General features: G+C 63.1%; 101 protein-coding genes and 1 tRNA gene (1 of these 102 cut by a window edge). 58 read left to right on the forward strand and 44 right to left on the reverse strand.

Going from position 1 to position 113,611, the window contains the following annotated elements; translation table 11 throughout:
- The 6 genes from HU750_RS19030 to HU750_RS19055 all read left to right on the forward strand — a co-directional run.
- Nucleotides 1-5,250, forward strand: a 5,250-nt coding sequence (locus HU750_RS19030; RefSeq protein ID WP_186681796.1) for an immunoglobulin-like domain-containing protein, incomplete at its 5' end; no start/stop codon positions are given.
- Between the two features lie 163 nt (nt 5,251-5,413).
- Nucleotides 5,414-5,755, forward strand: coding sequence for a hypothetical protein (locus tag HU750_RS19035; protein WP_027595105.1), 342 nt, complete (start codon nt 5,414-5,416; stop codon nt 5,753-5,755).
- A gap of 200 nt (nt 5,756-5,955) precedes the next feature.
- Nucleotides 5,956-6,855, forward strand: coding sequence for a TauD/TfdA dioxygenase family protein (locus HU750_RS19040; RefSeq protein WP_085273907.1), 900 nt, complete (start codon nt 5,956-5,958; stop codon nt 6,853-6,855).
- A gap of 18 nt (nt 6,856-6,873) precedes the next feature.
- Nucleotides 6,874-7,893, forward strand: coding sequence for an ABC transporter substrate-binding protein (locus HU750_RS19045; RefSeq protein WP_099452582.1), 1,020 nt, complete (start codon nt 6,874-6,876; stop codon nt 7,891-7,893).
- A 6-nt stretch (nt 7,894-7,899) separates the two neighbouring features.
- Complete coding sequence (locus tag HU750_RS19050; RefSeq protein WP_027595108.1) at nt 7,900-8,763, forward strand: ABC transporter ATP-binding protein; 864 nt, start codon at nt 7,900-7,902, stop codon at nt 8,761-8,763.
- A gap of 14 nt (nt 8,764-8,777) precedes the next feature.
- Nucleotides 8,778-9,641 (forward strand): ABC transporter permease, encoded by an 864-nt coding sequence (locus tag HU750_RS19055; RefSeq protein ID WP_027595109.1) that lies wholly within the window; start codon nt 8,778-8,780, stop codon nt 9,639-9,641.
- Between the two features lie 56 nt (nt 9,642-9,697).
- Here HU750_RS19055 and HU750_RS19060 read toward each other — a convergent pair whose 3' ends face one another.
- The gene (locus tag HU750_RS19060; protein WP_027595110.1) at nt 9,698-10,258 is read right to left on the reverse strand and encodes a WYL domain-containing protein; all 561 of its coding nucleotides are present in this window, start codon (nt 10,256-10,258) and stop codon (nt 9,698-9,700) included.
- 206 nt (nt 10,259-10,464) lie between these two features.
- On the opposite strand from HU750_RS19060, the gene HU750_RS19065 reads away from it, so the two are divergent.
- From HU750_RS19065 to HU750_RS19100, 8 genes are all read left to right on the forward strand, one after another.
- Nucleotides 10,465-11,259 carry a tetratricopeptide repeat protein gene (locus HU750_RS19065; RefSeq protein WP_099452585.1) on the forward strand — a complete coding sequence of 265 codons (795 nt, stop codon included), beginning with the start codon at nt 10,465-10,467 and terminating at the stop codon, nt 11,257-11,259.
- Nucleotides 11,260-11,546: 287 nt separating this feature from the next.
- Nucleotides 11,547-11,999 (forward strand): MarR family winged helix-turn-helix transcriptional regulator, encoded by a 453-nt coding sequence (locus HU750_RS19070; RefSeq protein ID WP_186681798.1) that lies wholly within the window; start codon nt 11,547-11,549, stop codon nt 11,997-11,999.
- A complete protein-coding gene (locus tag HU750_RS19075; protein WP_027595113.1) occupies nt 11,996-14,083 on the forward strand; it encodes an FUSC family protein in 2,088 nt (695 codons plus the stop codon). The genes HU750_RS19070 and HU750_RS19075 overlap by 4 nt, the downstream gene beginning before the upstream one ends.
- A complete protein-coding gene (locus HU750_RS19080; RefSeq protein WP_027595114.1) occupies nt 14,080-14,292 on the forward strand; it encodes a DUF1656 domain-containing protein in 213 nt (70 codons plus the stop codon). Before HU750_RS19075 ends, HU750_RS19080 begins: the two co-directional genes overlap by 4 nt.
- Nucleotides 14,289-15,164 (forward strand): efflux RND transporter periplasmic adaptor subunit, encoded by an 876-nt coding sequence (locus HU750_RS19085; protein WP_099428035.1) that lies wholly within the window; start codon nt 14,289-14,291, stop codon nt 15,162-15,164. The genes HU750_RS19080 and HU750_RS19085 overlap by 4 nt, the downstream gene beginning before the upstream one ends.
- A complete protein-coding gene (locus HU750_RS19090) occupies nt 15,161-16,582 on the forward strand; it encodes an efflux transporter outer membrane subunit (protein ID WP_186681800.1) in 1,422 nt (473 codons plus the stop codon). The genes HU750_RS19085 and HU750_RS19090 overlap by 4 nt, the downstream gene beginning before the upstream one ends.
- Before the next feature lie 481 nt (nt 16,583-17,063).
- On the forward strand, nt 17,064-17,318 hold the full coding sequence (locus HU750_RS19095; RefSeq protein WP_027595117.1) for a hypothetical protein: 255 nt from the start codon (nt 17,064-17,066) through the stop codon (nt 17,316-17,318).
- 115 nt (nt 17,319-17,433) lie between these two features.
- Nucleotides 17,434-19,377 carry a cytochrome c/FTR1 family iron permease gene (locus HU750_RS19100; protein ID WP_186681802.1) on the forward strand — a complete coding sequence of 648 codons (1,944 nt, stop codon included), beginning with the start codon at nt 17,434-17,436 and terminating at the stop codon, nt 19,375-19,377.
- Between the two features lie 27 nt (nt 19,378-19,404).
- On the opposite strand, the gene HU750_RS19105 is transcribed toward HU750_RS19100, so the two are convergent.
- Both HU750_RS19105 and HU750_RS19110 read right to left on the reverse strand, forming a co-directional pair.
- A complete protein-coding gene (locus HU750_RS19105) occupies nt 19,405-19,650 on the reverse strand; it encodes a TIGR02647 family protein (RefSeq protein WP_186681804.1) in 246 nt (81 codons plus the stop codon).
- Nucleotides 19,651-19,719: 69 nt separating this feature from the next.
- On the reverse strand, nt 19,720-20,019 hold the full coding sequence (locus HU750_RS19110; protein ID WP_027595122.1) for a hypothetical protein: 300 nt from the start codon (nt 20,017-20,019) through the stop codon (nt 19,720-19,722).
- Between the two features lie 147 nt (nt 20,020-20,166).
- Here HU750_RS19110 and HU750_RS19115 point away from each other — a divergent pair, with 147 nt between their 5' ends.
- The gene (locus tag HU750_RS19115) at nt 20,167-20,829 is read left to right on the forward strand and encodes a glutathione S-transferase (protein ID WP_186681806.1); all 663 of its coding nucleotides are present in this window, start codon (nt 20,167-20,169) and stop codon (nt 20,827-20,829) included.
- Nucleotides 20,830-20,952: 123 nt separating this feature from the next.
- On the opposite strand, the gene argH is transcribed toward HU750_RS19115, so the two are convergent.
- Complete coding sequence (gene argH / locus HU750_RS19120) at nt 20,953-22,347, reverse strand: argininosuccinate lyase (protein WP_027595124.1); 1,395 nt, start codon at nt 22,345-22,347, stop codon at nt 20,953-20,955.
- 309 nt (nt 22,348-22,656) lie between these two features.
- Between argH and HU750_RS19125 the strand changes: the two genes are divergently transcribed.
- The 7 genes from HU750_RS19125 (at nt 22,657) to HU750_RS19155 (ending at nt 29,065) form a co-directional block, all read left to right on the forward strand.
- Nucleotides 22,657-23,400 carry a LytR/AlgR family response regulator transcription factor gene (locus HU750_RS19125; protein WP_027595125.1) on the forward strand — a complete coding sequence of 248 codons (744 nt, stop codon included), beginning with the start codon at nt 22,657-22,659 and terminating at the stop codon, nt 23,398-23,400.
- Nucleotides 23,401-23,525: 125 nt separating this feature from the next.
- Entirely contained in the window at nt 23,526-24,467 is a 942-nt protein-coding gene (gene hemC / locus HU750_RS19130) for a hydroxymethylbilane synthase (RefSeq protein ID WP_027595126.1), read from the forward strand.
- Nucleotides 24,464-25,231 carry a uroporphyrinogen-III synthase gene (locus HU750_RS19135; RefSeq protein WP_099428041.1) on the forward strand — a complete coding sequence of 256 codons (768 nt, stop codon included), beginning with the start codon at nt 24,464-24,466 and terminating at the stop codon, nt 25,229-25,231. The genes hemC and HU750_RS19135 overlap by 4 nt, the downstream gene beginning before the upstream one ends.
- 45 nt (nt 25,232-25,276) lie before the next feature.
- A complete protein-coding gene (locus HU750_RS19140; protein WP_186681808.1) occupies nt 25,277-26,377 on the forward strand; it encodes a uroporphyrinogen-III C-methyltransferase in 1,101 nt (366 codons plus the stop codon).
- Nucleotides 26,374-27,612 carry a heme biosynthesis protein HemY gene (locus HU750_RS19145; RefSeq protein WP_186681810.1) on the forward strand — a complete coding sequence of 413 codons (1,239 nt, stop codon included), beginning with the start codon at nt 26,374-26,376 and terminating at the stop codon, nt 27,610-27,612. The genes HU750_RS19140 and HU750_RS19145 overlap by 4 nt, the downstream gene beginning before the upstream one ends.
- 244 nt (nt 27,613-27,856) lie before the next feature.
- On the forward strand, nt 27,857-28,363 hold the full coding sequence (locus tag HU750_RS19150) for a disulfide bond formation protein B (protein ID WP_027595130.1): 507 nt from the start codon (nt 27,857-27,859) through the stop codon (nt 28,361-28,363).
- Nucleotides 28,364-28,594: 231 nt separating this feature from the next.
- The gene (locus HU750_RS19155) at nt 28,595-29,065 is read left to right on the forward strand and encodes an Rsd/AlgQ family anti-sigma factor (RefSeq protein WP_027595131.1); all 471 of its coding nucleotides are present in this window, start codon (nt 28,595-28,597) and stop codon (nt 29,063-29,065) included.
- Between the two features lie 9 nt (nt 29,066-29,074).
- Here the strand turns inward: HU750_RS19155 and HU750_RS19160 are convergent, their stop codons facing one another.
- Nucleotides 29,075-29,725: an FKBP-type peptidyl-prolyl cis-trans isomerase gene (locus tag HU750_RS19160; RefSeq protein WP_186681812.1), complete on the reverse strand. Its 651-nt coding sequence runs from the start codon at nt 29,723-29,725 to the stop codon at nt 29,075-29,077.
- Between the two features lie 228 nt (nt 29,726-29,953).
- Between HU750_RS19160 and HU750_RS19165 the strand changes: the two genes are divergently transcribed.
- Complete coding sequence (locus HU750_RS19165) at nt 29,954-30,988, forward strand: AlgP family protein (protein ID WP_186681814.1); 1,035 nt, start codon at nt 29,954-29,956, stop codon at nt 30,986-30,988.
- Here HU750_RS19165 and HU750_RS19170 read toward each other — a convergent pair.
- The gene (locus HU750_RS19170) at nt 30,964-31,446 is read right to left on the reverse strand and encodes a TIGR02444 family protein (RefSeq protein WP_085273893.1); all 483 of its coding nucleotides are present in this window, start codon (nt 31,444-31,446) and stop codon (nt 30,964-30,966) included. The genes HU750_RS19165 and HU750_RS19170 overlap by 25 nt on opposite strands.
- A 50-nt stretch (nt 31,447-31,496) precedes the next feature.
- Between HU750_RS19170 and HU750_RS19175 the strand changes: the two genes are divergently transcribed.
- Both HU750_RS19175 and HU750_RS19180 read left to right on the forward strand, forming a co-directional pair.
- Nucleotides 31,497-33,407, forward strand: a complete 1,911-nt coding sequence (locus tag HU750_RS19175) for an ATP-binding cassette domain-containing protein (RefSeq protein WP_099452601.1) — start codon at nt 31,497-31,499, stop codon at nt 33,405-33,407.
- Between the two features lie 315 nt (nt 33,408-33,722).
- Nucleotides 33,723-34,355: a LysE family transporter gene (locus HU750_RS19180; protein WP_186681816.1), complete on the forward strand. Its 633-nt coding sequence runs from the start codon at nt 33,723-33,725 to the stop codon at nt 34,353-34,355.
- A 31-nt stretch (nt 34,356-34,386) separates the two neighbouring features.
- Here the strand turns inward: HU750_RS19180 and HU750_RS19185 are convergent, their stop codons facing one another.
- Nucleotides 34,387-35,139 carry a slipin family protein gene (locus HU750_RS19185; RefSeq protein WP_027595137.1) on the reverse strand — a complete coding sequence of 251 codons (753 nt, stop codon included), beginning with the start codon at nt 35,137-35,139 and terminating at the stop codon, nt 34,387-34,389.
- Between the two features lie 2 nt (nt 35,140-35,141).
- On the reverse strand, nt 35,142-36,491 hold the full coding sequence (locus tag HU750_RS19190) for an NfeD family protein (protein WP_186681818.1): 1,350 nt from the start codon (nt 36,489-36,491) through the stop codon (nt 35,142-35,144).
- A gap of 99 nt (nt 36,492-36,590) precedes the next feature.
- Here HU750_RS19190 and HU750_RS19195 point away from each other — a divergent pair, with 99 nt between their 5' ends.
- From HU750_RS19195 to HU750_RS19205, 3 genes are all read left to right on the forward strand, one after another.
- Complete coding sequence (locus tag HU750_RS19195; protein WP_027595139.1) at nt 36,591-37,049, forward strand: aminoacyl-tRNA deacylase; 459 nt, start codon at nt 36,591-36,593, stop codon at nt 37,047-37,049.
- Between the two features lie 61 nt (nt 37,050-37,110).
- Entirely contained in the window at nt 37,111-37,353 is a 243-nt protein-coding gene (locus HU750_RS19200; protein ID WP_085273890.1) for a DUF2789 domain-containing protein, read from the forward strand.
- Nucleotides 37,354-37,422: 69 nt separating this feature from the next.
- Nucleotides 37,423-38,061: a hypothetical protein gene (locus tag HU750_RS19205; protein WP_027595141.1), complete on the forward strand. Its 639-nt coding sequence runs from the start codon at nt 37,423-37,425 to the stop codon at nt 38,059-38,061.
- 6 nt (nt 38,062-38,067) lie between these two features.
- Here HU750_RS19205 and HU750_RS19210 read toward each other — a convergent pair whose 3' ends face one another.
- The gene (locus tag HU750_RS19210) at nt 38,068-38,505 is read right to left on the reverse strand and encodes a CBS domain-containing protein (RefSeq protein WP_085273889.1); all 438 of its coding nucleotides are present in this window, start codon (nt 38,503-38,505) and stop codon (nt 38,068-38,070) included.
- Between the two features lie 256 nt (nt 38,506-38,761).
- Here HU750_RS19210 and HU750_RS19215 point away from each other — a divergent pair, with 256 nt between their 5' ends.
- From HU750_RS19215 to HU750_RS19225, 3 genes are read left to right on the forward strand one after another with little or no spacing between them, the layout of a single operon-like run.
- The gene (locus HU750_RS19215; protein WP_186681820.1) at nt 38,762-40,327 is read left to right on the forward strand and encodes an OmpA family protein; all 1,566 of its coding nucleotides are present in this window, start codon (nt 38,762-38,764) and stop codon (nt 40,325-40,327) included.
- A gap of 21 nt (nt 40,328-40,348) precedes the next feature.
- Nucleotides 40,349-41,956: a hypothetical protein gene (locus tag HU750_RS19220; protein WP_186681822.1), complete on the forward strand. Its 1,608-nt coding sequence runs from the start codon at nt 40,349-40,351 to the stop codon at nt 41,954-41,956.
- Nucleotides 41,953-42,786: a hypothetical protein gene (locus HU750_RS19225; RefSeq protein ID WP_027595145.1), complete on the forward strand. Its 834-nt coding sequence runs from the start codon at nt 41,953-41,955 to the stop codon at nt 42,784-42,786. Before HU750_RS19220 ends, HU750_RS19225 begins: the two co-directional genes overlap by 4 nt.
- A gap of 133 nt (nt 42,787-42,919) precedes the next feature.
- Here the strand turns inward: HU750_RS19225 and HU750_RS19230 are convergent, their stop codons facing one another.
- The 4 genes from HU750_RS19230 to HU750_RS19245 all read right to left on the reverse strand — a co-directional run bounded on the left by HU750_RS19230 (nt 42,920) and on the right by HU750_RS19245 (nt 47,534).
- Nucleotides 42,920-44,650, reverse strand: coding sequence for a dipeptidase (locus tag HU750_RS19230; RefSeq protein WP_186681824.1), 1,731 nt, complete (start codon nt 44,648-44,650; stop codon nt 42,920-42,922).
- Between the two features lie 160 nt (nt 44,651-44,810).
- A tRNA-Arg gene (locus HU750_RS19235) sits at nt 44,811-44,887 on the reverse strand.
- Between the two features lie 188 nt (nt 44,888-45,075).
- Entirely contained in the window at nt 45,076-45,939 is an 864-nt protein-coding gene (locus tag HU750_RS19240) for an ABC transporter ATP-binding protein (protein ID WP_186681826.1), read from the reverse strand.
- Nucleotides 45,936-47,534, reverse strand: coding sequence for an ABC transporter permease (locus HU750_RS19245; protein WP_273029417.1), 1,599 nt, complete (start codon nt 47,532-47,534; stop codon nt 45,936-45,938). The genes HU750_RS19240 and HU750_RS19245 overlap by 4 nt, the downstream gene beginning before the upstream one ends.
- A gap of 300 nt (nt 47,535-47,834) precedes the next feature.
- On the opposite strand from HU750_RS19245, the gene HU750_RS19250 reads away from it, so the two are divergent.
- Both HU750_RS19250 and HU750_RS19255 read left to right on the forward strand, forming a co-directional pair.
- Entirely contained in the window at nt 47,835-48,872 is a 1,038-nt protein-coding gene (locus tag HU750_RS19250) for an ABC transporter substrate-binding protein (protein WP_186681830.1), read from the forward strand.
- A 36-nt stretch (nt 48,873-48,908) separates the two neighbouring features.
- On the forward strand, nt 48,909-49,814 hold the full coding sequence (locus HU750_RS19255; RefSeq protein WP_186681832.1) for a TauD/TfdA dioxygenase family protein: 906 nt from the start codon (nt 48,909-48,911) through the stop codon (nt 49,812-49,814).
- 130 nt (nt 49,815-49,944) lie between these two features.
- On the opposite strand, the gene HU750_RS19260 is transcribed toward HU750_RS19255, so the two are convergent.
- Nucleotides 49,945-50,859: a LysR family transcriptional regulator gene (locus tag HU750_RS19260; RefSeq protein ID WP_027595151.1), complete on the reverse strand. Its 915-nt coding sequence runs from the start codon at nt 50,857-50,859 to the stop codon at nt 49,945-49,947.
- A 193-nt stretch (nt 50,860-51,052) separates the two neighbouring features.
- On the opposite strand from HU750_RS19260, the gene HU750_RS19265 reads away from it, so the two are divergent.
- The 5 genes from HU750_RS19265 (at nt 51,053) to HU750_RS19285 (ending at nt 59,895) form a co-directional block, all read left to right on the forward strand.
- Nucleotides 51,053-53,389 (forward strand): TonB-dependent receptor, encoded by a 2,337-nt coding sequence (locus tag HU750_RS19265; protein ID WP_099428053.1) that lies wholly within the window; start codon nt 51,053-51,055, stop codon nt 53,387-53,389.
- A gap of 17 nt (nt 53,390-53,406) precedes the next feature.
- Complete coding sequence (locus HU750_RS19270; RefSeq protein ID WP_186681834.1) at nt 53,407-55,083, forward strand: aryl-sulfate sulfotransferase; 1,677 nt, start codon at nt 53,407-53,409, stop codon at nt 55,081-55,083.
- A 546-nt stretch (nt 55,084-55,629) separates the two neighbouring features.
- A complete protein-coding gene (gene gabD / locus HU750_RS19275) occupies nt 55,630-57,072 on the forward strand; it encodes an NADP-dependent succinate-semialdehyde dehydrogenase (RefSeq protein ID WP_027595154.1) in 1,443 nt (480 codons plus the stop codon).
- A gap of 182 nt (nt 57,073-57,254) precedes the next feature.
- Nucleotides 57,255-58,532 (forward strand): 4-aminobutyrate--2-oxoglutarate transaminase, encoded by a 1,278-nt coding sequence (gene gabT / locus HU750_RS19280; RefSeq protein ID WP_027595155.1) that lies wholly within the window; start codon nt 57,255-57,257, stop codon nt 58,530-58,532.
- A gap of 136 nt (nt 58,533-58,668) precedes the next feature.
- A complete protein-coding gene (locus HU750_RS19285; RefSeq protein ID WP_186681837.1) occupies nt 58,669-59,895 on the forward strand; it encodes a response regulator in 1,227 nt (408 codons plus the stop codon).
- A 157-nt stretch (nt 59,896-60,052) separates the two neighbouring features.
- Here the strand turns inward: HU750_RS19285 and HU750_RS19290 are convergent, their stop codons facing one another.
- Together HU750_RS19290 and desA are read right to left on the reverse strand one after the other, a co-directional pair.
- Nucleotides 60,053-61,042, reverse strand: a complete 990-nt coding sequence (locus HU750_RS19290; RefSeq protein WP_186681839.1) for a GGDEF domain-containing protein — start codon at nt 61,040-61,042, stop codon at nt 60,053-60,055.
- 141 nt (nt 61,043-61,183) lie between these two features.
- Entirely contained in the window at nt 61,184-62,368 is a 1,185-nt protein-coding gene (desA, locus tag HU750_RS19295) for a delta-9 fatty acid desaturase DesA (RefSeq protein ID WP_085273883.1), read from the reverse strand.
- A gap of 147 nt (nt 62,369-62,515) precedes the next feature.
- On the opposite strand from desA, the gene dibA reads away from it, so the two are divergent.
- Nucleotides 62,516-64,411, forward strand: a complete 1,896-nt coding sequence (dibA, locus tag HU750_RS19300) for a phosphodiesterase DibA (protein WP_186681841.1) — start codon at nt 62,516-62,518, stop codon at nt 64,409-64,411.
- 134 nt (nt 64,412-64,545) lie between these two features.
- Here the strand turns inward: dibA and HU750_RS19305 are convergent, their stop codons facing one another.
- From HU750_RS19305 to tcyJ, 9 genes are all read right to left on the reverse strand, one after another.
- Nucleotides 64,546-65,190 carry a methionine ABC transporter permease gene (locus HU750_RS19305; RefSeq protein WP_008096606.1) on the reverse strand — a complete coding sequence of 215 codons (645 nt, stop codon included), beginning with the start codon at nt 65,188-65,190 and terminating at the stop codon, nt 64,546-64,548.
- Nucleotides 65,180-66,289, reverse strand: coding sequence for a methionine ABC transporter ATP-binding protein (locus tag HU750_RS19310; RefSeq protein WP_085273880.1), 1,110 nt, complete (start codon nt 66,287-66,289; stop codon nt 65,180-65,182). The genes HU750_RS19305 and HU750_RS19310 overlap by 11 nt, the downstream gene beginning before the upstream one ends.
- Nucleotide 66,290: 1 nt before the next feature.
- Entirely contained in the window at nt 66,291-67,091 is an 801-nt protein-coding gene (locus HU750_RS19315) for a MetQ/NlpA family ABC transporter substrate-binding protein (RefSeq protein ID WP_085273879.1), read from the reverse strand.
- Nucleotides 67,084-68,475, reverse strand: a complete 1,392-nt coding sequence (locus tag HU750_RS19320) for an LLM class flavin-dependent oxidoreductase (protein WP_186681842.1) — start codon at nt 68,473-68,475, stop codon at nt 67,084-67,086. Before HU750_RS19320 ends, HU750_RS19315 begins: the two co-directional genes overlap by 8 nt.
- The gene (locus HU750_RS19325) at nt 68,475-69,656 is read right to left on the reverse strand and encodes an SfnB family sulfur acquisition oxidoreductase (RefSeq protein WP_186681845.1); all 1,182 of its coding nucleotides are present in this window, start codon (nt 69,654-69,656) and stop codon (nt 68,475-68,477) included. The genes HU750_RS19320 and HU750_RS19325 overlap by 1 nt, the downstream gene beginning before the upstream one ends.
- 134 nt (nt 69,657-69,790) lie before the next feature.
- Nucleotides 69,791-71,032: an SfnB family sulfur acquisition oxidoreductase gene (locus HU750_RS19330; RefSeq protein WP_186681847.1), complete on the reverse strand. Its 1,242-nt coding sequence runs from the start codon at nt 71,030-71,032 to the stop codon at nt 69,791-69,793.
- 265 nt (nt 71,033-71,297) lie between these two features.
- Nucleotides 71,298-72,056 (reverse strand): L-cystine ABC transporter ATP-binding protein TcyN, encoded by a 759-nt coding sequence (tcyN, locus tag HU750_RS19335; protein ID WP_085273875.1) that lies wholly within the window; start codon nt 72,054-72,056, stop codon nt 71,298-71,300.
- 2 nt (nt 72,057-72,058) lie between these two features.
- Nucleotides 72,059-72,727: a cystine ABC transporter permease gene (tcyL, locus tag HU750_RS19340; RefSeq protein ID WP_085273874.1), complete on the reverse strand. Its 669-nt coding sequence runs from the start codon at nt 72,725-72,727 to the stop codon at nt 72,059-72,061.
- Nucleotides 72,724-73,518, reverse strand: coding sequence for a cystine ABC transporter substrate-binding protein (tcyJ, locus tag HU750_RS19345; RefSeq protein ID WP_027595169.1), 795 nt, complete (start codon nt 73,516-73,518; stop codon nt 72,724-72,726). Before tcyJ ends, tcyL begins: the two co-directional genes overlap by 4 nt.
- Nucleotides 73,519-73,788: 270 nt before the next feature.
- Here tcyJ and epsC point away from each other — a divergent pair, with 270 nt between their 5' ends.
- On the forward strand, nt 73,789-74,721 hold the full coding sequence (epsC, locus tag HU750_RS19350; RefSeq protein WP_186681849.1) for a serine O-acetyltransferase EpsC: 933 nt from the start codon (nt 73,789-73,791) through the stop codon (nt 74,719-74,721).
- 255 nt (nt 74,722-74,976) lie between these two features.
- Nucleotides 74,977-76,938, forward strand: a complete 1,962-nt coding sequence (gene betT, locus HU750_RS19355; RefSeq protein WP_172960398.1) for a choline transporter BetT — start codon at nt 74,977-74,979, stop codon at nt 76,936-76,938.
- A gap of 114 nt (nt 76,939-77,052) precedes the next feature.
- Here the strand turns inward: betT and tauD are convergent, their stop codons facing one another.
- The 4 genes from tauD to tauA are packed head-to-tail and all read right to left on the reverse strand — an operon-like array spanning nt 77,053 to nt 80,541.
- The gene (tauD, locus tag HU750_RS19360; RefSeq protein WP_186681851.1) at nt 77,053-77,886 is read right to left on the reverse strand and encodes a taurine dioxygenase; all 834 of its coding nucleotides are present in this window, start codon (nt 77,884-77,886) and stop codon (nt 77,053-77,055) included.
- Nucleotides 77,887-77,931: 45 nt separating this feature from the next.
- Nucleotides 77,932-78,771, reverse strand: a complete 840-nt coding sequence (tauC, locus tag HU750_RS19365) for a taurine ABC transporter permease TauC (RefSeq protein WP_099428066.1) — start codon at nt 78,769-78,771, stop codon at nt 77,932-77,934.
- On the reverse strand, nt 78,768-79,556 hold the full coding sequence (tauB, locus tag HU750_RS19370) for a taurine ABC transporter ATP-binding subunit (protein ID WP_027595174.1): 789 nt from the start codon (nt 79,554-79,556) through the stop codon (nt 78,768-78,770). Before tauB ends, tauC begins: the two co-directional genes overlap by 4 nt.
- 13 nt (nt 79,557-79,569) lie before the next feature.
- Nucleotides 79,570-80,541, reverse strand: a complete 972-nt coding sequence (gene tauA / locus HU750_RS19375; protein WP_085273871.1) for a taurine ABC transporter substrate-binding protein — start codon at nt 80,539-80,541, stop codon at nt 79,570-79,572.
- 499 nt (nt 80,542-81,040) lie between these two features.
- Between tauA and HU750_RS19380 the strand changes: the two genes are divergently transcribed.
- From HU750_RS19380 to HU750_RS19415, 8 genes are all read left to right on the forward strand, one after another.
- The gene (locus HU750_RS19380; RefSeq protein WP_186681853.1) at nt 81,041-82,369 is read left to right on the forward strand and encodes an OprD family porin; all 1,329 of its coding nucleotides are present in this window, start codon (nt 81,041-81,043) and stop codon (nt 82,367-82,369) included.
- Nucleotides 82,370-82,533: 164 nt separating this feature from the next.
- A complete protein-coding gene (locus HU750_RS19385; RefSeq protein WP_027595177.1) occupies nt 82,534-83,172 on the forward strand; it encodes a peroxiredoxin in 639 nt (212 codons plus the stop codon).
- A 302-nt stretch (nt 83,173-83,474) separates the two neighbouring features.
- Nucleotides 83,475-84,068, forward strand: a complete 594-nt coding sequence (ssuE, locus tag HU750_RS19390) for an NADPH-dependent FMN reductase (RefSeq protein ID WP_027595178.1) — start codon at nt 83,475-83,477, stop codon at nt 84,066-84,068.
- A 94-nt stretch (nt 84,069-84,162) separates the two neighbouring features.
- Nucleotides 84,163-85,128, forward strand: a complete 966-nt coding sequence (locus HU750_RS19395; protein WP_027595179.1) for a sulfonate ABC transporter substrate-binding protein — start codon at nt 84,163-84,165, stop codon at nt 85,126-85,128.
- Between the two features lie 60 nt (nt 85,129-85,188).
- Nucleotides 85,189-86,337 (forward strand): FMNH2-dependent alkanesulfonate monooxygenase, encoded by a 1,149-nt coding sequence (ssuD, locus tag HU750_RS19400; RefSeq protein ID WP_186681855.1) that lies wholly within the window; start codon nt 85,189-85,191, stop codon nt 86,335-86,337.
- 10 nt (nt 86,338-86,347) lie between these two features.
- Nucleotides 86,348-87,145 carry an aliphatic sulfonate ABC transporter permease SsuC gene (gene ssuC / locus HU750_RS19405; protein ID WP_027595181.1) on the forward strand — a complete coding sequence of 266 codons (798 nt, stop codon included), beginning with the start codon at nt 86,348-86,350 and terminating at the stop codon, nt 87,143-87,145.
- Nucleotides 87,142-87,954, forward strand: coding sequence for an aliphatic sulfonates ABC transporter ATP-binding protein (gene ssuB / locus HU750_RS19410; RefSeq protein ID WP_027595182.1), 813 nt, complete (start codon nt 87,142-87,144; stop codon nt 87,952-87,954). The genes ssuC and ssuB overlap by 4 nt, the downstream gene beginning before the upstream one ends.
- A gap of 44 nt (nt 87,955-87,998) precedes the next feature.
- Nucleotides 87,999-88,214 (forward strand): TOBE domain-containing protein, encoded by a 216-nt coding sequence (locus HU750_RS19415; RefSeq protein ID WP_027595183.1) that lies wholly within the window; start codon nt 87,999-88,001, stop codon nt 88,212-88,214.
- Nucleotides 88,215-88,354: 140 nt separating this feature from the next.
- Here HU750_RS19415 and HU750_RS19420 read toward each other — a convergent pair whose 3' ends face one another.
- From HU750_RS19420 to HU750_RS19435, 4 genes are all read right to left on the reverse strand, one after another.
- Complete coding sequence (locus HU750_RS19420; RefSeq protein WP_186681857.1) at nt 88,355-88,987, reverse strand: TetR/AcrR family transcriptional regulator; 633 nt, start codon at nt 88,985-88,987, stop codon at nt 88,355-88,357.
- Nucleotides 88,987-90,564, reverse strand: coding sequence for a glutamate--cysteine ligase (gshA, locus tag HU750_RS19425; RefSeq protein ID WP_189662628.1), 1,578 nt, complete (start codon nt 90,562-90,564; stop codon nt 88,987-88,989). Before gshA ends, HU750_RS19420 begins: the two co-directional genes overlap by 1 nt.
- Nucleotides 90,565-90,823: 259 nt before the next feature.
- The gene (locus tag HU750_RS19430) at nt 90,824-91,207 is read right to left on the reverse strand and encodes a PaaI family thioesterase (protein WP_050580765.1); all 384 of its coding nucleotides are present in this window, start codon (nt 91,205-91,207) and stop codon (nt 90,824-90,826) included.
- A complete protein-coding gene (locus tag HU750_RS19435) occupies nt 91,207-93,531 on the reverse strand; it encodes a Tex family protein (protein WP_186681861.1) in 2,325 nt (774 codons plus the stop codon). Before HU750_RS19435 ends, HU750_RS19430 begins: the two co-directional genes overlap by 1 nt.
- A 227-nt stretch (nt 93,532-93,758) precedes the next feature.
- Here HU750_RS19435 and ompR point away from each other — a divergent pair, with 227 nt between their 5' ends.
- A complete protein-coding gene (gene ompR, locus HU750_RS19440; protein WP_027595187.1) occupies nt 93,759-94,499 on the forward strand; it encodes an osmolarity response regulator transcription factor OmpR in 741 nt (246 codons plus the stop codon).
- A 13-nt stretch (nt 94,500-94,512) separates the two neighbouring features.
- On the forward strand, nt 94,513-95,826 hold the full coding sequence (locus HU750_RS19445; protein ID WP_027595188.1) for an ATP-binding protein: 1,314 nt from the start codon (nt 94,513-94,515) through the stop codon (nt 95,824-95,826).
- 116 nt (nt 95,827-95,942) lie between these two features.
- On the opposite strand, the gene rimK is transcribed toward HU750_RS19445, so the two are convergent.
- Together rimK and rimB are read right to left on the reverse strand one after the other, a co-directional pair.
- Entirely contained in the window at nt 95,943-96,848 is a 906-nt protein-coding gene (gene rimK, locus HU750_RS19450) for a 30S ribosomal protein S6--L-glutamate ligase (protein WP_012316721.1), read from the reverse strand.
- Nucleotides 96,845-97,327, reverse strand: coding sequence for a retropepsin-like aspartic endopeptidase RimB (gene rimB, locus HU750_RS19455; RefSeq protein ID WP_027595189.1), 483 nt, complete (start codon nt 97,325-97,327; stop codon nt 96,845-96,847). The genes rimK and rimB overlap by 4 nt, the downstream gene beginning before the upstream one ends.
- Before the next feature lie 109 nt (nt 97,328-97,436).
- Here rimB and hslR point away from each other — a divergent pair, with 109 nt between their 5' ends.
- Nucleotides 97,437-97,838, forward strand: coding sequence for an Hsp15 family ribosome-associated heat shock protein (hslR, locus tag HU750_RS19460; RefSeq protein ID WP_099428071.1), 402 nt, complete (start codon nt 97,437-97,439; stop codon nt 97,836-97,838).
- A 75-nt stretch (nt 97,839-97,913) separates the two neighbouring features.
- On the opposite strand, the gene HU750_RS19465 is transcribed toward hslR, so the two are convergent.
- Nucleotides 97,914-98,708, reverse strand: a complete 795-nt coding sequence (locus tag HU750_RS19465) for a phosphatase PAP2 family protein (RefSeq protein WP_186681863.1) — start codon at nt 98,706-98,708, stop codon at nt 97,914-97,916.
- 118 nt (nt 98,709-98,826) lie between these two features.
- Between HU750_RS19465 and hslO the strand changes: the two genes are divergently transcribed.
- The 3 genes from hslO (at nt 98,827) to HU750_RS19480 (ending at nt 102,354) form a co-directional block, all read left to right on the forward strand.
- Nucleotides 98,827-99,726, forward strand: coding sequence for an Hsp33 family molecular chaperone HslO (hslO, locus tag HU750_RS19470; protein WP_027595192.1), 900 nt, complete (start codon nt 98,827-98,829; stop codon nt 99,724-99,726).
- A 179-nt stretch (nt 99,727-99,905) separates the two neighbouring features.
- Nucleotides 99,906-101,447, forward strand: a complete 1,542-nt coding sequence (locus HU750_RS19475) for a phosphoenolpyruvate carboxykinase (RefSeq protein ID WP_085273865.1) — start codon at nt 99,906-99,908, stop codon at nt 101,445-101,447.
- Nucleotides 101,448-101,913: 466 nt separating this feature from the next.
- Nucleotides 101,914-102,354: an acyl-CoA thioesterase gene (locus HU750_RS19480; RefSeq protein WP_186681865.1), complete on the forward strand. Its 441-nt coding sequence runs from the start codon at nt 101,914-101,916 to the stop codon at nt 102,352-102,354.
- Between the two features lie 55 nt (nt 102,355-102,409).
- Here HU750_RS19480 and HU750_RS19485 read toward each other — a convergent pair whose 3' ends face one another.
- From HU750_RS19485 to fdhD, 3 genes are all read right to left on the reverse strand, one after another.
- Entirely contained in the window at nt 102,410-102,889 is a 480-nt protein-coding gene (locus HU750_RS19485) for a glycine zipper domain-containing protein (protein ID WP_099428074.1), read from the reverse strand.
- Between the two features lie 366 nt (nt 102,890-103,255).
- The gene (locus HU750_RS19490; protein WP_186681868.1) at nt 103,256-105,601 is read right to left on the reverse strand and encodes an FdhF/YdeP family oxidoreductase; all 2,346 of its coding nucleotides are present in this window, start codon (nt 105,599-105,601) and stop codon (nt 103,256-103,258) included.
- Between the two features lie 5 nt (nt 105,602-105,606).
- The gene (gene fdhD / locus HU750_RS19495) at nt 105,607-106,437 is read right to left on the reverse strand and encodes a formate dehydrogenase accessory sulfurtransferase FdhD (RefSeq protein WP_099452628.1); all 831 of its coding nucleotides are present in this window, start codon (nt 106,435-106,437) and stop codon (nt 105,607-105,609) included.
- A gap of 174 nt (nt 106,438-106,611) precedes the next feature.
- Between fdhD and lysM the strand changes: the two genes are divergently transcribed.
- Entirely contained in the window at nt 106,612-107,052 is a 441-nt protein-coding gene (gene lysM, locus HU750_RS19500; RefSeq protein ID WP_186681870.1) for a peptidoglycan-binding protein LysM, read from the forward strand.
- 106 nt (nt 107,053-107,158) lie between these two features.
- Here the strand turns inward: lysM and yrfG are convergent, their stop codons facing one another.
- Entirely contained in the window at nt 107,159-107,821 is a 663-nt protein-coding gene (gene yrfG, locus HU750_RS19505) for a GMP/IMP nucleotidase (protein ID WP_027595199.1), read from the reverse strand.
- Between the two features lie 64 nt (nt 107,822-107,885).
- On the opposite strand from yrfG, the gene nudE reads away from it, so the two are divergent.
- Both nudE and cysQ read left to right on the forward strand, forming a co-directional pair.
- Nucleotides 107,886-108,452: an ADP compounds hydrolase NudE gene (nudE, locus tag HU750_RS19510; protein ID WP_186681872.1), complete on the forward strand. Its 567-nt coding sequence runs from the start codon at nt 107,886-107,888 to the stop codon at nt 108,450-108,452.
- Entirely contained in the window at nt 108,449-109,285 is an 837-nt protein-coding gene (gene cysQ, locus HU750_RS19515; RefSeq protein WP_186681874.1) for a 3'(2'),5'-bisphosphate nucleotidase CysQ, read from the forward strand. The genes nudE and cysQ overlap by 4 nt, the downstream gene beginning before the upstream one ends.
- A 60-nt stretch (nt 109,286-109,345) precedes the next feature.
- Here the strand turns inward: cysQ and HU750_RS19520 are convergent, their stop codons facing one another.
- The 4 genes in view from HU750_RS19520 to rfbD are tightly spaced (at most 38 nt apart) and all read right to left on the reverse strand, a layout consistent with a single transcriptional unit that may run on beyond the window.
- Nucleotides 109,346-109,801, reverse strand: coding sequence for a thioesterase domain-containing protein (locus HU750_RS19520; RefSeq protein ID WP_027595202.1), 456 nt, complete (start codon nt 109,799-109,801; stop codon nt 109,346-109,348).
- On the reverse strand, nt 109,798-111,207 hold the full coding sequence (locus HU750_RS19525; RefSeq protein WP_186681876.1) for a sigma-54-dependent transcriptional regulator: 1,410 nt from the start codon (nt 111,205-111,207) through the stop codon (nt 109,798-109,800). The genes HU750_RS19520 and HU750_RS19525 overlap by 4 nt, the downstream gene beginning before the upstream one ends.
- On the reverse strand, nt 111,204-113,018 hold the full coding sequence (locus tag HU750_RS19530; RefSeq protein WP_027595204.1) for a sensor histidine kinase: 1,815 nt from the start codon (nt 113,016-113,018) through the stop codon (nt 111,204-111,206). The genes HU750_RS19525 and HU750_RS19530 overlap by 4 nt, the downstream gene beginning before the upstream one ends.
- A 38-nt stretch (nt 113,019-113,056) precedes the next feature.
- Nucleotides 113,057-113,611, reverse strand: the 3' portion of a protein-coding gene (rfbD, locus tag HU750_RS19535) for a dTDP-4-dehydrorhamnose reductase (protein WP_186681892.1). Its footprint extends 384 nt past the window's final position; the window shows 555 of its 939 coding nt (coding positions 385-939); the start codon falls outside the window, past its right edge; the stop codon is at nt 113,057-113,059.

A 113,611-nucleotide genomic window follows, 5' to 3' on the forward strand; every position in this document is an offset into this window, starting at 1 on the left:
GCCCTGGCTCACGACCTGGTCGTGACCTTGAGCAACAACGCCACCGTCACCATCAAAGCCGGTGAAACCAGCGCGCCGTACACCCACGAAGCGCAAGGCGACGACGTCTACAAAGACGCCGGTGAAATCGAGTTGGGCGTGAAGTCGGCAGCAGACATCGATGGCCGTGCCTTCGAGAACCTGCAGCTGGGCGACGCGGCGTCGGTCAAAGTCACCGACACCACCGACGATGTCGTGGCTAAGCTGACTGCCACCCCTTCGGTTACCGAAGGTGGTGCGATCACCTACACCATCACCCTGACCAACAAAGACGGTCTGCCGATCGACAAGCATTCGGCGCTGACCTTCACCCTGAGCGATGGCACCACCGTCATTACCGTGCCGGCCAATAGCACCACCGGTTTCACCACCGTGACTGCCCCGGACAACGTCTACACCGGTATCAACGATCCAGTGACCAAGTCGATCGCTTCGGTCGATGGCGCTGATGTCGGCAAGTTCGAGAACCTGGTTCTGGACAAGACCCCGGTCAGCACCGCTGTGACCGACGAACCAGGCGTAGGCACTCCAGGCAGCAACAACCAGGGCGACAAAGTCGAACTGAGCATCGTTGCCAACCAGACTTCGGTCTTCGAGAACGAGAAACCGACCTTCACCATCAGCATCAAAGAGGCCCTGGACCAGGACCTCACCGTGCAGCTGACCGAAGGCAAGTCGGTGGTGATCAAGAAGGGCGAAACCTCGGCCATCTTCACCCACGATGCTCAAGGCGAAGACGTGTACGTCGATGCCGGCTCACTGACCGTCAGCATCACCGGCACCAGCGTGCCGGACGGCCGCCAGTTCGAGAACCTGGTGGTCAGCAAGCCTTCGGCCTCGGTGGACATCAAGGACACCTCGAACGAAGTCATCGCCAAGCTGACGGCAACCGAGTCGGTCACCGAAGGCGGTTCGATCGTCTACACCGTGACCCTGACCAGCAAGGATGGCCTGCCAGTCAACAACCACGGCGCCCTGACCTTCACGCTGAGCGACGGCAAAACCGTCATCACCGTGCCGGCCAACGGCACCGTCGGTACGGCCACCGTCGCTGCACCGGATAACGTCTACATCGGCCAGAGCTCGGTCAGCCAGACCCTGCAATCGGTAGGCGGCGCGGGCGCCAGCAAGTTCGAAAATCTGACCCTGGACAAGGCCCCGGCCACCACCACGGTCAACGACGAACCCGGCGTAGGCACTCCAGGCAGCAACAACCAGGGCGACAAAGTCGAACTGAGCATCGTTGCCAATCAGACCTCGGTCTTCGAGAACGAAAAACCGACCTTCACCATCAGTATCAAAGAGGCCCTGGACCAGGACCTCACCGTGCAGTTGACCGAAGGCAAGTCGGTTGTGATCAAGAAGGGCGAAACCTCGGCCATCTTCACTCACGACGCCCAAGGCGAAGACGTGTACGTCGACGCCGGCTCGCTGACCGTCAGCATCACCGGCACCAGCGTGCCGGACGGTCGCCAGTTCGAAAACCTGGTCGTCAGCAAGCCTTCGGCCTCGGTGGACATCAAGGACACCTCGAACGAAGTCATCGCCAAGCTGACCGCCACGCCTTCGGTCACCGAAGGCGGTGTGATCACCTACACCGTTACTCTGACCAGCAAAGATGGCCTGCCGATCAACAACCACGGCGCCCTGACCTTCACCTTGAGCGACGGCAAAACCGTCATCAACGTGCCGGCCAACAGTGCAACAGGCTTCGTCAACGTGGCTGCGCCGGATGATGTGTATATTGGCCAGACCTCTGTCGGCCTGGCGCTGCAGTCGGTAGGCGGCGCGGGTGCCAGCAAGTTCGAGCAGCTGACGCTGGACAAAACCACAGCCACCACCGTGGTCAACGACGAGCCAGGTGTCGGCACCCCAGGCACTGGCAACCAGGGCGATGTGACCACCATCGGTATCACCGGCACCACCTCGTTGACCGAAGGTGAAACCGGCAAATACACCCTGACCCTGAGCAGCCCGGCTAAAACGGAAGTCACCGTTACCCTGACCTACAGCGGCACCGCTAACGGCCAGGACTACACCGCGGTCACCACCGTGAAGATCCCGGCCAACAGCAGCAGCGTCACGTTCGATATCAAGACCATCGACGACAAGCTGGTTGAAGGTACCGAGAACTTCACCGTGACCATCGGCGCTGCCACCGGTGGCAACTTCGAAAACCTGCAGGTCGATAGCACCAAGGCGAGTGTCACCACCAACATCCTCGACAACGACCACCTGCCGGTTTCGACTGGCGGCGCGGTCAATGGCGTGGAAGACACCGACTACCTGTTCACCTGGAACGACTTCAAGGTCACCGATGCCGATGGCAACACCGGCCTGTTCGTGACCATCACCTCGCTGCCGGTCGACGGTAGCCTGAAGTTCTACAACGGCACCGCATGGGTCGATGTGAAAGCGGGCCAGGTCGTCAGCCAGGCCGACATCACCAGCAACTACCTGAAGTTCGTGCCGAAGGCGAACGAGTCGGGCACCGACGGCTATGGCGGCTCGGGCGTCGGCAACAAACAGGCTGACTACGCGCAGTTCAAGTACAAGCCGAACGACGGCACCAACTTGGGCAGCGAAGTGACCATGAAGGTCGACATCAGTCCGGTGGCCGACAAACCGACCCTGACGATTGGCAGTACCGATGTCGTGTCCAAAGGCCTGACCAAGGAAGTCTGGACCACCCTCAAAGGGCTGGGTACCGACGGCAACGGCATCACTGGCGACGCGCTGAAAACGGTCTTCGCCAACTCCGGCAGTGCTACCTCCAGTGCGACCACCACCAACGTGCAGTCCGATGGCAGCGTCACCGCTGGCACCGGTTCGAAAACGTCGGGCCTGCTCTTCCTGGAAGCCGGCAAGACCTACACCTTCAGCGGCATCGCCGATGACAGCCTGGTGGTCACCATTGGTGGCAAGACCGTGGTAACTGCGACCTGGGGCGCGGGTGGCCAGATTTCTGGCACCTTCACCCCAACGTCCAGCGGCTACTACCCGATCGAGGTTTACCACGCCAACCAATCAGGCCCTGGTAGCTATGACCTGAACATTCAGGCGGGCTCCGGTGCCGTCACCGACCTGAGCAGCAGTAACATCCCGATGTACCAGAACGTGACCGAGATGGCCAACGCTGGCCTGGGCGTGTCCGATCTGCACACCGTCAATGGCCAGAGCTACTACGACGGCTACAAGCTCAACGAAGGGCCGGAAGGTGGCTCGGTCAAGCTGGTCAGCATCAGCACCGGCCTGACCGACACCGATGGTTCCGAGACCTTGAGCGTGACCCTCAGCGGCATTCCGAAAGGGACTGTGCTGAGCGATGGCGCGGGCCACACCGTGACTGTCGGCGGTACGCCGGTGGACGTGACAGGCTGGAAACTCAGCGGCCTGACCCTGACCCCGCCGGCGTACTACAAAGGCACGTTCGACATCACAGTCACCTCCACGGCCACCGAAAGCCTCGGCGGTTCAGACAGCATCACCGGCAAGATCCCGGTCACTGTCTACGGCGCCACCTACAAGGCGACGGTGGGTACCTCGGGCGATGACACCATCAATGGCAGCGAAGGCAACGACATCATCGTCGCCGACGTGGCTGGCCTGAACGTGGTGGCGGGCAAGAACTACAACATCGCCTTCATGGTCGACAGCTCGGGCAGTATGAGCAACCAGTCCGTCGCCGCGGCCAAGGCCCAGTTGGCATCGGTGTTCCAGACGCTGAAAGCCAGCCTGGGCGCTGATACCTCGGGGACGGTGAATATCTTCATCGCCGACTTCGATACCCAGGTAAACAAGAACGTGGCGGTCAACCTTGCCGATACCGACGCACTGGCCAAGCTTCAGGCGGTGTTGGACTCGATGGTGGGTGGTTCAAGCTACGGCGGTGGTACCAACTATGAGGATGTGTTCAAAACCACGGCCAACTTCTTCAAGAGCACCATGGCTACCGGTAACAGCGGTGCAGAGAACCTGACCTACTTCATCACCGACGGTAAGCCGACTTATTACCAGACCAATGAAACGACCAACTACCGCCTGTGGAGCGGCGGCAAGTACCTGGATGACGTAGTCAACGTCAACAACTACAAGGTGGGTGAGACCTTCAGTGTCTGGGCCGACGCAACGCACAAAGTTGAAATCAATAGCGAAGGCAGCCTCAAAGTGCTGACCTACACAGAAAACCGTTGGGGCAACCTGGTGCTTGATTCCACCCGCACGATCGGGACGATTCATGCTCAAGGGGATGGCACCTACGAGTTCTCCGGCCTGGGCGGTACCGGTTATGCCGATTCCTATAACTACTGGGATTCGGCGAACAACACGTCTGCCAGCTTCGCCCTCTTGGGTGGGACTAACGGTGTAAGCAAGGTGCAGGCAATTGGTTTGAACAGCGATGTCAGCCTGACTGACCTGAAGCCATACGACAGCGCCGGCAAGCCGCAGGCCAATATCGACCCATCCAACCTGGCCAGCGCGATCCTCGGGCATTCCGAGGCGACCCTGCCAGGCGCCGACAAGGTCGATGGCGGCAACGGCAACGACATCATCTTCGGTGACCTGATCACCCTCAACGGTGTCGTCAGCGAGGGCTACCAAGCCCTGCAGGCGTACGTTGCGCAGAAGAGCGGTGTCGAGGCCAGTGCCATCACCACCAACAATGTCCACCAGTACATCACCGAGCACTACACCGAGTTCGATATCTCCGGTGCCAACGACGGCAAGGATTTCCTGTCGGGCGGCAATGGCAACGACATCCTCTTCGGCCAAGGTGGCGATGACACGCTCGATGGTGGCAAAGGTAACGACATCCTGTTGGGCGGTACCGGCAAGGACATCCTGATCGGTGGCCAAGGCGATGACATCCTGATCGGCGGTAGCGGTGCGGACACCTTCGTGTGGAAGTCGGGCGATGTCGGCAACGACGTGATCAAGGACTTCAAGGTGGCCGAGGGTGACCGTATCGATCTGAAGGATCTGCTTCAGTTCGAGAAGGGCAGCACCATCGACAACTACCTGAAGATCACCACGGTGGACGGCACCTCGACGCTGCAGGTCAGCAGCGAGGGCAAGCTCAACGCCACTGGTGGCCTGGCCAACGCCGATGTGACGATCAAGCTCGAAGGGGTCAACTGGTCCAATACCTCGATCAACTCGTTGATCAGCGGTGGCGACCCGACCATCCGTATCGATAACAAAGACAGCTGATGCCCAGCCTACCCGGGCGGTCGAAACGACCGCCCGGGTAGGTGCCGGCTCTTTCCTGCCTTCCCCTGACAGCGCATACTCGTGCGCCGGGCCTGCGTGCCCGGGAATCTTTGCCTATGCTGCTGTCTACCTACAAGGAACCAACGTGACGAGGGACACCGCCATGTTCTACGTGCAACGCAACGCTAGCGGCCAGTTGCTGCGGGTAGAAGCAGCCTCTTTTGACGAATTCACCGAAATACTCCCTGCTGACCATGCCGACGTTCAGGAATGGTTTGCCGACGACGAAGTGGAAAACAGCCTCAAAGAGCTCAAGCAAAGTGACCTGGACATGATCCGCGTGCTTGAAGACTTGATCGATGTGCTGACCGCCAAGGGTGTGTTCAGCATCACCGACCTGCCGGCTGGGGCGCAGGCCAAGCTGCTTAACCGTTCCAAGGCGCGCAAGGCGCTGGGCAGCCTGAACAACCTGATCGATGAAGAAGAGCAGGGCGGGTTGATCTAACCGCGGATCAGCCCCGATCTACAGTGATATGGTTATTCATTAAAGATATTTAAAATATCTTTCTTATGACTTTATAGTTGCTCCCACTGCGTACCCGTCGACCAATCGATGCGCCGCACGACTTGAACCCACACGGGAAATCCCCGTGCGTTTCTGATCGTTGCGCGCCTTTGACGTCGCGCACTGCGTGGGAGTGAACCATGTCCGCCGCCTCGAACGCCTTGTCGTCCATCGACAGCGCCCAGCCGCAAAGCTTTGAAATCCGCCCGTTCTCCGGTGCCGTCGGTGCCGAGATCATCGGCCTGGACCTGACCCGACCGGTCAACGCCGAGGATTTCACCCAAATTCATCGCGCCCACCTCGATCACCATGTACTGGTGTTCCGCGACCAGCGCATCACCCCAGAGCAACAGATCAGCTTCAGCCGCCGTTTCGGCGAGCTGCAGATTCATGTGCTCAAGCAGTTCCTGCTGACCGGGCACCCCGAAATCCTGATCGTTTCCAACATCGTCGAAGACGGTCGCAACGTCGGCCTGGGCGATGCTGGCAAGTTCTGGCATTCGGACCTGTCGTATAAAGAGCTCCCCAGCCTGGGTTCGATGCTGCATGCCCAGGAGTTGCCCAGCGAGGGCGGCGATACGCTGTTCGCCGATATGCACAAAGCCTGGGACGCCGTGCCCGAAGCCCTGCGCAAGGTAATCGCCGGCCGCGACGCGGCTCATTCCTACACGGCCCGGTATGCCGAGACCAAGTTCGAAGGCAACTGGCGCCCGGCCCTCAGCGCCGAGCAATTGGCCCAAGTACAGGAAGTGATCCACCCGGTGGTACGCACCCACCCGGAAAACGGCCGCAAGGCGCTGTTCGTCAGCGAAGGCTTCACCACCCGCATCGTCGGCCTGCCAGACGACGAAAGCCGCGACGTGCTGCAGCAGCTGTATGCCCTGAGCGTGCTTGAGCAGAACATCTACCGCCATCAGTGGCAGCCCCACGACTTGGTGTTCTGGGACAACCGTTCGCTGATCCACCTCGCCACTGGCTGCCCGGCGCACCTGCGGCGCAAGCTCTATCGCACCACCATCCAGGGCGATGCCCCGTTCTGACGACTGAGGAAACACACCATGCGTAAATCCATCAGCCGCCTGGCGGCAAGCATTGGCCTGGGCGCGAGCCTGGTCGTCGGCAGCCTGGCGGCCCCCGCCGTGGCCCAGGCCGAAGGCAAAATCCGCATCGCGGAACAATTCGGCATCGTCTACTTGTTGTTGAACGTGGTGCGTGACCAGCACCTGATCGAAAAACACGGTAAAGAACAGGGCGTCGACATTGAAGTCGACTGGGCCCAGCTCTCGGGCGGCGCGGCCATCAACGATGCGCTGTTGTCCGGCTCGGTGGATATCGCCGGTGCTGGCGTTGGCCCGCTGCTGACCGTCTGGGACCGCACCAAAGGCCGGCAGAACGTGAAGGCGGTCGCCTCGCTTGGCAACTTCCCGTATTACCTGGTCAGCAGCAACCCGAATGTGAAGACCATCGCTGACATCTCCGAGAAAGACCGCATCGCCGTGCCAGCCGTGGGCGTCTCCGTGCAGTCGCGCTTCCTGCAGTACGCCGCCGCCCAGCAGTGGGGCGACAAGGAATACAACCGCCTCGACAAGTACACCCTGGCCGTACCGCACCCCGATGCCACGGCCGCGCTGATCGCCGGTGGCACCGAACTGAACGGGCACTTCTCCAACCCGCCGTTCCAGGACCAGGCGTTGGCCAACAAGGATGTGCACGTTGTGCTCAACAGCTACGACCTGCTTGGCCCCAACTCGCCGACCCTGTTGTTCGCCACTGAAAAATTCCGTAAGGACAACCCCAAGACCTACAAAGCCTTCGTCGACGCGCTGGCCGAGGCCGCAGACTTTGCCCAGAAGGACAAGGCCGCCGCTGCTGACACGTACATCCGCGTGACCAAGGCCAAGATCGACCGCGATGTGCTGATCAAGCTGATCGACAACCCGCAGTACGAGTTCACGGTAACGCCGAAGAACACCTACAAACTGGCGGATTTCCTGTATCGGGTTGGCGCCATCAAGCACAAGCCGGAGTCGTGGAAGGATTACTTCTTCCAGGATGAACGCCCGCTGCAAGGGAGCTGATCGATCATGACCGCCCCATTGCCAGGCCACGCGGCCAGCAACCTGAGCCGTGTCGCCACGCCACCGCTGCTCTCGGTGGATAACCTCAGCCTCGAATACCGCACCGCGCAACGCGTGGTGCGGGCCACCCACCAGGTCAGCTTCGAAGTCGACCGCGCCGACCGTTTCGTCTTGCTGGGGCCTTCGGGCTGCGGCAAGTCCACCTTGCTCAAGGCCGTGGCCGGGTTCATCGAGCCCCAGGAAGGGCAGATTCTGCTGCAGGGTCAGCCCGTCAAAGGCCCCGGCCCTGACCGCATCGTGGTGTTTCAAGAGTTCGACCAGTTGCCACCCTGGAAGACGGTAAAGCAGAACGTCATGTTCCCTTTGCTGGTATCGGGCCAGCTCAAGCGTGCCGAGGCCGAGGACCGGGCGCTGCACTACCTGGACAAAGTCGGCTTGGCCGCCTTTGCCGATGCCTACCCACACACCCTTTCTGGCGGCATGAAGGCGCGCGTGGCGATTGCCCGGGCCTTGGCCACCCAGCCGAAGATCCTGCTGATGGACGAGCCGTTCGCCGCGCTGGACGCGCTGACCCGGCGCAAGATGCAGGAAGAGCTGCTGCTGCTGTGGGAAGAGGTGCGCTTTACCCTGCTGTTCGTGACCCACTCCATCGAAGAAGCGCTGGTGGTCGGCAACCGCATCTTGCTGCTGTCGCCGCACCCAGGCCGGGTACGGGCCGAGGTACACAGCCATCAATACGACCTTGGCAGCCTGGGCGCCGCCGATTTCCAGGCCAGTGCCCGGCGTATCCATCGCCTGTTGTTCGATGAAGCGGACACGCCCGAGCAGGCCGACGACCTTGGCTTCAACGATATCCGTATCGCCTACTGACAGGAGCTTCAGCCATGACCACTACACCTGTACGTCAGGAATACGAGGTGCAGCTGGAGCCGCTGCTCAGTGTGCCTCTGGAACGCCAACTGCCCTTAGCCCAGCGCTTGTGGCAGCAAGGCTGGCTGCGCAAGGCTGTCATCCTAGTGGTGATCGCCGCGCTGTGGGAGGCCGTGGCCCGCTATCAAGGCAACGACCTGCTGCTGCCAAGCTTTCTGCAAACCTCTGCTGCGCTGTGGGACGGCCTGCTCAGTGGCGAGTTGCCCGCCAAGGTCGGCGTGTCGCTGGTGATCCTGCTCAAGGGCTATGTGCTGGGTATTGTGCTAGCGTTCGGCTTGACCAGCCTGGCGGTGTCGACCCAGCTTGGCCGTGACCTGCTGGGCACCTTGACCTCCATGTTCAACCCCTTGCCGGCAATCGCCTTGCTGCCGCTGGCGCTGTTGTGGTTCGGCCTGGGCGACAACAGCCTGATCTTCGTGCTGGTGCACTCGGTGCTATGGGCGCTGGCGCTGAATACGTATGCGGGCTTTCTCGGGGTGTCCGAGACGTTGCGCATGGCCGGTCGCAACTATGGCCTCAAGGGCCTGCGATTGGTGCTGCACATCCTGGTGCCGGCGGCCTTGCCGTCGATTCTGTCGGGCTTGAAGATCGGCTGGGCGTTTGCCTGGCGCACCTTGATTGCCGCCGAACTGGTGTTTGGCGCCAGCAGCGGCAAGGGCGGGCTGGGTTGGTACATCTTCCAGAACCGCAACGAGCTGTACACCGACAAGGTGTTTGCCGGGTTGGCGGTGGTGATCTTGATTGGTTTGCTGGTCGAGGGGTTGGTGTTCAACACCCTGGAGCGGCTGACCGTGCGGCGGTGGGGGATGCAGCGCTAGCCAGTAAGCCTGTATCGGCCTCTTCGCGGGCTTGCCCGCGAAGAGGCCGATACAGGCTATGGATTCTGGTACTGAGCCGCCGCATTGCTCAGCATCTTGCCAATCTCTTCGCGCAACCCCTCTGGTTGCTCAACCACCACCCCATCCCCCTGGCTCAGCAGCCACCAACGCAGCGGCCAGCCATCGCTTACCGTGGCCCGCAACCGATGCCCATGCTCCAGCGCCGTCAGCTGCATGTCGCTGCTCAACGGCGCCTCGCGCAACTGCCGCGCCAAGGCATCACTGACCCGCGCCACCAGCTCTACCCCCTCGCCTTGGGCCGGCTGCAGCGCATCACCGCGCAAGTACGTCAGCAAGTCGAAATTGCCGCGCAGCTCGCCCACGGCACTCGACGACCAGTGCCAGCCGAACGGTATGCTCTTGTCATTGCGCTCCAGCGGAAAAATCAGCGACAACTCGTTGAGGTCGCGCTCAACCGTGCGTTTGCTGACATTGAACCCCACATCACGCAGGCGCCACACCAGCTCGGCGCTGGTGATGCCTGGGGAGCGGCTGGGCAGTTGGCGCAGCAGCGCCCACTGACGACTGAGGGTGGCGCGAGTGGTGGCGAACGGCAAAAGATAACGTCCTTGTCTAGGCTTGCCGCAATAGGATGGCGGCACGAGCGGGGCATGGCAATTGGCCACAGCCTGCTCAGATCAAGGAAGTCGCATTTGGTTGCCTCGTGCCGAATCGTTCGCGACAGGTTTTGTCGTGACGTCACGCAGAATCACGCCTCATCACAGCCGAGGTCGAGGTTGTGTGTCGTTCAATGAGGATGAACATGTCTGCTGCCAGCAATATCCATTCGCTGCTTGCCCGTCTTCTGCCAGAGCGGGTCATCGCCCCGCCAGCCCCTGCCGGGAGGCGTCATCGGCTGTTTGCCGGGGTCGGGCTGCCCAGCCAGCGGTCGTTGCTGGTCAGCCGCCTGGACGAGGCCAGCGATTTGCAGGGTGTGTACGCCGACCTGCGCCGCCAAGCGCTGCAAGGCAGCGTGGCCGCACTGAATGACCTCGGCTGGATCTGGCTCAATGGCAAGTACTGGCGTGCCGACACCGTGCTGGCCGGCCACCTGTTGCGCATGGCGGCCTTGCAGGGTAACGCCGCGGCCTGGTTCAACCTGGGCCAGCAGCATTACTTCGGCAAAGGCATCGACACGTCTTACGTGCAGGCGGCCGAGTGTTATCGGCAGGCGTTTGACCGCGGCATGTTGCATGCTGCCGCCGCACTCGGTGACTTGTATGAAGAAGAAGTGTGCGATGGCGACCTGGACTGGCAGGTCGATCTGGTGCAGGCCTACCAATGGTTTTTGCGCGGTGCCCAGCGGGGCGAAGCGCGGTGCCGGTTCGAGGTGGGGTACCGGCTGATGCATGGCCTGTATGTGGAGGCTGATATCAAAGGCGCGCTGTATTGGCTTGAGCTGGCGGCTGCGGCCGGGGTGATGCAGGCGGCCGAGGAGCTGGCGGTGCACTTCAGCAGCCGCGACCGCGCGCGGTACCTGGACTGGCGCGACCGGGCCGTGCAGATGGGCAGTACGCTGGCGCTGACGATGAAGCTGGAAGACCAGGTCCAGCCCTGATTGTTAAAGCAAATTCGGCCCGCAACGCACTCCCATGTAGGAGCGGCCTTGCGTCGCGAAAGGGCTGCGAAGCAGCCCCAGATTCTATCGTCTATGCAGATATTGCTGGGGCTGCTTCGCAGCCCTTTCGCGACGCAAGGCCGCTCCTACACACAGAGCGCGCACGGGCTAAAGACCACGCATGAACAGAATTTCACCCACGCTACCCGTCGCCCACTGTTGACGGCAGGGGGAGGGCCAGGCGTATATTGATAGTTAGCAAACTATGAATATCCTTGGTTCCTTTCATGACCCTTGATCTCCTGCGCCTGCAAGTCAGCAGCGGCATGGTGGTTGCCGCTCGCCATTGGCGGCGCATCTGCCACGCGGCTCTGACGGCCTACGGCATTTCTGAAGCCTGCGCCGCGCCGCTGTTGATGATCGTGCGCCTGGGCGACGGCGTGCATCAGGTGGCGGTGGCTCAGGCCGCTGGCCTCGAAAGCCCGTCGCTGGTACGCCTGCTCGACCAGCTGTGCAAAGCCGGGCTGGTGTGCCGCAGCGAGGACCCTCTCGACCGCCGCGCCAAGGCCCTGAGCCTGACCACCGAAGGCCGCGCCTTGGCCGAATCCATCGAAGCCGAGTTGGTGCGCTTGCGCCGTGAGGTGCTGCAGGGCATCGACCAGGCTGACCTCGAGGCCGCCTTGCGCGTGCTGCGCGCGTTCGAAGCCGCTGGCCTCGGCACACCCGGCGGGGCAGCATGAACGGATTCTTCAGCTCAGTACCCCCAGCCCGCGATTGGTTCTACGGCGTGCGCACCTTCGCCGCGTCGATGATCGCCCTGTACATTGCCCTGCTCATGCAGCTGCCGCGCCCGTACTGGGCGATGGCGACCGTCTACATCGTCTCCAGCCCGTTCGTCGGCCCGACCAGTTCCAAGGCCCTGTACCGCGCCCTGGGCACCTTGCTCGGGGCCGGCGGGGCGATATTCCTGGTGCCACCCTTGGTGCAGTCGCCGCTGTTGCTGAGCGTCGCCATCGCCTTGTGGACCGGCACCTTGCTGTTCCTCTCGCTGAACCTGCGCACCGCCAACAACTACGTGCTGATGCTGGCGGGCTACACGCTACCGATGATTGCCCTGGCCGTGGTCGACAACCCCACCGCGGTGTTCGATGTGGCCTCGTCGCGGGCTCAGGAAATCTGCCTGGGCATTGTCTGCGCGGCCGTGGTCGGTGCAATCTTCTGGCCGCGCCGCCTGGCCCCGGTGGTGGTCGGCTCGACCGGCAACTGGTTTGCCGAGGCGATCCGCTACAGTGATACCTACCTGGCCCGTGACGTCGCCGCCGACAAGGTGGGCGGCATGCGTGCCTCGATGGTGGCCACGTTCAACACCCTGGAAATGATGATCGGCCAGCTCGGCCACGAGGGTGCCGGCCCCCACACCCTGAAGAACGCCAGCGAGCTGCGTGGGCGGATGATCCACCTGCTGCCGGTGATCGACGCCCTGGACGACGCCCTGGTCGCCCTCGAAGGCCGTGCGCCTGTGCAGTTCGCCCAGTTGCAACCGTTGCTGGCCGAGGCCCGCGAGTGGCTCAAAGGCACTGCCGACGATGCCTCCCTGGCGCCCTGGGCCGCCTTGCACGAGCAGATCACCCGCCTGCAACCCAGCGCCGCCGCACTGGACCAGCGCGCCGGCCTGCTGCTGTCCAACGCCTTGTATCGCCTGACCGAGTGGGTCGACCTCTGGCAAGACTGCTGCACCCTCCAGCACGCCCTGCGCAAGGACGACGCCACGCCCTGGCGCGCCGCTTACCGCCACTGGCGCTTGAGCCGCCTGACGCCCTTCTTCGACCGGGGCCTGATGCTGTACTCGGTGTTCTCCACTGTCACCGCGATCATCGTCGCCAGCGGCTTGTGGATTCTGCTCGGCTGGAACGACGGCGGCAGTGCGGTCATCCTCGCGGCCGTGGCCTGCAGCTTCTTTGCCGCGATGGACGACCCGGCGCCGCAGATCTACCGGTTCTTCTTCTGGACGCTGATGTCGGTGATCTTCTCCAGCGTCTACCTGTTCCTGGTGCTGCCCAACCTGCACGACTTCCCGATGCTGGTGCTGGCATTCGCCGTGCCGTTCATCTGCGTCGGCACGCTGACCGTGCAGCCGCGCTTCTACCTCGGCACCTTGCTGACCATCGTCAACACCGCCACCTTCATCAGCATCCAGGGCGCGTACGACGCAGACTTCCTGACCTTTATCAACGCCAACCTGGCCGGCCCGGTGGGGCTGCTGTTCGCGTTCATCTGGACCTTGCTGCTGCGCCCGTTCGGCGTCGAGTTGGCAGCCAAGCGCATGACCCGCTTCGCCTGGCGCGACATCGTCGAGATGACCCAGCCCGCCACCCTGGCCGAACACCGCCAGGTCGGGGTACAGATGCTCGACCGCCTGATGCAGCACCTGCCGCGCTTGTCGCAGACCGGCCAGGACAGCGGCGTGGCACTGCGTGACCTGCGCGTGGGCCTGAACCTGCTCGACCTGCTGGCCTACATGCCCCGCGCCAACCCGCAGGCCCGTGAGCGCCTGGCCACGGTCATCGAGGAAGTCGGCGCCCACTACGCCGCCTGCCTGCGCGCCAACCAACGCCTGCACGCCCCGGCCACGTTGCTGCGCAACATGGAGCGCGCGCGGCAAGGGTTGGCGCTGGATGACCACAACGACCGCGGCGATGCCCGCGTGCACCTGCTGCATGCCCTGAGTGGCCTGCGCTTGGCCTTGCTGCCTGGGGTCGAGGTGATGCTCGAGCCGACCGAACAACCGCAACTGCCCCCCGGCATCGATGGAGCCCCACTGTGATCGGTGATCTGGATATCAGCGGGGTGTTTCTGCCCACGCTGCTGGTGATGATGGTGTTCACCTACCTGCTGTTTCTGGGCGTGCACGCTTTGCTTGTGCGCCTGCATTTCTACCGCCTGGTCTGGCACCGGGCTTTGTTCAACGTTGCCCTCTACGCCGTGATGCTGGGCGCGGTCGACCACTTTTGCCGAAACCTGATGCTGCCATGAAAAAACCTTTGCTGACCCTGGGCCGTGTGGTCCTGACCTTGCTGGTCGTGAGTTTCGCCGCCGTGCTCGTGTGGCAGATGGTGGGCTACTACCTGTTCGCCCCCTGGACCCGCGACGGCCACATCCGCGCCGACGTGATCCAGATCGCCCCGGATGTGTCCGGGCTGATCCAGAAGGTCGAGGTGCGTGACAACCAGGTGGTCAAGCGCGGCGACGTGCTGTTCACCATCGACCAGGACCGCTTCAGCCTGGCCCTGCGCCAGGCCAAGGCGACCCTCGCCGAGCGCGAGGAAACCCTGGCCCAGGCTGCCCGCGAGACGCGCCGTAACCGCAAGCTGGGCAACCTGGTCGCGGCCGAGCAACTGGAAGAGAGCCAGTCCCGCGAAGCCCGCGCCCGCTCGGCGGTCAACGAGGCACAGGTGGCTGTCGATACTGCACAGCTCAACCTCGATCGCTCGGTGGTACGCAGCCCGGTGGACGGCTACCTCAACGACCGCGCCCCGCGTAACCACGAATTCGTCACCGCCGGCCGCCCTGTACTGTCGGTGGTCGACAGCGCCTCGTACCACGTCGATGGCTACTTCGAAGAAACCAAGCTCGGTGGCATCCACATCGGCGATGCCGTGGACATCCGCGTGATGGGCGACAACACCCGCCTGCGCGGCCACGTACAAAGCTTTGCCGCTGGCATCGAAGACCGCGACCGCAGCAGCGGCGCCAACCTGCTGCCCAACGTCAACCCGGCGTTCAGCTGGGTGCGCCTGGCCCAGCGGATTCCGGTGCGTATCGCCTTCGACGAAGTGCCGGAAGACTTCCGCATGATCGCCGGGCGCACGGCCACGGTGTCGATCATCGAGGACAAGCGCCCATGAAACGCCTGATGCTGGTGGGCATGGCCCTGTCCCTCGGTGCCTGTGCCCTGGTTGGCCCGGATTACGAAGTGCCGAAAGACGCGGCCGTGCAGCGCAGCGACCTCAACGGGCCGCTGCGCCAGGACGCCGACAGTGTGGTGTCGGCGCCGGTACCCGAAGACTGGTGGCAGCTGTACCAGGATCAGCGCCTCAACCAACTGGTGCGCCAGGCATTGAGCGCCAATACCGAGCTGCGGGTGGCCGCGGCCAACATCGCCAAGGCCCGCGCCCAGGTCGAAGTGGCCGAATCGCAGGGCGGTTTCAGTGGTGGCATCAAGGCTGGCGCTCAGCGCTTGCAGGAGTCTGGCGAGGCCTTTTTGCTGCCCGAGAAGGTACCCGTGGCCAATATCGGTGAAGCCATCATCAGCGCCTCCTACCAGTTCGACCTGTGGGGCACGTTCAAGCGCGGCACCGAGGCGGCCAAGGCCAACGCCGACGCGGTGCAGGCCGCAGCGGACACCGCGCGCATCACCCTGGTGGCGGATGTGGTCAAGGCCTATACCCAGGTGTGCTCGGCCAACGAGGAATACCACATTGCCCGCGAGTCGCTGGACCTGCAGGAGCAAGGCGTAAAGCTGAACCAGCGCCTGCGCGATGCCGGCCGTGGCGACGAAACCCAGGTCACCCGCTCGCAGACCCAATTCAAATCCCTGCGCGCCGAACTGCCACGCTTCAAGGCCGAGCGCGAGACGGGCTTGTATACCCTCGCTGCACTGCTGGCCAAACCGGTCGAGCAGTTGCCCGCCGGCACCGCCGATTGCGCCGAACTGCCGCACCTGGCCCAACTGATCCCGGTAGGCGACGGTGCCGCGCTGCTCAAGCGGCGCCCCGACGTGCGCCAGGCCGAGCGCCAACTGGCGGCCGCCACCGCTTACATCGGCGTGGCCACGGGCGCGCTGTACCCGGATATCAGCATCGGCGCCCAGGTGGGCACCATCGGTATCCTCGAGAACCTTGGCGAGCCCTCCACCAACCGCTGGGGCTTTGGCCCACAGATCAGCTGGACCATCCCCACCAACGGCACCCGTGCCCGCATCCGCATGGCCGAAGCCTCGACCCAAGCGGCGCTGGCGCATTTCGACGGCGTGGTGCTGAACGCCATCCGCGAGACCCAGACCCGGCTGGCGCAGTACAGCGCCTTGCTCGACCGGCGTGATGCATTGGCCGAGGCAGAGAAGTCGGCCAAGGAAGCGGCGGACCAGACGCACCGGTATTACCAGGCTGGCCGTGAGTCGTTCCTGGCGGATTTGCAGGCGACGCGGACGTATACCGATATGCGCGCGCAGTTGGCGGCGGCGAATAGCCAGGTGGCGGTGGGGCAGATTGGGGTGTTTTTGGCGCTGGGTGGGGGATGGAAGGGGGCTGCTGGCAAGCCTTGATCATTGTGTGGTGGCGAGAAGGTGTTTGGCGACAGGATTGCGGCGCCTATGAGATCGAGCGCCGCCCGCGCGGCGCTTCGCGGGGCAAGTCGGACCGCCGCACCGCCGCGCGGGCGGCGCTCGGTCTTGAGGGCGCCGAACCTCTAACGTCGAACACCCCGAATATGTCAGACATTTCCGAATCTGAAACCAAATGCTTCAGCTCTCGCTATCAGGCGAACTATCCTACGCGCCTGTCGGAAGGTGCTGTCTAGGCGGGGAGATGCCCCAGGAATAATGTCCTCGGGTCGCCTCGCAAGGCGATCGGGCGTGAGACACCCGGTTCTATAGCACATCGCTTAATGGCGGTCGTACGCGGGCAGGCTTCGGTCTGGCCGGGTATGCCTATGGACCCGGGTCTCACCCCGCGTATGACTGCCACCCAGCTCCGTGAGACGAAAAGGAAGGCAGTTACCTATCCGCATGCCATAGGTGCCCCACCATGAAAAAAATCGTCCCCGACCCACCGCCCGCAACCCTCCTTCTGCTCGACCCACCCCTCATCACGCTCCAAGACCCTCCCTGCGCCGAAACGTGCGACCTGCTGATCCGCGCCCTGACCCTGACGGTGGAGCAGACCACCTCCGCCCTGCTAGACAGCAGCCCTGGTCTGATGCGTGATGCGATGGGCATGAACATCCGCCTGTTGTGCCGGATGATCAACGCCTTGTGCGACCACACCCGCGCCAGCGCCTGAGCCGAGCACGCCTTCTACAAGAGTCAACACGCCTCCTGGGTTGAAGCTTATTTGTCACAAGATTTTTCATGAAATCCGCCCGCTACCCTTGAGAGAAATAGAGTGGAAGTGAACAATGTTCTCTTTCGCATTCCCTCCGAGACTGGCCATGAAAACCCGTTCCCGTCTGCTTGCCTGGCTGCCTGCTTTCCTGCTTGGCCCAGTGCTGGCGCTGTGCAGCACCGCGGTGCTGGCCGAAGCCCCCGCCGAGGCCGCCAAGGCCTTGCACCTGCTCGACTACATCGGTGCCGACTACCCGCCGACCGTGCGCGACGGCAAGGTGATCGACGAGGGTGAATACCGCGAGCAACAGGAATTCACTGCGTTACTGGCCGAGCTGGTCAAAGGTTTGCCGGCGCATGCTGAGCAAACGGCATTGGAGCAGGGCGTAGAGGGTTTGCGCCAGGCCATTGAGCAGCGTCATGAAGGCGCCGCCGTTGCCCGTCAGGCCCGCCAGTTAGGCGCGCGCCTGGCGGTGGCCTACGAGGTTAGCCAGGCCCCGGTGATTACCCCGGACCCGGCCCGCGGGGCCTCGCTGTATGCGCAGAACTGCTCGATCTGCCATGGCGATACCGGCACCGGCGATGGCCCGGCCGGTGTCGGCCTGGAGCCGCCGCCCGCTAACCTGCGCAGCGTCGAGCGGCTTGACCAGTTGAGCCTGTTCGACCTGTACAACACCCTTGGCCTGGGCATCGAAGGCACCGAGATGCCATCGTTCGCCGATCAGCTCGATGAGCGTCAGCGCTGGGACGTCGCCGCCTATGTGGCAAGCTTCACTGCCCAGCCTGAAGCCGCAAAAGGTGACAAGGTCTGGAACCTGGCCGACCTTGCCCGCCAAACCCCGGCTGAAGTCGCGGCCAACGAAGGCGCCAGTGCGCTGGACGCTTTCCGTGCCCAACGTGCCCAGCCGCCGCAAGTCAAACGCGGCCCGGCGCAGTTGCTCGAGTACACCGCCAGCACCCTGGATAAAAGCCTGGCCGCCTACCGCGAAGGCGATCACGACCAGGCGTATGACTTGTCTGTGGCCGCGTACCTGGAAGGGTTCGAGCTGGTGGAAAGCTCGCTGGACAACATCGATACCCAAGCGCGCAAAGACACTGAAAAATCCCTTATGGCTTACCGCCAGTCACTGCAGGACGGTTTGCCAGTGGCCCAGGCTGAGCAGCGCTTAACTGAAGCCAAGGCCAAGCTCGGCCAGGCCGCCAAGCTGCTGGGCAGCGACGGCCTGAGCTGGTCGCTGAGCTTCATTTCGGGGCTGTTGATTCTGCTGCGCGAAGGCCTTGAAGCGATTCTGGTGCTGGCGGCGATCCTGGCCTTCCTGCGCAACACCGGCCAGCAGTCGGCTGTGCGCAGCGTGAATATCGGCTGGGGGCTGGCGCTGGTTGCCGGCTTTGCCACCTGGGCCCTGGCGGCTTATGTGATCGACGTGGGCGGTGCCCAGCGCGAGCTGCTGGAAGGCTGCACGGCGCTGTTTGCTGCGGTCATGGTGCTGTGGCTGGGGGTATGGATGCACGACCGCCGCCACGCTGCGGCCTGGCAGGACTACATCAAGAGCAGCCTGGTCAGTGGCGGCGGGCGCTTCGGCTTTGCCATGCTGGCGTTCTTCTCGGTGTACCGCGAGCTGTTCGAGGTGATCCTGTTCTACGAAACCCTGTGGCTGCAGGCGGGGCCTGCCGGGCATCAGGCGGTGCTGGCAGGGGGCGCGACGGCGCTGGTGCTGCTGGTGGGGTTGGCGTGGGTGATTTTGCGCGGTTCGGCCAAGCTGCCGCTGTCGCTGTTCTTCAGCATCAACGCGGCGCTGTTGTGCGCGCTGTCGGTGGTGTTCGCCGGGCACGGCGTCAAGGCACTGCAAGAGGCCGGGGTGCTGGGCACGCGGCCGGTGGCGTTCTTCGAGTTCGACTGGCTGGGCATTCATGCCGATGCCTACTCGCTGGCAGCCCAGGCGGTGGCATTGCTGGCCATCGTGTTCCTGTACGGGCGCTCGCGGTTGGCCGAGAAGCACAGGGCGGCGGCCAGCTAAGGCCGCCCTCCTGGTATACCTGTTCGATCAGGCCGGTTGTGGCGCCTTGAGAATGTTCTGCAGCAGTTGAACACTGTCGACGGCGTCATGACCCAGGCTGGTCAGGTAGCCACCATCGGGTTGATCGGTCAGCCCTTTATCGTACAGGCGCTGAGCGGCCGCGATCAGGGCAGGGGAGGCGTGGCTGTTTATCTTGATGCCTTCCTGGCTGCTGTCGTGCTTGAACAGCGCGAGGACTTCCAGTTCGGCGATCAGATCGGGGGTAAAGGACATGGCGACTCCTGACTTCCAGACGAGGATGGCGGCACCGTCATCGGTGCCTGACCTTCGAGTGTAGTCGGGTTATTCGTCGTCGCCTTGATCCATCTCAGGTGGCAGCTCGGGCAGGGCGCGCAGGGCGTTTTCATACCACTCGCTATTGAAGGCGCGGTCTTCCACCAGCATGTTGTCGATCTCGAAGGCCAACACATGGGCCATCAGGTTGAGGATGTCCTCGCGCGCGTAGCCGACCAGGGTGAGCTTGTTGAAGGTGGCTTTGGCGGCCGGCGGCTCGCCGCTTTCGATCTGGTTCTCGATGGCCTGGGTCAGCGTTGCTTCGGCGAAGGCTTCGTCGTCATTGTCGATGTCGGTGGGCTCGCTCATGGCGGTACTCCTGTGATGGGGCATACAGTTTGCCACGCCTGTGCTGGCAATGTCCGGTCATCGACCGGGTGCATGACGCTGGTCAGGCGCTGGCGCAGGGGCTATAAAAGCCGGGCCATCCCCATACGGCCTGGAGGCTGTTACCCCATGCTCAAGCTTCACGGATTCTCGGTCAGCAATTACTACAACATGGTCAAGCTGGCGCTGCTGGAAAAAGGCCTGCCTTTCGAGGAGGTCACCTTCTACGGCGGCCAGGCGCCCAAGGCACTGGAAGTCAGCCCGCGGGGCAAGGTACCGGTATTGGAAACCGAGCACGGCTTTATCAGCGAAACCAGTGTGATCCTCGACTACATCGAGCAGACCCAAGGCGGCAAGGCACTACTGCCAACCGAGCCGTTCGAGCAGGCCAAGGTGCGTGAGCTGCTGAAGGAAATCGAGTTGTACATCGAGCTGCCGGCGCGTACCTGCTATGCCGAGTCCTTCTTTGGCATGGCGGTGGAGCCGTTGATCAAGGAACGCGCCCGTGCCGACCTGCTGGCGGGCTTTGCCACGCTCAAGCGCAATGGGCGCTTCGCACCCTATGTGGCGGGTGAGCAGCTGACCATTGCCGACCTGATGTTCTGCTTCTCGGTCGACTTGGCCTACGCGGTGGGCAAGAAGGTGCTGAACCTCGACTTCCTCGCGGACTTCCCCGAGGCCAAGGCATTGCTGGAGAAAATGCGCGAGCACCCGCACATGGCGCGGATCCTGGCAGACAAGGAGGCGGCGATGCCGGCCTTCATGGAGATGATTCGTAGCGGCAAGCGCTAACTGTAGCTAGCGCTGAACCTGTAGGAGCAGCCTTGTGCTGCGAAGAGGCCGGTGCAAACACCTTAGATCCAGGGTGTTTGCACCGGCCTCTTCGCAGCACAAGGCTGCTCCTACAACAAGCAGTTAGCGCGAAGCCAGCAAGGCTTGGCCACGCACCACGGCCGCACGCACCTGCGCCGGTGCGGTACCACCAATGTGGTCACGGGCATTGACCGACCCTTCCAGGGTCAGCACAGCGAACACATCCTGCTCGATCTGATCGCTGAACTGGCGCAGTTCGTCCAGGCTCATCTCGGCCAGGTCCTTGCCAGTGTCCACGCCATACTTCACCGCGTGGCCGACGATTTCGTGGCAATCACGGAACGGCAGGCCACGGCGTACCAGGTAGTCAGCCAGGTCAGTGGCGGTGGAGAACCCGCGCAGTGCCGCTTCACGCATGATCGCGTGCTTGGGCTTGATGGCCGGGATCATGTCGGCAAAGGCACGCAGCGAGTCGCGCAGAGTATCGGCGGCGTCGAACAGCGGTTCCTTGTCTTCCTGGTTGTCCTTGTTGTAGGCCAGCGGTTGGCCTTTCATCAGGGTCAGCAGGCCCATCAGGGCGCCGAACACGCGGCCGCTCTTGCCACGTACCAGCTCCGGCACGTCTGGGTTCTTTTTCTGCGGCATGATCGAGCTGCCGGTGCAGAAGCGATCAGGCAGGTCGATGAACTGGAACTGGGCGCTGGTCCACAGCACCAGCTCTTCGGAGAAGCGCGACAGGTGCATCATCGCCAGGCTCGCGGCAGCGCAGAATTCGATGGCGAAGTCACGGTCCGAAACGCCGTCCAGCGAGTTGCCCGATACGTCCTCGAAGCCCAGCAGCTTGCAGGTGAGCTCGCGGTCGATCGGGTAGGTGGTGCCGGCCAGCGCGGCGCTGCCCAGGGGCATGCGGTTGGTGCGCTTGCGGCAGTCGACCAGGCGCTCGTAGTCGCGGCTGAGCATTTCGAACCAGGCCAGCAAGTGGTGGCCGAAAGTGACCGGCTGGGCGGTTTGCAGGTGGGTGAAGCCGGGCATGATGGTCTCGGCTTCACGCTCTGCCTGCTCCAGCAGGCCCTGTTGCAGGCGGGTGATTTCGGCCAGGATCAGGTCGATCTCGTCGCGCAGCCACAGGCGGATGTCGGTGGCGACCTGGTCGTTGCGGCTGCGGCCGGTGTGCAGCTTTTTACCGGTGATGCCGATGCGATCGGTCAGGCGTGCCTCGATGTTCATGTGCACGTCTTCAAGGTCGACGCGCCAGTCGAAGTTGCCGGCCTCGATCTCGCCCTGGATGGTCTTCAGGCCATCGATGATGGTGTCGCGCTCGGCATCGCTGAGCACGCCGACCTGCGCCAACATGGTGGCGTGGGCGATCGAACCCATGATGTCGTGGCGGTACAGGCGCTTGTCGAAATCGACCGAAGCGGTGAAACGGGCGACGAAGGCGTCGACGGGCTCACTGAAGCGGCCGCCCCAGGACTGATTGGTCTTGTCGGTGCTCATGGATTCACTCATTGCAGGCGTGAACGAAAAAGTGGCGCCGATAATAGCAGGGTTGGGCTGGCTGCCGCAGGACGCCGGTCGAGAGAAATGACGGCAAATGGGCAGGCAAACGAGCAAGCAAGGATTTGCAGGATTGAACGGCAGTGTTCCACGGACCGTCTACAGTTGGACAGAGGACTGGCAGTGAATCTGCCGGCCGAGTGAATCTTTGGCCATTGCACCGGTCTAGAGCGTGACACGCAGTGTCGCTCGAACCACACTTGTCTACGCTACACCTGTGCGAGACTCATTCAGGAATCCAGCGCAATTATGAATGTCCTGATCGTTGATGACGAACCCCAAGGCCGTGAACGCCTCAGTAGGCTACTCGGCGAACTAGAGGGTTATACCGTGCTGGAGCCAAGCGCCACCAACGGCGAGGAGGCCCTGGCGCTGATCGAAAGCCTAAAGCCCGATGTGGTCTTGCTGGACATCGGCATGCCTGGCCTGGATGGCCTTCAGGTCGCTGCTCGCCTGTGCGAGCGCGAAGCGCCGCCCTCGGTGGTGTTTTGCACCGGCGACGATGAATACGGCACAGAGGCTTTCAAGGACAGCACCCTCAGCCATGTGACCAAACCCTTCCAGCCTCAGGCGTTGCGCGATGCGCTGCGCAAGGCCGAGAAGCCCAACCGCGCCCAGTTGGCGGCGCTCACCCGGCCGGCCAATGAAGGCGGCGGCCCGCGCAGCCATATCAGTGCGCGAACGCGAAAGGGCATCGAGCTGATTCCCTTGCCCCAGGTTATCTATTTCATCGCTGACCACAAATACGTGACCTTGCGCCACGAGGGCGGTGAGGTGTTGCTCGATGAGCCCCTCAAGGCCCTGGAAGACGAATTTGGCGAACGCTTCGTGCGTATCCACCGCAACGCGCTGGTGGCCCGCGAGCGTATCGAACGCCTGCAGCGCACCCCGCTTGGGCATTTTCAGCTGTTTCTCAAAGGCCTGGACGGCGATGCCCTGACCGTCAGCCGGCGCCATGTGGCTGGCGTGCGCAAGATGATGCAGACGCTCTGACCACGTCTTTGCGCGGCCGCTGCCCACGGCCGCGCACGGGACGTACATAGCCATTGACCCGCATCTGCTGGTGATGCCGCCGGAGCTGTTATCATCGGCAGCATTTCTCTGCATCGGGGCGTTCCATGTCCACTCGCGAAATCCGCATTGCCACCCGTAAAAGTGCCTTGGCCCTGTGGCAGGCCGAATACGTCAAAGCCCGCCTCGAGCAGGCGCACCCTGGGCTGATCGTGACCCTGGTGCCCATGGTCAGCCGCGGTGACAAGCTGCTGGATGCGCCGCTGGCGAAAATCGGCGGCAAGGGCCTGTTCGTCAAGGAACTGGAAACCGCCCTGCTGGACAACGAAGCCGACATCGCCGTGCACTCGATGAAAGACGTGCCCATGGACTTCCCTGAAGGCCTGGGCCTGTACTGCATCTGCGAGCGGGAAGACCCGCGCGACGCCTTCGTTTCCAACCGTTTTGCAAGCCTCGAAGCCTTGCCCGCCGGCAGCATCGTCGGCACCTCCAGCCTGCGCCGCCAGGCCCAGTTGCTGGCGCGTCGGCCAGACCTCGAAATCCGCTTCCTCCGTGGCAACGTCAATACCCGCCTGGCCAAGCTCGACGCTGGCGAGTATGACGCGATCATCCTCGCCGCCGCCGGTTTGATCCGCCTCGGTTTCGAAGACCGCATCACCGCCAGCATCAGCGTCGATGACAGCCTGCCGGCGGGCGGCCAAGGTGCGGTGGGTATCGAATGCCGCAGTGCCGACAGCGAAATCCATGCACTGCTGGCCCCGCTGCACCATCTCGACACCGCCGACCGGGTGGTGGCCGAACGGGCCCTGAACAAGCGCCTTAATGGCGGCTGCCAGGTGCCGATTGCCTGCTACGCAGTGCTTGAAGGCGACCAATTGTGGCTGCGCGGCCTGGTTGGCCAGCCGAGCGGTGGCACCTTGCTGGTGGCCGATGCCCGCGCGCCGCGCGCATCGGCTGAAGCCTTGGGCGTGCAGGTTGCCGAAGACCTGCTCAGCCAAGGCGCCGAGGCCATCCTCAAGGAAGTCTATGGCGAGGCCGGGCACCCGTGAGCCCTTGGCGCCTGTTGCTGACCCGGCCTGAAGAGGACTGCGCGGCGCTGGCGCAGAGCCTGGCAGCCGCCGGCGTGGCCAGCAACTGCCTGCCTTTGTTGGCGATCGAGCCTGTGCGATTGGGCGACGTGGCGCGTCAGCGGCTTGCCGGGCTGGGGCACTATCAGGCCATGATCGTGGTCAGCAAACCGGCCGCCAGGTTGCTGCTTGAGCAACTTGCGCACGCCGGCCTGCAGCCTCCGGCAACCGGCTGGTTTACCGTCGGTGAAGCAACGGCTGCAGTGCTGCAATCCGCCGGTCTTCAGGTGACTTTCCCTACGCAAGGTGACGACAGCGAGGCCTTGCTCGCACTGCCGGTCCTGCGCGACGCTATCGCGCTTCCTACACCACGCGTCCTTATCGTCCGTGGCGTGGGAGGTCGCGAACTGCTGGCAGAGCGTCTTGCAGAGCAAGGTGCTAGTGTCGATTATCTGGAACTGTATCGTCGCTGCCTGCCGGAGTACCCGGCGGGCACGCTGATGCGTCGCATCGAAGCGGAACGCCTCAATGGCCTGGTGGTCAGCAGTGGGCAGGGTTTTGAACATTTGCAGCAGATGGCCGGCGCCGATTGGCCGCAGGTGGCGCGTCTGCCGCTGTTCGTGCCGAGCCCGCGGGTTGCCGAGCAGGCCAGGGCCGCCGGGGCCCAACAGGTTGTGGATTGCCGTGGCGCCAGTGCCACGGCCTTGCTGGCAGCTGTGCAGCGCAGCGCTGCACCTGCCTCTTAAGGCGCTAAGCTGAACGCCTAGCGCCCCCATGCAAAGGATGGATACGTGAGCGAAACTGTCTTGTCCAATAACGATCAGCCGTCGGCCCAGACGCCGGCGGATCCCGTCACCGCCACACCCGCCAAGCGCTCCGGCACCGGTCTGGCAGCGCTGGCGCTGCTGCTGGGTGCGGCCGGGGTCGCAATAGGTGGCTGGGGTGTCTGGCAGGTGCGGCAACTGCAAGGCAGCGAATTCAACCAAGGGCAGCACCTTGAAGCCCTGAACCAGCGCGCCGAAGCGCTGCAGCAGCGTGAACAGCAGATCAGCGCGCAGCTGGCCAGCCTGCCGGCTGCCAGCGAGCTGGAAGACCGCCGTCGCCTGGTTTCGCAGCTGCAAGGCGATCAGCAACGCCTCAGCCAGCGTCTGGAAACCGTGCTGGGCGAGAGCCGCAAGGAATGGCGCCTGGCAGAGGCCGAACACTTGCTGCGCCTGGCTACCCTGCGCCTCTCGGCGCTGCAGGACATCACCAGCGCCAAGGCCCTGGTCGAAGGCGCCGACGAAATCCTTCGCGAGCAGAGCGACCCCGGTGCCTTCGCCGCTCGCGAGCAGTTGGCGCGCAGCCTAGCAACCTTCAACAGCACGCAGCAGCCAGACCGCACGGGCCTGTTCCTCAAACTGGCTGCACAGCGCGAACTGGTGCAACAACTCAGCGCCCAGTCGCCTGAGTTCGAGAGCAATGCCGATGCGCTCGGTGCGCTGACATCCGACGGCGATGGCGCCAGTCGCTGGTCGCAGTGGTGGGCGGAAATCTCGAAGTATTTCCAGATCGACTTCAACGCCGATGACAACGTGCGGCCGCTGCTGGCCGGGCAGTCGCTGAACCAGCTGCGCCTGGCCTTGAGCCTGACCATCGAGCAAGCCCAGTGGGCCGCGCTCAATGGCGAGGCCAAGGTCTACACCCAGGCACTGGATGATGCGCGCAGCGTACTGCTGGCCAACTTCAATGCCGACAACCCACAAAGCAAGGCCATGCTCGACAGCCTCAACGCCTTGGCCGAGCAACCGGTGTCTGTGGTCACCCCTGACCTGAGCGAGAGCCTGGCCTCGGTGCAAGCCTACATCCAGCGCCGCCACCTGCCGGCCGAGGGTGAAGGGGGCAAGCCATGAAGCGGGTCTACCTGCTGGCCGTACTGGCGATCGTGATCGCCGCGGCGCTGGGCATTGCGGTGGCCAAGCACAGTGGCTACGTCTTGATCGCCTATGGCAGCTTCCGCTACCAGTCGGGGCTTTGGGCGGCGCTGGCGGGGCTTGTGGCCGTGATCGCCCTGCTTGGGTTGTTGCGCTACCTGGTTGGCCTGGTGCTGACCTCCAGCGGCGTGGTCAACCCGTGGTCGCGTCGTAACCGCAGCCGGCGCATCCGTCTTTCCATCGAGCAAGGCCAGTTGGACCTCGCCGAGGGCCGCTGGGCCAGTGCCCAGCGCCATCTGCACCGCGCCGCCGAAGCTGAGCGCCAGCCCTTGCTGTACTACCTCGGCGCCGCCCGCGCCGCCAACGAGCAAGGCCGCAAGGAAGACAGCGACAACCTGCTGGAGCGCGCCCTGGAGCGTCAGCCGCAGGCGGAACTGGCCATTGCCCTGACCCATGCCCAGTTGCAGATGGACCGTGGCGACACGGATGGTGCGCTGGAAACCCTGTTGGCGATGCAGGCGCGGCACCCGCATAACACCCAGGTGCTGCGCCTGCTGCAGCGCTTGTACCTGGAACGTGGCGATTGGTCGGCGCTGATTCGCCTGCTGCCTGACCTGCGCAAGGGCAAGGTGCTGCCAGCGGCTGAGCTTGCCGAGCTTGAAAAGCGTGCGTGGGGCCAGAACCTGAGCCTGGCGATAACCCGCGGCGAGGATGCGCAAAGTGCGCGTCAGGCCCTGGAACGTGCCTGGCAGCAACTGACTGCCGCCCAGCGTCAGGAGCCGCAGCTGGTGCTGGCCTACGCCGAGCAGCTGCGCCAGGTCGGCGCCCAGGGCGAAGCCGAGCAAGTGCTGCGCACGGCCCTCAAGCGTGAGTACGAAAGCCACCTGGCTCGCTTGTATGGCCTGGTACGCGGTGATGACCCGGCGCGCCAGTTGCAAACAGCCGAAGGCTGGCTGAAGGCGCATCCACAGGACCCAAGCCTGCTGCTGACCCTCGGCCGCCTGAGCTTGCAGAACCGCCTGTGGGGCAAGGCGCGGGACTATCTGGAAAGCAGCTTGCAGATGGAGCGCAACCCGGAAACCTGTGCCGAATTGGCCCGTTTGCTCGCCGGCCTTGGCGAGACCGAGCGCAGCAACCAGCTGTTCCAGGAAGGCCTCGGCTTGCTGGATGAGCGCTTGCTGGCGCTGCCGTTGCCAGAAGCAGTGCGCGCCTGAGTTACGCCTAAGCGTTTTACCTGGGTTACCCCTTAGTTCGCGCCAGCGTGCGGGCTAAGGGAGCGGGTAACTTGTCCGGCGATATAAGTTAGTTCTGCAGTCCATTTCTTAAGACGTTTCCTACTGCTTGGCAGGAAACTTCCTTTGCTATTCAGCGACTTGTCGTCCCTGTAGCGCCTTGAAACACAGCGGTTACTTCCTCTACCGTTTCAAGCCACTTCATTCCCCGGGACCTCCATCGCCCATGCTGCCGGCCCGTTTACGCACTTTTTTCTTTCCTGCCTGCCTTGCCGCGTTGGCTGTGCTGGCCGGGTCATTTCACCTGGAAAGTGCCCTGGGGCTGGTGCCGTGCCCGTTGTGCTTCAGCCAACGTTTGTTACTGGGCCTGTATGGGCTGCTTTGCCTGTGCGCAGTGCTGCAGGCACCGGGCAGGTCGGGTATTCGTCGTTACGCGCAAGCACTGTTGGCCTGCTCGGCGGCGGGGGCGTTGCTGGCGGCACGGCATGTCTGGCTGCAAGGGGCGGGTGGGGCAGTTCACGTGTGCCCGGCTCCGATCTGGGATGTGTTCGAGCAATCCTGGCGTGAAGCCGCGCGGCAATTGCTGCTGGGTGGCCCGGATTGCAACGCGCTGACCTGGAGCTTTGTTGACCTGACACTGCCTGAATGGAGCCTGCTGGCATTCCTGTTGCTGGGCGCGCTGCCCTTGAGCCGCCTGCTGGCGTATCGTTTCCGCACCCTGGCGGGCGATTGACCTGGCGCAAGCCTGGGACGCTATCGCGACCAATGGTGTTGTAACGGGGTATTAAACACTTGTATGAACTTTGTCTGCTGCGTACCTTGATGGTCAGCACGCGCGGGAATAATCTCCCAGCACGCATACCGAAAATACAACTGCTCGATGCCGTCCTGCTGATGTCACCTTTGTGCTGCGCGGTCGTGGTGCGAGGTGCAGCGGCATCTACCCAGAAGGGAAGAGATCGCCATGCTCGATAGTTGTCAGAACGCCCAGGAACGCTGGGGTGGGGTTCACAAGCTGATCGACCGTTGGCTGGAGGAGCGCCATGAACTGGTGCAGGCTTTCCGCGCGTTGCGCGACGCCAAGCCAGCCTTCGCCGACAAGGACAAGAACCGCGATTTTTGCGCGGTGCTGGTCGATTATGTCTCGGCTTGGCATTTCGAAGTCAGCGAACAGCTGGTCAGTGAAGCCAAGGCCTTCGGCGACACTCGCGGCCTTGAACTGGCCACGCAGATCAACCCGCGCATCGATGACAGCACCCAGATCGCGCTGGCATTCAATGACCATTGCGAGAAGGGCGAGTGCACAGACCCCGAGCGCTTCGCCGAAAAACTGGCCAAGCTGGGCGGCCTGCTGCACGAGCGCTTCGAGCTGGAGGATTGCCTGATCGAGGTGCTGCATAACGCGCACAAGGAAGAGGGCACGGTCGAAGCCTGAGGCGTGGCGTCAGTCGCCAACCGCCAGCAGTTCGATCTCGAATACCAAGGGGGTATAGGGCGCGATCAGGTCACCCGCGCCCTCGGCACCGTAGGCTTGCGCCGACGGAATCACCAGGCGCCATTTCGCGCCTGCATGCATCCGAGGCAACGCCACCCGCCACCCTTCGATCACCGAATCCAGGCTGAACCACTGCGGCTGCTGGTTTTGGTCGAACACCGAGCCATCCGGCAACCTACCCACGTAGCGTACCTGTACCTTGCCACCCGCTTTCGGCTGCGCGCCGGCGCCGCTTTGCAGTTCGCTGTAAAGCACGCCTTCGGGCAGTTCATGCACACCGGCACGCGCCCGCTCGTTGGCCATGAAGCGTGTTTCCACTGCTTTGGTTTTTTCTGCCTGAGCCTGCTCGGCGGTGTTGTCGGCCTGCGCTTCATGCTGCTGCAACACAGCCTGCATGCGTGCCTTGTCGAGCTTCAGTGGTTGCCCTTGATAGGACTGGCGCAGGCCTTCGACCAGGGCGTCCAGTTGCAGCCCCGGCATCTCTTCGCGCAGCCGCTCGCCCAGGCTGGCACCCAGGCTGTAGGCCAGGTCGTGGTCGTCTGCATTGGCCAGGGCAAAAGGCGCCACCAGGCACAAACCTAAAACAAGAAAACGCGGCATGGACAGTTCCTGCGCAATGAGCGGGCCGTGGCAGCCAACATCGGGGTTGGCCTGTATCTGCCAAATATGAGCAACGCTTAATTCAGCAACTACACTTTCACGGAGCTGCAAGATAACAACTTTGCCCAGGCATGCAACGCGGCGTAAATATTACTGTCAACATGCCCTAGCGGCGGTAGCAGCAGAAGCATAGTATGAGCCGCAATCTCGTCAGCCAGGAGGTAAACCATGTCGGCCAAAAAGAAGCCAGTAAGTACGCCGTTGCACCTGCTCCAGCAACTTTCGGGCAGCCTGCTCGAACATTTGGAAGATGCCTGCTCGCAAGCGCTGGCTGATGCGGAAAAACTGCTGGCCAAGTTGGAAAAGCAACGTGGCAAGGCACAAGAGAAACTGCACAACGGTCGCCTGAAACTGCAGGATGCGGCCAAGGCAGGTAAAGCCAAGGCGCAGACCAAGGCACAAAAAGCGATCGGTGAACTTGAAGGGTTGCTCGACTCGCTCAAGGACCGCCAGACCCAGACCCGTACCTACATCCAACAGCTCAAGCGTGATGCCCAGGACAGTCTGAAGCTGGCCCAGGGTGTGGGCAAGGTGCGTGAAGCCGCGAGCAAGGCACTGGACCAGCGCGCCGTCGCTGCCAAGGCTGCAAAACCAGCTGCTGCCAAAGCACCGGCCAAGGCTGCCAGCAAGCCGGCAGCACGCGCCACGGCCGCCAAACCTGCCGCCAAAGCACCTGCAGCCAAGGCGCCGGCCAGAGCTGCTGCCGCCAAGCCAGCCGCCAAAGCCGCTGCCACCAAAGCGCCAGCAAAAGCCGCTGCCGCCAAGGCACCCGCCAAAACCGCCGCCGCCAAACCTGCGGCCAAGCCAGCCGCTAAAGCCGTCGCTGCCAAAGCACCGGCCAAGGCTGCAGCTGCAAAACCCGCAGCCAAGCCAGCTGCTGCCAAGGCGCCAGCCAAGGCCGCCGCTGCTAAACCGGCAGCCAAACCTGCAGCGGCCAAAGCCCCGGCCAAACCTGCAGCTGCAAAACCTGCGGCCAAGCCTGCTGCCAAGCCCGCGGCTGCCGCTAAAGCACCCGCGCGTGCTGCCGCCAAACCGGCTGCAAAACCGGCTGCTGCCAAACCAGCCGCGAGCAAGCCAGCCGAAACCAAGCCCGCCACGGCTGCCACCAGCGCGCCTGCCGCCGCGACCAACTCGGCCAGCCCGGCCGCAGCACCGTCGGCACCCGCCAGCACCCCGGCTCAGGCGCCGTCTTCGGCATCCTGAAGCGCTGCCGCCGCGACGCGCAATTGATGCAGCGCGCGGTGATCTTGGGCCTGGTCCGGCGCTAGCCGGGCCAGCCAGTCGTCCGTGGGCTCGTGCGAGTCCGCGGGCCACTGTTGCGAGCACGCCTGCAGGCGTTCCAGCAAGGCCTTCTCGGCCTGCAATTCCAACCCCTTTACTTGCTCACGCAACGCTGCCAACTGCGCATCGTTGTGCGCTGCCGTGCGCCATTGCTGGCGCAGGTTACGCAATGGCGTCACCACCTCACGCTGCCAAGGTTCGGCAATGTCGCGCAGGGCTTGTGCGCGCTCACCTGTCGCGGCCACGCCGCGTGCTTGCAGCCAGGTGCCGCAGAGCAACAGGCAAACGTCACCGCCCAACGCTTGCACGTCAAGGCAGGCCTCTTCCACGCCGGCCCTGGCATACAAGGCCAGGGCGTGATTCCACAGGTCGGTGTACATGATTCCACTCACGCTACGGGCCGAGGAAGCTGGTAGACTCCGCGACCATCATGATCAGACTATCCAACCTCACTTTACAGCGTGGTCCGCAGCGCTTGCTAGAAGGCGCCGAGATGACCTTGCACGCCGGCCACAAGGCCGGTTTGATCGGTGCCAACGGCGCCGGAAAATCCAGCCTGTTCGCCTTGCTGCGCGGTGAGCTTTCGCCCGATTCCGGCGATTGCCAGCTGCCCGGCGACTGGCGCATCGCCCACATGCGCCAGGAGGTCGACACCCTCGATCGCCTCGCGGTGGACTATGTGCTCGATGGCGACGTGCGCCTGCGCAAGGTGCAGGCCGAGCTTGCCATCGCCGAAACGGCGCACGACGGCACGGCCCTGGCGCGCCTGCACAGCGAGCTGGAAAGTGCCGATGGCTATACCGCCGATGCCCGAGCACGCAAATTGCTGGCCGGCCTTGGCTTCACCAACGAACAGATGGACCGCCGCGTCGGTGACTTCTCCGGTGGCTGGCGGATGCGCCTGAACCTGGCACAGGCACTGATGTGCCCGTCCGACCTGCTGCTGCTCGACGAGCCCACCAACCACCTGGACCTGGATGCCATCCTTTGGCTGGAAGACTGGCTCAAGGGCTACCCCGGCACCCTGTTGCTGATTTCCCACGACCGCGATTTCCTCGATGCCGTGGTCGACCACGTGGTGCACGTCGAGCAGCGCAAGCTGAACCTGTACAAGGGCGGCTACACCGCGTTCGAGCGCACCCGTGCCGAGCGCCTGGCGCAACAGCAGCAAGCCTACGAGAAGCAGCAGGCCCAGCGTGCGCACATGGAAAAGTACATCGCCCGCTTCAAGGCACAGGCCACCAAGGCCCGCCAGGCCCAGAGCCGGATCAAGGCCCTGGAGCGCATGGAAGAGTTGTCGGCGGCGCATGTCGATTCGCCGTTCGACTTCGTCTTCCGTGAGTCGCAGAAAATCTCCAGCCCACTGCTGGACATGTCCGAAGGCCGCCTGGGTTATGGCGACAAGGCCATCCTGGAGAAGGTCAAGCTGCAGCTGGTGCCGGGTGCGCGTATCGGCCTGCTCGGCCCCAACGGCGCGGGCAAGTCGACCCTGATCAAGAACCTTGCCGGCGAGCTGGAGCCGCTGTCCGGGCGCCTGGTACGTGGCGAGAACCTGGCGGTGGGCTACTTCGCCCAGCACCAGCTCGACTCCCTCGACGACAAGGCCAGCCCGCTGTTGCACCTGCAGCGGATTGCCCCGACCGAGCGTGAGCAGACGCTGCGCGACTTCCTCGGCGGCTTCGATTTCCACGGTGACCGAGTCGACGAGCCGGTGGTGAATTTCTCCGGTGGTGAAAAGGCCCGCCTTGCCCTGGCGCTGATCGCCTGGGAACGGCCGAACCTGTTGCTGCTCGACGAACCGACCAACCACCTGGACCTGGAAATGCGTCTGGCGCTGACCATGGCCTTGCAGGAGTTCGCCGGTGCCGTGGTGGTGGTTTCCCACGACCGTCACCTGCTCAAAAGCACCACCGACGATTTCCTGCTGGTGGCTGACGGCAAGGTCGATACGTTCGATGGCGACCTGGAAGACTACAGCCGCTGGCTGGTCGAGTACCGTCAGCGCAACGCGCCGGTCAGCAACACCCCGGCCAACCCGGACAAGACCGACAAGAAAGCTCAGCGCCAAGCTGCAGCGGCCTTGCGTCAGCAACTGGCACCGCACAAGAAGGCGGCCGACAAGCTGGAAGCCGAGCTTAACCAGGTGCATGCGCAACTGGCTGAGATCGAAACAGCGTTGGGCGACAGTGGCCTGTACGAGGCCGCGCGCAAGGACGAACTGCGCGATGTACTGGCCCGCCAGAGCAAGTTCAAGCAGCGCGAAGGCGAGCTTGAAGAAGCCTGGATGGAAGCGCTGGAAACGTTGGAAAGCATGCAGGCCGAGCTTGAGGCGCTGTCCTGAGGCTGAGGTCTTTGGGGCGTAGGGCGGGAGCCTTTTAACGCTTGTGAGATCGAGCGCCGCCCATGCGGCGCTTCGCAGCACTAGGCTGCTCCTACATCTGTTCGTGTCAGGCGCAAAGGGGGCTCGCGCCCATGCCATAGGAATAACTGGCCCGTGTAGGAGCAGCCTTGTGCTGCGAAGCGCCGCGCGGGCGGCGCTCAATCGCAACAGCACCCAACAACCCAAACCCTAAACAAATCTGCAAAATTCGCTGGTTATTTTTTCGCCAGCATCTTAGCTTAACGTTTTGCAACATATGTTCGAGCGAGGTGTGTGATGTCGATGGAAGTGTGGTTGGGCTTCTTTGCCGCGTGTTGGGTGATCAGCCTTTCACCGGGGGCCGGGGCGATTGCCTCGATGTCCAGCGGCCTGCAGTACGGTTTCTGGCGCGGTTACTGGAACGCACTAGGCCTGCAGATTGGCCTGATCGTACAGATCGCCATCATCGCCGCCGGCGTCGGCGCCATCCTCGCCGCTTCCGCCACCGCCTTTACGGTGATCAAGTGGTTTGGCGTTGCCTACCTGGTCTACCTGGCCTACAAGCAATGGCGCGCGCTGCCGATGGACATGAGCGAAGAGTCTGCCGTACGCCCGATCGGCAAACCGCTGAGCCTGGTGTTCCGTGGTTTTCTGGTCAACGTCAGCAACCCTAAGGCACTGGTTTTCATGCTGGCGGTGCTGCCGCAGTTCATCAACCCACATGAGGCCCTGCTGCCGCAGTACGTGGCCATTACCGTCACCATGATCACCGTCGACATGCTGGTGATGGCGGGCTACACCGGCCTGGCTTCGCGGGTGCTGCGCCTGCTGCGTACACCCAAACAGCAGAAGCGGCTGAACCGCACCTTTGCCGGGTTGTTCATCGGCGCGGCAACCTTCCTCGCGACCCTGCGTCGCGCGCCTGTCTGATAGGTCATCGGGGGCGCACAAGCGCCCCCGGTTATTTCGGCTTTTCCACAAAGCCCTTGAGCAAATCCAGCGGCAGTGGAAAGACGATGGTCGAGCTCTTGTCCCCGGCAATCGCCCCCAGCGTCTGCATGTAGCGCAACTGCATCGCCCCTGGCTCCTTGCTGAGCATCTGCGCCGCCTGCATCAGTTTTTCGGACGCCTGCAACTCCCCTTCGGCATGGATCACCTTGGCCCGTCGCTCACGTTCGGCCTCGGCCTGGCGCGCGATGGCACGCACCATCGATTCGTTGAGGTCGACGTGCTTGATCTCGACATTGGCCACTTTGATGCCCCAGGCATCGGTTTGCGCGTCCAGCACCTGGCGGATATCGGCATTCAGTTGCTCGCGCTCGGCCAGCAGCTCGTCCAGCTCATGCTTGCCAAGCACGGCGCGTAAGGTGGTCTGGGCCAGCTGGCTGGTAGCGACGAGAAAGTCTTCGACCTGAATGATCGCTTTTTGTGGGTCGAGCACGCGAAAGTACAGCACGGCATTGACCTTGACCGAGACGTTGTCGCGGGTGATCACGTCCTGCGGCGGTACATCCAGCACGACCGTGCGCAGATCGACCCGAACCATCTGCTGGATGACCGGGATCAGCAGGATCAACCCCGGCCCTTTCACCTGCCAGAACCGCCCCAGCTGGAACACCACGCCGCGCTCGTACTCGCGCAAGATCCGGAACGCCGACAGCAACAACACGCCCAGCAGCATCAGCAGGGCGCCGAAACCCAATTGCATGAACATCGTCATTCTCCTTGGGCCGCAGGTGCAGCAGCGCTGACCTCCAGCATCACGCCACGGCGCGCCGTGACTCGCACGTGTTGGCCAGGCTGCAGTGGCGTCGCGCACTGAACCTGCCACTGTTCGCCCTGCGCCTGCACCGAACCGCAGAACGGGTTGTCTGCCAGCACCTGAGTGACCGTGACCAGGCTCCCGACCAAGCCGGCATCGCCGCTCACCAGGGCGCGCTTGCGCGCTTTCAGGGCCATGCCCAGCACGCCACCGATGAGCAGCGCCGACAGCACTGCCAGGCTGGCGATCAAGGGCAAGGGGATGCCGAACCCAGGCACGTCGGTGTCCATCAAAATCACTGCGCCGACCACGAAGGCCACGATGCCGCCAAAGCCGACCACGCCAAAGCTGGGCAAGAACGCCTCGGCAATCATGAACGCCAGCCCGAGCAGGATCAGCGCCACCCCGGCGTAGCTCACCGGCAGCAATTGCAGGGCATACAGCGCCAGTAATAGGCAGATACCGCCGATCACGCCGCCTACGGTGGAGCCGGGGCTCATGAACTCGAACAGCAGGCCGTACACGCCGACCATGATCAGGATCAGCGCCACGCTGGGGTTGGTGATGACCGCCAGCAGGCGTGTGCGCCAGTCCGGCAGATGTTCGACCAGGCTGGCTGCGCGGGTGTGCATCTGCTGCGGCTGGCCGGCAGCGTCCAGTGTTTTGCTGTCGAGTTGGCGCAGCAGGTCGGGCAGGTCAGTCGCCACGAGGTCGACCACCTTCAGCCGCAACGCCTCGCTGGCCGACAAACTGACGGCTTCGCGCACGGCCTGCTCCGCCCAATCGGCATTGCGCCCGCGCAGCTGCGCCAGGCCGCGTATGTAGGCAGCAGCGTCATTGACCTGCTTGCGGGCGAGGGTTTGTTCATCACCACTGGGCTTGGCCTTGTCGTCCTTGGGCATGCCCGGGGGGCCGCCGATCTGCACCGGGGTGGCCGCGCCCAGGTTGGTCCCGGGGGCCATGGCTGCGACATGGCTGGCATAAAGGATGTAAGTGCCAGCGCTAGCGGCCCGTGCACCGCTGGGGGCGACGAAGCTGGCAACCGGCACGGGGCTGGCGAGGATGGCCTTGATCATCTGGCGCATGGCGCTGTCCAGGCCGCCAGGGGTATCCATGCGGATGACCACCAGTTGCGCGCCTTGCGCATGGGCCTGGTCCAGGCTGCGCACCAGGTAGTCGGCACTGGCCGGGCCGATGGCATCGTCGATGCTCAACACCCAGACGGCACCGGGCGCTGCCTGGCTGCCCGGTGCCAGCCCAAGCAGCATCAACAGCAACAGCCAGCGCCACCAGCGAGCGGCCACCTATCGTCACCTCGTTCGTCTCTATTACACAAGTTTAGTCATGCCTGCCGGGCCAAGGCCTAAAATTGAAGATTGGGGGCGCAATACCGGAGGTGCATCATGCGTATGGCAAAGACCCTGCAGGCTCGCCTGGACAAGGCCAACTGCGACTACGACATCATTCCCCATCCACATTCGGCCACCAGCCTGGAGTCGGCACGCACGGCCGGTGTACCCGCCGAGCGGGTCGCCAAGTCGGTGGTGCTCGATGACCGGCATGGCAACTACATCCTGGCCGTGCTACCGGCCAACCGGCATCTGGACATGAGCAAGGTGCGCATGTCGGGCGCCTGGCAACTGACCCGCGAAAGCGGCCTGCCGACGCTGTTCGGCGATTGCGAACGCGGCGCAGTGCCGGCACTTGGCGATGCCTACGATATAAAAATGCTGCTCGACCCGACCCTTACCCGGCAAGGTGATGTCTACCTGGAGGCGGGTGACCACGATCACCTGATCCACATGAGCATGGAGCAGTTCATGAAACTGGTACCGCACGCCGAAGTGCGTGAGCTGTGCTGATGTTCTCAAGCCAACGCCGGGCGGGCGTCGTGGACGGCCTGACCGGCTTTTAGGAGGAATCATGGAAGCACCGATCCATCCATTCGCCGAGCTGTTCAAACAACTGGGCTTGCCTGACGATGCTTTGAGTATCGATCAATTCATCACCAGCCACTCGCCGCTGCAAAACGAGATCAAGCTGGTCGATGCCCCGTTCTGGACCGATGCCCAGCGCAACTTCCTCAAGGACAGCATCAACGAAGATGCTGATTGGGCAGTCCCTTTCGACCAACTCAACGAGGCGTTGCGCCGCCCCCGAAAATAAAGCGCCGAGCGGCACCTGACGAGTGATTGGCCGTTGCTATGCTCAGGAAAACAATAAGGGGATAGCGCGATGAAAGATCCCTACGCACCAGGGTTCTGGTGCTCCGTGACGATCCTGGGCACGCTGACGGCCAGTTACTTCTATGGCATCAGGCAGACGCAACAGATGAACCAGGCGGTGCAGTTTCTCTACGCCGCCGCCGCGGTCACCGTGGCGGTTGCGCTGGTGGCGCTGACCTGGATCGCCTGGCAACAGTTGCGCCTGAACAAGCGTGAGGTGATCCAGGGGCGAACGTTGCTGACCATCTGGAACACCAAGGTTGCCCTGCGCCGGGTCGAAACGGTATTCGACCGCTATTTCTGGGGCAGCTACTGGCACTCAGGGCGCACCTTCGAAGAAGTCATGGGTGAGCTCAAGGGCACCCCGCTGGAGCAAAGCCTGGACGCCTTAAAGCGCCAGTGCCGGGCGCTCGACCGCGAAATCCACGATCACCACCACCACTGGCTGGCCAACGCACGGGACCTCTCCAGTGTGGCGGCGGCCATGGCCCGCGAACGCTACCAGCTCGACCTGGGCGAGCCGACGAGCACGGGCAATGGCACCACCGCCGTGCTCAACCGCGACCTTGAAGTGCTGGTGTACACTTGGTCGGCGCGCCTGCGCAGCTTCGACCACCAACTGGACGAACTGGAGCGCGCCTACCACTGAGGCGGTTTACTCGCCGCGGATGTACTGCTCCAACTGCAGGATCAGGTTGGCCTGTTCGGCGATGGTTTCCTTCACCAGGTCGCCAATCGACAACAGGCCCAGCAGTTCGCCATTACTGACCACCGGCAGGTGACGCAGGTGCAGGTTGGTCATCTGGTTCATGCAATATTCCAGATTGTGCTTGGGTTCCACGGTAATCACCGGGGCGCTCATGATCTCGCGTACCGGCGTTGCCGCTGACGAACGGCCTTTGAGCACCAGCTTGCGGGCATAATCCCGCTCACTGACGATGCCGATCACCTGGTTGTTCTCCACCACGGGCAGCGCACCGATATTTTTCTCCGCCAGCAGTTTAAGGGCGTCCAGTACCGAGTCGTCCGGGCCGATGGTGTAAACGGTCTGGTGCTTCGACTTGGTCTTGAGGATTTGTTCGACGTTTTTCATACGGGCCTCTGCGGGTGGAAAAAGCGCTGTCTCAATGTAAATAAAGCATCCGGCACGGCGCTCTGCACGGCAATGCAGGAAACGGCATGGAGGCGATTGAAAAACGTCATGGTTGAATCGATTGTGTACCAAGCACCCCGGCAAGCCGTGTATCCGGCGCTGGAGATGCTTACCTGGGTGGGGCAAAATCCCCGGTAATCTGTGACAATGCATGTCAAGTTGCCATCATCCAGACCTGTTTCGGCAAGGAGCCGCAATGCAAAGCATGTTTCGCCTCACAGCGCTCAGTTGCGCCTTCATCACCGCTGCCGGTTGCAGCAGCCAACAGATCGACAATATCTCCAAGAGCGTTAAAGACATTGGCAGGGACTACGGCATGCCCGTGCTCTGTGGTGTCGGGGTTGTCGCCGGGGGCGCTGCCGGTTATGCCCTTAAAGGCAAGGACGGCATCTTGCCGGGCGTTGCAGTCGGCGGCACGTTGGGGTGCATCGCCGGTTATGTCTGGCAGTCGCGCTTGCAGGAGCTTGACCGCATCGCCAAGGAAGAGAACCTGAAGATCACCACCGAGAAGTTGACCGTTGCCTCGGCTGCGGTGGTGACCGCCGTCCCTGAACAGGCGGGCCTGGTGACCCAGATCGAAGACACCGGGATGTTCGCCACTGGCTCCGACCAACTGACCCCCAACGGCCAGCGCGCCGTGGCCAAGCTGGCGCAGATGTATGCCAAGCCGGCCGCCACCGACAAGCAGGCCGCCGCCAAGGAGGCGCAGGCACGTCGCTTGTTGATCGTTGGCCACAGCGATGCCGTGGGCAATGCCGATTTCAACCAGAAGCTGTCCGAGCGCCGCGCCAAGACCGTGGGCAAGGTCATGCTGCAGGCCGGCATCCCGGCCAGTGCCATCTATTACCAAGGCGCCGGGGCATCGCGCCCGATTGCCGATAACAGCGACCCGTTGCTGCGTGGCCAGAACCGCCGTGTGGAAATCGTCGAGCTGGCCAACGAACAGGCCCTGGTAATGCGCGCCCAGGCAGAAGCGGGTAACACCCGCTACCTGCACTACGGCACCTCGACCGCTGCCAAACCTCGGCAGGCGACCACTACCGCACACGCGAGCAGCAAGCCTGCCGCGAGCAAGCCGACCACGGCACAGCGCACGCCTGCCACGGCCAGCAGTACCGCCAGCGCAACCACCAGTACCAGCAGCACCAGCACCAGCACCGCGAAGGCTGTTGCAGCTGTGCGTCCGCAGGTCGATTTCGCCGGTACCCCCGTGGCTAACTACAGCTGGACCATGGCGCAGAGCATCAAGCCGAAACAGAGTGGCTTCACGCTGATCAGCAGCGCATACGCCGCGCAGATGCCGATGTCCAGCTGCGAGGCCGACCGCCCACGCAATGCCGGCGAAGTGCTGAGCATGGTCAACGACCAACCTTTGCAGCGCCGCGCCACCAAGGACTACCTGCCGGGTTACAACAACCGGGTCTGGGCCAACCTGGTCAACGGGCACCTGGTGACCGTGTCGCCGGTATCGATCTTGCGTGAGAACGCCATGGTCGACCGCCAGCCGATCCTGCAGTTGGTCGAAGACTACAAACAGCCCACGCAGCACAAACCACGCACCATGAAGGCCGTGGCCAACACCTATGAAGGCGAAAGCGAAGTGCTCTACCGGGTCTTCGCCAGTGATGCCCAGGCATCGATTTCGTGCATGGACATCGTATTCAGCAAAGGCAACGCCGAGGTCAGCCAAGGTGCCTTGTTCTATGCCGCCGGCAGTGACGCGTTCGTCGCTTCCTACAAGCCGATCCCGGCTACCAAATAACCCCAGTCAAGGACGTCCTGAATGGAAGACTTTTCGCTCGCTGCACTTAAATCACTGATTCTCGCCAATCAGTTGCTCTCTGCCGGCCTGCTTTCGTTGCTGATCACTGCGGTGATCGTGCGTAACTATTGGGAAGAGGTTTCCTACTTCCTGACCCGTGTCTGGCACAGCTTCCCCTTGATCGGTACGGTCGCGCGCCTGTCGCGCAAGCCGGCTTCGGTCGACGCTGAAGGCTGGATCAACCACGAAGTCACCCTGTCGAACGTGTACAACAAGAAGTTCAAGCTCTACGCCAAGGACGCAAACGCCTACAGCGCCTACCTGGACTACCTGTCCAAAGCCGGTGAGGCCGGCCGTTCTGCGCGGCCGTGGTGGGTGTTGGCGGTTGTCCTGTTGCTGGTGGTGATCGAGGCCATGGGGTTTGCCTATGTGGTCGCCGGCTGGGTCAACATGGACGCGTCGACCAATGACCGTCACTGGCTGACGGCATTCGTGGCGATTCTGCTGGCCGTTGCGTCGGCGTTTCTGGCCGAGGCTGCCGGGCATGCGGTGCACCACAACAGCCTGGTCGCCCGCGCCCGCCATTGGTGGCAGGGTGAAGAGCCTTCCAAGCGTTCGCGCTCGCTGAAAGCCAACAAAGCCATCAACCTGGAAGACTCCTTCAGCGACTCGGACAAGCCTGACTACGAGCAGTTGCTGGCCCGTGTGAAGGACGTGAACGCCAACGTCACGCGCAAGTTCTTCTGGTTGATCACCTGCGGTGCGTTCGTGGTGGCCATGGCCATTGGTGCCTTCCTCATCCGTTCGGCCACCCTGGACAGCATCGAGACCGAGATGGTCAACGGCATGCGTGCCGAAGCGTCCACGCAGAGCAGCACCGCGGGCTCGCCGTTCGACCTGCCAGCAGAATCCCAGGCCATCAACGATGAAGCGGATAACGCCACCATCGACGACAAGATGCAGGCGATCCGCAAGGCCAGCCTGACGACCTACGTGATGCTGTCGCTGATCTACGTGGCGATCCAGGGCATCAGCCTGTGGCTGGCCAGCCGCTACTTCTTCGCCGGTACGCACTCGCACACCGCCTGGCAGCGTACGCACAAGTACGCCACCTCCGAAGAAATGCTCGATGCGATGGACCAGAAGCGTTCGGCCATCGCCAGCCATGCCGATGACAAGCTGCGCCGCTTGCAGACCTTGTTGTCCAGCCGTGATCACACCGATGCCAATGTGCTGACTGCACTGGACGGGGAAAACACCGCCCGCCGCAATTTCCTGAGCTTCGTCGAACACAAGGCTGACAAAGTATCTGAGCAGCCGGAGAAGCCAGCGCGGCCGGTTGAGACCGTGGCACCAGCACCCGCGGCTGTAGCCGTCGCTGTCGCCGCGACGCCGGTCGAGCCCCAGCCTGCCGTAGCCCCTGTTGCCCCTGCTGCTGCAGTGGCCGAGCCGGTCGCTATCAAGGCCTCCGAGTTCCACGATGTGACTGGCCTGCCGGAAGAAAGCCTGGCCGCCGCCAGCCGTGCGCTGAATGTCAGCGAGGCGCAACTGCGCGACATCCGCGAGCAACAGCAAGCACTCAAGGCGCTTGGCCTGTTCCCGGCGAAGAAGGAGGGCATGCTGTCATGAGGCTTGCCAAGGCCCTGATCCTGGCGCTGGCGCTGCCGTGTGCAGCGCTGGCCGCCGAACGCAACGACCTGCAGAGCTGCTACACGCGCAACGGCCTGGCAGACATCAAGCCTGCAGGTTCCGGCCGCGAGCTGGTGGTGATCATCGATCAGACCATCCCGATGCCAGAAGACCTGCAGCGCAGCGCCTGGGGCCAGATCGACCGGTTCGTGCAGCCGGGCGATCGCGTCAGGCTCTATACCTTCTCGGCGTTCCTGCCGGGTGAGTATCAGCGCCTGGTGTATGCCGGCGAGCTGGACACGCCGTTGCAGGGCGAGGTTCGCGACGATGTGAACATGCGCAAGCTGCGTGGCCTGGACCAGTGCCTGGCGACCCAGAAAAAGGCGTTTCAGACCGGTTTCGGCGGGCTGTTCGTGAAGGGCCTGCGCGAAGCGCGTCAGGACATCCCCAAGAGCGAAATCATGAACACCCTGCGCCGTGTCGGTGAAGACATGGGCAAAGAGCAGGGTATCCAGGAGCGGGTGGTGTACCTGATTTCGGACATGCTCGAGCATTCCGACTACACCAGCTTCTACGCGGCCAACCAGATCAAGCAACTGAACGTTGGCAACGAGCTGAAGCTTGCGCAGAGCAAGGGGCTGTACGCCGACCTGCAAGGCGCCCGGGTGTATGTGTCTGGCGCTGGGCTGGTGACCGACGCGGTGAAGCATGCCTACCGCTCTGGCAAGACCATGGATGCGCTGAACGACTTCTGGGCGCAGTACCTGAATGCGTCCAACGCAACGTTGGAAGGCTTTGGCACGCCTAGCCTGAGTACCGACCTTCGATAACCCGGCCTTCCGGGTAATACGCACCCTTGTAGGAGCAGCCTTGTGCTGCGAAGAGGCCGGTGACAACACAGTAGATCTGCGCTGTTGTCACCGGCCTCTTCGCAGCACAAGGCTGCTCCTACAGGTGACTGCGCTACAGCTTCGGCATCTGCCCGATGCGCGCGACCATCTCGCTCACCACCTGCAGATCCAGCATGAACTGCTCCACGGTCTTGAACTCGTTGTCGTTGTGCCCGGTGTATTTCACGTCAGGCATGGCCAGGCCGAACTGCACGCCGTTGGGCAAGTCATGCACTGAGGTAGCCCCCGCCGAGGTGCCAAACTCGTGCTTCATGCCCAGGTTCTCGCTGGCCACGGCAAGCAGGGCCTTGACCCACTCGCCCTCCGGGTTGCGGTACATCGGCGCGTCGAGGCTGTAGTCGAAGGCCACCGGGACGTGGCTGGTGCTCTTCCATTTATCCAGCTTGGTCGCCAGGTCATCCTTGATCACGGCAATTTCCTTGCCCTTCGGGATACGCAGGTTGACCGCCAGTTTCAGCCCCTTGTCGTCCACGCCGACAAAGGTCGGCGAGGCGGTCAGCGGCCCCATGAACGCGTCTTCAAAGCCCACGCCGAGCTTTTTGCCCAGGTAGTCCAGGCCCCAGTTGTCGTTGGCATAACGGGCGGCGTCGGTGAACTGGTTGTGCTTGAGTGGCACCTGCTTGCCCAGGCCATCGATGAACACCAGCATGCGCGCCACCGGGTTGACCCCAGACTCTGGCTCCGAGGAGTGGGCCGAGACGCCTTTCACGGTGAGCTGCACGTCCTTGCCAACCACCTTGGCATCGATGCTGAAATCACCGCCGTTGCCCTTCACATACGCGGCACCGGCCTTGTTCAGGCTGGCTGCCAGTTCGGCAGGCTTGTCGCTGGCCAGGGTGGCGACCGACGTCGTCGGGATCTGGTTGGTGGCCAGGCCGCCGGTGAGGTGGGTGATTTCGGCGCCCTTGCCGGTGGCGGCGCGCTTGGCGAAGGTGGCCATGACCGTGCCGTAGCCTTTCTCGGCGATGACCACCGGGTAGCCGCCATCCAGCGCCAGGTTGTAGTCGGGCGTCGGGTTGCGCTCGAAGTAGTAAGGGATCGCGTCACCGCTGGTTTCTTCGGTGGTGTCCACCAGCAGTTTGAGTTGCCGGGCCAGCGGCAGCTTCTCGTCCTTGGCCACTTTCAGCGCATACAGCGCCACGACGATGCCGTTCTTGTCGTCTTCGGTGCCGCGGCCATACATGCGGTCACCCACCAGCGTGACCTTGAAGGGGTCGAGGCGAGTGCCATCGTCCAGCTTCCAGTTGTCCGGGTTGACCGGCACCACATCGGCGTGGGCATGGATGCCGACCACTTCTTTGCCTTCGCCCAGGGTGATCTCGTAGACCCGGTTGTCGATATTGCGGAACGTCAGGCCAAAGCCTTCGGCCAGGGCTTTGATCTTGTCCGCGATCTTCAGGAACTCGGGGTTTTCGTGCTGCGGTACGCCATCGACGCTGAAGGTGGGGATGGCCACCAGTTCGCGCAGGGTCTCGGTGGCGGCCCTGCCGTACTTGATGCGGGTATACAGGCCCAGCAGGCGGTTGATTTCGTTCTGCTGCTCGTCGGCCAGCGGCTTATTGGCCAGGTAGGCGCTCAGCGTCTCGCCGAGGTTGTCGGCCTTGGCCAGGTCGCTGTCGTTGAGCTTGCCGATGAACTGTTTGAAGTCCGCCAGTTCTGTGCCGTCGTAGGCCTTGATGATGGCCGCGGATTGTTGCTGGGAGAGGTTGGCCTGGGCCGGTACGCTGAACAGGCCGATGCTGGCCAGCAGCAGTGAGGTAGCGGTGAGTTTTTTCAGGTGCATGGGCGCGCGCATTCCTTCGCGAGTCATTGTTGGGGGTACCCGTTCGAAAAACGGGAAGGTGCCCACGCTAACACCAATGCTCTGCAGTACGGGAGTACCAGAAACGCGACATGTCGCACAAACGAAAAAGCCCCGGGAAAAATCCCAGGGCTTTCGAAGATGGCGCACTCGGCGGGATTCGAACCCACGACCCCTGCCTTCGGAGGGCAGTACTCTATCCAGCTGAGCTACGAGTGCAACGCGCACGCATGATACCCATCTGTTTCGGTTGCGTCCATCGCCTTGATCTGTAGCTGTTTTTACCCGCGCTTTGGGCATAACGCCTGTAGGAGCAGCCTTGTGCTGCGAAGAGGCCAGTGGCAGCAACGCAGACGTGTGCTGTTATCGCCGGCCTCTTCGCAGCACAAGGCTGCTCCTACCGGCCATCAGAGTGCGATGAGCTCGGGCCGCAGCCCTTCTACCCGGCGAACCACGGGTGGTAGGTAACCGCCGGCACCGGTAATTTGGTGCAGCACCTTCTCGCGCAGCCCATGCAGCGCCACGCCTGTGCGCAGGCGCGGGTGTGGCAGGTCGATTTCGACCACCGACTTGATCCGCCCCGGGCGCGGTTCCAGCACGACCACCCGGTCGGCCAGGTAGGTGGCCTCTTCGGCGTCGTGGGTCACCAGCAGGGTGGTGATGCCGGCTCGTTCCCGAATGGCTAGCAGCTCATCCTGCAGTTGCTGGCGGGTCAGCGCATCGAGCGCGCCGAAGGGCTCGTCAAGCAACAGGATCCGTGGGCTGGCCACCAGCCCGCGGGCGATCGCCACGCGCTGGGCCATGCCGCCGGAAAGCTGGTGCGGGTAAGCCGACTCGAACCCGCTAAGGCCGACCAGCAGCACAAATTCATGCACGCGCCGGGCGCGCTCACCCTGGGTCAGCTGTTCGTTGACCAGCCCTAGGGCGATGTTCTGCTCCACCGTCAGCCAGGGGAACAGGCGGTGTTCCTGAAACACGATGCCGCGTTCGCCACCGATGCCACTGACCGCGCTCCCGTCGACGCGGATGCTGCCGCTGTAGTCGGTGTCGAGCCCCACCAGCAGGCGCAGCAGGGTGGATTTGCCACAGCCAGACGCACCGACGATGGCGATGAATTCGCCTTCGTTGATCGACAGGTTGAAATCGTGAATGGCCTCCAACGGTTGGCCATCGACGCGGAATACCTTACCGACCCCCTCGAAGCTGACCAATGGCGGGGTAACGTCGGGTTGATTGGCCGCAGGCAGGTGCGAGGTGTTGAAGGCGTTCATGCGGTTCTCCAGCGCGTGGCGCGCGATTCGAGGCGTTGTCCGAGGGTGCCGAGCAGGGCGCCGACCAGGCCGATCAGGACCATGGCGGCCATCACCTGGTCCATGCGGAACAGCTGTTGGGCGCCGATCATCAGGCTGGCGATGCCGCCGTCAGAAGGCATGAAGTATTCGGCGCCGATGGTGCCCAGCCAGGCATAGATCAGCGACAGGCGCAGGCCAGCGAAAATCGCCGGGGCAGCGCCGGGCAGCACCAACCGGCGCAAGCGTTGCCACAGGCTCAGGCGCAAGGTGCGGGCGGCCTCGCCCAGTTGAGGCGACAGCCCGGCGATACCGCGCTGGGTGGCGATCAGCAACGGGAAGAACGCCGCCAGGGCCACGAACACAGTCTTGGCGCCTTCGCCCAGGCCGAACCAGGCCGTAAGCAGTGGCACCCAGGCAAACAGCGCCACTTGGCGCACGGCCGTCAGGCTCGGGCCGAACACGCGCTCGGCGCGGTGCGAAAGCCCCAGCAGCAGGCCAACCAGCAAACCCGCGCCACCGCCCAGCACCAGGCCGGTCAAGGTGCGTTGCAGGCTCAGCAGCAACGCCTGTGGCAGCGTGCCGTCCGCCAGCCCGCTGAACAGGGTGTGCAGCACGCCCAGCGGTGACGTGAGGATGTTCTGGTCAACCCAGCCCACGGTGCTGGTGGCCTGCCACAGCGCCAGCAGTGCAATCGGCAGCAGTAGGCTTTGCCAACCTTTTGGGATCGGGCCGCGCTGCTGCTCGCCGGTTGCGGGTTGCGGCCAGAACAGCAGGCGTTTCTCCAGGCGCGAGAAGCCTTGCTCCATGAGCGCCCCAACCAGGCCGATCACCAGGATGCAGAGCAGCACCAGGTCGAGCATGAACAACTGCCGGCCCCACACCATCAGGTAGCCGATGCCCTCGCTGGAGGCCAGCAGCTCCACGGCCAGCAACGACGTCCAGCCGGTAGCCAGGGCCAGGCGTACGCCCGTGAGGAAGGCGGGCAGGGCGGCGGGCAACAGCAGCCGCAGGAACAACAGGTGACGTGGCAAACGCAACGCCGCTGCAGCTTCACGCAGCTTGGGTTGGGCATCGCGCACGCCGACCAGGGTGTGCAGGGTGACCGGCACCACCACGGCTTTGACCAGCACCACCAGCTTCAGCAACTCGCCGATGCCGAAAAACAGCATGAACAGCGGAATCCAGGCCAGGGTGGGAATTTGCGCCAGCGCGACGAAGGTGGGCAGCACCAGCGTCTGTGCCCGCCGCGACGACCCCAGCCAGGTGCCCAGCAGCAACCCGCTGACAATCCCGACCGCCAAGCCCCAGAACAGCCGCTGCACACTTATCCACAGGTGCCCCCAAAGCTCCCCGGAGCCAAACTCCAGCGCGCTCTCCCATACCCGCGAAGGCGCCGGCAGAATCTGCTCGCTCATCCAGTGTTGCCGGCTGGCGACCACCCACAACACCGCGATCAACAGCGGCAATACCCAAGAAAGGTACGCAGCCCTCTGGTAGGAGCGGCCTTGCGTCGCGAAAGGGCCGCGAAGCGGCCCCCGAAGCCACCCCCAACTCCTGTTCAGAATTCCATTCATCGGCATCTCTCGAACGAAGCGTTGTTATCTTATGCACTAATGGAATTAAAAATTCATAAGTGCGCATTTCAAGAGATAAGAGCATGCAACCCTTGCATGCGCAAACCCCTTACCGTTGCGTTTTCCTCATATTTTCCATGCGTTCCCCGCAAGCCCCCCGCAGGCCCGCATAACGCCTGATTTATGCCTTTTGGTTACTAAAAAATGAAGTTTTGATCTTTGGAGGTTCTAACCAGACCTGCCTAGCTTCTGGCCAAAGCGCCGGCCTTCGTCGGTGGCAGCCTGCCAAGGAGCCTTGCCATGAAAACCCCACTACGCCACCTGATCACCGCCCTTGGGCTGGTCTTCACCCTCAACGCCCACGCTGCCGAGTCAGCCAAGCCAGAGAGCATCCGCATCGCCGTGCCGGACTTGAGCGCTGGCAGCAAACACAGCGCCGGGGGCGTGGTCGATGTGCTGCGCGACCAGCAATTGCTGGAGAAAGAATTTGCCAAGGACGGCATCCGCATCGATTGGCACTTCTTCAAGGGCGCAGGGCCGGTGGTGAACGAGGCCCTGGCCAATGGACAAGCCGACTTTGCCTACCTGGGGGACCTGGCTGCGATCGTCGGCAAGGCCAATGGCTTGGATACCCGCGTGCTGTCGGCCGGCGTGCGGGGGGTGAAAAGCTACCTGGGGGTGGTGCCGGGGTCCGGCATCAAGACCCTGCACGACCTCAAGGGCAAGCGTGTGGCGGTGTTCCGCGGCACTGCCAACCAGCTGTCGTTTGCCAGTGCGCTGGCCAGCCAGGGGCTATCCGAGCGTGACCTGAAGGTGATCAACCTCGACTTCAACGCTGCCAACGCCGCAATCGCCGCCAAGCAGATCGATGCCACCTGGGGCCTGTCGAACCTGCTGTCGCTGCGTGAACGTGGGCTGGTCGAGCTACCCGTCAATTCCCGCGACCTGCAAGGCGCCGGCAGCACCCAAGCGGTCTTGCTGGGCACCGGCGAATTCATCCGCCAGCACCCAGACCTGGTGCAGCGCCTGGTCAATGCCCAGGAGCAGGCTACCGCGTGGCTGCGTGACGAACACAACCGCGACGCCTATGTCGACCTGGTGGCAAGCAACGCCAGCTGGCCGCGCAGCATCCTCAGCGATGACTTGGCGAAGGAAAACCTCGCGCATTATTTCGACCCACGCCTGGACGCTGATTTTCTGGCCCAACTGCAGCAGGGCGTCGACCTGGCCGCCAAAGAGCGCCTGATCCGCCGTGGCTTCCAAGTTGCCGACTGGGTTGAACCACGCTTTCTCGACGCCGCACTGCAACAGCAACAGGCCGTTCAGGCCGCCCGCTAACCCTTTGAACCGACAATAACCGCAAGGACCACGACCATGAGCAATGCCGCCCTGGCCACCGCGCCACTCGCCCTTGAACTCGACATCCATCCGGTTGCCGGCCGTATCGGCGCCGAGATCCGCGGGTTGAAACTTTCTGCCGACCTGGATGCCGCCACGATCGATGCCATACAGGCGGCCTTGGTCGAGCACAAAGTGATCTTCTTCCGTGGCCAGACCCACCTGGACGACCAGAGCCAGGAAGGCTTCGCCAAGTTGCTGGGCGAGCCGGTCGCCCACCCCACCGTGCCGGTGGTCGATGGCACCAGCTACCTGCTCCAACTTGATGGTGCCGAAGGCCAGCGGGCCAACTCCTGGCACACCGACGTGACCTTCGTCGATGCCTACCCCAAGGCGTCCATCCTGCGCAGCGTGGTGGCGCCGGCGTCTGGTGGGGATACCGTGTGGGCCAATACCGCAGCGGCGTACCAGGAGCTGCCCGAGCCACTGCGCGAGCTGGCCGACAAGTTGTGGGCGGTGCACAGCAACGAATACGACTACGCGTCCCTCAAGCCTGACGTCGACCCGGCCAAGCTGGAGCGTTATCGCCAGGTGTTCACCTCGACGGTGTACGAGACCGAGCATCCGGTCGTGCGCGTGCACCCGGTCAGCGGTGAGCGGGCGCTGCAGTTGGGGCACTTCGTGAAGCGCATCAAGGGTTATTCGCTGGCCGATTCGCAGCACCTGTTCGCCGTGCTGCAGGGGCATGTCACGCGTTTGGAAAACACCGTGCGCTGGCGCTGGCAAGCGGGGGATGTGGCGATCTGGGATAACCGCGCGACGCAGCATTACGCGGTGGATGACTATGGCACCCAGCCGCGTGTGGTTCGGCGGGTGACGTTGGCGGGTGAGGTGCCGGTGGGGGTGGATGGGCAACTGAGCCGCACAACCCGTAAAGGCTAAGTACTGCCCAGCCTGTGGGAGCAGCCTGGTGCCGCGAAGAGGCCGGTGCTGCCATGCTTTTTACGTTTGGCATGCACCGGCCTCTTCGCAGCACAAGGCTGTTCCTACACACAGCGGGCGATAGGGTTGTTCATAGGTCGGTATCACAGGCAATCAACTGCCTGACCAACCCCTGCGCCAACGGCGACAACCCATACCCCACCCGGCTCACCACCCCATAGCGGGTATAAAACGCTTCTTCGTGCTCCGGCGCCAAGTCCGAAAGCTTCAGCGCCACCAGCCCCCCGTCACGTTGATACGGCCGCAGGTTGGCATTGCAGGCAATGCCGATGGTGTCCGAATGCATCACCACATTCAGTAACGCATAGCCATGTTCGCATTCCACCGTGGGCAGAAAATCCTGCCGCCCGCTGAGGTCGCTGAGGACCTTGCGGATGTTCGGCGGGCGAAAGGTGGTGGCCAGTGGGTACTCGAACAGGTCCCGCGCCTGCACTGCTTGCCGCGTGGTCAGCGGGTGCCCAGCGCGGCAGCAGAAGTGCCAGCGCTGCGGGGCCAGCTTGTGCACGCGGTAATCCGGGTCTGACTCGAACTGGCGCGTGTCGGCGACGAAAAACTCGATCTCTTCGGCGATCAGCTTGCGGTTCAACGCCTGCCAGTTATCCACCTGAAAACACGTGCGCGCCGCTGGGTATTCGGCGACGAAGCGCGCCACTGCCCGCGGCACCAAGCCCCCCGCTGGCGCAGGGCCGGAGCCGAAGCGCACCACGCCGGTGGTGGCGCCGTTGAACTGGTGAATTTCATTGACCAGGTTGTGCGCCCCGTGCACCAGCCGCCGTGAATGCTCCAACACCAGCAAACCCTGGCGGGTGGGGGCCAGCTCTTTGCTGGCGCGGTCCACCAGGCGGCAGCCGATGTTGTGCTCGAGGGTCTGGATGCTGCGGCTGAAGGCCGATTGCGACAGGTTCACCGCAGCGGCCGCGGCCACGAAACTGCGGTGTTCGACCAGGGCAATGTAATGGCGCAGCTGACGGAGATCGATATGCATTTTCTACATTAAAACCTTCGGTCAAATGCAATTGCTGATAAGGGTGAGTCCCCTTATAAAGGCTGTTACTTATTCCACTAAATATGAATTGCAAATATTTATATCACTTAAAAGAATATAAGCCCGACTGACCGCGATTCGGTTCCGCCAACGGAAATGCTCGCTCAGGGCCCATGCCTCAAGGAGCATCAGCATGTCCCGAGTTTCCCGTTGGCCCGCGCGCGCATCGCGGTTCACCCTGCAACCCTTGGCCGCTGGCGTGTTGCTGGCGGCATCCACTGGCAGCTTTGCCGAAGCGCCTGTCAGCACCGCACCTGCCGTGGAGCAGGAGGCCAAGCTTGGCACCGTTACCGTCAACGCCCGCCGTCGCGAAGAAACCGCACAGAGCGTGCCCACGCCGATCAGCGTGCTGAACAGCGAAACCCTGGAAACCCAGCGCATCTACCGCGTGCAGGATTTGCAACAGTTGGTGCCCAGCACCAACGTCGCCTATGTGCATGCCCGTCAATCGAGCATCTCGATCCGTGGCCTGGGCAACAACCCGGCCAGTGATGGCCTGGAAGGCAGCGTCGGCATCTACTTGGACAACGTCTACCTCGGTCGCCCCGGCATGGCCGTGTTCGACCTGCTGGATGTCGAGCAACTGGAGGTGCTGCGCGGCCCTCAAGGCACGTTGTTCGGCAAGAACACCACCGCCGGTGTGCTCAACATCACCACGCGCAAGCCGACCTTCCACCGCGAGGGCAGCGTTCAGCAGTCGATTGGCGAAGATGGCTACCTGCAGACCCAGGGCAGCTTCTCCGGGCCGATCAGCGACACCCTGGCCGGGCGCATCAGTGCCTACCGCACCGAAGACGATGGCTACGTGAAGAACATCCACAACGGTGACGACCTCAACGGCGGTAAGCGCCAGGGTTTTCGCACCCAATTGCTGTTCAAGCCCAGCGAAACCTTCAACCTGCGCTGGATCGGCGAGTACAACGAAGAAGATTCCAACAACGGCATCCTCAGCCTGTATAGCACCGGCCCGACCATCAACGGCGTCAACCGCTACGAGAGCCTGGCTGCCCAGGCCGGCGCGACGCTGGTGTCGGGCAAGGACCGCAAGGTCAATTTCGATGCCGATCAGCAGGTGACGGTGTTCCAGGGTGGCACTTCGGTCGAGGCCAACTGGACCTTGCCCAACGACTTCACCCTCACCTCGATCACCGCCTACCGTTGGTGGGACTTTACCCCGCGCAACGACGATGGCCTCAACGTGCCGGTGTTCTACAGCGCTGGTGTGTCGGTGCGCGACAAGCAGTATTCGCAGGAGATTCGCCTGGCTTCGCCGACCGGTGGCGCCTTCGACTATGTGCTGGGCGCGTACTACTTCAAGCAGGACCTGGACAATAAGTCCTTCACCTATTACGGCCCTCAGGCAGACATCTGGAACATCACCCCGGCGGGCGCCCTGAACAACGTCAACACCCTCGGTGATGGCCACATCGACACCGACAGCTATGCGCTGTTCGCCCAGGGCACCTGGCACCTTACCGACCGCCTGGACTTCACCGCCGGTGTGCGCGGCACTTACGAGGAGAAAAGCGCCTGGGTGACCCGTGATGCGCCCACGGGTGGCGCGGCGGTCACCGGCGCCGCAGCGGCGGCGCGCCAGGGCCGGGTGGGGGCCTACGACTCGGGGGATCTCAACCAGTACAGCTTCAGCCCCTCTGGCCTGCTGGGCCTGAGTTACCGCTTCAACGACCAGGTACTGGGTTACGCCACCCTGACCCATGGCGAGAAATCCGGGGGTATCAACCTTACCGTCGGCGCCGCGCCGCGCTTGGGCACTGACTCGCTGCTGGTCGGCACCGAGCGGGTCAACAACGCCGAAATCGGGGTCAAGAGCACGCTGCTGGATGATCGCCTGCAGCTCAACGCCAACCTGTTCTGGGCCGAAGTGCATGGCTACCAGGCCAACGTGTATGACGAGGCCAACCGCGTGCAGTACCTGGCCAACGCGGGGCGTGTGCGTTCGCGTGGCCTGGAGTTCGAGGCCACGGCATTGCCGGTGCGCGGCCTCACGGTCAACTTCAACGGCTCGTGGAACGACGTGCGCTACACCGAGTACGACGATGCGCCATGCCCGCCCGAAGTCAGCCTGGCCAATGCCACCGCCACCTGCGACCTGTCGGGCCATCAGGTGGTCGGCGCCTCCAAGTACATCGCCAACCTCAACGCCCAGTACAAGTGGCAGCTGGCCGAGCGCGTCGAGCCCTACGTCACCGCCAGCTACGCCTTCCGTTCCAAGGCGGTGGGCACCATCGACGACTCTGATTTCGGCCAGATCCCCAGCTATGCGCTGGTCAACCTCTCCACCGGCGTACGCCTGGACCAGGGCGACGGCGTGCTCGACCTGTCGCTGTGGGTGAAAAATGCCGGCGACAAGACCTACTTCACCAGCCTGTGGAACTCCGCCAACGGTGGCTATGCCGGGGTACTCGGCACCCCTCGCACCTTCGGCGCTACCGCCCGTTACGACTTCTGAGCACAAGGAGCTTTGCCATGAATGCTAAAACCGAAACCCCTGCATTGCCTGAAGGCGCCTGCCTCACAGCCAAGGTCCCCGGGCCTGATGAGGCGCTGTTGGGTGACGTGGTGGTCAACCCTTACCGCCTGGCACCGCTGACGGCCATCATCCGCGATGGCGGGCGTACGCTGAGTGCGGCCCATGTGCGCGTGCTGGGCCGCGGCGAGCGGGGCGTAGACATCGCCTACGAGGTGTCGGACCGCTCGCTGTGGACCTATGGCGGCATCCCGGTGTTCGGGTTGTACCCCGACTACGTCAACCAGGTTGAAGTGACCTACAAACTCGATGGCGAGCGCATCCGCGAGCGTTATCAGGTCTATGCGCCGGCAGTGCGCCTGCCGGTGGTGGCGAAGCAGACTGCGGCGTTGCCAGAGGTCGAACCCATCAAGGTAGCGCCCGGCTTCGAAAACCGCCTTTACCTGTTCAACCACCTGCAGGGGGATATCCCGGGCGGCCGCGCCTTCAAGTGGAATGCCCTGGGCGGTGCAGCCGAGTGGGACCAAGTGGGCAACAACTGGATCGCCGACAGTAATGGCGACGTGCGCTGGTACCTGGATATCGAGCAGATTCACGATTCCAACCGCCGGGACGGCCTGGGCGGCACCATGGGCTTCCAGCAGACCCGTGACGGCAAGCTGATCTGGGGCCAGGGCCAGACTTACTCCAAATACGACCTGCTTGGCCGGCGCATCTGGCAACGCGGCCTGCCGGACAAGTTTGCCGACTTCTCCCACGAAATCCGCGAGACCGCCAACGGCACCTACCTGTTGCGGGTCGGTACCAGCGACTATCGCCGGCCAGACGGCAAGCGCGTGCGCTCGATCCGTGACCACATCATCGAGGTGAGCGAAGCGGGTGATGTGTTGGACTTCTGGGACCTGAACCAGATCCTCGACCCGTACCGCGGCGACCTGCTGGAAACCCTTGGCAAGGCGGCGATCCAGTTGCCCGACGGCGTGCAAAAGCACGAAGACCGGCTGGCCAACGAACTGGCCGAAGGCGACCTGCCGTTCGGTGACACCCCAGGCGTTGGCACCGGGCGCAACTGGGCGCACGTCAATGCCATCGACTACGACGCAGATGACGACAGCATCATCGTTTCAGCACGCCATCAAGGCGTGGTGAAGATCGGCCGTGACAAAGCCGTGAAGTGGATTCTCGCCTCGCCGCAGGGGTGGCCGCAGCGCTTGCAGGATAAGGTGCTGACGCCGGTGCAGAGCGAAGGCTTCGATTGGTCCTGGACCCAGCACACCGCCTGGCTCACGGGCAAAGGCACGCTGACCGTGTTCGACAACGGCTGGGGGCGCGATTTTGCCCCAACCAAGCTGGCCGGTAACTACAGCCGCGCGGTGGAGTACAAGATCGACGAGGCCAAGGGCACGGTCGAGCAGGTGTGGGAGTACGGCAAAGCGCGCGGTGACGAATGGTACAGCCCGGTGACCTCGGTGGTGGCCTACCGGCCCGAGACCGATACCCAGTTCATCTATTCGGCCTCGGTGAATTTCCTCACCCCAGAGAAGCTGACTACCACCGTGCTCAATGAGGTGCGCCGCGGGACGCAGGAGGTGCTGGTGGAACTGAAGGTGCACAGCAGGCAGCCGGGCAGTGTCGGGTATCGGGCGCTGGTGATAGACCTGGGCAAGGCGTTCTGAGGTTTGATCGTTTCTTGATCAAGGGGTGTGGCTTTCATGCGCCAGCCTTGGATTTTGAGGTGGGGCGCAAATCGAGCGCCGCCCGCGCGGCGCTTCGCGGGGCAAGTCGGACCGCCGCACCGCCGCTCCCACATCTGTTTCGGGCCAGTGAGACCTGTGGCATTTGCGCGCGACCACCTTGTTTGTACGACGCGATATTGAGACGGGCGCCAAGGGGCCGCGCGCCAATCCTTCGGGATAACTGGCCCGAAACAGATGTGGGAGCGGGCTTGCCCCGCGAAGCGCCGCGCGGGCGGCGCTCGATCTCATAGGCGCTGAAAATCTCACGCCAAACACTCCCCCTTTCACATTTCTTTCAGCCCGATCGTCTACCCTGTACCGGCCCTTTTGCGGGCGATTTCGGATAGGCTGTTCAACCATTCGTTCTTTTTTTCGAACAGCCTATTGTCCTACACCCCAGCAGCCGCTTAGCATTCGTTTGAGATTTCAAACGCTCGATGCCCTGCTTTGGGCGCTTTTCAACAATCAACAATTCGGGAAGCCGACATGCAGCTCAAAGACGCTCAGTTGTTCCGCCAGCAAGCCTATATCAATGGTGAGTGGCTGGATGCGGACAATGGCCAGACCATCAAGGTGACCAACCCGGCCACCGGCGAAGTCATCGGTACCGTGCCGAAGATGGGCACCGCGGAAACCCGCCGCGCCATCGAAGCCGCCGACAAGGCCCTGCCGGCCTGGCGCGCCCTGACCGCCAAAGAGCGTTCGGCCAAGCTGCGTCGCTGGTTCGAACTGATGATCGAGAACCAGGACGACCTGGCTCGCCTGATGACCACCGAGCAAGGCAAGCCACTGGCCGAAGCCAAAGGCGAAATCGCCTACGCCGCCTCGTTCATCGAGTGGTTCGCCGAAGAAGCCAAGCGCGTCTACGGTGACACCATCCCAGGCCACCAGCCTGACAAGCGCCTGATCGTCATCAAGCAGCCAATCGGCGTTACCGCGGCCATCACCCCGTGGAACTTCCCGGCGGCCATGATCACCCGTAAAGCCGGCCCGGCCCTGGCCGCTGGCTGCACCATGGTGCTCAAGCCTGCTTCGCAGACCCCGTACTCCGCTCTGGCCCTGGTCGAGCTGGCTCACCGTGCCGGCATCCCGGCTGGTGTGCTGAGCGTCGTCACCGGCAGCGCTGGCGAAGTCGGCGGCGAGCTGACTGGCAACTCCCTGGTTCGCAAACTGTCCTTCACCGGCTCGACCGAAATCGGTCGCCAGCTGATGCAAGAATGCGCCAAGGACATCAAGAAGGTTTCCCTGGAGCTGGGCGGCAACGCGCCGTTCATCGTGTTCGACGACGCTGACCTGGACAAGGCAGTCGAAGGCGCGATCATCTCCAAGTACCGCAACAACGGCCAGACCTGCGTCTGCGCCAACCGTATCTACGTGCAGGACGGCGTCTACGACGCGTTCGCCGAGAAGCTGGCTGCTGCAGTGGCCAAGCTGAAGATCGGTAACGGTCTGGAAGACGGCACCACCACTGGCCCGCTGATCGACGGCAAAGCTGTCGCCAAGGTTCAGGAACACATCGAAGACGCGGTCGCCAAAGGCGCTAAGGTGCTGGCCGGTGGCAAGCTGATCGAAGGCAACTTCTTCGAGCCGACCATTCTGGTCAACGTGCCGAAGACCGCTGCTGTCGCCAAGGAAGAGACCTTCGGCCCACTGGCGCCGCTGTTCCGCTTCCAGGACGAAGCCGAAGTCATCGCCATGTCCAACGACACCGAGTTCGGCCTGGCTTCGTACTTCTATGCCCGTGACATGAGCCGTGTGTTCCGTGTTGCCGAAGCGCTGGAATACGGCATGGTTGGCATCAACACCGGCCTGATTTCCAACGAAGTCGCACCGTTTGGCGGTATCAAGGCTTCGGGCCTGGGCCGCGAAGGTTCCAAATACGGTATCGAGGACTACCTCGAAATCAAATACCTGTGCATCAGCGTCTGATCACCGGTTAAAAGGCTTTACCTCTGCCAGCGGGGCGCGAGAGCGACGTCTCGCTGGCCTTTTTTACATGCAGTACCTGGTGGCCAGGGCGTTCACGGCAGTCGATCAACGAATACTGTGCGCGAGCACTCCCAGCCACCCCCGAATAAAAGCGCCATTCTGATCGGCGCAATGAGGGCATTATGAGCAAGACCAACGAATCCTTGATGCAACGCCGTGTAGCCGCCGTCCCACGTGGCGTCGGCCAAATCCACCCGATCTTCGTAGACACCGCGAAGAACTCGACGGTGATCGACGTTGAAGGCCGCGAACTGATCGACTTCGCGGGCGGCATCGCAGTACTGAACACCGGCCACCTGCACCCGAAAGTGGTCGCAGCCGTTCAAGAGCAGCTGACCAAAGTCAGCCACACCTGCTTCCAGGTGCTGGCCTACGAACCCTACGTAGAGCTGTGCGAAAAGATCAACAAGCTGGTCCCAGGCGACTTCGACAAGAAGACCCTGCTGGTCACCACCGGCTCCGAAGCCGTTGAAAACGCCGTCAAGATTGCCCGTGCCGCCACTGGCCGCGCTGGCGTGATCGCCTTCACCGGCGCCTACCACGGCCGTACCATGATGACCCTGGGCCTGACCGGCAAGGTCGTGCCGTACTCCGCTGGCATGGGCCTGATGCCAGGCGGCATCTTCCGCGCACTGTTCCCGAACGAACTGCACGGTGTGAGCGTCGACGACGCCATCGCCTCGGTCGAGCGCATCTTCAAGAACGATGCCGAGCCTAAGGACATCGCCGCGATCATCCTCGAGCCCGTACAAGGCGAAGGCGGCTTCCTGCCAGCGCCGAAAGAGCTGATGCAGCGCCTGCGCGCCCTGTGCGACCAGCACGGCATCCTGCTGATCGCCGACGAAGTACAGACTGGCGCTGGCCGTACTGGCACCTTCTTCGCCATGGAACAGATGGGCGTTGCGCCTGACCTGACCACCTTCGCCAAATCCATCGCTGGCGGCTTCCCGCTGGCCGGTGTGTGCGGCAAGGCCGAGTACATGGATGCCATCGCACCAGGCGGCCTGGGTGGCACCTACGCCGGTTCGCCGATCGCTTGCGCCGCGGCCCTGGCCGTGATCGAAGTGTTCGAAGAAGAAAAACTGCTGGACCGCAGCAAGGCTGTTGGTGAGCACCTGGTGACTGGCCTGCGCAAGATCCAGGAAAAGAACCCAATCATCGGTGACATCCGTGGTCTGGGCTCGATGATTGCCGTCGAAGTCTTCGAGAAAGGCACTCACACCCCGAATGCTGCTGCCGTTGGCCAAGTGGTTGCCAAGGCACGTGACAAGGGTCTGATCCTGCTGTCCTGCGGCACCTACGGCAACGTCCTGCGTATTCTGGTCCCGCTGACCGCCGAAGACGCACTGCTGGACAAAGGCCTGGCGATCATCGAAGAGTGCTTCGCCGAACTCGCCTAATGTGACACGCTTCAGAAAAAACCCGCCTCGGCGGGTTTTTTTTGTGCCCAGAAAACGTGATGGACGCTATCGTTGACGCAGGACTTGCCTTGGAAGCTGCGACGGATTGCGTGTCAGGGATATTCAGGAGTTGGCCATGAGCGCTGTAGACCCCACCCCACCTTGCGTACTGATTGTCGAGGGCGACCCGTGGGTGCGTGACATGCTCAAGGAGATGCTGCTCAGCGTGCGTTGCGACGCCCGTCTGCAGGTCTGCGCCGACGGCTCGCAGGCGCTGAGCGCGCTGTCGAGCAAGCCCGACCTGATCATCGCTGCGCGTGAGCTGGCCGGCGTCGATGGCCTCGACCTGCTGCGCAAGGTTCGCGCTAAGGGCCCGGGGTTGCCGTTCATTCTTATGAGCAACCGCAGCGACAGTGCCAGCGTGCGCGAAGCGTTGCCCCTGCACCCCACCGCTTACCTGAGTAAGCCACTGAACCTGGACAACCTGCGCAAGCGCCTGGAAGAACTCCTGCTGGCCGTTGGCGAAGAAATCGCCTGCCCGGTGCCGCCTTTGCAGCCGGGTGCCAGCCTGGCCGGTTACCTCGAGCAGCGCCGCGCAACGGCCGATGGCGGGCCGCTGCTGGCCGATGTGCAGGTGGCGATCAAGCGCGCGCTGAACCCTCAGGGCCTGAACCTCAAGGTGCTTGAAGAGGAAGTGCGCAACGACCCGCAGGTTACCGCAGTGCTCATCGCCGCCGCCAACAGCGCCGCCCTGCACCGCGACGCGCCCGTGCAAACGTTGCTGCAGGCGTTGAACAAGCTTGGCAGCACCCAGAGCATGAACCTCATCCTGGGCATGACCCTCAAACGCAGCGCACGGCTGAGCGACCCCTTGCTGGCGCAGCACGCGGCGCACTTCTGGAACCTCTCGCTGCACTGCGCTGAATACGGCCGCAGCCTGGCGCGTATGTTGGAGCTGGATGAAGGGCGTTGTTACTGCGCCGGGCTGTTGCATTGCCTGGGCGACCTGGCAGTGCTGCGCTGCCTGCAAGAGTGGCGCCTGGCCGGTGGTGAGTTGGACGAGGGCACGGTCCGCAAGTCGCTCGATGAATACGGCGCGGCATTCGGTTCGGCACTGCGCACGCGCTGGCGCTTGCCACTGGCACTGCGTGAACTGATTGCGGCCATCTACCAACTGGGCGGTGGCGTGTATTCGCGGGAGATCCTCGCGATGAACCTGGCCGGGCAATTGTCACGGCTGCCGGCTGAGCATGGGTTGGAGCAGGTTGCCAGTAACAAGACTGCGCGGCTGCTCAAGCTCGGCTTGGCGGAGCTGGGCCGGTTGCGCAAAGTGGAGAAGCCGCAGGACGAAGCCTCCATCTGACATCACGTGCGATTCTTGTAGGAGCGGCCTTGCGTCGCGAAAGGGCTGCGACGCAGCCCCGGCAATATCGGCGGCGAAGCTGAAAGCCTGGGGCCGCTACGCGCCCCTTTCGCGACGCAAGGCCGCTCCTACAAATCGTGCATGGCCTGTGTTGAGTTCAGCCCCGCACAATCTGATTCTTCCCCTGCCGCTTGGCCCGATACATCGCCGCATCGGCGCGGGCGAACAGGCTGTCCAGCGACTCATCCTCATCCGTCAACGCCGTCAGCCCCTGGCTCACGGTCACCCCGTAGATGTGCTCGTCGTGGCTGAAGCTCAGCCGTTGGATCTCTCGCTGCAAACGCTCGGCGATCTGCTCGGCCACTTGTGCATTACAGCCTGGGAACACAGCCGCAAACTCCTCGCCACCAATACGTCCAAACTGGTCCCCTCGGCGTAGCACGGCTTTGCCGCTGTCGGCGATGCGCTGCAGCACCTGGTCGCCTTCCTGGTGCCCGTAGCTGTCATTGATCTGTTTGAAATCGTCGATGTCCAGCAGCAGGAAGGCCAGTGGCGTGCCGTCCTCGCGGGCGCTGTCGAAGGCCTGCTGGGCACATTCGAAGAAGTGCCGGCGGTTGCTGCTCTGGGTCAGCACGTCGGTGGTGGCCAGGCGATGCAGTTCGCCTTCGAGTTGCTTCTTTTCGGTGATGTCTTCGGCGATACCGACAACGATGACCCGCTGTTCGCCCTCGCGGTGCTGGTTGATGTAGCACTTGTCACTCAGCCAGCGTACCTGGCCTTCGGCATTGAGGATGCGGTACTCGCGGTCTTCCACCGCGCCTTTGAGCAGCACTTGGGCCAGGCTGCGCTCGGCGTACTCCAGGTCGTCGGGGTAGATGCTGTCGCGCCACTCGTTGTAGTCGGCCAGCACCAGGCTGATCGGGCGGCCAAAGATACGTTCGTACGCCGGGCTGACGTAGAGCACCTGGCGGGCTTCCCAGTCAAAGGCCCAGAGCACGGCATTGACGCTGTCCAGCAACGAACTGAAGAGTTGTTCGCGTTCACTCAGGCGGGCGACTTCGCCTTGGGCGTGCAGCAGGGCCAGCAAGGTCTTGGCGGCTTCTGGAGGTGGGGGGCCGGGCAGGGAAGTAGGAATGTTCTTGGCCATGTGCACGAGCGAGTCTCGACAAGTGAGCGTGCGGGCAGCATCAGGCCCGCCACGCGGGCGATGTGCCGAGTTGGAGTGGTGGGCAGGGGGGGAAGTTCCAGGCGGCACGCCCTGCCAGCAGGGCGTGCCGATCAACGGCGGTCAGGCGCCGGTTGGGCGCAGGGAGTAGGTTTTCAGTTGTGCGGCGAAGTCGTGCAGGGCATGGATGCCGCTGGCTTCGGCCTCGTGCACCCAGTCCTTCATGGCCGCGAGCATGTCGTGGCCATTGGCGCTGGTGCGTGCCCAGATTTGCTGCAGGGCCAGGCGTTTTTCGTAAATGACCTTGAGGGCCTGGCTATGCGCGAGCAGCGTCTCGATGCGCACGTGGTGGCGGTCTTCCAACAGGCTGGTCTCCCGCGACAGCAGGCGCTTGGCGCGGCGGAAACGGTGGCGCATCGACGCGTCGACCTTGGCCAACTCTTGCTGCACCAGCGGGCCGATCACCAGCTTGCGGTACTGGGCCATGATCTGGAAGCGGTTGTTAAGGATCGCCATGGCAGTGTCCATGTCCAGGTTGGCCTTGCCTTCGACCCTGTGGGCGATCGGCGCCACACGCTGCACCTTGGCCAGGCGCAGGAAGCAGAACAGGCGTATCCAGGCCCAGCCCATGTCGAATTCCCAGCGTTTTACCGACAGCTTGGCCGAGTTGGGGTAGGTGTGGTGGTTGTTGTGCAGCTCTTCGCCACCGATGACGATGCCCCACGGCACCAGGTTGGTGGCGGCGTCCCGGCATTCGAAATTGCGGTAGCCGACGGCATGGCCCAGGCCATTGACCACGCCAGCGGCCCAGAACGGAATCCACATCATCTGCACCGCCCAGATGGTGATGCCAATAGTGCCGAACAGCAGCAAGTCGATCACCGCCAGCAGGGCAATGCCGCCCAGCTTGTACCGCGAGTAGAGGTTGCGCTCGATCCAGTCGTCCGGGCAGTTCTTGCCATAGATGCGCAGGGTTTCGGGGTTGCGTGCCTCTTCGCGGTAGAGCTCGGCGCCTTTGCGCAGGACCGTGCTCAAACCCTTGTGCACCGGGCTGTGCGGGTCGTCCGGGGTTTCGCACTTGGCGTGGTGCTTGCGGTGGACGGCGGTCCACTCGCGGGTGTTCTGCGCCGTGGTCAGCCACAGCCAGAAACGGAAGAAGTGCTTGAGCGCGCCGTTGAGCTCCAAAGCCCGGTGCGCGGAGTAGCGATGCAGGTAAACCGTGACGCTGACGATGGTCACATGGGTCATCAACAAAGTGATGCCGACCAGTTGCCAGGCCGACAAGTCGAGCAGGCCGTTGTACCACATAGGTGTTAAAACCCTCGAGAACACAGGGGAAGGGTCTGATTATCCCTTGGCAGGGAAATAAAACCAGTCACCCTTTCAGATAGGACGTCACGACATGTTTCACCCTTTATAATGCGCGCTCTTCGTTCATGGGCTATTCCACCCGACATGTCTGTTTCCGTTCGCGACGCCTTGCGCATGGCTGCGCTCTATGTGGTGCTGTCGATCCTCTGGCTGGTGCTGGCGGAGATGCTCCTGCATGGTATGACTGACGACCCGCTGGCACTGACGGTGGGGCGGCAGATCAATGTGGTGATTTGGGTCTTGTTCAGCGCGGTGCTGATTTTCGTGTCGCGGGCACGGCTGCTCAATTTCATCGGCATTGGCGCGCGCCTGCGCTGCGAAGACCGCGAGCGGCTGCGCATGGCGGCGGCGGTGTTCGACAGTACCCTCGAAGGGGTGCTGGTGACTGACCGCCAAGGCCTGATCGTGCACGTCAACCGCGCCTTCATGCGTATCACCGGCTACCAGCAGGACGAGGTCATTGGCCAGCGCCCGAACAAATTCAAGTCGGGCCGCCATGGCGCGTCGTTCTATCAGCAGATCTTTGCCACCCTGGCCAAAAAGGGCGAATGGAGCGGCGAGATCTGGAACCGCCGCAAAAGCGGCGAGATCTACCCGCAATGGCAGACGATCTGCGCCATACGCGATGACGCTGGCGAGCTGAGCCATTACGTGGCGGTTTTCAGCGACATCAGTGCGATCAAGCATACCGAGCAGGAATTGGCCTACCTGGCCCATCACGACCCGCTGACCGGCCTGCCCAACCGCCTGCTGTTCACCGACCGCGTCGAGCAGGCGCTGGTGACGGCGCAAGCCAACAAACGCGGTTGCGGTTTGCTGCTGCTCGACCTGGACCATTTCCAGAGCATCAACGACGGCCTTGGCCACACCATCGGCGATCAGTTGCTCAAGCTGGTGGGCGAGCGCCTGGGCGAGGTGGTGGGCAATGGGGTGACCCTGGCGCGGCTGGGGGGGGACGAGTTCGGTGTACTGGCCGAGAACTGCCAGCAAGTCGGCCAGGCGGGCAAGCTGGCGCAACGCATCATCGAGCGTATGCGCGAGCCGTTCGTGTTTGATGGCCATCGCCTGTTCATCAGTGTCAGCGTCGGCATCAGCCTGTTCCCCAGCGATGCGCTGGGTACCGAGCAGCTGCTGCGCAATGCCGACGCGGCACTGTTCAAGGCCAAGAGCAGCGGGCGCGCCTGTTATGCGCTGTACACCGAAGAGCTGACCGCGCACGCCCAGCACCGGGTAGAAACCGCGGGCGAGCTGCGCCGTGCCTTGGAGCAGGATGAACTGCGGGTGTACTTCCAGCCGGTGCATGACCTGGCCACGGCCGAGCGGGTAGGGGTCGAGGCCCTGGTGCGCTGGGCGCACCCCCAGCGCGGCCTGGTGCCGCCGAGCGAGTTCATACCGATCGCCGAGCGCACCGGGTTGATTGCCGAAATCGACACTTGGGTGCTGCGTCAGGCTTGCCTGCAGATGGTGCAGTGGCAGCGCGAAGGCCGGCAGCTGGCGTTCGTCGCGGTGAATATCTCAAGCCGTCTGTTTGGCCAGCACGCGTTGTATCGGCAGGTGGCCGAAGTGCTGCACGAAACCGGCCTGGCCCCGGCGATGTTGGAGCTGGAAGTCACCGAGAGTGCGGTGATGGAAGACCCCGAAGTGGCGCTGGAGCAGCTGCATCGCCTGCGTGAACTGGGTGTGACGCTGGCGATCGACGACTTCGGCACGGGGTATTCGTCGTTGCTGCGGCTCAAGCGTTTGCCGGTGCAGAAGCTGAAGATCGATCAGGGCTTTGTCGCGGGCCTGCCTCATGACGATGACGACATCGCGATCGTGCGGGTGATCATTGCCCTGGCCCGCAGCATGGGCATGCAAGTGCATGCCGAGGGCATCGAGCAGCAAGAGCAGGCCAGCTTCCTGCTGCAGGAGCAGTGCCAGCTGGGCCAGGGTTACTGGTTCGGCCGGCCGGTGCCGGCTCAAGACCTAGATTGGGCGTGATGGGGGCGCCTGTGAGATCCTGGGGCTGCTTCGCATCCCATTCGCGACGCTAGGCCGCTCCTACAAGAACCGCGCCGCCTATTGAAGCAGCCTTGCCGGGGCGCCGCACCGGCAGGAAAAGGGCCCCTAACAACTCACCGCTTGTTCAACCCCTTCGCCAGCCGATCCCCACCCAGTTGAATCAACGCCACCAACGCCACCAGCATGGCGATTACGGTCAGCATGATCTGGCTGTCGAAGCGCTGGTACCCATACCGGTAGGCAATGTCGCCCAGCCCACCGGCGCCAATCGCCCCGGCCATGGCTGACGAGTTGATCAAGGTCACCAGGGTAATGGTGAACCCCCCGACGATGCCGGGGAGCGCCTCGGGCAGCAGCACATGCCAGACGATGTGCCAGCGACGGCAGCCCATGGCTTGCGCCGCTTCCACCAGGCCGTGGTCCACTTCGCGCAAGCTCACCTCGGCAATCCGGGCAAAGAAGGGGGTGGCGGCGATGGTCAGCGGCACCACGGCCGCCCACACACCATAGGTGGTGCCTACCACCAGGCGGGTGAAGGGGATCAGCGCGACCATCAGGATCAGAAACGGGATTGAGCGGAACAGGTTGACGAACGCGCCCAGCACCCGGTTCAGCAGCGGTGCCTCGAAGATCCCGCCCTTGTCGCTGGTGACCAGCAGCACCGCCATCGGTACACCGACCAACAGCGCGATCAGCGACGACACGCCGACCATCAGCAGGGTGTCGAGCAAGCCTTCAAGCAGGCGATCAAACCACATGGCCCAGTACCTCCACGTCTTCGGCCCAACGGCGGGCACGCTCCAACAATTGGTGGGTGTCGTGTGGCGAATGCTGCACCGACAGGATCAACTGCCCAAGGGCATGCTCACCGATGGTTTCAACGCCACCTTGCAGCAGGCGCACACGGCCGCCGAGGTCGGTGAACAGGGCAGAAAGCTCCGGCTCGCCGAGCAAGGTCAGCTTGAGCACCACGGCGCTGTCGCGGCTCTGCGGGCTGGCCTTGAGGCTGGCCTGCAAAGTCGCGGGCAGCTTGGCCTGCAAGGGTGCGAGCAAGGTCCGCGTGACTTCATGGCGCGGTGTGCCGAATACCCGCCAGACTTCCCCTTGCTCGACCACTTCGCCGCGCTCCAGCACCACCACGCGGTGGCAGATATCGCGGATTACCGCCATTTCATGGGTGATCAGCACGATGGTCAGGCCCAGGCGCTGGTTGATGTCACGTAGCAGTTCAAGGATCGAGGCCGTGGTTTCAGGGTCGAGTGCCGAGGTGGCCTCGTCGCACAAGAGAATCTCGGGGTCGTGCACCAGCGCCCGGGCGATGCCGACGCGTTGCTTTTGCCCGCCCGACAACTGCGCGGGGTAGACGTGGTGCTTTTCCTGCAGGCCGACCAGCTCCAGCAGTGCGCGCACCTTGCGCTGGCGCTCGGCCTTGGGCACGCCGGCCACTTTCAGTGGCAGCTCGACGTTCTGCCACACGGTCTTGGCCGACATCAGGTTGAAGTGCTGGAAGATCATGCCGATGCGCCGGCGCAGCGCAACCAAGCGGTCCTCGTCGAAGGGCGCGATGTCCACCTGGTCGATCAGCACGCGGCCCTGGCTGGGTTGTTCCAGGCGGTTGATGGTACGCAGCAGCGACGACTTGCCGGCGCCGCTGCGGCCGATGATGCCGAAGATCTCGCCATGGCGGATGTTCAGGTCGATGCCTTGCAAGGCAGGCTGAGCCTGGCCAGGGTAGGTCTTGCCGAGGCCGATGAAGCGCACGTGGGCTTCGTTGACCTCTGGGCGCAGGGCCTGTTCCTTGGCCGTTGGCGGCAATGGTTGGGGTGTCGGCGCCCTGAGCGCGCTGGCCTGGCTCATGTCAGCCCTCCCAACCGGCCTGGTAGAGGTTGCCGTGGGCTTTGTTCAAGGCCGCGCGCACCGCGGGCGAGTGTTGGTAGATATCGACGAACTTAGCCAGGCGCGGGTCGTCCTTGCTTTGCGGGCGAATGACGAACTGGATCACGTACTCTTTGTTTTCCAGGCCATCGAACAGCAGCGCGGAGGTGGCGTCGAAGCTGTTGGCCAAGCGGATGTAAGCCGGGTAGCCCTGGACCAGGTCAGCGTCATCATAGGCGCGCACCAGTTGCACCGCCTCGACCTGAAGGATTTTAAGGTGCTTGGGGTTGGCGATGATGTCGTCTTCCGTGGCCTTGTAGCCGACCCCAGGTTTAAGCGTGATCAGCCCCGCCTTGGCCAGTAACTGCAGGCCACGGCCGCTGTTGATCGGGTCGTTGGCGATGGCCACGCTGGCGCCTTCGGGCAGCTCGGCGAAGCTTTTGTACTTTTTCGAGTACAGGCCGACGTTGTTGATGATGCCTGGCGCGTAGGGCACCAGGTTGAAGCCCGCAGCGGCCTTGGCGTTTTCCAGGAACGGGATGTGCTGGAAGTAGTTCACGTCGATGTCGCCGCTGTTGAGGCTGACATTGGGGGCTATCCAATCGCTGAACTCGATCAGCTTCACGTCCAGGCCTTGCTTGTGGGCTTCTTCCACGGCGGTTTCCAGGGGAATCGCAAAGGCGGAGGTGGTACCGATTTTCAACGGCTCGGCGGCGAAGGCGCTGGCGGACAGGCCAAGGGTGACCGCAATGGCCGCGACGGGCCGGAACAGTTTCTCAAGCATGGTGCAGGGCTCCAGTCGGGGCAGGGGTTGGGGTAAAGCGGTAGCGCGAGCCGGGATGGCTGGCGGGCAGGTGCGGGTGGTCGGTATCGAACAACTTCTCGCGCAGGGTGCCCTCGGCGTAAGCGGTCTTGTAGCGGCCACGCTGTTGTAGCTGCGGGATGACCAGGTCGATGAAATCCTCAAAGCTTTCTGGTGTAACGGTGCGGGTCAGGTTGAAGCCGTCCAGCCCGGTTTCGTCGAGCCAGGCGATCAGGGCATCGGCGACCTGTTCAGGGCTGCCGACCAGGGTCACGTAGCGCCCGCCCAGGGCGTGCTGATCAAGCAAGCGGCGGCGGGTCCAGGCGTTTTCCTGCAGCTGGCGCGTGGCCGACTGAATGGCGTTGCCCTTGCTGAAGCCGATCGGCTCGTCCAGCCCATAGGCCGCAAAGTCGATGCCGGTGGAGGCGGCAAAGTGCGCCACGCCGGCCTCGGGGCTGGCATGGCGCAGGTACTCGGCATGCTTGGCTTGGGCCTGTTGCTCAGTGGGGGCGACGATCACCGTGATGCCCATGAACACCTTGACCGCCTGCGGATCGCGGCCCGCCGCCTTGGCGGCCGCGCGCACCTTGTCGACCTGGGCGCGGGTGGCGGTTTTGTCCTGGCCGCTGATGAACACGCACTCGGCATGGTTGCCGGCAAAGGCGAGGCCGCGCGGGGAGCTGCCCGCCTGGAACAACACCGGTGTGCGTTGCGCTGAGGGCTCGCACAGGTGGTAGCCCTCGACGTTGTAGAACTCGCCGTGGTGGCTGACCTTGCGCACCTTGTCGGGCTGGGCGTAGACGCGCTGCTCGCGGTCGGCGACCACGGCATCGTCAGCCCAGCTGCCTTCTAGCAGTTTGTACAGCACCTGCAGGTACTCGTCGGCCTGGTCGTAGCGCCGATCATGCTCGGGTTGCTGCGCCAGGCCCATGGCGCGGGCCGCGCTGTCGAGGTAGCCGGTGACGATGTTCCAGCCGACCCGGCCATTGGTGAGGTGGTCGAGCGTGGAGAGGCGCCGGGCGAACAGGTAAGGCGCCTCGTAGGTGAGGTTGGCGGTAAGGCCGAAGCCCAGGTTGCGGGTGACGGCAGCCATGGCCGAGACCAACAGCAGGGGGTCGTTGACGGGTAGCTGGATCGACTCCTTGAGCGTTACCTCCAGCGACTGGCCATAGATGTCGTAGGTGCCGACGATGTCGGCGATGAACAGGCCGTCGAACAAGCCCCGTTCCAGCAGGCGTGCCAGGTCGGTCCAGTATTCAAGCGTCTTGTACTGGGTCGAGGTGTCCCGCGGGTGGGTCCACAGGCCATGGTTGATGTGCCCGATGCAGTTCATGTTGAAGGCATTGAGCAGAATCTGCTTGGCCATCAGATCGTCCCCCGGCGCGGCGGGTTTTCGTTGTTCAGGTAGTAGTTGCCGATGGCGTGGTACTTCCAGCGCACTGGGTCGTGCAGGGTGTGCACGCGAGCGTTGCGCCAGTGGCGGTCGAGGTTGTGCTCGGCGAGGGTGGCCTGGCTACCGGCCAGTTCGAACAGCGTGGTGCCGGCGGCGAGGGAAATCTCGGTGCTGATGGCGCGTGCTTCGGCCACGGCAATGGAGGCGGCGGCGACGTTGTCGGCGCTGCTGTCTTGCTGGGCGCGGTCGAGGTATTCACCGGCGCGTTCGAGCAGGGCTTCGGTGGCGTGCAGGCGGATCGCCAGTTGGCCGAAGCTTTTCAGGGTCAAGGGGTCTTCGCTGGCCTTGTCCAGGCCCGAGTCGACCCAGGGGCGGCTGCGGGTGCGCACGAAGTGCAGGGCATCTTCGTAGGCGGCGCGGGCGATGCCGGTGTCGATGGCAGCGTGGAGAATCTGTGCCAGTGGGCCGACCGGGGTCGGGCGTTCGAAGGCGCTCTGGAAGGGGACTACGTCTTGGGCGCTGCCCCACACGTTGTCGAATACCACCGAACCACTGCCGGTGGTGCGCTGGCCGAAGCCGCTCCAGTCGTCGATCACCTGCAGGCCTTGGCTGTCGGCGGGGACGAAGGCCAATTGTTGCACGCCATCGTCATCGATCACCGAGGTCGGGATGCGCTGGGCGTAAAGGGCACCGGTTGAATAGAACTTGCGGCCATTGATACGGAACCCATCACCGTCGCGGCTCAGGCGGGTGGTGCGGTCGTTGGCGGTCTTGGTGCCCAGTTCGGCCAAGGCATTGCCAAAGCGCCGGCCGGCCAGCACTTCGGCGTACAGGCGTTGCTGTTGTTCAGGGCTGCCGTTTACCCGCAGCACTTCCAGGGCATAGAAGTGGTTTTGCGGGATCTGCCCCAAGGAGCCATCGGCCTGGGCGATGCGGGCGATGACTTTGGCCAGGGTGACGTTGGACACACCGGCGCCGCCGAAGGCCTTGGGCACGCTGATGGCCCACAGGCCGGAGCGGGTGAACAGGTCGAGTTCGGCATGGGGCAGGCGGCGCTCGCGGTCGCGCAGGGCGCTGTCGCGGCGCAGTTGCTGGGCGATGTCTTCGGCGATGGCCAGGGCTTGGGTGTCGCTGGTGATGATGTTTGTGGTCATGGTGTTTCTCCGGGGGCCGCTGTGCGGCCCATTCGCGGGGCAAGCCCGCTCCCACAGACACACTGCACTGATCTCAGGTGTGGGAGCGGGCTTGCCCCGCGAATGGGCTGCGCAGCAGCCCCAAAGGCTGCAAATCAGATCCAGGAATGCCGCGCAGGCTGGCTGCCGTTCAGGTGGTAAGCGCCCACCGCGTGGTACTTCCAGCGCACCGGGTCATGCAGGGTGTGCACGCGGGCGTTGCGCCAGTGGCGGTCGAGGTTGAACTCGGCCAGGGTGGCGCGGCTGCCGGCCAGCTCGAACAGCTTTTCGCTGGCCTGCAACGAGACCTCGGTGGTCAGCACCTTGGCCTCGGCCACGGCGATCGAAGCGCGGGCAGCAGAAGCGGCGTCGATGGGTGCGTCATTGACCTCATCGAGCACCCGCGCCGCTTTGCGCAGCAGCGCCTCGGCAGCGTGCAGCTCGAGCTTGAGGCGGCCGATGTCGGCGATCACGTACGGGTCGTCGCTGGCGCGCTCGACCTTGGCGTCGATCCAGGGCCGCGATTTGTCGCGCACAAAGCTGATGGCATCATCGATGGCCGCTTCGGCGATACCGGCGTCGATGGCTGCCTGGATCAACTGCGAAGCCGCGCCCTGGATATTCGGCGTGTCACGCTGGCGCCAGTTGTCGATCACCAGTTCCGCATCGACCGGTACCTGGTCGAGCAGCACGGTGCCGCTGGCGGTGGTGCGTTGGCCGAACCCAGACCAGTCATCGACGATGCGCAGCCCAGGGCTGCCGCGGCGGACGAAGGCCAGGCGCTGGCGGCCTTCGTCGTCCAGTGCCTTGACCGCCACCCAGTGGGCGTACAGGGCGCCCGTGGAGTAGAACTTTTCACCACTGATGCGATAACCGTCGCCTACGCGGGTGATCTTTGCCTTCAGGGTCAGGGTGTCTTTGGTGCCGCGCTCGGGGCCGGCATTGCCGATGCGCCAGCCGTCTAGCACGCTGCGGAAGATCACCGCCTGCTGTGCCTCGGTGGCGGTCAGGCGCAGCAACTGCAGCATGCCGAACTGGTTCTGTGGGATCTGCCCCAGGGCCGGGTCGGCGGCACTGATCAGGCGGAAGACTTCCGCCACGGTTTCGAACGAGACATCGGGGCCGCCATAGGCCTTGGGTACGCTGATGCTGCCCAGGCCGCTACGGGTGAACTGCTCGATCTCTGCCCACGGCAGTTTGCGTTGCTGGTCGCGGCGTGCGGCCTGCTCACGGGCCACGTCGGCCAGTTCGCGTGCGGCTTGCAGGGCCTCGGCGTCGTTGCGCAGCACCTTGGCTGGCAGCAGCAGGGGCGAGCTGTCGACGTCGCTGTGGAAAAGGGTATTTGGCTGGCTGGACATCAGTACCGCTCCTTGGCTGCACTCAATGCCCTGGCGATACGCACTGGGGTGATTGTGATCCTGACCATTCCTAACCTCACAAAAGTAGATGCGTCGCTTCAGCTGATGGCGACAGACGTTTGCTGGTCCGGTGGTCCGGTGTATATACCCTAATGGCTTATCAAAAGATTATGAACTAACCTTTTGGAATATATATAGAAGTTGAGATTTGCGCAGGAGGTGCCGGCTTCTTCGCGGGCTTGCCCGCGAAGAGGCCAGTACAGGTTTATTCCGAAGCTGCGGTACCGAGAAACTTGCGCAAGAACTGCCGGGTACGCTCTTCCTTGGGCGCCGCAAACAGCGCCTTGGCTTCACCCTGTTCGACGATCACCCCCTTGTCGAAGAAGATCACCCGGTTCGCCACATCACGGGCAAAACTCATCTCGTGGGTAACGATGATCATGGTGCGCTTCTCTTCGGCCAGGCCGCGGATGGTGGCGAGTACTTCGCCAACCAGCTCCGGGTCGAGCGCCGAGGTCGGTTCGTCAAACAGAATCACCTCAGGCTCCATCGCCAGGGCACGGGCAATCGCTACCCGCTGCTGCTGGCCACCGGAAAGGCGCCGCGGGTAGGCGTCTTCCTTGCCCGCCAGGCCTACCTTGGCCATCAGCTTGCGGCCCAGAGCGATGGCCTGGTCGCGGGGCGTCTTCTTGACGATCACCGGGCCCTCGATGACGTTTTCCAGGGCGGTGCGGTGGGGGAACAGGTTGAAGTTCTGGAACACGAAACCGGCCTGCTGACGCAACCGGCGAATCGCACTCTGCTGCCCACCCAGCGGGCGATTGGCATCGATGCTGATGGCGCCGATCTGGATCTGGCCGGCGTCGGGGGTTTCCAGCAGGTTGAGGCAGCGCAGGAAGGTGGTCTTGCCCGAGCCGCTGGGGCCGATGATGGCGACCACTTCGCCTGGCTGCACGGTCAGGTCGATGCCATTGAGCACGGTCTGGCCCTTGAACTGCTTGGACAGGCCTTTAACTACGATCATGCTCAATGCTCCTGGTCATGCTGGTTGACCCGCGCTTCCATGCGGTTCTGGAAGTGCGCGAGGATACTGCAGAGGATCCAGTAGATAACCGCCACAGCCAGGTACATGGTGAAGACTTCGAAGGTGCGTGCGGTAATCAGCTGGGCCTGGCGGAACAGCTCGGGCACCTGGATGGTCGCCGCCAGGGCGGTGTCCTTGACCAGCGAGATGAAGCTGTTGCCCAGCGGTGGCAAGGCCGTACGCAGGGCTTGCGGCAGGATGGCCCGGCGCATGGCCTGGGTGCGGGTCATGCCGATGCTGGCAGCGGCTTCCCACTGGCCACGGTCGATCGAGGAAATCGCCGCACGCAGGATTTCGCAGATGTAAGCTGCCATGTTCAGCGACAGGCCGATCAGCGAGGCCGGGATGGGGTCGAGTTCGATACCGATCTGCGGCATGCCGAAATAGATCACGAACAGCTGCACCAGCAGCGGCGTGCCCCGGAAGAACGACACGTAGATGCGTGCCAGCCAGTCCAGCGGCAACATCTTCGACAGCCGCATCAGCGCCAGGGCAAACCCCAGCACCAGGCCGAAGAACATGCCACCGACACTGAGCAGCACCGTATAACCCGCGCCCTTCAGCAGGAAGGGCGTGGAATCGACAACGAGTTGCAGGCTTTCAGGGATCATTTAGTGACATCGGCACCGAAGTATTTTTCCGACAGCTTGGCCAGCGTGCCGTCGGCCTTGAGCTTGTCGATGGCCTTGTTGAGGGCCGCCAGCAACTCAGGTTCGCCTTTGCGCAGGGCCACGCCGCTTTCCAGGCGCGAGAAGGCGTCGCCGGCAAGCTCGGTGTCCTTGGCTTTTTGCGCGTATTCCAGTGCGGCCAGGCGGTCGATCAGGATCGCGTCGATGCGGCCGTTGCGCAGGTCGGCGAATTTGCTCGGGTCGTCTTCATAGGTGCGCACGTCTGCTTGCGGAACATCTTGCTTGACCCATTGCTCGTAGTTGGTGCCCAGGCCTACGCCGACTTTCTTGCCAGCCAGGTCAGCCGCTTTGTGGATGTTCAGCTGCTCGGCCTTCTTCTTCAGGATCAGCGCCTGGATGCCGGAAATGGTGTAGGGCTCGGAGAAGTCGTACTTCTTCTTGCGCTCTTCGGAAATGGTCACTTGGTTGATCACCACGTCCAGACGCTTGGATTCCAGCGCGGCGAGGATCCCATCCCATTTGGTCGGTTGAACCTTGGCTTTGACCCCGAGCTCCTTGGCCAACAGCTCGGAGAGTTCAACCTCGAAGCCGGTCAGGTTTCCGTCTGCGTTGACGAAGCTGAACGGTGGGTAGGTGCCTTCCAGGCCGACGTTGATCACGCCCTTTTCCTGAATGGTCTTCAATTGCTCGCCGGCGAAGGCCTGGCTGAGCAGGCCGGCACCCAGCAGGATGGCCAGGCTGGCGTTGAGTAGCGGTTTGGCGAATTTCGACATGTCAGGCCCCGCGCTTGGTGTGGAAGTAGTGGGTGGCGACTATAAAGTTGGCCGCTTAGGCCAGGAAATAATAAAAAATTATCTTATTATTCCTTTTTGTTTTTCTGCCGAGTGAAGTCAGCTTTGAGGGTAGGCCAGGATACTGGCGCCGTCATCGCGGCTTATGCCCGACTTAGCGCAGGATGGAATAAAGCGTTGTTTTTTCCAAGGGATGGATTTGCCGTAGAGTGGATTGCATAACGACAGATTGGCCCCAGGCAGGAGAACACCGTGAGCGAACAACCAACATCTGCGCATTGGCAGCTGCACAGCATCGTCAGTGGTTTGCGCAGCGCCCGTGAGCAATGGCGCAGCCGCAATGGCCGCAGCATTGGCGAGCAGGGCGGGCGCGAACTGCCCTCTCGCGAGGCCATGCGGCAGATTCTCGAGCAGTTGTGCGGGGCGCTGTTCCCGATGCGCCTTGGGCCGGTCGACCTGCGCGAAGAGAGTGAAGATTTTTACGTAGGGCACACCCTGGATGCCGCCCTGACCGCATTGCTGGCCCAGGCCCGCCTGGAGCTGCGCTACGCCGCCCGGCAGAGCCAGGGTGACTTGGTGTCCGTCGATGCCCAGGCACTGCGGCTGATCCAGGATTTTGCCGCGGCGCTGCCCAACCTGCGGGTATTGCTCGACACCGACGTGCTGGCCGCCTACCACGGTGACCCGGCGGCGCGCAGTGTCGATGAGGTGCTGCTGTGCTACCCAGGCATCCTCGCCATCATCCATCACCGCCTGGCGCATCACTTGTACCAGGCTGGTTTGCCGCTGCTGGCGCGTATCAGTTCGGAGCTGGCGCATTCGGCGACCGGTATCGACATCCACCCCGGCGCGCAGATCGGCCCGAGCTTCTTCATCGACCACGGCACCGGCGTGGTGATTGGCGAGACCGCGATCATCGGCGAGCGGGTACGTATCTACCAGGCGGTGACACTGGGCGCCAAGCGCTTCCCAAGCGATGAGTCGGGTACCCTGCACAAAGGCCTGCCGCGCCACCCGATCGTCGAGGACGACGTGGTGATCTATGCGGGGGCGACGATCCTGGGGCGCATTACCATCGGCAAGGGCTCGACCATTGGCGGTAATGTGTGGCTCACCCGCAGCGTGCCGGCCGAGAGCAACATTACCCAGGCCAACCTGCAACTGGATTGCCAGGACAAGAACTGACCTGAGGTCTTTACTGGCTGTACCGGCCCTTTCGCGGGCCGGTTCAGGCATGCACCGATCAGCACCCCGGTTCGCATCAAATCCCGATCCATGGTTAACTTGAACGCTTGTTCAATGAAAAAACGCTGGTCCGCTGCCGGTGTTCAACAGGAGGATTCCTTTGCTGAACCCGTTCATTTCGAACCTTACGTCACGTGACGAGGTGCATGCCCGATGAGTGCACCGACCCCCACCCTTGCCAACGGCAAGATGCGCATGAACCCTCCGGTGTTCTATTTCGCGGCAAGTTTCATCCTCATCTTCGGCCTCATCGTCATCACCAACCCGCAAGCTGCAGGCGACTGGTTGCTGGCGGCACAGAACTGGGCGGCCAACACGGTCGGCTGGTACTACATGCTGGCGATGACGCTGTACCTGGTCTTCGTGGTGGTCACCGCCTTGTCTGGCTACGGCAAGATCAAGCTCGGTGCCGACCACGACGAACCCGAGTTCAGCTACTTGTCCTGGGCCGGCATGCTGTTTGCCGCCGGCATCAGCATCACGCTGTTCTTCTTCTGCGTGTCCGAACCGCTGACCCACATGCTGCAGCCGCCCCAGGGCGAAGCAGGCACGGCAGAGGCCGGGCGCCAGGCCATGCAGATCCTGTTCCTGCACTGGGGCCTGCATGGCTGGGGCGTGTTTGCCTTCGTCGGCATGGCGCTGGCCTACTTCGCCTACCGGCATAACCTGCCGCTGGCCTTGCGCTCGGCGTTGTACCCCCTGATCGGCAAGCGCATCAACGGGCCGATTGGTTACGCGGTGGATGGCTTCGGCATCATTGCCACGGTGTTCGGCCTGGGCGCTGACATGGGCTTTGGCGTGTTGCACTTGAATGCCGGCCTGGATTACCTGTTCGGGATCAGCCACAGCCAGTGGGTGCAGGTCGCGTTGATCACCCTGATGATGGGCGCGGCGGTGGCCGTGGCGGTCGCCGGGGTGGAGAAAGGCGTGCGGGTGATGAGCGACATCAACCTGTTCCTGGCCTGCGCGCTGTTGCTGTTCGTGCTGTTTGCCGGCCCTACCCAGCACCTGTTCAACACGCTTATCCAGAACCTGGGTGACTACCTCGGCGCCTTGCCCCGCAAGAGCTTCGACGTCTATGCCTATGGCGAAAACCGCGACTGGCTTGGCGGCTGGACGGTGTTCTACTGGGCCTGGTGGATTGCCTGGGCGCCGTTCGTGGGCTTGTTCATTGCGCGTATTTCGCGCGGGCGCACCATCCGCGAATTCGTCTTCGGCGTGTTGCTGATTCCCCTGGGCTTCACCCTGGCGTGGATGTCGATCTTCGGCAACAGCGCGTTGGACCAGGTCATCAACCATGGCATGACCGCGCTTGGTCAATCGGCGCTGGATAACCCGTCGATGAGCCTGTACCTGCTGCTGGAGACCTACCCCTGGAGCAAGGTGGTCATCGCGACCACGGTGTTTATCAGCTTCGTGTTCTTCGTCACCTCGGCCGACTCGGGCACTGTGGTGCTGTCGACTTTGTCGGCCAAGGGTGGTGACCCGGATGAAGATGGGCCTAACTGGCTGCGGATTTTCTGGGGCGCGATGACCGCGCTGATCACCAGTGCATTGCTGTTCGCCGGCAGCATCGATTCGCTGAAGTCGGCGGTGGTGCTGACCTCGCTGCCGTTCTCGCTGATCTTGCTGTGCATGATGTGGGGGCTGCACAAGGCGTTCTACCTGGAGTCCCAGCGGCAGATTGCGCAGATGCATTCGCTGGCGCCGTTCGCTCAGTCGCGTCGCGGTCGTGGCGGCTGGCGCCAGCGCCTGAGCCAGGCCGTGCACTTCCCGTCACGCGATGAGGTGTACCGCTTCATGGACGACGTGGTGCGCCCGGCGATTGCCGATGTGCGTGAGGTGTTCGAGCAGAAGGGCCTGGTGCTGATTACCCAGGACGACCCGAGCCACGACAACGTCAGCTTGAAAGTGGGCCATGGCGAGGAGCAACCCTTCATCTACCAGGTGCAGATGCGCGGCTATTTCACGCCGTCGTTTGCGCTGGGTGGGCTGGGTGCTCAGGAGTTGAAGAACCGCCGTTATTACCGGGCGGAGGTGCACCTGAGCGAGGGCAGCCAGAACTACGACCTGGTGGGCTACAGCAAGGAGCAGATCATCAACGACATCCTCGACCAGTACGAGCGGCATATGCAGTACTTGCACCTGGTCCGCTAGACCGCTGGGGCCGCTTTGCGGCCCTTTCGCAGCACAAGGCTGCTCCTACAGGATGTGCGATCCCCTGTAGGAGCAGCCTTGTGCTGCGAATGGAGGCCAACGGCCTCCCGCGGTTCAAAACGGCGCATCCCCCAGAATCGTCGCCCGGTGCATCACCCGCCGATTCGGCCGGTAATCATCCACCGCAAAATGCTGGGTCACGCGGTTGTCCCAGAACGCCACATCATTTTCCTGCCACCGCCAGCGAATGCTGAACTCAGGCCTGGTCGCATGGGTGAACAGCAGCTTGAGCAACGCGTCGCTCTCATACTCGTTCAACTCATTGATGCGCGTGGTGAACCCTTCGTTGACGAACAGCGCCTTGCGCCCGCTGACCGGGTGCGTGCGGATCACTGGGTGTGACAGCGGCGGGTTGTTGCGCCGGGTCGCTTCCCAGCGCGCCAGGTCTTCTGGCGTGGTGCCAAAACGCTCGAGCGGGAACGACTTGGTGAAGTCATGGGTGGCCGTCAGCCCATCAAGCATCTCGCGCAGGGGCGCCGACAAGGCTTCAAGGGCGGCAATGCCACTGGCCCACAGGGTGTCGCCGCCATACGCCGGCAATTGCTTGGCGCTGAGCACCGCACCCAACGCCGGGGTCGGCAGGAAGGTCACGTCGGTGTGCCAGACGGCGTTGTCGCGCACGTCGGTGACCGCCGTGTCGAGCACCAGCACCTGCGGGGTTTCCGGCACGTTGGGGTAGATCGGGTGGATGTGCAGGTCACCGAAGCGGGCCGCAAAGCGGGCTTGCTGGTCTGGGTTGATCGGTTGATCGCGGAAGAACAGCACCTGGTGCTTGAGCAGCGCTTGCTCGATGGCGTCGCGCTGCTCGGTGGTGATGTCGCGGCTGATGTCCACGCCGCTGATCTGGGCGCCGAGCGCCGGGCTGAGAGGGGTGATGGTCAGGCTCATGTCGGTCTCGATCTGTTTTTACTAGGCGCCGAAATGCCGGCGTGGTCAGTGGCTTTGCCCGTGCCAGGGCACCAGCTTGCGTTGCAGCGCGCGCAGGCTCATTTCCAACGCGAAGGCGATCAAGGCGATCAACAGAATGCCCAGCACCACCACGTCAGTGACCAGGAACTGCGCCGCCGACTGCACCATGAAGCCCAGGCCGCTGGTGGCGGCGATCAGTTCTGCGGCGACCAGGGTCGACCAGCCGACCCCAAGGCCGATGCGGATGCCGGTGAGGATGTCGGGCAAGGCGCTGGGCAGGATCACGTGGCGGATCAGTTGCGCCTTGGTCGCCCCCAGCGATTGCGCGGCGCGCAGTTTGGCCGGGTCGACGGTGCGTACGCCGGTGGCGGTGGCGATGGCAATCGGGGCGAAGATCGCCAGGTAAATCAGCAACACTTTCGACAGCTCGCCGATGCCGCACCAGATGACGATGAGCGGCAGATAGGCCAGTGGCGGAATAGGGCGGTAGAACTCGATCAGCGGGTCGAGAATGCCCCGCGCCACACGGTTGTAACCGATGGCGATGCCGACCGGGATGGCGGTCAGGGTGGCGGCGACCAGTGCCAGGCCGATACGGCCCAGGCTTGCCCCCAGGTGCTGCCACAGGCTGGCATCCATGTAGCCCTGGGTCAGTAGGGTCCAGGCCCTGGCCAGGATATCGCCGGGCGCCGGCAGGAACAGCGGCTCGATCCAGCCGGCGGCCGTCACCAGCCACCAGGCCAGCAGCAGGCTGGCCAGGGTCAGGGTGCTGATCCAGCGGGTAGCAAGCGGGCGGCGTGCCTTTTCAGCAGGCCGGGTGTGGGCGTCGCGTTTGCCGGTAACCGGCAGATCCAGGCTGCTCATGCGCGCTCCTGCAGGCTTTGGCGTTGGGAGAAGACCCGCGCCAGCACGTGCTCGCGGGTTTCGATGAAGCGTGGGTCGGACTTGATCGCCCGGGCCGGCTCGCCCGCCGCGTAGCGTTGGCCGAAGTCCAACTGCAGGCGCTCGACTACACGCCCCGGGTTGGGCGCCAGCAGCACCAGCTCGCTGGCGAGGAACACCGCTTCTTCAATGTCGTGGGTAATCAGGAACACAGGCTTTGCGGTGCGCTGCCAGACCTGCAGCAGCAGCTCTTGCATCTGCTCGCGGGTGAACGCGTCGAGCGCGCCGAACGGCTCGTCCATCAGCAGTACCCGTGGGTCGGCCGCCAGCGCGCGGGCCAGGCCGACACGCTGCTTCTGGCCACCGGACAATTGCCATATGCGCCGCTCGGCAAACCCTTCCAGGTCGACCAAGGCCAGCATCTCGCGGGCCTTGGCCTCACGCTGGGCGCGCGGTACGCCGGCCAGCTCAAGGCCAAAGGCGACGTTGCCCAGCACGTTCTGCCAGGGCAGCAAGGCATCGTCTTGGAACACCACACCGCGTTCGGCGCTGGGGCCGTTGACCGGTGCACCGTCAAGGGTGATGCGGCCGCCGCTGGGGGCGACGAAGCCGGCGATCAGGTTGAGCAGCGACGTCTTGCCGCTGCCGGATGGCCCGAGGGCCACCAGCAGCTGGCGTGGCCCCAGGCTCAGGTTGATATCGGCCAGCACCGGGGTGCTGGCGCCAGGGTACTGTGCGCTGATGCGCTCCAGTTCAAGCAAGGCCATGACGGGCTCCGGATCAGTTTGGAAGGAACTTGGCGCTGACGTACGGCGAGTAGTCCGGCAGCACCGCGTCGACCTTGCCTTGTTGCTTGAGGAAGGTGGCGGTGTCAGTCAGCGCTTGGGTGGTCGGTGCACCCAGGGCGTTGGCCTGGTCGGCGGCCAATGGGTAGACGTTGCCTTCCAGCAGCACCGGGATATCGCTGGCCTTGGCGCCGGACAGCTTGACCAGCTTGGCCACGTTGTCCTTGTTGGCCAGCCACGCTTGTGGGTCTTTGCGGTAGTCGGCGTAGGCGTCGAGGGTGACCTTGGCGAACGCCTTGACCACGTCAGGGTGCTTGTCGGCGAAGTCCTTGCGCACGATCCAGGCGTCGAAGGTCGGTGCGCCTTTTTCGGCCAGTTCACCGGAGGTGATCAGCACCTTGCCGTTTTCCTTGGCCACGCCCAGGGCGGGGTCCCAGACGTAGGTCGCGTCGATGTCACCGCGTTTCCAGGCGGCAATGATCGCCGGTGGCGCGAGGTTGAGGATCTGTACCTTGGACGGGTCGATGTTCCAGGCCTTGAGCGCCGCCAGCAGGCTGTAGTGGCCGGTGGAAACGAAAGGCACGGCCACTTTCTTGCCGATCAGGTCTTGCGGCGTCTTGATGCTGTCGCGCGCCACCAGTGCTTCGCCCGCGCCGATCTGGGTGGCGATCAAGAAGGTTTCGACCGGCAGTTTGCGCGTTGCCGCAGCGGCCAGCGGGCTGGAACCGAGGTAGCCGATCTGCACGTCACCGCTGGCCACAGCCGTGATCACATCGGCGCCGTTGTCGAATTTGCGCCAGTCGATACTGGCCTTGCTGGCTTTTTCGTAGTCGCCATCGACCTGGGCAACTTTGGCCGGGTCAACGGTGGTCTGGTAGGCCACGGTCAAGTCGGCGGCCTGGGCCAACCAGCTGGTGCCGGCGAGGGTCAGGGCGGCGAACAGGCGCAGCGGAGCGTGCGGGATCATGGTTGAACCTCTCGTCAGGCAATCGATGTGATGGATGGCGAGAAGACTAAATGATCTAAGAAATCTAAAATAAATAACTTTTTAGAATTAGCTTAGGAGCCAAATGCTTTAAGCCGCGTGCCGTTGATGTCGCGCAATGGCGAAATCCGACAGGGCTGCTAGGCTTTTTCGTCCCTTAGAACAGTATGGAATTAGGTTATGAGCAAACGTTTGCAAATAACCCAAAGTTATGAACGAATGTGCCGTTTACAACAAAAGGCAGTAAAGGTTCCTAACATATTCCGGAAAAATCTTACAAATTCATAAAACGGTCATTTTGGATTTATAGGATTGTCATTATCCTGTAGCGCAGGTGGCGTCTTAGACCAAAGTCGCGAAACGTTTAGAAACGATTGACTTCATGGTCACGCTTTGGGACTAAATCGCCAATCCACGGTGAGCGGGGCAGCAGACCCCGCCTCCAGAGATACACAAGAATTAGAACGTAGAGGAGCAAAACATGTACAAGTCCAGCCTGGCTCTGGCCGTGGCAATGGGGGTTCTCGCCCAACAAGCAGGCGCTGCCGGTTTCGTTGAAGACAGCAAACTGTCGCTCAGCTCGCGCACCATGTACTTCAACAACGACAACCGTGACGGCGGTGCTGACAACCGCGAGTCTGGCCAGGGCTTCAAGCTCGACTACCTGTCCGGTTTCACCGAGGGTACCGTTGGCTTCGGCGTCGATGTTCAGGCCCTGTGGGGTATTCACCTGGATGGCGGCCGCGGCAAGCACCCTGACAACAGCAGCTTCTTCCCGAGCGATACCGACGGGTCTGCTGTAAGCCAGTGGGCGCGTGTAGGCGGTAATGCCAAGGCTCGCTTCTCCAAGACCGAAGCCCACTTCGGTAGCGCCTTGGCGCCGAACCTGCCGATCCTGGTGGCCAACGATGGCCGTCTGCTGCCGCAGACCTTCGAGGGTGGCACCATCCAGTCGAAGGAAATCGACAACCTGACCGTCAACGCCGGTCAGCTGACCCATGCCATGGGCCGTGCTTCGAGCAACCGTACCGGCCTGTCCGTGGCGGGCGCTACCCAGGACAGCAACAAGTTCCGCTACGGCGGCCTGGACTACAAGCTCACTCCAGACCTGACCCTGCAGTACTACTACTCGAACCTGGAAGACTTCTACAAGCAGCACTTCCTGGGCGCGACCCACGTGTTCAAGATTGCTGACGACCAGTCGTTCAAGACCGACCTGCGCTACTTCGACAGCAGCAGCGACGGCAAGAACGGTGAAGCCGGCTACCGCTTCAACAACAACGGCGGTTATGCCAAGAACGCTGGCGAGGTCGACAACAAGACCTGGACCGCCATGTTCACCTACACCCTGGGCGGCCATGCGCTGATGCTCGGTCACCAGCGTGTCAACGATGACGGTGGTTTCGTCTGGCTCAACCAAGGCAGCGTCGTTGATGGCAATGGCCGCAACGAAGGCGCCGGTGGTTCCAGCTTCTACCTGTTCACCGACAGCATGATCAACCAGTTCGCCAAGGCCGGTGAAAACACCACCTTCGGTCAGTACTCGTATGACTTCGCGCGTCTGGGCGTCCCTGGCCTGAAAGCTTCGGTCTCCTACCTGAAAGGTGAAGACGGCAAGAACGCCAACGGCAACGGTACCTTCAGCGAATGGGAACGTGACGCTCGCGTCGACTACGTCATCCAGGAAGGCACCTTCAAAGGCCTGGGCGCCAGCCTGCGTCACGGTGTCTACCGTGGCACTGGCACCAGCTCGCTGGCTGACCAGGATCAGACCCGTCTGATCTTCAACTACACTTACAACTTCCTGTAAGCCGTAGCTGAACCAGAAGCCTCGCCTAGTGCGAGGCTTTTTTGTGTCTGCAATTCGGTATGCTCTGTGGTTATAAATAAATCAGTATTTATTCTTTTTATTTTTAATTGAATGCAGGCACATTGAACTCCACAAGGCCAGAACACAGCACAGGAGCCGCACCCATGAGCCTCAAACTCGGCGACATCGCCCCCGATTTCGAACAGGATTCCAGTGAAGGCAAGATCCGCTTCCACGAGTGGCTCGGCAACAGTTGGGGTGTGCTGTTTTCCCACCCGGCCGACTTTACCCCGGTGTGCACCACCGAACTGGGCCTGACCGCCAAGCTCAAAGACGACTTCGCCCAGCGCGGCGTCAAGGCCATCGCACTGTCGGTGGACCCGGTCGACTCGCACCACAAGTGGATCGATGACATCAACGAGACCCAGAACACCGTGGTCAACTTCCCGATCATCGCCGACGCCGACCGCAAGGTGTCCGACCTGTACGACCTGATTCACCCGAACGCGAACGACACCCTGACCGTGCGCTCGCTGTTCGTCATCGACCCGAACAAGAAGGTGCGCCTGACCATTACCTATCCGGCCAGTACCGGGCGCAACTTCAACGAGATTTTGCGGGTAATCGACTCGCTGCAGCTGACCGACAACTACAAGGTCGCCACGCCAGGTAACTGGCAGGACGGTGACGACGTAGTGATCGTGCCTTCGCTCAAAGACGAGGAAGAGATCAAACAGCGTTTCCCCAAAGGGTATCGGGCGGTGAAGCCTTATCTGCGCCTGACGCCGCAACCTAATCGTTAAAGGATCCACGTTGCATTGCTCTTAGCCATAGCAGGGATTTCGGGCCGTTTCGACGGCCCTTTTTTATGCCTCCGGTTTTTTGGGGCCGCTTTGCGGCCCTATCGCGACGCAAGGCCGCTCCTACAATGGAATGCGATCCCTGTGTAGGAGCGGCCTTGCGTCGCGAAAGGGCTGCAAAGCAGCCCCCCAAATCTCAAAACCATTAAAGAACCAGAAGGAATAAACAAATGAAAAAATATGATTTCTAGATATATAAACAGGCTGTTAATGTCACTTCCAACAGAACACAAGGAAGCGCTCCAATGTTGGTCGTCTCAATCGGTGGTAGCCCTGGTACCCGTTCACGCTCCGGCGTGTTGCTCGAGCGCTCGCGCCAGTGGCTGCAGCACCGTGGCGTCGAAGTAGTGACCTTCCAGGTACGTGACTTCCCCGCCGAGGACCTGCTCCATGCGCGCTTCGACAGCCCGCAGGTGCAGCACTTCCAGCAACTGGTGGCCCAGGCCGATGGCCTGATCGTCGCCACCCCGGTGTACAAGGCATCGTTCGCCGGCGCGCTGAAAACATTGCTCGACCTGCTGCCCGAACGCGCCCTGGAGCACAAGGTCGTGTTGCCCATCGCTACCGGCGGCAGCATCGCCCACATGCTGGCGGTGGATTACGCGTTAAAACCGGTGCTGTCGGCACTTAAGGCGCAAGAGACCCTGCAAGGGATCTTCGCCGACGACAGCCAGGTCGCCTACGCAGAAGGCGCCAAGGCGGCACAGCTGGCACCTGCTCTGGATGAGCGCCTGCAGGACTCGCTGGAAACCTTCCACGTTGCCCTGGCCCGTCGGCCGCGCCCCGTGGCCCCCGGCGTACTCAATGAACGCCTGATCAGTGCCCGCTGGAGCATCTGACCCGGTTCAACGGCTTTATCGCGTCATCCACCTTACTCGCCCGTCAACGAGGCAAGCAGGTGCAACCCGAACCCCATTCGCACAGGAGAGCGCCATGCGCACAGTCTTCTTGCGTCGTGGTCTGGTCGCCCTGTTTGCGGCGGCTGTGTCCTTCGGCGCCATCACCCAAGCCCAGGCCGAGAGCCTGCGCATCGGTTATCAGAAATACGGCACCCTGGTGCTGCTCAAGGCCAAAGGCACGCTGGAGAAGCGCCTGGCCGAGCAGGGCGTGCAGGTGCAGTGGACCGAATTCCCCGGTGGCCCGCAGTTGCTCGAAGGCCTGAACGTCGGCTCCATCGACTTCGGCGTCACCGGCGAAACGCCGCCGGTATTCGCTCAGGCTGCCGGCGCCGACCTGCTTTACGTGGCCTACGAGCCACCGGCGCCGCACAGCGAAGCGATCCTGGTGCCGAAGGGCTCGTCGATCCAGTCGGTGAAAGACCTCAAAGGCAAGAAAGTCGTCCTCAACAAGGGCTCCAACGTCCACTACCTGCTGGTGCGTGCCCTGGAAGATGCAGGCCTCAAATACAGCGACATTCAACCGGTCTACCTGCCGCCAGCCGATGCCCGCGCGGCATTCGAGCGTGGCAGCGTCGATGCCTGGGTGATCTGGGACCCGTACCAGGCCGCCGCCGAGAAACAGCTGCAGGCACGCACCCTGCGTGACGGCAAGGGTCTGGTCGACAACCATCAGTTCTATCTCGCCACCCGTGACTATGCCACCCAGCACCCTGCCGTGATCAGCACCTTGATCGACGAAGTGCGTGCCGTGGGCGAGTGGTCCCAGGCCAACCCGCAGGAGGTCACCGATCAGGTCGCGCCCCTGCTTGGGCTGCCTGCCGACATCACCCTGACCTCGGTCAAGCGCCAAGGCTACGGCGCTGCGCCGCTCACCCCTGAGGTGGTGGCCGCGCAACAGAAGATCGCCGACACGTTCCAGGCGCTGAAGCTTATTCCCAAGCCGCTGAGCATCAAGGACGTGATCTGGACACCCCCGGCCAAGGTCGCCAGTGCGCCTTGATTGAATTGCCTGCGCCGGGGCGTTGCTCCGGCTTGAGCCACCCTTGAGGAGACAACTCCAATGAGCCTTAACATTTTCTGGTTTCTTCCCACACACGGTGACGGCAAGTACCTGGGCACCTCCGATGGCGCCCGTGCAGTCGATCACGGCTACCTGCAGCAAATTGCCCAGGCTGCCGACCGCCTTGGTTTTGGTGGGGTGCTGATCCCTACCGGGCGTTCCTGCGAGGATTCCTGGCTGGTGGCTGCGTCGTTGATCCCTGTCACCCAGCGCCTGAAGTTTCTGGTTGCCCTGCGCCCCGGCATCATTTCGCCGACCGTGGCGGCGCGCCAGGCCGCGACCCTGGACCGCCTGTCCAACGGCCGTGCGCTGTTCAACCTGGTCACCGGTGGCGACCCGGACGAACTGGCCGGTGACGGCCTGCACCTGAGCCACGAAGAGCGCTACGAAGCCTCGGTCGAGTTCACCCGTATCTGGCGCAAGGTGCTGGAAGGCGAAAACGTCGACTACGACGGCAAGCACATCCAGGTGAAGGGCGCCAAACTGCTCTATCCGCCGATTCAGCAACCGCGTCCGCCGCTGTACTTCGGCGGGTCGTCCGAAGCCGCGCAAGACCTGGCGGCCGAGCAGGTCGAGCTGTACCTCACCTGGGGCGAGCCACCGGCCGCCGTCGCCGAAAAAATCGCCCAGGTGCGCGAAAAGGCTGCCGCCCAAGGCCGCGAAGTGCGCTTCGGTATCCGCCTGCACGTGATCGTGCGTGAAACCAATGAAGAAGCCTGGGCCGCCGCTGACCGCCTGATCTCGCACCTGGACGACGAAACCATCGCCCGTGCCCAGGCCTCGCTGGCGCGTTTCGACTCGGTCGGCCAGCAGCGCATGGCTGCCCTGCACGGCGGCAACCGCGACAACCTGGAGGTCAGCCCCAACCTGTGGGCGGGCGTCGGCCTGGTACGCGGCGGCGCCGGTACCGCGCTGGTCGGCGATGGCCCTACCGTGGCTGCGCGGGTCAAGGAATACGCCGAGCTGGGCATCGATACCTTCATCTTCTCGGGTTATCCACACCTTGAAGAGTCCTACCGCGTTGCCGAGCTGCTGTTCCCGCACCTCGAGGTACAGCGCCCGGAGCAACCGAAAAGTACCGGTTACGTGAGCCCGTTCGGCGAGATGGTGGCCAACGACATCCTGCCCAAGTCCGTGTCGCAGCGCTGAGGGCCGGGCCATGAGTCGTGCAACTTCTTCTACCTTGGCCCAGCGCCTGGCCCCATGGGCACTGCCGGTACTGCTGCTGGCGGCCTGGCAGCTGGCGGTCAGCGCGGGCTGGCTGTCGACCCGCATCCTGCCAGCGCCGAGCGCGGTGGTCAGCGCGGGTGTCGAGCTGGTGCGCAGCGGCGAGATCTGGACCCACCTGGCCATCAGTGGCTGGCGTGCCGGGCTGGGCTTCGTCATCGGCGGCAGCATCGGCCTGGCGCTGGGCTTTATCACTGGCCTGTCGAACTGGGGCGAACGCCTGCTCGACAGCTCGGTGCAGATGATCCGCAACGTGCCTCACCTGGCGCTGATCCCACTGGTGATCCTTTGGTTCGGTATCGATGAGTCGGCAAAGATTTTTTTGGTCGCTCTGGGCACGTTGTTCCCGATCTACCTCAACACCTACCACGGTATCCGCAACGTTGACCCGGCCCTGGTGGAGATGGCGCGCAGCTATGGCCTGTCCGGTTTCGGCTTGTTCCGTCAGGTGATCCTGCCAGGTGCATTGCCCTCGATTCTGGTGGGCGTGCGCTTCGCCCTGGGCTTCATGTGGCTGACCCTGATCGTGGCAGAAACCATCTCGGCGAATGCCGGTATCGGTTACCTGGCGATGAACGCCCGTGAGTTCCTGCAGACCGACGTGGTGGTCTTGGCCATCGTCCTGTACGCCGTGCTTGGCAAGCTCGCTGACCTCGCCGCCCGCGGCCTGGAACGTGTCTGGCTGCGCTGGCACCCGGCCTATCAAGTGGCCAAGAAGGAGGGCGCATGACCGTGCTCAAGGAACAGCCGCCACGCCTGCTGCGTGGCATCCCCCTGGCATCCAACGGCCTGCGTAAAACCTTTGGCCAGCGTGAAGTGCTCAAAGGCATCGACCTGCACATCCCGGCCGGCCAGTTCGTCGCCATCGTTGGCCGCAGCGGCTGCGGCAAGAGCACTTTGCTGCGTTTGCTGGCCGGCCTCGACCAGCCCAGCGCCGGTGAATTGCTGGCCGGTGCCGCACCCTTGGCCGAAGCCCGCGAAGAAACCCGGCTGATGTTCCAGGACGCGCGCCTGTTGCCGTGGAAGAAGGTGATCGACAACGTCGGCCTGGGCTTGTCTGGCAATTGGCGGCCACGTGCGCTGGATGCGCTGGAAGCAGTCGGCCTGGCCGACCGCGCCAACGAGTGGCCGGCAGCACTCTCCGGTGGCCAGAAGCAACGGGTGGCCCTGGCGCGGGCACTGATTCACCAGCCGCGTCTGCTGTTGCTGGACGAGCCGCTGGGTGCCTTGGATGCATTGACCCGTATCGAGATGCAGCAATTGATCGAACGCCTCTGGCGTCAGCACGGGTTCACCGTGTTGCTGGTCACCCACGATGTCAGCGAGGCGGTTGCCGTGGCGGACCGGGTGATCTTGATCGAAGACGGCGAGGTCGGGCTCGACCTCACTGTCGATCTGGCACGGCCAAGGTCGCGTGGTTCGCACCGTTTGGCGGCGCTGGAAAGCGAAGTGCTCAACCGTGTTCTGTCGGCTCCGGGCACTGCGCCTGAGCCGGATCCTGTAGCCCCTTTGCCCACGCAACTGCGTTGGGCGCACTGAATCACTCACTTACCCGACTGAAGCCAAAGAGAAGGAATCAAGCCATGACTATCAAAGCCATCAACGTTCGCAACCAGTTCAAAGGCACCGTGAAAGAAATCCTCGAAGGCCCGGTACTGTCGGAAATCGACGTGCAGACCGCCTCCGGCGTTGTCACCTCGGTGATCACCACCCGCTCCGTGCGTGAGCTGGAGCTGCAGGTGGGCAGTGAAGTGATTGCCTTTGTGAAGTCGACAGAAGTGTCCATCGCCAAGCTGTGATTCTGGTGTTGAAGGGGGCTGCTCTGCAGCCCTTCGCGGGCAAGCCCGCTCCTACAAGAGATCGAATTTCCATCAGGAGATCGAATCCCATGTGGGAGCGGGCTTGTCCCGCGAAGGGCCGCACAGCGGCCCCAACGATTTCAACCCAAACGCTTAGCCAGAAACGGCGGCAAATAAAGCCCCAGATACGCCTCGAACACCCGCTTGCCTTCCTCAGCCATACGCGCCGTGATCTGTTCATGCAACTGCACCGACCGCGCATACACCCGGTCGCTCAGCTCCATGGCCAGGGCAAACACATCCACATCCGCAGGCATCACCGGCAAGTGAAAATGCTGGTCGAACAGCTTGTACATCAGGTCGCCCAGCTCCATGTCGTGCTGCCGGTCGGCTTGCACCACTTCGCTCAGGCCATGCTGCGCCAGGATCAACTGACGCGCCGCGGCATCCTCGTTGTAGATGTCCAGCATGCGTTGCTCGATCAACCGTGACAGTTCATGCCAGGTCGTCAGCGTACTGCTGTCGATCGGTGCACTCAGCGCCTCGCGAAACGCCCGGTGCACGTCGGCGGTCAACGCCTCCAGCAGGGCTGGGACGCTGGCGAAGAAGTGGTACACCGACGAAGGGGGGATCTGCGCCCGCTCGGCCACGCTGTAGATCGACAACCCCGCCACCCCCAGCTCGGCAAGCAGCTCGCGCGCGGCCGCCAGGATCGTCTCGATCCTGGCCTGGCTGCTGGCGCGCGGCTTGCGCGGGGAGGCGGTGCGGCTCATCAGTTGCTGATCGCCAGGATGCTGGCCTGGTAGGCGCCGACGAACAGGTCGAAGTCGCCGACTTCGGTCTGCTCAAGCTCGGCCTGTTTGGCCAGCGACTCGCGGGCGAGCGTTTCGAAGGCCTGCTGGCGTTCGCTGCTGAGCGGTTGCTCGCGGAAGCGCTCGGCGTGAACGCGGCTCTGGCGCAGCGAGAACTGGACAAAACTTTCGTCATGTTCGGTCATGCGTGCCAGGACTTGGGCCGATGGAGTCAGCGAGGCGTCGTCGACCTTGGCCTGTTGCTCCTGCAGGGCGTTGGCATGTGCGTCGCCGCCGTGGGCGCGGTCGAGCAGCTCGGCCAGTTGGCCAATGCGAGTGATCAACTCGGTAGCCCAGGTTTTCAGCGCGATGGCCTGACCATCACGGTGCAGTTCCAAGCCTGGGCGACGGCCTTCCTTGACCACGGTCAGGAAGTTGCTGGTGCACTGGCCACACTCGCCGTTGTCCAGTTGCGGGCTTTCTTCAAGCGCGCAGAACAGCAGGAAGGCATCGAGGAAACGCGCTTCGGTCAGGTCGATCCCGACCGGCAGGAACGGGTTGATGTCCAGGCAGCGCACTTCGACGTACTGCACGCCACGGGACGTCAGCGCCTGGATCGGCCGCTCGCCGGTGTAGGTGACACGCTTGGGGCGGATGTTCGAGTAGTACTCGTTCTCGATTTGCAGGATGTTGGTGTTCAACTGCACCCACTCGCCATCCACGTGCGTACCGACTTCAACGTAGGGCGGGTAGGGCGTGCCCACCGCCTTGCGCAGGCTGTCGGTGTAGCTGGCCAGGTTGTTGTAGCAAGGCGTGAGGCCGGCCTGGGCGTTGCTCTGGTAGCCCAGGTCGCTCATGCGCAGGCTGGTGGCATAGGGCAGGAACAACGTTTCGGCATCCAGTTCTTCGAGCTGGTGCGGGCGGCCACGCAGGAAGCCTTTGTCCAGGGTCGGCGAAGCGCCGAACAGGTACATCAAAAGCCAGCTGTAGCGGCGGAAGTTGCGGATCAGCGCGATGTAGGCCGACGACTGATAATCGCGCGCCTCTTCTGCACTGCCTTCGCTTGCGCGTAGCAAGGGCCACAACGCTTCAGGCAGCGAGAAGTTGTAATGGATACCGGCGATGCACTGCATGGTGCGGCCATAGCGCAGGGCCAGGCCTTTGCGGTACACGTGCTTGAGCTTGCCGATGTTCGAGCTGCCGTATTCGGCAATCGGGATGTCTTCCTCGGCCGGCAACGCGCAGGGCATCGACGGGCTCCACAGGTATTCGCTACCCAGCTTGGTGTAGACGAAGCGGTGGATCTCGTCGAGGTTCTCGAGCACCTGGGCCGGGTCCGCCAGGGCCGGGGTGATGAACTCCAGCAGCGACTCGGAATAATCGGTGGTGATCTGCTCGTTGGTCAGCGCCGAACCCAAGGCCTCAGGGTGCGGGGTCTGGGCCAGGCGACCTTCATCGGTCACGCGCAGGCATTCTCGCTCAATACCGTGCAGGCACTGCTTGAGCAGGGGGAGATTTGCGCCGAGCAGGCTCAGGCGGCGGTTGAGGAGTTCGCTCAAGATGTATTCCTTCACGCGTCAGTCGCCCCAATATGGGGGTAGAGATAACGGTCTACAAGGGTAGGAAGAAAGGAACTGGCGTTGTCGCCTGGTTTACGCGGTTCCGGCACCGAATTGTGGGGCCGCTTTGCGCCCCATCGCCGGCAAGCCGGCTCCCACAGAAGGTCAGCGGGGACCTTGTGGGAGCCGGCTTGCCGGCGATGCGGCACGAAGTGGCACCAAGTTGCTGCTGAAAATACCGCAGATACAGCTTGGTGAGCTAGAGAACCGCGAAGGTTCCTTGCGCTTTGGCCACCAGTTTGTCGCCTTGAACTACGTCGGCGTCGACCACCAGCGTGCGCCGCCCGGCGTGCAGCACACGGGCCGTGCACAGCACCTCGCCATCACTGACCGCGCGCATGTAGTTGATCTTGCATTCAATGGTCACGCTCTGCTGGTCGAAACCATGGCTGGCCGAGCAGGCCAGGCCCATGGCGATGTCCACCAGGCTGAAGATCGCCCCACCGTGCAGTTTCTGGCCACGGTTGCGCAGTTGCGGCTCAAGCGCCAGGGCCACTTCGGCAACGCCTGTGTCCAGGCGTTGCAGGCGGCAGCCAAGCAGTTGGCTGAAGGCGCTTTCGACGTATTCGCGCGGGACGTCCATCACTTCTTCTTCAGCTGCTTGGCGTTGGCGAACAACGACGCCATGGCATTGTTGGCCGGGGCGGCAGTGGCAGTTTCACGCTGGCGCGGGGCCTGCTGCTGGCGATTGCCGCCGTTGCCACGGCCGCCGCCACGGTTGCCTTCGACCTTCTCGCCCGGGGTATCGCCCATGCGCATGGACAGCCCGACACGTTTGCGCGGGATGTCCACTTCCATGACCTTGACCTTGACCACGTCGCCGGCCTTGACCGCTTCACGCGGGTCTTTGATGAACTTCTCGGACAATGCCGAGATGTGCACCAGGCCGTCCTGGTGCACGCCGATGTCGACGAAAGCACCGAAGTTGGTGACGTTGGTGACCACGCCTTCGAGGATCATGCCAGGCTCCAGGTCCTTGAGGTCTTCGACGCCGTCCTGGAAGGTGGCGGTCTTGAACTCAGGGCGTGGGTCGCGGCCGGGTTTGTCCAGCTCTTGCAGGATGTCGGTAACGGTCGGCAGGCCGAAGGACTCGTCGGTGAACTGCTTCGGGTCCAGGCGCTTGAGGAAGCTGCTGTCGCCGATCAGCGAGCGGATGTCGCGGTCGGTGCCAGCGGCGATGCGTTGCACCAGCGGGTAGGCCTCAGGGTGCACGGCGGAGGCGTCCAGCGGGTTGTCGCCGTTCATCACACGCAGGAAGCCGGCGGCTTGTTCGAAGGTTTTTTCACCGAGGCGGCTGACCTTTTTCAGCGCTGCGCGGGTCGCGAACGGGCCGTTGGCATCGCGGTGGGCGACGATGTTCTGTGCCAGCGTGGCGTTAAGGCCGGAGATACGGGTCAGCAGCGCCACCGAGGCCGTGTTCACGTCCACGCCCACGGCGTTCACGCAGTCCTCGACCACGGCGTCCAGGCCACGCGCCAGCTTCAGCTGGGACACGTCGTGCTGGTACTGGCCGACACCGATGGATTTCGGGTCGATCTTCACCAGCTCTGCCAGTGGGTCCTGCAGGCGACGGGCAATCGACACAGCGCCGCGGATCGATACGTCCAGGTCCGGGAACTCGCGGGCGGCCAGTTCCGATGCCGAGTACACCGACGCACCGGCCTCGGAGACCATGATCTTGGTGATTTTCAGGGCTGGGTATTTTTTGACCAGCTCGGCCACCAGCTTGTCGCTTTCGCGGCTGGCGGTGCCGTTGCCGATGGCGATCAGTTCCACCGCGTGCTTGGCGCACAGTGCGGCCATGATGGAAATGGTGCGGTCCCAGTCGTTTTTCGGCGCGTGCGGGTAGACCGTCGTGTAGTCCAGCAGTTTGCCGGTGGCGTCGACCACGGCGATCTTGCAACCGGTGCGCAGGCCTGGGTCGAAGCCCAAGGTGGCGCGCGGGCCGGCCGGGGCGGCCAGCAGCAGGTCGTGCAGGTTGTGGGCGAACACGTTGATCGCCTCGCTTTCTGCGTTGTCGCGCAGTTCGCCGAACAGGTCGGTTTCCAGGTGGGTGTACAGCTTGACCTTCCAGGTCCAGCGCACCACCTCGCCCAGCCACTTGTCGGCCGGCCGGCTGCGGTTTTCAACGCCGACGTGGTTGCCGATCATCACTTCGCACGGGTGCAGGGTGCCTGGCAGTTCTTCACCGACTTTGAGCGAGGCGCTCAGGATGCCTTCGTTGCGCCCGCGGAAAATCGCCAGGGCACGGTGCGACGGGGCGTTGCGCAGCAGTTCGTCATGGGCGAAGTAGTCGCGGAATTTGGCGCCTTCTTCTTCCTTGCCAGCCACCACGCGGGCGCTGAGCACCGACTCCTGCTTGAGGAAGTTGCGCAGCTTGTCGAGCAGGGCGGCGTCTTCGGCGAAGCGCTCCATGAGGATGTATTTCGCGCCTTCCAGCGCCGCCTTGACATCGGCCACGCCCTTTTCGGCGTCGACGAAGCGGGCCGCTTCGGTTTCCGGGGTCAGCTGCGGGTCGTTGAACAAACCGTCGGCCAGCTCGCCGAGGCCGGCTTCCAGGGCGATCTGGCCCTTGGTGCGGCGCTTTTGCTTGTACGGCAGGTAAAGGTCTTCGAGGCGGGTCTTGGTGTCGGCCAGCTTGATCTCGCGGGCCAGTTCCGGGGTCAGCTTGCCCTGTTCCTCAATGCTGGACAGGATGCTGGCGCGGCGCTCGTCAAGTTCGCGCAGGTAGCGCAGGCGCTCTTCCAGGTGGCGCAGTTGGGTGTCGTCCAGGCTGCCGGTCACTTCCTTGCGGTAACGGGCGATGAAGGGCACGGTCGAGCCTTCGTCCAACAGGCCCACGGCCGCTTCGACCTGTTGTGGGCGTACGCCCAGTTCCTCGGCGATACGGCTGTTGATGCTGTCCATGTAAACCACCTGACAATTGTGAATACGGGGGCCGCGCGCGGGTTTGCAGCCCGACGGCACTGGATGAAAGCCGCGCATTATACCCATCGTGACCGGCTTGCGGTGATGGCGCCAAGCCAGCCTGAACGGCCCGGAACTGGCGCCGGGGGAAAAATCTGCTAACAATGCTCACGGCACGCGTTGCAACGGCTACGCCATAATGCGCGGCGATACCAGAGGAGTAATTCATGACCGGCACTGCAAACACCGCTGAAGGTGACAAGATTCTCATCGTCGACGACGATCCGGGGCTGAGCAGCCTGCTGGAGCGTTTCTTCACCAGCAAGGGCTACCGTGCCCGCGCGGTGCCCAACACCGAACAGATGGACCGCCTGCTCTCGCGGGAGGTGTTCAACCTGGTGGTGCTCGACCTGATGCTGCCGGGCGAAGATGGCCTGTCCGCCTGCAAGCGCCTGCGCCAGTCGAACAACCAGATCCCGATCATCATGCTCACCGCCAAAGGCGACGAGCTCAGCCGCATCAAAGGGCTGGAGCTGGGCGCTGACGACTACCTGGGCAAACCCTTCAACCCGGACGAACTGATGGCCCGGGTCAAGGCCGTGCTGCGCCGCCAGGCGCCGAGCGTCCCGGGTGCCCCGGGCAGCGAGGACGAATCGGTCACCTTCGGTGATTACGAGCTGTCGCTGGCCACCCGCGAGCTTAAACGCGGCGACGAAGTGCACATGCTCACCACCGGTGAGTTCGCCGTGCTCAAGGCGCTGGTCATGCATGCGCGTGAACCGCTGACCCGCGACAAACTGATGAACCTGGCCCGTGGCCGCGAGTGGGATGCCCTGGAGCGTTCCATCGACGTGCAGATCTCGCGCCTGCGCCGCATGATCGAGCCCGACCCGTCCAAGCCACGGTATATCCAGACGGTCTGGGGCGTAGGGTACGTCTTCGTGCCGGACGGAAACGCCGGCAAATGATGCCGCGTCGTCCATGAGAACGCCGTTGTGGTTCCCGCAAAGTTTCTTCGCCCGCACGCTGTGGCTGGTGCTGATCGTCGTCCTGTTTTCCAAGGCGCTGACCCTCGTTTACCTGTTGATGAACGAGGATGTGCTGGTCGACCGTCAGTACAGCCACGGTGTTGCATTGACCTTGCGCGCCTATTGGGCTGCCGATGAAGAGAACCGTGACAAGATCGCCGAAGCCGCAGGCCTGATCCGGGTGACCGGCTCGGGTGTGCCGGAAGGCGAGCAGCACTGGCCTTATAGCGAGATCTACCAGCGCCAGATGCAGGCCGAACTGGGCGAAGACACCGAAGTACGCCTGCGCATCCATGCGCCACCGGCGTTGTGGGTCAATGCGCCGAGCCTCGGCCCTGGCTGGCTCAAAGTGCCGCTGTACCCGCACCCGCTGCGGGGGCAGAAGATCTGGAACGTGCTTGGCTGGTTCCTGGCCATCGGCCTGTTGTCCACCGCCTCTGCCTGGATTTTCGTGCGCCAGCTGAACCAGCCGCTCAAGCGCCTGGTGTTTGCCGCCCGGCAACTGGGCCAGGGGCGCAGCGTGCGCTTGCCAATCAGCGATACGCCCAGTGAGATGACCGAGGTGTACCGCGCGTTCAACCAGATGGCTGAGGATGTCGAGCAGGCCGGGCGTGAACGCGAGTTGATGCTGGCAGGGGTTTCCCACGACTTGCGTACACCGCTGACGCGGCTGCGCCTGTCGCTTTCGCTGCTGGACAGTGACAACGAGCTTAGCGATGACATGGTCCGCGATATCGAGGACATGGACGCGATTCTGGACCAGTTCCTGGCGTTCATTCGCGATGGCCGTGACGAGCCGGTGGAAGAGGTCGACCTGGCCGACCTGGTGCGCGAAGTGGTGGCCCCGTACAACCAGCCCGAAGAACGTGTACGGCTGTGCCTGGAGCCGATTCCGCCGTTCCCGCTGCGTCGGGTTTCGCTCAAGCGCATGCTGGGCAACTTGATCGGCAACGCCCTGCACCATGCCGGCAAGGGCGTGGAAGTGGCGGCCTATGTGTCCGGCGACGAGAGCGCGCCTTACGTGGTGCTCAGCGTGCTGGACCGGGGGACGGGGATCGACGAGTCGGAGCTGGAGACGATCTTCAACCCGTTCATTCGCGGTGACCGTGCCCGTGGTGGCAAGGGCACCGGGTTGGGCCTGGCGATCGTCAAGCGCATCGCGGCCCAGCATGGCGGGAATGTCGAGTTGCGCAACCGGTCGGGTGGCGGGATCGAGGCGCGGGTCAGGTTGCCGTTGGGGCTTTTGCTGCCGCGTAATGCGGTGTGATTGTCGGGGCCGCTTTGCGGCCCATTCGCAGCACAAGGCTGCTCCTACAAGGAAACGCGTAACCCCTGTAGGAGCAGCCTTGTGCTGCGAATGGGCTGCAAAGCAGCCCCAACATTTCAGCCCTTACCCTTGGTCCGAGTCTGATTCGGCCCGCCATTCTTCTCCAGGTGCTCGATGATCATCCCGGCCACGTTCTTCCCGGTGGTGACTTCAATCCCTTCCAACCCCGGCGACGAATTCACCTCCATCACCAACGGCCCATGGTTGGAGCGCAGGATATCCACCCCCGCCACGCTCAGCCCCATCACCTTGGCCGCACGAATGGCGGTAATCCGCTCTTCTGGCGTGATCTTGATCAGGCTGGCCACCCCACCCCGATGCAAGTTGGAGCGAAACTCGCCGGGCTTGGCCTGACGCTTCATCGAAGCAATCACCTTGTCACCCACCACAAAGCAGCGAATGTCGGCCCCGCCGGCCTCCTTGATGTATTCCTGCACCATGATGTTCTGCTTCAGGCCCATGAACGCTTCGATCACCGACTCTGCAGCTTGAGTTGTTTCGCACAGCACCACGCCAATGCCCTGAGTACCTTCCAGCACCTTGATCACCAGGGGCGCGCCGTTGACCATCTGGATCAGGTCCGGGATGTCGTCAGGTGAGTGGGCGAAACCGGTGATCGGCAGGCCGATGCCACGGCGCGACAGCAACTGCAACGAGCGCAGCTTGTCACGCGAGCGGGCGATGGCCACCGACTCGTTGAGCGGGTAGACGCCCATCATCTCGAACTGGCGCAGCACCGCGCAGCCATAGAACGTCACCGAGGCACCGATGCGCGGGATCACCGCATCGAAGCCTTCCAGTGGCTTGCCGCGGTAGTGGATCTGCGGCTTGTGGCTGGCGATGTTCATGTAGGCCCGCAGGGTATCGATCACCACCATTTCGTGGCCACGCTGGGTACCGGCTTCGACCAGGCGGCGGGTGGAATACAGACGCGGATTGCGCGACAGCACAGCGATCTTCATGCAGCACCTGTGACAGGGGAAAGGGTGGCCGGAAAGGCCGGTTTGTCTTGTACGTACTTCAGGCCAGGGTTGACCACCAAGTGGCCGTGAATAAGTGCCTTGGAACCCAGCAGCAGGCGGTAGCGCATCTCTTTGCGACAGGCCAGGGTGAACTCGACTTCCCACACGCTATCGCCCAGTGCCAGCGATGTGCGAATCACATAGCGGGTCTGGGCGTGGCCATTGGAGCTCTTGATGGTCTTCATGGTCACCAGTGGCGCTTCGCAACGGCGGTGGCGCAACTGCACCACCGAACCCAGGTGCGCAGTAAATCGGACCCACGGTTGGCCGTCACGTTCGAACTGTTCCACCTCGGTGGCGTGCAGGCTGGACGTACTGGCGCCGGTATCGATCTTGGCGCGCAGCCCGGCGACGCCAAGGTCGGGCAGGGCTACCCACTCGCGCAGGCCGATCACAGTCAAATGGTCAAATGTCTTCACGAAGCGCACCCAGGGGATAAGGTGGTGAACTGTAAGCACGGCGTGGACTTTTTGCATCCGCAAGATACGGTAGTACAGTTCGATTAAAGACAGAATTCGAGGTAACGGGATGGCACACAAGGCGGAAGAAGACGACAAGGTTCGCCTGGACAAATGGCTATGGGCGGCGCGGTTCTACAAGACTCGTGCGCTGGCCAAGGCGGCCATCGAAAGTGGCAAGGTGCATTGCCGGGGCGAACGCTGCAAGCCGGGCAAGGAACCGAGGGTAGGGGATGAGTTTGTCCTGCGCACCGGGTTTGACGAGCGCACAGTGGTGGTCAAGGCGCTGTCGGTGGTCAGGCGCGGGGCGCCCGAAGCGCAGGCGCTGTATGCAGAAACCGAAGAGAGTGTGCGCCGCCGCGAACAGGCTGCCGAAATGCGCAAAGCCGGGGCGATGGGTGTGACCACCGATGGCCGGCCAAACAAGAAGCAGCGGCGACAGATTCACCAACTGCACGGTAGCTTTGAATAGCTAGGCCCCTAAGGCTGCGCGATCGAGGTAGGAGCTGGCTTGCCTGCGAATGGGCCGCAAAGCGGCCCCCCGCTGTTAGCGAACCACCGCCAATCTACCGACCAACGGTAACCTGCCTGCCAAGGCAAACAACGGCGCGGTCCAGCGCATCAACGCCGCACTGCCTTTGGCCGCCAGAGGCGTATAGCAACTCCACCCCAACGCCAGCACCGCCATCAGCAACCCGCCGATGTAGTCGTCCTGGCCCCAATGGGCGCCCGCCACCAAGCGTGGCAGCATGAACACCAGCGCCAGCCCCCAGACCACCAGGTAGTGCACCAGGCGACGGCTGAACACGCTCATGAACAACGCCCAGACCAGCAGCACCGAGGCGTGATCGCCTGGGAAACTCTTGCTGGAGCGGTCCTTGAGTTCCCAGGCCGCTTCCAGGTTCGGGTAATAGTCACTGAGGTGCACGACGTCATCGAAGATCATCGACGGGCTCTTGTGTTGCCACCCTGCAGCATCCACCCACTTGGAAAACAGCGCGCGAATCACCACTAATAGGATCAGGGTCACCAGAAAGCCGAAAAACGCCTCACGCACCTGGCAGGCTTTGAACACCCAGTTGCCACGGATCAGCACCGCCAGAAGGATCAGCCCGACCACGATGTCGAACGGGCGCAGGCTGCCCAGGGTCCAGATGTAGCGCCAGGTGGTGTTGTCAGCCAGCGGCGCATTGAGGCTGTGGAACAGCCACTCGTCGAAAGTCAGGCACAGGATCTGGCCAAAAGGCCATAACCAGAAACACAGTAGAGCGATGGGCAGCAGTGTGCAGGCTGCCAAGGGCCCGAAGGACCACCTTGCTTGGAACAGTGGTCGATTGTCCATAAGATACCTCTATTGCCAACAGGAATCGGAGCGCCTTGTGAGCGCTCTGCCACGGGCTTCGCAGTATTTCGAAACGCCGTGTAACCATTTTGTCATCATTTTCAGATAGCCAGAACCTATGAGCGAATTGCCGGATACTGATTTCACCCAACGTTTCCTCTTCGACGACCGCGATATCCGCGGTGAGTGGGTAGGGCTCGACCGCAGCTATGCCGAAGTGCTGGCGCGTCACCCGTACCCCCAACCCGTAGCCGCGCTGCTCGGCGAATTGATGGCCGCCACCGCATTGCTGGTGGGTGCCCTGAAGTTCGACGGCCTGCTGATCCTGCAGGCACGTTCCCAGGGGCCGATCCCGCTGCTGATGGTGGAATGCTCGGGCGAGCGCGAAATCCGCGGCGTGGCCCGTTACGAAGCCGATCAGATTCCTGCCGACGCGACCTTGGCGCAGCTGATGCCCGACGGCCATCTGACGCTGACCATCGACCCTGTCAACGGCCAGCGCTACCAGGGGACCGTTGACCTGGACGGTGCCAACCTGTCGGAGTGCTTCACCAATTACTTCGTTCAGTCGCAACAGCTCAACACCCGTTTCTGGCTCGATGCCAAAGATGGCAAGGCCCGCGGCCTGCTGTTGCAGCAATTGCCACGTGATCGCCAGCCGGACGACGAAGAGCGCGAGGACAGCTGGCAGCACGTTGTAGCCCTGGCCAAGACACTCAAGCCTGAAGAGTGGCAAGAAGACAACGAAACCTTGCTGCACCGTCTGTACCACGAAGACGCCGTGCGCCTGTTTGACATCGAACCCCTGCGCTTCCACTGCAGCTGCTCGCGCGAGCGCTCCGGCAATGCGCTGGTCAGCCTCGGCGAGCACGACGCCAAGCAGTTGGTCGAGGAGTGTGGTGGCAAGGTGGAGATCGATTGCCAGTTCTGCAACGAGCGCTATTTCTTCGATGCAAGCGATGTGGCGCAACTGTTTGCGGGTGGCGGCACGGACACGGCCTCAGAAACTCGCCACTGAAACGATTAATTGCAGGGAAATCTCCTGTCTAATTGCGCAAAAGCGCGGTTACGACAGGAGGGGCCTACTTTTTTTGGGCTTTTCTGGCATAATCCGGCCACTTTTTTCGCTGTAGTAGTTTTTTACAGACAACTACAAAACGTTTGGAGCACTCGGCCTCGGGCCGGATGGGGTATCTCATGACGCAAGCCAACAACACCGTGTACACCGACCTGAGCGTCGATGAGCTGGTAAAAGAAGCGCTGCAACGCGGTGAAGGCGTACTAGCCGATACCGGCGCACTGGTCGTTGAGACTGGGCACCGTACTGGCCGTTCGCCGGCTGACCGTTTCATCGTCGAAGAACCTTCCACCCAGGATGCCATTTCCTGGGGCCCGATCAACCGCAAGTTCCCGGCCGACAAGTTCGATGCCCTGTGGGACCGCGTCGAGGCGTTCAACAACGCCCAGGATCACTTCGTTTCCTACGTTCACGTAGGCGCCGCTGCCGAGCACTACCTGCCGGTGAAGATGACCACCCAGACTGCTTGGCAGAACCTGTTCGGCCGTTGCCTGTTCATCAACCCTGAACAGTACAACCCGGCTGGCCGTGACCAGTGGCAAGTGCTCAACGTTGCCAACTTCGTGTGCGAGCCTGAGCGTGACGGCACCAACTCCGACGGCTGCGTGATCATCAACTTCGCCGCGAAGAAGGTGCTGATCGCTGGCATGCGTTACGCCGGTGAAATGAAGAAAGCCATGTTCTCGGTGCAGAACTTCCTGCTGCCGGCCGCTGACGTGCTGCCAATGCACTGCGCTGCCAACATCGGCGAAGAAGGCGATGTGACCCTGTTCTTCGGCCTGTCCGGCACCGGCAAGACCACCCTGTCGGCCGACGAAAGCCGTTACCTGATCGGTGACGACGAGCACGGTTGGGGCGAAGGCGTTGTCTTCAACATGGAAGGCGGCTGCTACGCCAAGTGCATCGACCTGTCCGAGAAGAACGAGCCGGTCATCTGGAAAGCCATCAAGCATGGCGCAGTGCTGGAAAACGTCGTACTCGACGCCAACAAGCACGCCGACTACACCGATGTCAGCCTGACCCAGAACAGCCGTGCGGCCTACCCGCTGGAGCACGTTGCCAAGCGTTCCGAAGCGAACCTGGGTGGCGAGCCTAACGCGGTCATCTTCCTGACCTGCGACCTGACTGGCGTTCTGCCTCCGGTTTCGATCCTGAACAACGAACAGGCTGCTTACCACTTCCTGTCCGGTTACACCGCGCTGGTTGGTTCCACCGAAATGGGTTCGGGCGGCGGCATCAAGTCGACCTTCTCCACCTGCTTCGGCGCGCCGTTCTTCCCGCGCCCGGCTGGCGAGTACGCCGAGCTGCTGATCAAGCGCATCAACGGCTTCAACTCCAAGGTTTACCTGGTCAACACCGGCTGGACCGGCGGTGGCTACGGCGTTGGCAAGCGTTTCAGCATTCCGACCACCCGTGCTGTGATCGCTGCGATCCAGAGCGGTGCACTGGTAGGCGCCGAAACCGAGCACTTGGACATCATCAACCTGGACGTGCCAAAAGCCGTTCCGGGCGTCGACACCGAGCTGCTCAACCCGCGCACCAACTGGGCTGACAAAGCCGCTTACGATGAAGCGGCCAAAGGCCTGGCCAAGCTGTTCATCGAAAACTTCAAGAAATTCGAAGTTTCCGACGCGATCAAGGCTGCTGGCCCACAGCTGTAAGCTGCCGCCAGTTGCAACGAGGAAGCCGCCCTTAGGGGCGGCTTTTTTTTTAGTTTGTTTTGATCATGCGTCTTGGCTCGGAGGTGTTCGCCACAGCATCTTTAGCGCCCATGAGAACGAGCGCCGCCCGCGCGGCGCTTCGCAGCACAAGGCTGCTCCTACATCTGTTTCGGGCCAGTAACGCCTGTACCAACGCGCGCGACCGCCTTGTTTGTTCCACACGATATCGAGGTGGGCGCCAAAAGGGCTGCGCGCCTCTGCCTCAGGATGCATTGGCCCGAAACAAATGTAGGAGCAGCCTTGTGCTGCGAAGCGCCGCGCGGGCGGCGCTCGATTTGCGCACCACCTCAGAACTCAAGACAAGCACCTGGCAGCCTTCACCCCATCTCTCGGCCAGCAAATACACAACACGTCCGTAATTTCTGTTTCACTGATAGCATTCATTGCGACCTCGCGAGACAGACAAATGACTGAAGCCCCACAGCGCAGCGCATTCACCCACTTCCACCCCATCCTCACCCGCCCGCAAGACAACGACCACAACGGCCATATCGCCGGTACCACCGTGCATGGCTTCTTCGAAACCGCCATTCAGGCGTTTCTGGTGGAGCAGGCCGAATTCGACCTGCGCGAAGGTGCGCTGGCGGCGTTCGTGGTCAGTTCGGCGGCAGACTTCTTCGCCCTGCCGGGCTTTCCGGATGTGCTTGAGGTGGGGCTGGGCGTGACGCGCCTGGCGGGCAGTACCGTGGAGTACCGGTTGGCCCTGTATCGCCCGGGTGAAGTAGACGCCTGTGCGGCGGGGACGGTGGTGCAGGTGTTCATCGAGCGGGCAAGCGGCCGGCCTGTGCCGTTGCCAGAGGCGCTGCAGGTAGTGCTCGTTGGCCTTCAGCTCGGGCAACAGGCATAAAAAAGCCCCGCCGGTGCGGGCGGGGCTTTTGTTGCCAGGGCTGGGCCCTCAGGCATTAGTCGCGCCAGTGGCGCTTGTGCTTGCGGTGGCCGTAATGGTGGCCACGGTCGTAGTGACGGCGGTCGTCATAGCTGCGACGGTAGCGACGATCGTCATGGCGCTCGTCGTCGTCGGCCTTGTTACCCATGTAGTTACCCAGCGCGCCACCGGCACCACCGCCGGCTGCTGCACCAATGTAGCTACCGGTGGTACCGCCCACGGAGCGACCGACCACGTTACCGCCTGCAGCGCCCAGTGCGCCACCAATGGCGGCTTCGCCACGCTGACGTTTGTCGGCACCCAGTGCGCCGCCGGCGGCGCCGCCCAGGCCGGCACCAATCGCGCCGCCTGTGCTACCACCGATGGAGTTGCCCACGACGGAGCCGAGTACCCCACCCAATGCGCCGCCAATGCCGGCCTCGGTATTGCCACCGGCCATGGCAACGCCGCTGAGCAAGCTGAAAGACAACAACAGAATCGAGGAGTACTTCTTCATCAAGAGAGCCTCATAGGGATGACGAGGCGAATTTGAGGCTATGGAGCGCGGCTGGCAATTGAAATCCGACGAGTAGCACGAGTTGTACACAATTCTCTAAGTTGCTGTATTTGCTGTGAAACTTTATCGTTTTTTGGCTGTCAGAGGTATTTATGACAAAGCCCTGAACCGTTGCGGAACAGGGCTTTTTTCGTTTTTGGCGGTTACGCTCCGCGCAGTCATACGCTGGCTTTGTAGGAGCGGCCTTGCGTCGCGAAAGGGCCGCAAAGCGGCCCCAGCAATATTTGCGGCGACGCCGAAATTGGGGGCTGCTGCGCAGCCCTTTCGCGACGCAAGGCCGCTCCTACAAAGATTGTGCAGCGAATGTCAGATAATCCGATTGTTATCCCGCGCCCGCTCAAGCTTGATGGCAATGAACTTGGACGTCGGCGTATGGCTGCCATCGCCAATGCTCTCAAGCGGCACCAGCGGGTTCACTTCGGGATAGTAAGCCGCCGCTTGCCCCGCCGGGATATCGAAGGCCAGCAATGTGAAACCGTGCACACGGCGCACATGCTCGTCCCCCCATAACGAAACGATGTCGACCTTCTGCCCCGGCTGGAAGCCCAGGCGGACGATGTCGGCCTCGTTGGCGAACAGCACTTCACGCTGGCCACGCACGCCGCGGTAGCGGTCATCCAGGCCATAGATGGTGGTGTTGTACTGATCGTGCGAGCGCATCGACTGCATGATCAGGTCGGGCAACTGGCCGCTGGCTCGCACCCTTTCATCAAGCAAGGTGTCCGGCAACAGGTTGGCCTTGAAGTTGGCGCGGCCGGTAGCGGTCTTCCATTCGCGGCTGGCGGCGCTGTTGCCCAGGTAAAAGCCCCCCGGTTCACGCAGGCGTTCGTTGAAGCCGCTGAAGCCGGGGATGGTGTCGCCGATCAGGTCGCGGATGCGGTCGTAATCGGCCACCAGCCAGTGCCAGTCGACCGGTTGTTCGCCCAGGGTGGCGGCGGCGATACCGGCAACCACCGCAGGCTCCGAGCGCATCTGCGTCGACAGCGGTTTCAACTGGCCGTTGGAGGCATGGACCATGCTGAACGAGTCTTCCACAGTCACCGCTTGTGGGCCATCGGCCTGCAGGTCGATGTCGGTACGGCCCAGGCACGGCAGGATCAGCGCCTGCTTGCCGTGGACCAGGTGGCTGCGGTTGAGCTTGGTGCTGATGTGCACGGTCAGTTCGCAGTTGCGCAGCGCCTGCGCGGTGCGCTCGGTGTCTGGCGTGGCTTGGGCAAAGTTGCCGCCCAGACCGATGAACACCTTGGCGCGGCCATCGAGCATGGCGTGTATGGCTTCGACGGTGTTGTGGCCGTTGTGCCGCGGCACGGGGAAGTTGAAGCGCTTTTCGATGGCGTCGAGCAAGGCCACCGGCGGGCGCTCGTTGATGCCCATGGTGCGGTCGCCCTGGACGTTGCTGTGGCCACGCACCGGGCACAGGCCGGCGCCTGGCGCACCGATGTTGCCGCGCAGCATCTGCAGGTTGACGATTTCCTGGATGGTCGGCACCGAGTGGCGGTGCTGGGTGATGCCCATCGCCCAGCACATGATCACCCGCTTGCCACGGCAGTACATGCGCGCGGCCAGCTCGATGTCGGCCAGGGTCAGGCCGGATTGCGCCTGAATGTGTTCCCACGAAGTGGCGTCGACCACGGCCAGGTAGTCATCGACGCCGTGGCCATGCTCGGCAATGAAGGCGTGGTCGAAGACCGCAGGCTCGCCCTTGGCCTGGCCTTCACGTTCCCACTGCAGGACGAACTTGGCCATGCCACGCAGCAGCGCCATGTCGCCACCCAGGGCCGGGCGGAAGAACGCAGTGTTGGTCGGCCGGTCACTGTTGGTCAACATCTCCAGCGGGTTCTGCGGGTGCTGGAAGCGCTCCAGGCCGCGCTCTTTCAGCGGGTTGACGCACACCACCTGGGCACCGCGTTTAACCGCATCGCGCAGCGGGTCGAGCATGCGCGGGTGGTTGGTGCCGGGGTTTTGGCCCCAGACAAAGATCGCATCGGCATGCTCGAAATCGTCGTAGGTCACCGTGCCCTTGCCGACGCCGACGCTTTGCCCCAGGGCCACGCCGCTGGCTTCGTGGCACATGTTCGAGCAATCCGGGAAGTTGTTGGTGCCGTAGGCGCGCACGAACAGTTGGTAGAGGTACGCGGCTTCGTTGCTGGCACGGCCCGAGGTGTAGAACTCGGCCTGGTCAGGGGTTGCCAGGTTGTTCAGTTCGCGGGCGATCAGGGCGAAGGCCGCCTCCCAACTGATGGGCTGGTAATGGTCGCGTTGCGCGTCGTAGACCATTGGTTCGGTCAGGCGGCCCTGGTACTCCAGCCAGTAATCGCTTTGCTCGCGCAGCGCGCTGACGCTGTAGCGGGCGAAGAAGGCGGCATCGACGCGGCGCTTGGTGGCTTCCCAGTTGACCGCCTTGGCGCCGTTCTCGCAGAACTTGACCATGCCGCTTTCCGGCGAATCGCCCCAGGCGCAGCCAGGGCAGTCAAAGCCGCCATTCTGGTTGGTCTTGAGCAGGGCGCGAATGTTCTTCAGTGCATTGTCGCTGCCGACCCAGGCCTTGGCCACGCTGCGCAACGCCCCCCAGCCACCGGCGGGGCCGTGGTAGGGCTTGTAGCGAGGGGAGGAGGCTGGGGCGTTGTCCGGGAGGTGCTGGTACGAGGTCACGGCTGTTACGACTCCGCCGCTGGGCTGTAGACCCGCGGTGCGCTGTGCTTGGGCAAGTGGATGAGGTTGAGGTTGTGCTTGCGTGCCCATTGCAGGGCAAGGCCGGTGGGCGCCGACAGGCTGACCAGGGTCTGGATGCCGGCACGCAGGACCTTCTGGATCAGCTCCAGGCTGCAGCGGCTGGTGACGATGGCCAGGCCGCCTTCACTGTCGATGCCTTGGCGCAGCAGGGCGCCGATCAGTTTGTCGAGGGCGTTGTGCCGGCCAATGTCCTCGCGGCCGAGCAACAGCTCGCCATTACGGTCCATGAACAGTGCCGCATGCACCGCGCCGCAATGCTGGCCTAGCGGCTGGAAGGCGTCGATGCGCTGGCGCAGGCCAGCCAGCCAGTGCGCGGGCGGCAGTGGCGCGCCGGGCAGTTCGGCAAGCTCTGGCAGTGCCTGCTCCAGGGCTTCGACCCCGCACAGGCCGCAGCCGCTGGTGCCGGCCAGTTGGCGGCGCTGGTTTTTCAGGTTCCAGAAGGCGCGGCTGGAGATTTCCAGGTCGGCGTACATCGCCGAACCGCTGCCAGAAAGCTTGAGGTCATAGATTTCCTGGGTGCCTTCGACAATCCCGCTGCCGACGCTGAAACCGACTGCAAAGTCTTCCAGGTCGGTCGGGCTCACCAGCATCACGGCCTGATTGAGGCCGTTGAAGGCGATGGCCAGGGCCACTTCTTCGGCCAGTGGCGTGCTGGCGCGCTCGGCGTCGCTGAGCTGGACGTATTCGTAGGTGTTGCTGGCGGCGGGCAAGGCCAAAGGCGATGAGGCCGCGCAGACCGGAGGTTTGCTGTTCATCGGGGCTGACTACCGGCGGCTTTTTGATAGCACAAGCCTAGGCCTGTGGGCCGGTCACGTCTAATCGCTAGGGTCTATGCCGTGATAGACCGCGTCGATTGGTCGCAGTGGGGCAGGCCGAGCAATCCTGGCCTAGACTCCTGGCTCCGAGGTTTTATCAACAAGGAGAACGCAATGAGCCTGTTCAGTTTTGTGAAGGAAGCCGGCGAGAAGTTGATCGACCTGCTGACCCCCGGCAATGCCAATGCCGAGGAGCAGCTCAAGGAGCATGTGCAAAAGGTTGGCCTGGGTAATCCGAACATCACCGCCACTGTAGAGGGCGACAAGATCATCCTCAAGGGTGAGGTGGCCAGCCAGGAGGAGAAGGAGAAGATCATTCTGGCGGCGGGCAACATCAGTGGTGTGGCCAGCGTTGACGATCAGATCAAGGTAACAGGGCCAGTCGTTCAGGCTGCGCGGTTCGTTACCGTTAAAAAGGGTGACACCCTTTCAGCCATTGCTCTAGTCGTGTATGGCAATGGCAACCAGTACAACAAGATATTCGAGGCGAACAAGCCGATGCTCACGCACCCGGACAAGATCTACCCGGGGCAGGTGTTGCGTATTCCGGACTGATAGATCTCTGTAGGCTGTGCCGGCCCTTTCGCGGGGCAAGCCCACAGGTATCCCGCAACACTGCAATTTTGCGGGATACCTGTGGGCTTGACCCGCGAAAGGGCCCTCACAGGCCTGCCAGCAAATCCCGGTAATCCTCGACCGCTGCAAACTCCTGGGTGTCGCGAGGTGCCGCCTGGCTATCGGGCTGGCGCACTGCCAGCAAATGCCCCACGCCAAACCGCTGGGCACTGCGCAAAATCGCCAATGTGTCATCGATGAACAGGCTGCGCGCAGGCTCAAAGCCGATATCCGCCTGCAAGGCATCCCAAAACTGTGGGCTCTCTTTCGGGTAGCCATAATCATGCGAACTGATCAGCCGCTCGAAATACGGCGCCAGTTCCACCCGCTCCAGCTTCAGTGACAGCGAGTCACGGTGGGCATTGGTGATCATCACCACGCGTTTGCCTGCCTGACGGATGGCGGCCAGGAAGGTGTCGGCGTCGGGGCGCAGGGCGATCAGGTCGGCAATCTCGCGTTTCAGTTCGCGGATCGGCAGCTTCAGTTCACGGCTCCAGAAGTCCAGGCAGTACCAGTTGAGCGTGCCAGCATTGCGCTCGAACAAAGGCTGCAGCTCCATTTCCGCCATGGCCCGGCTCACGCCATGCAGCTCGGCATAGCGCTGGGGCAGGTGCTCCAGCCAGAAGCGGTTGTCGTAGTGCAGGTCGAGCAGCGTGCCGTCCATGTCCAGCAGGACAGTATCGATGGCAGACCAGGGAAGAACAGGCATGGGAAACTCTCGTTCAGTCGGCTAGCCACGGTATAGTAACCCGTTCACGCCAAGGAGCTGCCCCATGCGCCAGAAACCCACCGTCCTTAACCGCGAAATCGTCGCCAGCAGCCGCCTGTTCCGCGTCGAGGCCGTGCAATTGCGCTTCAGTAACGGTGCCGAGCGCACGTATGAGCGCTTGGTCGGCCGGGGCAATGGTTACGGGGCGGTGATGATCGTGGCCATGCTCGATGCCGAGCATGCCGTGCTGGTCGAGGAGTACTGCGGCGGCACGGACGAATACGAGCTGTCGCTGCCCAAGGGCTTGATCGAGCCAGGCGAAGACGTGCTGGCAGCGGCGGACCGCGAACTCAAGGAAGAAGCCGGCTTTGGTGCGCGGCAGCTGGAACACCTGACCGAGTTGTCGCTGTCGCCGGGCTACATGAGCCAGAAGATCCAGGTGGTGCTGGCCACCGACCTGTATGAAGAACGCCTCGAGGGCGACGAACCAGAGCCCATGGGCGTAGACAAGGTCAACCTGCGCGAGCTGTCGGCCCTGGCCATGCACCCGCAATTTACCGAGGGCCGTGCCTTGGCGGCGCTGTACCTGGCGCGCGATCTGCTGATGCAGCGGGGGCTGCTGGAGCTATGAACGACCTGCAACTGATGCACGAAGTGGTCAAGCTGGCCCATCTAGCGGGCGAGGCGATTCTGCCGTTCTGGCGGGCCGACGTGGCGGTGACCAACAAGGCCGACGATTCCCCGGTGACCGCCGCCGACCTGGCCGCCCACCGGATCATCTCTGATGGGCTGTTGGCGCTGGCGCCACAGATCCCGGTGCTGTCCGAGGAGGACTGCAACATTTCGCTGGTCGAGCGCCAGGGCTGGAGCCGCTGGTGGCTGGTCGACCCGCTGGACGGCACCAAGGAATTCATTGCGGGCAGTGAAGAGTTCACGGTCAACATCGCCCTGATCGAAAACGGCGTGGTGGTGTTTGGCGTGGTCTCGATGCCGACCAACGGGCGCTGCTACTTGGGTGGTCGCCAGTTGGGTGCGTGGCGTGCCGAGGCAGGGGAAGCTGCCCAGCCAATCCAGGTGCGTAACGCACCGCCTGCCGAGGGCCGTTTCACGGTGGTGGCCAGCCGTCGCCATTCCAGCCCCGAGCAAGAGGCGCTGTTGGCAGGGTTAGGGGCGGCGGTGGGTGAGCTGGACCTGGCCAATATCGGCAGCTCGCTGAAGTTCTGCCTGCTGGCCGAAGGCAGCGCCGATTGCTACCCGCGCCTGGCGCCGACGTCGCAGTGGGATACCGCCGCTGCACAGGGCGTATTGGAGGGGGCCGGTGGCGAAGTGATCGGGCTGGATGGCCAGCCCTTCACCTACCCGGCGCGTGAATCCCTGCTCAATCCATTCTTCCTGGCCTTGCCCCGCACAGCCGCCTGGCGCCAAGCCTTGATCGATCTGGCGTGTAAAGAACAAAACGCTTAAACCCGCTCCCACAGAGCCCCTGCTAGGTCAGCAGGCGCTGTTTCGGTCTATGCGTGTGTGTCAGCGGTGCAGCACGTACTGGCCGCTGAATTTCACGGCAGGCTCGTCACTGCCGGCATTGCTGACGGTGGTTTCCAGCGTCAAACGCGCCCGGCCGCGGCGCTGGTACATCGCCACGAAGCGTTCCCAAGCCTTCTCGTCCGGCGCCGCACAACGGGCCACCGCCGCGCCGGTGACCGGCAGCGGATAGCTGATCTGCCCTTCCTGAATGACGATATGCCCGTCATCAATGCCCAGCTCGCGCAAGCGCAGGTGCAGCCACCCCCAACCCACCAGCACCGCGGCGCAGTACAGGCTGCCGCCGAACATGGTGCTCTTGTGGTTGACGTTGGCTGCCAGCGGCAGTTGCAGGCGCAGGGTGTGCTGCTGCCAATCGATGACCTCCAGGCCCATTTCGCGGGTCAGAGGGATGTCGCTGTGCAGTACGGATTGCAGGTACTGGCTGTCGCTGCTCATGGACGGTTGTCCTCCTGGTCGTCGTGCCCGCCACTGCCACCGTCAAAATTGAGGCTGTGTTTGCGTAATTTGTCATGCAGGGTCTTGCGGGGGATGCCCAGCGCTTCGGCCAGGCTGCGCATCGAGCTGTGCGGCTGGGAAAGCTCGGCGGCGATCAGCGAGCGCTCGAACTGTTCGACCTGTTCGCTGAGGTTGCCGGTCAATACCGCCGCCGTGGGCGTTGCCGCAGCGGGCGCCTGGCCGTCGAGGGCAAGCTCCAGGCCAAGGGCGAAGCGCTCGGCGACGTTCTGTAGCTCACGCACGTTGCCCGGCCAGTCGTGGCGCAGCAATAAGGCGCGCTGGGCCGGCTGCAGGGTGTGCGGCGGCAAGCCGTGGCGCTGGCTGGCGGCGTCGGCAAAGTGCTGGAACAACACCAAAATGTCATCGCCACGCTCGCGCAGCGGGGGGATGCGCAGCGGCGCCACGTTCAGGCGGTAATACAGGTCGGCCCGGAAGCGCCCTTGGTCAGCGGACTGACGCAGGTCTTCCTTGGTGGCGGCGATGATGCGGATATCCAACGGGATCAACTGGTTGCCGCCCAGGCGTTCGACCACCCGCTCCTGCAGCATGCGCAGCAGCTTCACCTGAACATCCAGGCTCATGCTCTCGATTTCATCGAGGAACAGCGTGCCGCCATTGGCGAATTCGAACTTGCCGATACGCCGCTTCTGCGCGCCGGTGAAGGCGCCGGGTTCGTGGCCAAACAGCTCGCTCTCGACCACCGATTCGGCCAATGCCCCGGCGTTGATGGCCACGAAGGGCCCGTCGCGGCGGCTAGAAAGGTCGTGCAGGGCGCGGGCCACCACCTCTTTGCCGGCGCCAGTCTCACCCAGAATCAGCACATCGGCACGGGTGCCGGCCAAGGCGCCGATCTGCTCACGCAGGCGTAGCATCGTCGGCGACTGGCCCACCAGGCGGGTGGCCAGTTGCTGGCGGTCGCTCAAGGCCAGGCGCAGGCTGCGGTTGTCCAGCACCAGGCGGCGCAGGGCCAGGGCGCGGCGCACGCTGTCGAGCAGGGCGTCGCTGGCGAACGGCTTTTCGAGAAAGTCATAGGCGCCGGCACGCATGGCCTGTACCGCCAGCGGCACATCGCCGTGGCCAGTAATCAGCAGCACGGGCAGTTCGCTGTCGCGGCCGTGCAGTTGCTCCAGCAGTTGCAGGCCATCGATGCCCGGCATGCGGATGTCGCTGACCACCACACCGGGCCAGTCGGCTTCGATGCGCTCGGCCAGGCCTTGGGCATCGGCCAGCGCCACCACCTTGAGCCCGGCAAGGTCCAGGGTCTGGCTCAGGGCTTGGCGCAGGTGCGGGTCGTCGTCGACCAGAATGACCTGGGCTTGGCTGTCGATCAGTGTCTCGGGGCTCATGCCGAGGGGTCCTCCGAATTGGGCAGGGTAGCGCCGGGTGCCGCCACGCGCAGTTGCAGGGTAAGCAGGGCACCGCCTTCTGGGTGGTTGGCCAGCAGCAGTTCGCCGCCCAGGGCGCGCATCAGGCTTTCGCAGATGGCCAGCCCCAGGCCAAGGCCCTGGGTGCGGGTCTTGGTGGTGAAGAACGGCTCTTTGGCATGCTCCAGTGCCTGGCGGCTGAAGCCCGGGCCGTTGTCGCGGATGTACAGGTAGACGTAGCCATCGCGCTGTTCGGCACTCAGCCAGAGGCGGCGCGGGTTGGCCTTTTCGGTCAGGGCATCGAGGGCGTTGGCCAGCAGGTTGCCCAGCACTTGGCGCAGGCGGGTTTCGCCGGCTTGCACCCACAACGTGGCCTCTGGCAAGTCGCGGATCAGCTCGACGGCCATCGCCCGGCGGCGCTTGGCCAGCAGCGCCAGGGCGTCGTCCAATGCTGGCTGCAGGGCAACGCTTTCCGGGGCGTGGCGGTCGCGGCGGGCGAAGGCGCGCAGGTGGGCGATGATCGAGGCCATGCGCCCGGTCAGCTCACCGATCAGCTTGAGGTTGCCGCGAGCGTCTTCGGTGCGCTGGTGATCGAGCAGGATCTCGGCATTTTCGGCGTAGCTGCGGATGGCCGCCAGCGGCTGGTTGAGCTCGTGGCTGATGCTCGCCGACATGGTGCCCAGCACCGACAGCTTGCCGGCCTGAACCAGTTCGTCCTGGGCCCGCACGGCCTCCTGCTGGGCGTTTTCACGTTCGAGCACAGCGCTCTTGAGGCGGGTGTTGAGGCCTTCAAGGTCGGCGGTACGTTCGGCGACGCGCTTTTCCAGCTCTTGACGGCCACGGGCCTCGAAGTCGATGCGGTCGATGTAATGCCGGCGCCGCTGCATCACCAGGCCGGCCAGCAGCACCAGCACCAGCAACGTGCCGGCACCGATGGCCATCACCGTCTGCACCGAGCGGTCGACCAGGATGCGCGGGGCGAGGATGCTGACCTGCCAGCCGGTTTCCTTGATGTCGCGGGTCTGGGTGATCCACGCGTCCTGGTTCAGCACCAAGGGTTGCGGGGCCTGGGTCGGGTACGGCTGGATGGCGATGATCGCCTGGCGCTCGGCCTCGGTCAGCGCGCGGGTGGCGCGGAAACGCCAGTCCGGCCGAGAGGTGAGGATGACCACGCCGTTATGGTCGGTCAGCAACAGTTGCTCGGGGGTACGGCCCCAGAGGGTTTCGGTGTGGTCGAGGTCGACCTTGACCACCAGCACGCCCACGATCCGCTCGCGGTCGCGCACGGCGGCGGCGAAGAAGTAGCCACGCTTGGCCGAGGTGGTGCCCTGGCCAAAGAAGCGCCCCAGGTGGCCGGCCATGGCTTCGTTGAAGTAGGGGCGGAAGGCGAAGTTGCGACCGACGAAACTGTCGTGCTTGTCCCAGTTGGAGGCGGCCAGGGTATTGCCGCTGACGTCCATCAGGTACATGACCTCGGCACCGGTCTGCTGGACGATGTCCTTGAGCAGGCGGTTGGCGTTGGTCACCGCTTCCAGGCGGAACGGGTCGGCCAGCACGCCGCGCAGCGCCGGCAGGTCGCCGAGGATTTGCGGCAGGGTTTCGTAGCGGTGCAGGGTGCCCAGCAGGTTGGCGACGTACAGGTCGAGGGTCTGGCGATTCTGCGAGGCCAGCTCTTCCTGGTAATAGCGCTCGGCCAGATGATGCAGCGGCCACAGCAGTGGGATCAGGCACACGGCCAGCAGGGCCAGGCTGCGCCAGCGGGGACGGCGTGGGGGCGTGGGTTTCGCGATCATCAGGTCAATGCGCCAGAAAAGTCTGACGCAATTATGCGCTACTTGAGGCAGTCGATCAGCGCCTGCTGCCAGTGCGGCAGGCTGATGTGCCATTGCTGGGCCAAGCGTGAGCAGTCCAAGCGTGAATTGAGTGGCCTGCGGGCGGGTGTGGGGTATTCGCTGGACGGTATCGGCTGCAGTTCGGCACAGGGTAACCCTTGCGCCTGCAACTGCTCGGCGATCGCCTGGGCGAAACCGAACCAGGAGGTCTCACCTTGCGCAGTGAGGTGGTAGGTGCCCCAGTCGCCAGCCTGCCCGGCGTGCCAGCGCTCGATCAGCGTGCGGGTGCTGGCGGCAAGGGTAGCGGCAGAGGTCGGCGCGCCAATCTGGTCGTTTACCACGCGCAGTTGGGGTTTTTCCTGCAGCAGGCGCTGCATTGTCAGCAGGAAGTTGCGCCCATACAACGAATAGACCCAGCTGGTGCGCAGGATCAGGTGCTGGCCGGCCACCGCAGTAATCGCCTGCTCGCCGGCCAGTTTGCTGTGGCCATAAACCCCCAGGGGGTTGGGCGTGTCTTGTTCGGTATAGGGCGTGGCCTTGCTGCCGTCGAAGAC

The sequence above is a fragment of the Pseudomonas sp. SWRI50 genome (assembly GCF_014269095.1).
GTDB classification, from domain to species: domain Bacteria; phylum Pseudomonadota; class Gammaproteobacteria; order Pseudomonadales; family Pseudomonadaceae; genus Aquipseudomonas; species Aquipseudomonas kermanshahensis.

What these genes read in the sequence shown, in the direction of transcription:
- HU750_RS19035 (WP_027595105.1), top strand. Translation starts at nt 5,414, where the DNA reads ATGTTCTACGTGCAACGCAACGCTAGCGGCCAGTTGCTGCGGGTAGAA.
- HU750_RS19040 (WP_085273907.1), top strand. Translation starts at nt 5,956, where the DNA reads ATGTCCGCCGCCTCGAACGCCTTGTCGTCCATCGACAGCGCCCAGCCG.
- HU750_RS19045 (WP_099452582.1), top strand. Translation starts at nt 6,874, where the DNA reads ATGCGTAAATCCATCAGCCGCCTGGCGGCAAGCATTGGCCTGGGCGCG.
- HU750_RS19050 (WP_027595108.1), top strand. Translation starts at nt 7,900, where the DNA reads ATGACCGCCCCATTGCCAGGCCACGCGGCCAGCAACCTGAGCCGTGTC.
- HU750_RS19055 (WP_027595109.1), top strand. Translation starts at nt 8,778, where the DNA reads ATGACCACTACACCTGTACGTCAGGAATACGAGGTGCAGCTGGAGCCG.
- HU750_RS19065 (WP_099452585.1), top strand. Translation starts at nt 10,465, where the DNA reads ATGTCTGCTGCCAGCAATATCCATTCGCTGCTTGCCCGTCTTCTGCCA.
- HU750_RS19070 (WP_186681798.1), top strand. Translation starts at nt 11,547, where the DNA reads ATGACCCTTGATCTCCTGCGCCTGCAAGTCAGCAGCGGCATGGTGGTT.
- HU750_RS19075 (WP_027595113.1), top strand. Translation starts at nt 11,996, where the DNA reads ATGAACGGATTCTTCAGCTCAGTACCCCCAGCCCGCGATTGGTTCTAC.
- HU750_RS19085 (WP_099428035.1), top strand. Translation starts at nt 14,289, where the DNA reads ATGAAAAAACCTTTGCTGACCCTGGGCCGTGTGGTCCTGACCTTGCTG.
- HU750_RS19090 (WP_186681800.1), top strand. Translation starts at nt 15,161, where the DNA reads ATGAAACGCCTGATGCTGGTGGGCATGGCCCTGTCCCTCGGTGCCTGT.
- HU750_RS19095 (WP_027595117.1), top strand. Translation starts at nt 17,064, where the DNA reads ATGAAAAAAATCGTCCCCGACCCACCGCCCGCAACCCTCCTTCTGCTC.
- HU750_RS19100 (WP_186681802.1), top strand. Translation starts at nt 17,434, where the DNA reads ATGTTCTCTTTCGCATTCCCTCCGAGACTGGCCATGAAAACCCGTTCC.
- HU750_RS19105 (WP_186681804.1), bottom strand. Translation starts at nt 19,650, where the DNA reads ATGTCCTTTACCCCCGATCTGATCGCCGAACTGGAAGTCCTCGCGCTG.
- HU750_RS19110 (WP_027595122.1), bottom strand. Translation starts at nt 20,019, where the DNA reads ATGAGCGAGCCCACCGACATCGACAATGACGACGAAGCCTTCGCCGAA.
- HU750_RS19115 (WP_186681806.1), top strand. Translation starts at nt 20,167, where the DNA reads ATGCTCAAGCTTCACGGATTCTCGGTCAGCAATTACTACAACATGGTC.
- argH (WP_027595124.1), bottom strand. Translation starts at nt 22,347, where the DNA reads ATGAGCACCGACAAGACCAATCAGTCCTGGGGCGGCCGCTTCAGTGAG.
- HU750_RS19125 (WP_027595125.1), top strand. Translation starts at nt 22,657, where the DNA reads ATGAATGTCCTGATCGTTGATGACGAACCCCAAGGCCGTGAACGCCTC.
- hemC (WP_027595126.1), top strand. Translation starts at nt 23,526, where the DNA reads ATGTCCACTCGCGAAATCCGCATTGCCACCCGTAAAAGTGCCTTGGCC.
- HU750_RS19145 (WP_186681810.1), top strand. Translation starts at nt 26,374, where the DNA reads ATGAAGCGGGTCTACCTGCTGGCCGTACTGGCGATCGTGATCGCCGCG.
- HU750_RS19150 (WP_027595130.1), top strand. Translation starts at nt 27,857, where the DNA reads ATGCTGCCGGCCCGTTTACGCACTTTTTTCTTTCCTGCCTGCCTTGCC.
- HU750_RS19155 (WP_027595131.1), top strand. Translation starts at nt 28,595, where the DNA reads ATGCTCGATAGTTGTCAGAACGCCCAGGAACGCTGGGGTGGGGTTCAC.
- HU750_RS19160 (WP_186681812.1), bottom strand. Translation starts at nt 29,725, where the DNA reads ATGCCGCGTTTTCTTGTTTTAGGTTTGTGCCTGGTGGCGCCTTTTGCC.
- HU750_RS19165 (WP_186681814.1), top strand. Translation starts at nt 29,954, where the DNA reads ATGTCGGCCAAAAAGAAGCCAGTAAGTACGCCGTTGCACCTGCTCCAG.
- HU750_RS19170 (WP_085273893.1), bottom strand. Translation starts at nt 31,446, where the DNA reads ATGTACACCGACCTGTGGAATCACGCCCTGGCCTTGTATGCCAGGGCC.
- HU750_RS19175 (WP_099452601.1), top strand. Translation starts at nt 31,497, where the DNA reads ATGATCAGACTATCCAACCTCACTTTACAGCGTGGTCCGCAGCGCTTG.
- HU750_RS19180 (WP_186681816.1), top strand. Translation starts at nt 33,723, where the DNA reads ATGTCGATGGAAGTGTGGTTGGGCTTCTTTGCCGCGTGTTGGGTGATC.
- HU750_RS19185 (WP_027595137.1), bottom strand. Translation starts at nt 35,139, where the DNA reads ATGTTCATGCAATTGGGTTTCGGCGCCCTGCTGATGCTGCTGGGCGTG.
- HU750_RS19195 (WP_027595139.1), top strand. Translation starts at nt 36,591, where the DNA reads ATGCGTATGGCAAAGACCCTGCAGGCTCGCCTGGACAAGGCCAACTGC.
- HU750_RS19200 (WP_085273890.1), top strand. Translation starts at nt 37,111, where the DNA reads ATGGAAGCACCGATCCATCCATTCGCCGAGCTGTTCAAACAACTGGGC.
- HU750_RS19205 (WP_027595141.1), top strand. Translation starts at nt 37,423, where the DNA reads ATGAAAGATCCCTACGCACCAGGGTTCTGGTGCTCCGTGACGATCCTG.
- HU750_RS19210 (WP_085273889.1), bottom strand. Translation starts at nt 38,505, where the DNA reads ATGAAAAACGTCGAACAAATCCTCAAGACCAAGTCGAAGCACCAGACC.
- HU750_RS19215 (WP_186681820.1), top strand. Translation starts at nt 38,762, where the DNA reads ATGCAAAGCATGTTTCGCCTCACAGCGCTCAGTTGCGCCTTCATCACC.
- HU750_RS19220 (WP_186681822.1), top strand. Translation starts at nt 40,349, where the DNA reads ATGGAAGACTTTTCGCTCGCTGCACTTAAATCACTGATTCTCGCCAAT.
- HU750_RS19225 (WP_027595145.1), top strand. Translation starts at nt 41,953, where the DNA reads ATGAGGCTTGCCAAGGCCCTGATCCTGGCGCTGGCGCTGCCGTGTGCA.
- HU750_RS19230 (WP_186681824.1), bottom strand. Translation starts at nt 44,650, where the DNA reads ATGCACCTGAAAAAACTCACCGCTACCTCACTGCTGCTGGCCAGCATC.
- HU750_RS19240 (WP_186681826.1), bottom strand. Translation starts at nt 45,939, where the DNA reads ATGAACGCCTTCAACACCTCGCACCTGCCTGCGGCCAATCAACCCGAC.
- HU750_RS19245 (WP_273029417.1), bottom strand. Translation starts at nt 47,534, where the DNA reads ATGAATGGAATTCTGAACAGGAGTTGGGGGTGGCTTCGGGGGCCGCTT.
- HU750_RS19250 (WP_186681830.1), top strand. Translation starts at nt 47,835, where the DNA reads ATGAAAACCCCACTACGCCACCTGATCACCGCCCTTGGGCTGGTCTTC.
- HU750_RS19255 (WP_186681832.1), top strand. Translation starts at nt 48,909, where the DNA reads ATGAGCAATGCCGCCCTGGCCACCGCGCCACTCGCCCTTGAACTCGAC.
- HU750_RS19260 (WP_027595151.1), bottom strand. Translation starts at nt 50,859, where the DNA reads ATGCATATCGATCTCCGTCAGCTGCGCCATTACATTGCCCTGGTCGAA.
- HU750_RS19265 (WP_099428053.1), top strand. Translation starts at nt 51,053, where the DNA reads ATGTCCCGAGTTTCCCGTTGGCCCGCGCGCGCATCGCGGTTCACCCTG.
- HU750_RS19270 (WP_186681834.1), top strand. Translation starts at nt 53,407, where the DNA reads ATGAATGCTAAAACCGAAACCCCTGCATTGCCTGAAGGCGCCTGCCTC.
- gabD (WP_027595154.1), top strand. Translation starts at nt 55,630, where the DNA reads ATGCAGCTCAAAGACGCTCAGTTGTTCCGCCAGCAAGCCTATATCAAT.
- gabT (WP_027595155.1), top strand. Translation starts at nt 57,255, where the DNA reads ATGAGCAAGACCAACGAATCCTTGATGCAACGCCGTGTAGCCGCCGTC.
- HU750_RS19285 (WP_186681837.1), top strand. Translation starts at nt 58,669, where the DNA reads ATGAGCGCTGTAGACCCCACCCCACCTTGCGTACTGATTGTCGAGGGC.
- HU750_RS19290 (WP_186681839.1), bottom strand. Translation starts at nt 61,042, where the DNA reads ATGGCCAAGAACATTCCTACTTCCCTGCCCGGCCCCCCACCTCCAGAA.
- desA (WP_085273883.1), bottom strand. Translation starts at nt 62,368, where the DNA reads ATGTGGTACAACGGCCTGCTCGACTTGTCGGCCTGGCAACTGGTCGGC.
- dibA (WP_186681841.1), top strand. Translation starts at nt 62,516, where the DNA reads ATGTCTGTTTCCGTTCGCGACGCCTTGCGCATGGCTGCGCTCTATGTG.
- HU750_RS19305 (WP_008096606.1), bottom strand. Translation starts at nt 65,190, where the DNA reads ATGTGGTTTGATCGCCTGCTTGAAGGCTTGCTCGACACCCTGCTGATG.
- HU750_RS19310 (WP_085273880.1), bottom strand. Translation starts at nt 66,289, where the DNA reads ATGAGCCAGGCCAGCGCGCTCAGGGCGCCGACACCCCAACCATTGCCG.
- HU750_RS19315 (WP_085273879.1), bottom strand. Translation starts at nt 67,091, where the DNA reads ATGCTTGAGAAACTGTTCCGGCCCGTCGCGGCCATTGCGGTCACCCTT.
- HU750_RS19320 (WP_186681842.1), bottom strand. Translation starts at nt 68,475, where the DNA reads ATGGCCAAGCAGATTCTGCTCAATGCCTTCAACATGAACTGCATCGGG.
- HU750_RS19325 (WP_186681845.1), bottom strand. Translation starts at nt 69,656, where the DNA reads ATGACCACAAACATCATCACCAGCGACACCCAAGCCCTGGCCATCGCC.
- HU750_RS19330 (WP_186681847.1), bottom strand. Translation starts at nt 71,032, where the DNA reads ATGTCCAGCCAGCCAAATACCCTTTTCCACAGCGACGTCGACAGCTCG.
- tcyN (WP_085273875.1), bottom strand. Translation starts at nt 72,056, where the DNA reads ATGATCGTAGTTAAAGGCCTGTCCAAGCAGTTCAAGGGCCAGACCGTG.
- tcyL (WP_085273874.1), bottom strand. Translation starts at nt 72,727, where the DNA reads ATGATCCCTGAAAGCCTGCAACTCGTTGTCGATTCCACGCCCTTCCTG.
- tcyJ (WP_027595169.1), bottom strand. Translation starts at nt 73,518, where the DNA reads ATGTCGAAATTCGCCAAACCGCTACTCAACGCCAGCCTGGCCATCCTG.
- betT (WP_172960398.1), top strand. Translation starts at nt 74,977, where the DNA reads ATGAACCCTCCGGTGTTCTATTTCGCGGCAAGTTTCATCCTCATCTTC.
- tauD (WP_186681851.1), bottom strand. Translation starts at nt 77,886, where the DNA reads ATGAGCCTGACCATCACCCCTCTCAGCCCGGCGCTCGGCGCCCAGATC.
- tauC (WP_099428066.1), bottom strand. Translation starts at nt 78,771, where the DNA reads ATGAGCAGCCTGGATCTGCCGGTTACCGGCAAACGCGACGCCCACACC.
- tauB (WP_027595174.1), bottom strand. Translation starts at nt 79,556, where the DNA reads ATGGCCTTGCTTGAACTGGAGCGCATCAGCGCACAGTACCCTGGCGCC.
- tauA (WP_085273871.1), bottom strand. Translation starts at nt 80,541, where the DNA reads ATGATCCCGCACGCTCCGCTGCGCCTGTTCGCCGCCCTGACCCTCGCC.
- HU750_RS19380 (WP_186681853.1), top strand. Translation starts at nt 81,041, where the DNA reads ATGTACAAGTCCAGCCTGGCTCTGGCCGTGGCAATGGGGGTTCTCGCC.
- HU750_RS19385 (WP_027595177.1), top strand. Translation starts at nt 82,534, where the DNA reads ATGAGCCTCAAACTCGGCGACATCGCCCCCGATTTCGAACAGGATTCC.
- ssuE (WP_027595178.1), top strand. Translation starts at nt 83,475, where the DNA reads ATGTTGGTCGTCTCAATCGGTGGTAGCCCTGGTACCCGTTCACGCTCC.
- HU750_RS19395 (WP_027595179.1), top strand. Translation starts at nt 84,163, where the DNA reads ATGCGCACAGTCTTCTTGCGTCGTGGTCTGGTCGCCCTGTTTGCGGCG.
- ssuD (WP_186681855.1), top strand. Translation starts at nt 85,189, where the DNA reads ATGAGCCTTAACATTTTCTGGTTTCTTCCCACACACGGTGACGGCAAG.
- ssuC (WP_027595181.1), top strand. Translation starts at nt 86,348, where the DNA reads ATGAGTCGTGCAACTTCTTCTACCTTGGCCCAGCGCCTGGCCCCATGG.
- ssuB (WP_027595182.1), top strand. Translation starts at nt 87,142, where the DNA reads ATGACCGTGCTCAAGGAACAGCCGCCACGCCTGCTGCGTGGCATCCCC.
- HU750_RS19415 (WP_027595183.1), top strand. Translation starts at nt 87,999, where the DNA reads ATGACTATCAAAGCCATCAACGTTCGCAACCAGTTCAAAGGCACCGTG.
- HU750_RS19420 (WP_186681857.1), bottom strand. Translation starts at nt 88,987, where the DNA reads ATGAGCCGCACCGCCTCCCCGCGCAAGCCGCGCGCCAGCAGCCAGGCC.
- HU750_RS19430 (WP_050580765.1), bottom strand. Translation starts at nt 91,207, where the DNA reads ATGGACGTCCCGCGCGAATACGTCGAAAGCGCCTTCAGCCAACTGCTT.
- HU750_RS19435 (WP_186681861.1), bottom strand. Translation starts at nt 93,531, where the DNA reads ATGGACAGCATCAACAGCCGTATCGCCGAGGAACTGGGCGTACGCCCA.
- ompR (WP_027595187.1), top strand. Translation starts at nt 93,759, where the DNA reads ATGACCGGCACTGCAAACACCGCTGAAGGTGACAAGATTCTCATCGTC.
- HU750_RS19445 (WP_027595188.1), top strand. Translation starts at nt 94,513, where the DNA reads ATGAGAACGCCGTTGTGGTTCCCGCAAAGTTTCTTCGCCCGCACGCTG.
- rimK (WP_012316721.1), bottom strand. Translation starts at nt 96,848, where the DNA reads ATGAAGATCGCTGTGCTGTCGCGCAATCCGCGTCTGTATTCCACCCGC.
- hslR (WP_099428071.1), top strand. Translation starts at nt 97,437, where the DNA reads ATGGCACACAAGGCGGAAGAAGACGACAAGGTTCGCCTGGACAAATGG.
- HU750_RS19465 (WP_186681863.1), bottom strand. Translation starts at nt 98,708, where the DNA reads ATGGACAATCGACCACTGTTCCAAGCAAGGTGGTCCTTCGGGCCCTTG.
- hslO (WP_027595192.1), top strand. Translation starts at nt 98,827, where the DNA reads ATGAGCGAATTGCCGGATACTGATTTCACCCAACGTTTCCTCTTCGAC.
- HU750_RS19475 (WP_085273865.1), top strand. Translation starts at nt 99,906, where the DNA reads ATGACGCAAGCCAACAACACCGTGTACACCGACCTGAGCGTCGATGAG.
- HU750_RS19480 (WP_186681865.1), top strand. Translation starts at nt 101,914, where the DNA reads ATGACTGAAGCCCCACAGCGCAGCGCATTCACCCACTTCCACCCCATC.
- HU750_RS19485 (WP_099428074.1), bottom strand. Translation starts at nt 102,889, where the DNA reads ATGAAGAAGTACTCCTCGATTCTGTTGTTGTCTTTCAGCTTGCTCAGC.
- fdhD (WP_099452628.1), bottom strand. Translation starts at nt 106,437, where the DNA reads ATGAACAGCAAACCTCCGGTCTGCGCGGCCTCATCGCCTTTGGCCTTG.
- lysM (WP_186681870.1), top strand. Translation starts at nt 106,612, where the DNA reads ATGAGCCTGTTCAGTTTTGTGAAGGAAGCCGGCGAGAAGTTGATCGAC.
- yrfG (WP_027595199.1), bottom strand. Translation starts at nt 107,821, where the DNA reads ATGCCTGTTCTTCCCTGGTCTGCCATCGATACTGTCCTGCTGGACATG.
- nudE (WP_186681872.1), top strand. Translation starts at nt 107,886, where the DNA reads ATGCGCCAGAAACCCACCGTCCTTAACCGCGAAATCGTCGCCAGCAGC.
- cysQ (WP_186681874.1), top strand. Translation starts at nt 108,449, where the DNA reads ATGAACGACCTGCAACTGATGCACGAAGTGGTCAAGCTGGCCCATCTA.
- HU750_RS19520 (WP_027595202.1), bottom strand. Translation starts at nt 109,801, where the DNA reads ATGAGCAGCGACAGCCAGTACCTGCAATCCGTACTGCACAGCGACATC.
- HU750_RS19525 (WP_186681876.1), bottom strand. Translation starts at nt 111,207, where the DNA reads ATGAGCCCCGAGACACTGATCGACAGCCAAGCCCAGGTCATTCTGGTC.
- HU750_RS19530 (WP_027595204.1), bottom strand. Translation starts at nt 113,018, where the DNA reads ATGATCGCGAAACCCACGCCCCCACGCCGTCCCCGCTGGCGCAGCCTG.